The organism is Stenotrophomonas sp. C9D9, assembly GCF_056491205.1.
Genome location: NZ_JBSZIF010000006.1, coordinates 845,941 through 961,283, shown reverse-complemented (window position 1 = coordinate 961,283; position 115,343 = coordinate 845,941). Strand labels below are relative to the sequence as shown.

Annotated in this window: 92 protein-coding genes and 4 pseudogenes (1 of these 96 running past the window's edge); 65 read left to right on the top strand and 31 right to left on the bottom strand. The window is 67.4% G+C overall.

Translation table 11 applies throughout. The features are described from left to right. A protein-coding gene (locus ACXI0D_RS19905) for a dihydrodipicolinate synthase family protein (protein WP_119006158.1) crosses the window boundary here: on the bottom strand, positions 1-287 show its start. 604 nt of this gene lie to the left of the window's left edge; the window shows 287 of its 891 coding nt (coding positions 1-287); the start codon lies at positions 285-287; its stop codon lies beyond the left edge, outside the window. 164 nt (positions 288-451) lie between these two features. On the opposite strand from ACXI0D_RS19905, the gene ACXI0D_RS19900 reads away from it, so the two are divergent. Next, on the top strand, positions 452-916 hold the full coding sequence (locus ACXI0D_RS19900) for a GNAT family N-acetyltransferase (protein ID WP_119006159.1): 465 nt from the start codon (positions 452-454) through the stop codon (positions 914-916). A 7-nt stretch (positions 917-923) separates the two neighbouring features. Here ACXI0D_RS19900 and ACXI0D_RS19895 read toward each other — a convergent pair whose 3' ends face one another. Then, positions 924-1,484 (bottom strand): GNAT family N-acetyltransferase, encoded by a 561-nt coding sequence (locus ACXI0D_RS19895; RefSeq protein ID WP_119006160.1) that lies wholly within the window; start codon positions 1,482-1,484, stop codon positions 924-926. Between the two features lie 145 nt (positions 1,485-1,629). Between ACXI0D_RS19895 and ACXI0D_RS19890 the strand changes: the two genes are divergently transcribed. Next, complete coding sequence (locus ACXI0D_RS19890; protein ID WP_119006161.1) at positions 1,630-2,523, top strand: helix-turn-helix domain-containing protein; 894 nt, start codon at positions 1,630-1,632, stop codon at positions 2,521-2,523. On the opposite strand, the gene ACXI0D_RS19885 is transcribed toward ACXI0D_RS19890, so the two are convergent. Next, positions 2,471-3,301: a universal stress protein gene (locus ACXI0D_RS19885; RefSeq protein ID WP_119006961.1), complete on the bottom strand. Its 831-nt coding sequence runs from the start codon at positions 3,299-3,301 to the stop codon at positions 2,471-2,473. The genes ACXI0D_RS19890 and ACXI0D_RS19885 overlap by 53 nt on opposite strands. Before the next feature lie 170 nt (positions 3,302-3,471). Here ACXI0D_RS19885 and ACXI0D_RS19880 point away from each other — a divergent pair, with 170 nt between their 5' ends. The 3 genes from ACXI0D_RS19880 to ACXI0D_RS19870 all read left to right on the top strand — a co-directional run bounded on the left by ACXI0D_RS19880 (position 3,472) and on the right by ACXI0D_RS19870 (position 14,270). Beyond that, a complete protein-coding gene (locus ACXI0D_RS19880; RefSeq protein WP_101765357.1) occupies positions 3,472-4,038 on the top strand; it encodes a TetR/AcrR family transcriptional regulator in 567 nt (188 codons plus the stop codon). A gap of 462 nt (positions 4,039-4,500) precedes the next feature. After that, the gene (locus ACXI0D_RS19875; RefSeq protein ID WP_479643014.1) at positions 4,501-10,584 is read left to right on the top strand and encodes a CshA/CshB family fibrillar adhesin-related protein; all 6,084 of its coding nucleotides are present in this window, start codon (positions 4,501-4,503) and stop codon (positions 10,582-10,584) included. Then, a complete protein-coding gene (locus tag ACXI0D_RS19870) occupies positions 10,581-14,270 on the top strand; it encodes a TonB-dependent receptor (RefSeq protein WP_479643013.1) in 3,690 nt (1,229 codons plus the stop codon). The genes ACXI0D_RS19875 and ACXI0D_RS19870 overlap by 4 nt, the downstream gene beginning before the upstream one ends. A 66-nt stretch (positions 14,271-14,336) precedes the next feature. Here ACXI0D_RS19870 and ACXI0D_RS19865 read toward each other — a convergent pair whose 3' ends face one another. Both ACXI0D_RS19865 and ACXI0D_RS19860 read right to left on the bottom strand, forming a co-directional pair. Continuing rightward, positions 14,337-14,696: a response regulator gene (locus ACXI0D_RS19865; RefSeq protein WP_014036985.1), complete on the bottom strand. Its 360-nt coding sequence runs from the start codon at positions 14,694-14,696 to the stop codon at positions 14,337-14,339. Continuing rightward, the gene (locus tag ACXI0D_RS19860; protein ID WP_424143697.1) at positions 14,686-15,849 is read right to left on the bottom strand and encodes a two-component system sensor histidine kinase NtrB; all 1,164 of its coding nucleotides are present in this window, start codon (positions 15,847-15,849) and stop codon (positions 14,686-14,688) included. The genes ACXI0D_RS19865 and ACXI0D_RS19860 overlap by 11 nt, the downstream gene beginning before the upstream one ends. 151 nt (positions 15,850-16,000) lie before the next feature. Between ACXI0D_RS19860 and ACXI0D_RS19855 the strand changes: the two genes are divergently transcribed. The 5 genes from ACXI0D_RS19855 (at position 16,001) to ACXI0D_RS19835 (ending at position 22,143) form a co-directional block, all read left to right on the top strand. Further along, complete coding sequence (locus tag ACXI0D_RS19855; protein ID WP_479643012.1) at positions 16,001-19,105, top strand: response regulator; 3,105 nt, start codon at positions 16,001-16,003, stop codon at positions 19,103-19,105. Then, entirely contained in the window at positions 19,102-19,926 is an 825-nt protein-coding gene (locus tag ACXI0D_RS19850; RefSeq protein WP_119006164.1) for a CheR family methyltransferase, read from the top strand. Before ACXI0D_RS19855 ends, ACXI0D_RS19850 begins: the two co-directional genes overlap by 4 nt. Further along, positions 19,926-20,501, top strand: a complete 576-nt coding sequence (locus ACXI0D_RS19845) for a chemotaxis protein CheB (RefSeq protein WP_119006165.1) — start codon at positions 19,926-19,928, stop codon at positions 20,499-20,501. Before ACXI0D_RS19850 ends, ACXI0D_RS19845 begins: the two co-directional genes overlap by 1 nt. After that, positions 20,498-21,631, top strand: coding sequence for a hybrid sensor histidine kinase/response regulator (locus ACXI0D_RS19840; RefSeq protein WP_049445868.1), 1,134 nt, complete (start codon positions 20,498-20,500; stop codon positions 21,629-21,631). The genes ACXI0D_RS19845 and ACXI0D_RS19840 overlap by 4 nt, the downstream gene beginning before the upstream one ends. An 83-nt stretch (positions 21,632-21,714) precedes the next feature. Then, positions 21,715-22,143 (top strand): BLUF domain-containing protein, encoded by a 429-nt coding sequence (locus ACXI0D_RS19835; protein ID WP_049445870.1) that lies wholly within the window; start codon positions 21,715-21,717, stop codon positions 22,141-22,143. A 3-nt stretch (positions 22,144-22,146) separates the two neighbouring features. Here ACXI0D_RS19835 and ACXI0D_RS19830 read toward each other — a convergent pair whose 3' ends face one another. Continuing rightward, positions 22,147-22,470, bottom strand: coding sequence for an ArsR/SmtB family transcription factor (locus tag ACXI0D_RS19830; protein ID WP_049445873.1), 324 nt, complete (start codon positions 22,468-22,470; stop codon positions 22,147-22,149). Between the two features lie 86 nt (positions 22,471-22,556). Here ACXI0D_RS19830 and ACXI0D_RS19825 point away from each other — a divergent pair, with 86 nt between their 5' ends. The 3 genes from ACXI0D_RS19825 to ACXI0D_RS19815 all read left to right on the top strand — a co-directional run bounded on the left by ACXI0D_RS19825 (position 22,557) and on the right by ACXI0D_RS19815 (position 24,524). Then, positions 22,557-22,994 (top strand): YeeE/YedE family protein, encoded by a 438-nt coding sequence (locus tag ACXI0D_RS19825; RefSeq protein WP_049445875.1) that lies wholly within the window; start codon positions 22,557-22,559, stop codon positions 22,992-22,994. Next, positions 22,991-23,404, top strand: a complete 414-nt coding sequence (locus ACXI0D_RS19820; protein WP_479643011.1) for a DUF6691 family protein — start codon at positions 22,991-22,993, stop codon at positions 23,402-23,404. Before ACXI0D_RS19825 ends, ACXI0D_RS19820 begins: the two co-directional genes overlap by 4 nt. 67 nt (positions 23,405-23,471) lie before the next feature. Beyond that, complete coding sequence (locus tag ACXI0D_RS19815; RefSeq protein ID WP_119006167.1) at positions 23,472-24,524, top strand: linear amide C-N hydrolase; 1,053 nt, start codon at positions 23,472-23,474, stop codon at positions 24,522-24,524. Here the strand turns inward: ACXI0D_RS19815 and ACXI0D_RS19810 are convergent. Further along, a complete protein-coding gene (locus ACXI0D_RS19810; RefSeq protein ID WP_259337329.1) occupies positions 24,521-25,327 on the bottom strand; it encodes a DUF6491 family protein in 807 nt (268 codons plus the stop codon). The two genes, ACXI0D_RS19815 and ACXI0D_RS19810, sit on opposite strands and share 4 nt — an antisense overlap. 103 nt (positions 25,328-25,430) lie before the next feature. On the opposite strand from ACXI0D_RS19810, the gene ACXI0D_RS19805 reads away from it, so the two are divergent. The 6 genes from ACXI0D_RS19805 to thrC all read left to right on the top strand — a co-directional run bounded on the left by ACXI0D_RS19805 (position 25,431) and on the right by thrC (position 32,330). After that, positions 25,431-26,129, top strand: a complete 699-nt coding sequence (locus ACXI0D_RS19805) for a helix-turn-helix transcriptional regulator (protein WP_014036997.1) — start codon at positions 25,431-25,433, stop codon at positions 26,127-26,129. A gap of 161 nt (positions 26,130-26,290) precedes the next feature. Then, positions 26,291-27,241 carry a DMT family transporter gene (locus ACXI0D_RS19800; protein ID WP_014036998.1) on the top strand — a complete coding sequence of 317 codons (951 nt, stop codon included), beginning with the start codon at positions 26,291-26,293 and terminating at the stop codon, positions 27,239-27,241. Between the two features lie 138 nt (positions 27,242-27,379). Further along, complete coding sequence (locus ACXI0D_RS19795; RefSeq protein WP_005413160.1) at positions 27,380-27,514, top strand: hypothetical protein; 135 nt, start codon at positions 27,380-27,382, stop codon at positions 27,512-27,514. A gap of 84 nt (positions 27,515-27,598) precedes the next feature. Further along, positions 27,599-30,103 carry a bifunctional aspartate kinase/homoserine dehydrogenase I gene (thrA, locus tag ACXI0D_RS19790; protein ID WP_479643010.1) on the top strand — a complete coding sequence of 835 codons (2,505 nt, stop codon included), beginning with the start codon at positions 27,599-27,601 and terminating at the stop codon, positions 30,101-30,103. Beyond that, positions 30,100-31,014 carry a homoserine kinase gene (locus tag ACXI0D_RS19785; RefSeq protein ID WP_479643009.1) on the top strand — a complete coding sequence of 305 codons (915 nt, stop codon included), beginning with the start codon at positions 30,100-30,102 and terminating at the stop codon, positions 31,012-31,014. Before thrA ends, ACXI0D_RS19785 begins: the two co-directional genes overlap by 4 nt. Before the next feature lie 29 nt (positions 31,015-31,043). Beyond that, positions 31,044-32,330 (top strand): threonine synthase, encoded by a 1,287-nt coding sequence (thrC, locus tag ACXI0D_RS19780; RefSeq protein ID WP_479643008.1) that lies wholly within the window; start codon positions 31,044-31,046, stop codon positions 32,328-32,330. 101 nt (positions 32,331-32,431) lie between these two features. Here the strand turns inward: thrC and ACXI0D_RS19775 are convergent, their stop codons facing one another. After that, positions 32,432-33,184, bottom strand: coding sequence for a Crp/Fnr family transcriptional regulator (locus ACXI0D_RS19775; RefSeq protein WP_010482595.1), 753 nt, complete (start codon positions 33,182-33,184; stop codon positions 32,432-32,434). 127 nt (positions 33,185-33,311) lie between these two features. Here ACXI0D_RS19775 and hisS point away from each other — a divergent pair, with 127 nt between their 5' ends. The 16 genes from hisS (at position 33,312) to ACXI0D_RS19695 (ending at position 47,729) form a co-directional block, all read left to right on the top strand. After that, positions 33,312-34,709, top strand: a complete 1,398-nt coding sequence (gene hisS / locus ACXI0D_RS19770; RefSeq protein ID WP_032958002.1) for a histidine--tRNA ligase — start codon at positions 33,312-33,314, stop codon at positions 34,707-34,709. A gap of 26 nt (positions 34,710-34,735) precedes the next feature. Then, positions 34,736-35,002, top strand: a complete 267-nt coding sequence (locus tag ACXI0D_RS19765; protein WP_233490858.1) for a hypothetical protein — start codon at positions 34,736-34,738, stop codon at positions 35,000-35,002. 410 nt (positions 35,003-35,412) lie between these two features. Then, positions 35,413-35,721: a YerC/YecD family TrpR-related protein gene (locus tag ACXI0D_RS19760; protein WP_005416326.1), complete on the top strand. Its 309-nt coding sequence runs from the start codon at positions 35,413-35,415 to the stop codon at positions 35,719-35,721. 34 nt (positions 35,722-35,755) lie between these two features. Beyond that, positions 35,756-36,667 carry an ATP phosphoribosyltransferase gene (gene hisG / locus ACXI0D_RS19755; protein ID WP_010482592.1) on the top strand — a complete coding sequence of 304 codons (912 nt, stop codon included), beginning with the start codon at positions 35,756-35,758 and terminating at the stop codon, positions 36,665-36,667. Continuing rightward, complete coding sequence (gene hisD, locus ACXI0D_RS19750) at positions 36,664-37,959, top strand: histidinol dehydrogenase (RefSeq protein ID WP_049444886.1); 1,296 nt, start codon at positions 36,664-36,666, stop codon at positions 37,957-37,959. Before hisG ends, hisD begins: the two co-directional genes overlap by 4 nt. Next, positions 37,956-39,050: a histidinol-phosphate transaminase gene (gene hisC, locus ACXI0D_RS19745; protein ID WP_479643007.1), complete on the top strand. Its 1,095-nt coding sequence runs from the start codon at positions 37,956-37,958 to the stop codon at positions 39,048-39,050. The genes hisD and hisC overlap by 4 nt, the downstream gene beginning before the upstream one ends. Continuing rightward, positions 39,047-40,120, top strand: a complete 1,074-nt coding sequence (gene hisB, locus ACXI0D_RS19740) for a bifunctional histidinol-phosphatase/imidazoleglycerol-phosphate dehydratase HisB (RefSeq protein WP_049444890.1) — start codon at positions 39,047-39,049, stop codon at positions 40,118-40,120. The genes hisC and hisB overlap by 4 nt, the downstream gene beginning before the upstream one ends. Then, entirely contained in the window at positions 40,117-40,719 is a 603-nt protein-coding gene (gene hisH / locus ACXI0D_RS19735; protein ID WP_024956882.1) for an imidazole glycerol phosphate synthase subunit HisH, read from the top strand. The genes hisB and hisH overlap by 4 nt, the downstream gene beginning before the upstream one ends. After that, positions 40,716-41,450 (top strand): 1-(5-phosphoribosyl)-5-[(5-phosphoribosylamino)methylideneamino]imidazole-4-carboxamide isomerase, encoded by a 735-nt coding sequence (gene hisA, locus ACXI0D_RS19730; RefSeq protein WP_479643006.1) that lies wholly within the window; start codon positions 40,716-40,718, stop codon positions 41,448-41,450. The genes hisH and hisA overlap by 4 nt, the downstream gene beginning before the upstream one ends. Continuing rightward, entirely contained in the window at positions 41,444-42,220 is a 777-nt protein-coding gene (gene hisF / locus ACXI0D_RS19725) for an imidazole glycerol phosphate synthase subunit HisF (protein ID WP_049444893.1), read from the top strand. Before hisA ends, hisF begins: the two co-directional genes overlap by 7 nt. Beyond that, entirely contained in the window at positions 42,210-42,830 is a 621-nt protein-coding gene (gene hisIE, locus ACXI0D_RS19720) for a bifunctional phosphoribosyl-AMP cyclohydrolase/phosphoribosyl-ATP diphosphatase HisIE (RefSeq protein ID WP_014037012.1), read from the top strand. The genes hisF and hisIE overlap by 11 nt, the downstream gene beginning before the upstream one ends. A gap of 98 nt (positions 42,831-42,928) precedes the next feature. Continuing rightward, entirely contained in the window at positions 42,929-44,518 is a 1,590-nt protein-coding gene (locus ACXI0D_RS19715; RefSeq protein WP_479643005.1) for a calcineurin-like phosphoesterase C-terminal domain-containing protein, read from the top strand. Positions 44,519-44,553: 35 nt separating this feature from the next. Then, positions 44,554-44,838, top strand: coding sequence for a hypothetical protein (locus tag ACXI0D_RS19710; RefSeq protein WP_005409434.1), 285 nt, complete (start codon positions 44,554-44,556; stop codon positions 44,836-44,838). 84 nt (positions 44,839-44,922) lie between these two features. Continuing rightward, the gene (locus ACXI0D_RS19705) at positions 44,923-45,945 is read left to right on the top strand and encodes a glucokinase (RefSeq protein WP_479643004.1); all 1,023 of its coding nucleotides are present in this window, start codon (positions 44,923-44,925) and stop codon (positions 45,943-45,945) included. Positions 45,946-45,996: 51 nt separating this feature from the next. After that, positions 45,997-46,995, top strand: a complete 999-nt coding sequence (locus tag ACXI0D_RS19700; RefSeq protein ID WP_479643003.1) for a glycosylasparaginase — start codon at positions 45,997-45,999, stop codon at positions 46,993-46,995. Then, a complete protein-coding gene (locus ACXI0D_RS19695) occupies positions 46,992-47,729 on the top strand; it encodes a copper homeostasis protein CutC (RefSeq protein WP_049444901.1) in 738 nt (245 codons plus the stop codon). The genes ACXI0D_RS19700 and ACXI0D_RS19695 overlap by 4 nt, the downstream gene beginning before the upstream one ends. A gap of 127 nt (positions 47,730-47,856) precedes the next feature. On the opposite strand, the gene ACXI0D_RS19690 is transcribed toward ACXI0D_RS19695, so the two are convergent. Further along, a complete protein-coding gene (locus tag ACXI0D_RS19690) occupies positions 47,857-48,066 on the bottom strand; it encodes a hypothetical protein (RefSeq protein WP_197621925.1) in 210 nt (69 codons plus the stop codon). Positions 48,067-48,679: 613 nt separating this feature from the next. On the opposite strand from ACXI0D_RS19690, the gene ACXI0D_RS19685 reads away from it, so the two are divergent. The 3 genes from ACXI0D_RS19685 to cueR all read left to right on the top strand — a co-directional run bounded on the left by ACXI0D_RS19685 (position 48,680) and on the right by cueR (position 54,757). Continuing rightward, positions 48,680-51,637: a TonB-dependent receptor plug domain-containing protein gene (locus ACXI0D_RS19685; protein WP_479643002.1), complete on the top strand. Its 2,958-nt coding sequence runs from the start codon at positions 48,680-48,682 to the stop codon at positions 51,635-51,637. A gap of 151 nt (positions 51,638-51,788) precedes the next feature. Next, complete coding sequence (locus ACXI0D_RS19680) at positions 51,789-54,290, top strand: heavy metal translocating P-type ATPase (protein WP_479643001.1); 2,502 nt, start codon at positions 51,789-51,791, stop codon at positions 54,288-54,290. Positions 54,291-54,301: 11 nt separating this feature from the next. Further along, the gene (gene cueR / locus ACXI0D_RS19675) at positions 54,302-54,757 is read left to right on the top strand and encodes a Cu(I)-responsive transcriptional regulator (RefSeq protein WP_479643000.1); all 456 of its coding nucleotides are present in this window, start codon (positions 54,302-54,304) and stop codon (positions 54,755-54,757) included. 78 nt (positions 54,758-54,835) lie between these two features. On the opposite strand, the gene ACXI0D_RS19670 is transcribed toward cueR, so the two are convergent. Both ACXI0D_RS19670 and ACXI0D_RS19665 read right to left on the bottom strand, forming a co-directional pair. Then, positions 54,836-55,030 (bottom strand): heavy-metal-associated domain-containing protein, encoded by a 195-nt coding sequence (locus tag ACXI0D_RS19670; protein WP_432591728.1) that lies wholly within the window; start codon positions 55,028-55,030, stop codon positions 54,836-54,838. A gap of 225 nt (positions 55,031-55,255) precedes the next feature. Next, on the bottom strand, positions 55,256-58,333 hold the full coding sequence (locus ACXI0D_RS19665) for a TonB-dependent receptor (RefSeq protein ID WP_164119460.1): 3,078 nt from the start codon (positions 58,331-58,333) through the stop codon (positions 55,256-55,258). Positions 58,334-59,363: 1,030 nt separating this feature from the next. On the opposite strand from ACXI0D_RS19665, the gene ACXI0D_RS19660 reads away from it, so the two are divergent. The 6 genes from ACXI0D_RS19660 to ACXI0D_RS19635 all read left to right on the top strand — a co-directional run bounded on the left by ACXI0D_RS19660 (position 59,364) and on the right by ACXI0D_RS19635 (position 69,285). Next, complete coding sequence (locus ACXI0D_RS19660) at positions 59,364-61,829, top strand: GH92 family glycosyl hydrolase (protein WP_479642999.1); 2,466 nt, start codon at positions 59,364-59,366, stop codon at positions 61,827-61,829. Between the two features lie 96 nt (positions 61,830-61,925). Continuing rightward, positions 61,926-62,975, top strand: coding sequence for a LacI family DNA-binding transcriptional regulator (locus ACXI0D_RS19655; protein WP_014037023.1), 1,050 nt, complete (start codon positions 61,926-61,928; stop codon positions 62,973-62,975). A 60-nt stretch (positions 62,976-63,035) separates the two neighbouring features. Beyond that, positions 63,036-64,349: an L-fucose:H+ symporter permease gene (gene fucP / locus ACXI0D_RS19650; protein ID WP_008265126.1), complete on the top strand. Its 1,314-nt coding sequence runs from the start codon at positions 63,036-63,038 to the stop codon at positions 64,347-64,349. 7 nt (positions 64,350-64,356) lie between these two features. Then, on the top strand, positions 64,357-65,352 hold the full coding sequence (locus ACXI0D_RS19645; protein ID WP_479642998.1) for a carbohydrate kinase family protein: 996 nt from the start codon (positions 64,357-64,359) through the stop codon (positions 65,350-65,352). Next, positions 65,349-66,575, top strand: coding sequence for an AGE family epimerase/isomerase (locus ACXI0D_RS19640; protein WP_479642997.1), 1,227 nt, complete (start codon positions 65,349-65,351; stop codon positions 66,573-66,575). The genes ACXI0D_RS19645 and ACXI0D_RS19640 overlap by 4 nt, the downstream gene beginning before the upstream one ends. Positions 66,576-66,666: 91 nt before the next feature. Continuing rightward, complete coding sequence (locus tag ACXI0D_RS19635; protein ID WP_119006183.1) at positions 66,667-69,285, top strand: beta-mannosidase; 2,619 nt, start codon at positions 66,667-66,669, stop codon at positions 69,283-69,285. 85 nt (positions 69,286-69,370) lie between these two features. On the opposite strand, the gene mtnC is transcribed toward ACXI0D_RS19635, so the two are convergent. The 5 genes and pseudogenes from mtnC to ACXI0D_RS19610 form a co-directional block, all read right to left on the bottom strand. Beyond that, positions 69,371-70,066, bottom strand: coding sequence for an acireductone synthase (gene mtnC / locus ACXI0D_RS19630; RefSeq protein ID WP_049444925.1), 696 nt, complete (start codon positions 70,064-70,066; stop codon positions 69,371-69,373). A gap of 3 nt (positions 70,067-70,069) precedes the next feature. Next, positions 70,070-70,627, bottom strand: a complete 558-nt coding sequence (locus tag ACXI0D_RS19625; RefSeq protein WP_005409451.1) for a 1,2-dihydroxy-3-keto-5-methylthiopentene dioxygenase — start codon at positions 70,625-70,627, stop codon at positions 70,070-70,072. A gap of 92 nt (positions 70,628-70,719) precedes the next feature. Then, positions 70,720-71,361, bottom strand: coding sequence for a methylthioribulose 1-phosphate dehydratase (locus tag ACXI0D_RS19620; RefSeq protein WP_119006184.1), 642 nt, complete (start codon positions 71,359-71,361; stop codon positions 70,720-70,722). A 635-nt stretch (positions 71,362-71,996) separates the two neighbouring features. Further along, positions 71,997-73,424: an amino acid permease gene (locus ACXI0D_RS19615; RefSeq protein WP_049424691.1), complete on the bottom strand. Its 1,428-nt coding sequence runs from the start codon at positions 73,422-73,424 to the stop codon at positions 71,997-71,999. 82 nt (positions 73,425-73,506) lie between these two features. After that, positions 73,507-74,981: pseudogene (locus tag ACXI0D_RS19610) on the bottom strand (amino acid permease). A gap of 356 nt (positions 74,982-75,337) precedes the next feature. Here ACXI0D_RS19610 and ACXI0D_RS19605 point away from each other — a divergent pair. Further along, the gene (locus ACXI0D_RS19605) at positions 75,338-75,730 is read left to right on the top strand and encodes an NUDIX domain-containing protein (protein ID WP_479643109.1); all 393 of its coding nucleotides are present in this window, start codon (positions 75,338-75,340) and stop codon (positions 75,728-75,730) included. A gap of 77 nt (positions 75,731-75,807) precedes the next feature. Here ACXI0D_RS19605 and serA read toward each other — a convergent pair. After that, a pseudogene (serA, locus tag ACXI0D_RS19600) lies at positions 75,808-77,048 on the bottom strand (phosphoglycerate dehydrogenase). 169 nt (positions 77,049-77,217) lie between these two features. On the opposite strand from serA, the gene ACXI0D_RS19595 reads away from it, so the two are divergent. The 3 genes from ACXI0D_RS19595 to ACXI0D_RS19585 all read left to right on the top strand — a co-directional run bounded on the left by ACXI0D_RS19595 (position 77,218) and on the right by ACXI0D_RS19585 (position 80,805). Further along, complete coding sequence (locus ACXI0D_RS19595; protein WP_479642996.1) at positions 77,218-78,606, top strand: FAD-binding oxidoreductase; 1,389 nt, start codon at positions 77,218-77,220, stop codon at positions 78,604-78,606. Positions 78,607-78,668: 62 nt separating this feature from the next. Then, on the top strand, positions 78,669-78,968 hold the full coding sequence (locus ACXI0D_RS19590; RefSeq protein ID WP_014037036.1) for a DUF2388 domain-containing protein: 300 nt from the start codon (positions 78,669-78,671) through the stop codon (positions 78,966-78,968). Positions 78,969-79,008: 40 nt separating this feature from the next. Further along, positions 79,009-80,805: a DUF7844 domain-containing protein gene (locus ACXI0D_RS19585; protein WP_479642995.1), complete on the top strand. Its 1,797-nt coding sequence runs from the start codon at positions 79,009-79,011 to the stop codon at positions 80,803-80,805. Here the strand turns inward: ACXI0D_RS19585 and ACXI0D_RS19580 are convergent. Then, a pseudogene (locus tag ACXI0D_RS19580) lies at positions 80,783-81,860 on the bottom strand (ATP-binding protein). The gene ACXI0D_RS19585 and the pseudogene ACXI0D_RS19580 overlap by 23 nt on opposite strands. A gap of 2 nt (positions 81,861-81,862) precedes the next feature. Beyond that, positions 81,863-82,577: pseudogene (locus tag ACXI0D_RS19575) on the bottom strand (response regulator); the annotation flags it as partial. Between the two features lie 129 nt (positions 82,578-82,706). On the opposite strand from ACXI0D_RS19575, the gene ACXI0D_RS19570 reads away from it, so the two are divergent. The 4 genes from ACXI0D_RS19570 to ACXI0D_RS19555 all read left to right on the top strand — a co-directional run bounded on the left by ACXI0D_RS19570 (position 82,707) and on the right by ACXI0D_RS19555 (position 88,193). Beyond that, positions 82,707-83,855: an efflux RND transporter periplasmic adaptor subunit gene (locus tag ACXI0D_RS19570; protein ID WP_049444827.1), complete on the top strand. Its 1,149-nt coding sequence runs from the start codon at positions 82,707-82,709 to the stop codon at positions 83,853-83,855. A 36-nt stretch (positions 83,856-83,891) separates the two neighbouring features. Continuing rightward, on the top strand, positions 83,892-87,041 hold the full coding sequence (locus tag ACXI0D_RS19565; protein WP_479642994.1) for a multidrug efflux RND transporter permease subunit: 3,150 nt from the start codon (positions 83,892-83,894) through the stop codon (positions 87,039-87,041). Further along, positions 87,022-87,414, top strand: coding sequence for a nuclear transport factor 2 family protein (locus ACXI0D_RS19560; protein WP_075674583.1), 393 nt, complete (start codon positions 87,022-87,024; stop codon positions 87,412-87,414). The genes ACXI0D_RS19565 and ACXI0D_RS19560 overlap by 20 nt, the downstream gene beginning before the upstream one ends. An 83-nt stretch (positions 87,415-87,497) precedes the next feature. After that, positions 87,498-88,193, top strand: coding sequence for a COG3650 family protein (locus ACXI0D_RS19555; protein ID WP_119006192.1), 696 nt, complete (start codon positions 87,498-87,500; stop codon positions 88,191-88,193). 47 nt (positions 88,194-88,240) lie between these two features. Here ACXI0D_RS19555 and ACXI0D_RS19550 read toward each other — a convergent pair whose 3' ends face one another. The 6 genes from ACXI0D_RS19550 to ACXI0D_RS19525 all read right to left on the bottom strand — a co-directional run bounded on the left by ACXI0D_RS19550 (position 88,241) and on the right by ACXI0D_RS19525 (position 92,339). Then, complete coding sequence (locus ACXI0D_RS19550; RefSeq protein WP_479642993.1) at positions 88,241-88,777, bottom strand: hypothetical protein; 537 nt, start codon at positions 88,775-88,777, stop codon at positions 88,241-88,243. After that, the gene (gene yeiP, locus ACXI0D_RS19545; RefSeq protein WP_479642992.1) at positions 88,767-89,333 is read right to left on the bottom strand and encodes an elongation factor P-like protein YeiP; all 567 of its coding nucleotides are present in this window, start codon (positions 89,331-89,333) and stop codon (positions 88,767-88,769) included. The genes ACXI0D_RS19550 and yeiP overlap by 11 nt, the downstream gene beginning before the upstream one ends. Positions 89,334-89,382: 49 nt before the next feature. Further along, positions 89,383-90,153, bottom strand: a complete 771-nt coding sequence (locus ACXI0D_RS19540) for an SDR family oxidoreductase (protein ID WP_014037045.1) — start codon at positions 90,151-90,153, stop codon at positions 89,383-89,385. A 100-nt stretch (positions 90,154-90,253) separates the two neighbouring features. Further along, positions 90,254-91,150, bottom strand: a complete 897-nt coding sequence (locus ACXI0D_RS19535) for a hydroxymethylglutaryl-CoA lyase (protein WP_049444837.1) — start codon at positions 91,148-91,150, stop codon at positions 90,254-90,256. Beyond that, the gene (locus ACXI0D_RS19530; RefSeq protein ID WP_101765378.1) at positions 91,147-91,548 is read right to left on the bottom strand and encodes a VOC family protein; all 402 of its coding nucleotides are present in this window, start codon (positions 91,546-91,548) and stop codon (positions 91,147-91,149) included. Before ACXI0D_RS19530 ends, ACXI0D_RS19535 begins: the two co-directional genes overlap by 4 nt. 2 nt (positions 91,549-91,550) lie before the next feature. Continuing rightward, positions 91,551-92,339, bottom strand: coding sequence for an enoyl-CoA hydratase/isomerase family protein (locus tag ACXI0D_RS19525; protein WP_049444841.1), 789 nt, complete (start codon positions 92,337-92,339; stop codon positions 91,551-91,553). Positions 92,340-92,458: 119 nt separating this feature from the next. Between ACXI0D_RS19525 and ACXI0D_RS19520 the strand changes: the two genes are divergently transcribed. The 3 genes from ACXI0D_RS19520 to ACXI0D_RS19510 are packed head-to-tail and all read left to right on the top strand — an operon-like array spanning position 92,459 to position 94,829. Continuing rightward, on the top strand, positions 92,459-92,713 hold the full coding sequence (locus ACXI0D_RS19520; RefSeq protein WP_005409473.1) for a FeoA family protein: 255 nt from the start codon (positions 92,459-92,461) through the stop codon (positions 92,711-92,713). After that, positions 92,710-94,575 carry a ferrous iron transporter B gene (gene feoB, locus ACXI0D_RS19515; protein WP_479642991.1) on the top strand — a complete coding sequence of 622 codons (1,866 nt, stop codon included), beginning with the start codon at positions 92,710-92,712 and terminating at the stop codon, positions 94,573-94,575. Before ACXI0D_RS19520 ends, feoB begins: the two co-directional genes overlap by 4 nt. Beyond that, positions 94,575-94,829, top strand: a complete 255-nt coding sequence (locus ACXI0D_RS19510) for a DUF6587 family protein (protein ID WP_479642990.1) — start codon at positions 94,575-94,577, stop codon at positions 94,827-94,829. The genes feoB and ACXI0D_RS19510 overlap by 1 nt, the downstream gene beginning before the upstream one ends. A 64-nt stretch (positions 94,830-94,893) precedes the next feature. Here the strand turns inward: ACXI0D_RS19510 and ACXI0D_RS19505 are convergent, their stop codons facing one another. From ACXI0D_RS19505 to ACXI0D_RS19490, 4 genes are all read right to left on the bottom strand, one after another. Next, positions 94,894-95,355, bottom strand: coding sequence for a DUF4304 domain-containing protein (locus tag ACXI0D_RS19505; RefSeq protein WP_049444848.1), 462 nt, complete (start codon positions 95,353-95,355; stop codon positions 94,894-94,896). 115 nt (positions 95,356-95,470) lie between these two features. Further along, complete coding sequence (locus ACXI0D_RS19500; RefSeq protein WP_049444870.1) at positions 95,471-96,052, bottom strand: NAD(P)H-dependent oxidoreductase; 582 nt, start codon at positions 96,050-96,052, stop codon at positions 95,471-95,473. A 55-nt stretch (positions 96,053-96,107) separates the two neighbouring features. Next, positions 96,108-96,503 carry a MerR family transcriptional regulator gene (locus ACXI0D_RS19495; protein WP_119006194.1) on the bottom strand — a complete coding sequence of 132 codons (396 nt, stop codon included), beginning with the start codon at positions 96,501-96,503 and terminating at the stop codon, positions 96,108-96,110. Between the two features lie 4 nt (positions 96,504-96,507). Next, positions 96,508-97,269 carry a 3-oxoacyl-ACP reductase gene (locus ACXI0D_RS19490; RefSeq protein WP_428993330.1) on the bottom strand — a complete coding sequence of 254 codons (762 nt, stop codon included), beginning with the start codon at positions 97,267-97,269 and terminating at the stop codon, positions 96,508-96,510. A gap of 90 nt (positions 97,270-97,359) precedes the next feature. Here ACXI0D_RS19490 and dapB point away from each other — a divergent pair, with 90 nt between their 5' ends. The 6 genes from dapB to recJ all read left to right on the top strand — a co-directional run bounded on the left by dapB (position 97,360) and on the right by recJ (position 106,246). Then, complete coding sequence (dapB, locus tag ACXI0D_RS19485) at positions 97,360-98,079, top strand: 4-hydroxy-tetrahydrodipicolinate reductase (protein ID WP_479642989.1); 720 nt, start codon at positions 97,360-97,362, stop codon at positions 98,077-98,079. Between the two features lie 335 nt (positions 98,080-98,414). Then, positions 98,415-99,542: a glutamine-hydrolyzing carbamoyl-phosphate synthase small subunit gene (carA, locus tag ACXI0D_RS19480; RefSeq protein WP_042358678.1), complete on the top strand. Its 1,128-nt coding sequence runs from the start codon at positions 98,415-98,417 to the stop codon at positions 99,540-99,542. Positions 99,543-99,690: 148 nt separating this feature from the next. After that, positions 99,691-102,933 (top strand): carbamoyl-phosphate synthase large subunit, encoded by a 3,243-nt coding sequence (carB, locus tag ACXI0D_RS19475; RefSeq protein ID WP_049444856.1) that lies wholly within the window; start codon positions 99,691-99,693, stop codon positions 102,931-102,933. Between the two features lie 8 nt (positions 102,934-102,941). Then, positions 102,942-103,406: a transcription elongation factor GreA gene (gene greA, locus ACXI0D_RS19470; RefSeq protein ID WP_026347191.1), complete on the top strand. Its 465-nt coding sequence runs from the start codon at positions 102,942-102,944 to the stop codon at positions 103,404-103,406. A 4-nt stretch (positions 103,407-103,410) separates the two neighbouring features. Beyond that, positions 103,411-104,328: a 2,3-bisphosphoglycerate-independent phosphoglycerate mutase gene (locus ACXI0D_RS19465; RefSeq protein WP_014037058.1), complete on the top strand. Its 918-nt coding sequence runs from the start codon at positions 103,411-103,413 to the stop codon at positions 104,326-104,328. Positions 104,329-104,488: 160 nt separating this feature from the next. After that, entirely contained in the window at positions 104,489-106,246 is a 1,758-nt protein-coding gene (gene recJ, locus ACXI0D_RS19460; RefSeq protein ID WP_049443481.1) for a single-stranded-DNA-specific exonuclease RecJ, read from the top strand. 82 nt (positions 106,247-106,328) lie between these two features. On the opposite strand, the gene ACXI0D_RS19455 is transcribed toward recJ, so the two are convergent. Next, positions 106,329-107,378 carry a DUF1176 domain-containing protein gene (locus tag ACXI0D_RS19455; protein WP_049443482.1) on the bottom strand — a complete coding sequence of 350 codons (1,050 nt, stop codon included), beginning with the start codon at positions 107,376-107,378 and terminating at the stop codon, positions 106,329-106,331. A 130-nt stretch (positions 107,379-107,508) separates the two neighbouring features. On the opposite strand from ACXI0D_RS19455, the gene ACXI0D_RS19450 reads away from it, so the two are divergent. Beyond that, positions 107,509-110,421 (top strand): VIT domain-containing protein, encoded by a 2,913-nt coding sequence (locus ACXI0D_RS19450; RefSeq protein WP_479642988.1) that lies wholly within the window; start codon positions 107,509-107,511, stop codon positions 110,419-110,421. Positions 110,422-110,461: 40 nt separating this feature from the next. Here ACXI0D_RS19450 and ACXI0D_RS19445 read toward each other — a convergent pair whose 3' ends face one another. Next, on the bottom strand, positions 110,462-111,667 hold the full coding sequence (locus tag ACXI0D_RS19445; RefSeq protein WP_479642987.1) for an acyltransferase family protein: 1,206 nt from the start codon (positions 111,665-111,667) through the stop codon (positions 110,462-110,464). Between the two features lie 175 nt (positions 111,668-111,842). Here ACXI0D_RS19445 and ACXI0D_RS19440 point away from each other — a divergent pair, with 175 nt between their 5' ends. From ACXI0D_RS19440 to ACXI0D_RS19430, 3 genes are all read left to right on the top strand, one after another. Then, entirely contained in the window at positions 111,843-112,703 is an 861-nt protein-coding gene (locus tag ACXI0D_RS19440) for a LytTR family DNA-binding domain-containing protein (protein ID WP_049443460.1), read from the top strand. A gap of 70 nt (positions 112,704-112,773) precedes the next feature. Then, a protein-coding gene (gene prfB / locus ACXI0D_RS19435) for a peptide chain release factor 2 (RefSeq protein ID WP_014037064.1) occupies positions 112,774-113,899 on the top strand; the annotation gives its coding sequence in 2 pieces (ribosomal slippage) (positions 112,774-112,848 and positions 112,850-113,899; 1,125 coding nt in all). A 45-nt stretch (positions 113,900-113,944) separates the two neighbouring features. Continuing rightward, on the top strand, positions 113,945-114,727 hold the full coding sequence (locus ACXI0D_RS19430) for a helix-turn-helix transcriptional regulator (protein ID WP_042358681.1): 783 nt from the start codon (positions 113,945-113,947) through the stop codon (positions 114,725-114,727). The last annotated feature ends 616 nt before the right edge of the window (positions 114,728-115,343 follow it).

Here is a 115,343-nt window from a genome sequence, read left to right as displayed (position 1 = left end):
GCCGCACCGGCATCCTCGGCATCCTTTGCCAGAGCCAGCACATCGCGAGTGCGCAGCGCTCCGATACCGACGATGACCGGGACGGTGCCTGCGTGGGCCAAGGCTTCGCGCAGGACACGCATGCGCTCGGCTTTTTCCAGGTAGGCGTAGCTGCCGGTGGAGCCGAGCACGCCCATGGAGTCCACGCCGGCCGCTGCGAGGCGCTCGACCAGCCCGGCGAAGGCGCGCAGGTCGATGCTCGATTCGGTCATCGGCGTAAGAGGAAAGGCGCTCAGGCCGTGAATCATGGCGAACCTCGAGGGCAGAAGGAAAAGAGAGATCGCCAGGTGTGGCGACCGTGGACGATCGGCATTGTTTATTGTCCTAGGACAAAATTCAAGCGCTGCCCTGCAGCGTGATTCGGCCGCGAGGATCGCGCACCATGGCGGCCATCCTTCCTTGCGCGCACGCCATGACTGAGTTCCTTCGCCCCGTGCAGCCTCCGCACTACGCCGCCATCGGCGCGTGGCTGGATTCGGCCAGCGCAACCCAGCGCTGGGCCGGTCCCGGCGTGGCGTATCCGCTCGCGCCGGAGGCGTTCGCGCAGGCGCTGCAGCTGTCGCAGCGCCCGGGGTGTGTGCTGCTGGATGCGCGTGACCAGTGCGTTGGTTTTGGCCAGTACTGGCCAACGACCGCCGGCACGCTGCACCTGGGCCGCATCATCGTTTCGCCGCAGGCACGCGGGCGTGGACTGGGACGTGTACTGATGCAGGCGCTGATGGCGCAGGCGTTGCAGTCGGCCGGGGTGGAGCGGCTGACCCTGCGTGTCTATCGTGACAACGTCGCCGCGGTGACCCTGTACCGCGACCTGGGCTTCCAGGCGATGGAAGACGCTTCGACGCCGGAACTTCTGTTCATGCAGCGCCGTGCCGGCTGAGTCGTGATCACGCGCGCAGCACGGCAGCCTGTTGCGCCTGCCATTGCTCGCGGGTGATGCGGCTGATGTGTTCGGTGCGGTAGTCGCCGAGGAAGCTGTTGAACTTGTTCACGTCGGTATGGTGATGCTGGAAACCGCATTTGCTCTGTGCGCTCAGTGATTGCAGGTTGTCGGCGAAGTAGCCGCACCACAGTGCGTCCAGGTGCAGGTCGAGGAAGGCATGCTGCATCACTTCGCGCACCGCTTCGGGTACCAGGCCGCGGCCCCAGTACGGCACGCCGATCCAGTAGGCGATCTCACCTTCGCGCTCGCCGATCTCGAAGTTGCTGTCGGCACCGATCAGGATACCGACGCAGCCGATGGCGTGGCCGTCCTCGCGGCTCTGCATCGCGTAGACCTCGGGCCGGTTGAAGACGGTGCCGATGATGTGGGCACTTTCCTCTACGCTGGTGTGCACCGGCCATCCGGCGATGGGCCCGACGCGCGGGTCGCGGGCGTATTCGTACAGGTCGGCGGCGTCGGTGTCGCGCCAGGGGCGCAGGATCAGGCGTTCGGTGTGCAGGGGCATGGCCATTCAGGGGCAGGAAGAGAGCGCACAGGCTAGGCCGCGCCGGGCGAAGGGCACAGGGCGGGACCTTGATGCTTTCGGTACTTTTCACAACTGCCTCGTTGGCGCGGGTATGCTGTGCCCCGGAATCCAGCCGGATCGGCCCATGGACCGCATACCCCAGCTTCTGGATCAGGACGAATCGATGCGCCTGGAGGTCAGCACGCTGGCCGAGGGGCAGGGCATTCCGCTGTCATTCGGGCACGCGTATCTGGCGGTTCTGGTGTGCGTGTCCGGGCGTGCGCGCTTCGCACTGAACTTCCGTGAGGTGGCGGTGCAGCGGCACGACGTGCTGGTGCTGGCCGAGGACACGCTGGCGCTGCTGCGGCAGCGATCGCGCGGCTTCCTGGCGGTGGTCTGCCTGATGCCGAAGGCGCTGGCGTCGGAGGTGGCCTATGTGCTGCCCAACGCACTGTTCAAGTTCCTGCACGAGCATCCGCATTGCGTGCCGTCGCCGCTGGAGGTGCCGCTGCTGCAGGGCTGGCTGCAGCAGCTGATGGATGCGCAGCACACGGGTGGCCGCTATCGGCACGTGATGCTGCGCAACCTGTTGCAGACGTTTTTCCTGAAGTTCGCCACGCTGCTGCCAGTGCAGAAAGTGGCGGCAGCGCCGGTCAGCCGGCGCGAGCGCCTGGCCTGGAGTTTCTGGGAGCTGGTCGGCCAGCGCAGCACCCGCCAGCGCGACGTGCAGTCCTACGCCGACGCGTTGTGCATCACGCCGTTCTATCTTTCCCAGCTCACCCGCGAGTGCTTCGATGAAACGCCCAAGGCGTTGATCGACCGCCAGGTGGTATTGGAGATCAAGGCGCTGCTGAGCTACAGCGAGCTGCCGATCGGGCGCATCGCCGAGCGGTTGTGCTTCGAGGATGCGTCCTACCTGTGCCGCTACTTCCGGCGGCACACCGGGCAGTCGCTGACCGGCTACCGCCGTGCGGGGCAGGGCGGTGCTAGTGGGATACGAACAGCGGTGCCGGAACTTCGGACAGCAGATCCTCGGTAACCCCGCCGAGCACGCGCTCGACCACCCGGCTGCGACTGTAGGGGCCCAGCACCAGCAGGTCGGCCTCGGCATCGAGGACATGCTGGCGGATGGTTGCGGCAACACCGCCCTGTGTGGAACTGATCGCCTGGATCTCGACTTCGACACCGTGCCGGGCCAGGTGCTGGGCCATCTCGGCACCGGGCGTGGCCTCGGCCTTGGGCGTGTCGACCATCAGCAGGTGAACCGCCTGCGCGCGCGCCAGCAACGGCAGGGCATCGGCCACGGCGCGACGGGCCTGTTTGCTGGCATTCCAGGCCACCACGATGCGCCGGCCGACCTGTTCGCCTTGCCAGTGTGGCGGCACCAGCAGCATCGGCACGCCGGTCTGGCGCAGCGTGCCCAGCGGACGCCAGCCGGAGGGCGCGCCGGGCGTGTGCGGATAGCCGGCGATGATCAGGTCGCAGTACAGCGATTGCAGGGCCAGATCGGCGCCACCGAGATAGTCCGAAACGATGCGCAGTTCGGTGCTGATCTGCAGTGGCTCGCAGGCCGCGCGCAGGTTCTGCATGAGCTGCGCGGTGCAGGCGGCGTCGGTGCGTGCTTCGTGGTCGAGTGCGGCGGCGATGCCTGCGCCGCGGGCGAAACCGTTGGCGATGTCGGTGGGGTGCTGGGCGGTGGATACTGCAACCAGGTGCGCCTGCTGGGCCTGCGCCAGATGGGCGGCGATGTTCAGTACGCGCTCCCCGGTGTCGCTGGCATCGAACAGCACAGCGATGTCGCGTAGTGGATGCAGCATGGCGTTGTCTCCTTCGATGCCTGTGACGCGTTCCCTGCCATGCACCGACCCGGGTGCACCGGACGCGCCTTCGTTGTAGCGCATCCATGATTCGGATGAATCATTTGTGATTCAGTTTATTAATTGATGATTCATGCTAGCGTGAGTGGACCCCGCCTCCAGGCCCCTCCATGCGACCTGCCGCAGCACGTACACGCCGCGACCTGCACCACGCCCTTGCTGCCACCCTGGTCAGCCATCCGCGCTGCACACTCAGCGAGCTGGCCAGTGGCGCCGGTATCAGCCGGGCCACGCTGTATCGCTTCGCACCCACCCGCGAAGCGATCGACGAGGCGTTGTTTGCTGCGGGCTTCGAGCGCCTGGAAGCCGCAGCCACGTGGTTCGACGGGGATGCCGATGCGATGCAGGTGCTGGAGCAGGTCACCCACGCCCTGCTGGCGGACTGGGAACTGGTGACGCTGCTGTTCGCGCGCATGATGGAAGAGCAGCAGCGGCAGGGCGACCTGCACCTGTTGCCCGAGCGCTGGGCGCCGATCGGCGAGCGTTTCGAGGCGTTTTTCCTGCGCGGCCAGCACGCTGGCGTGTTCAACGTCGGATTCAGTGCAGTGTGGCTGGCGGACTTCTACTGGACCTGTTTCTACGGCATCACCTGGTCACTGGCGCGCGGTCGGCTGGCACCGGCGATGGCGGCATCAACGTTGCTGGCGTCGTTCCGTCATGGGGCGATGAAGGCCTGAGTGCGATGCCCGCGGCGCGTATCGCGTCGTGATGGATGGGCACTGCAACGTGCGCCGAATTTGCGTGGCGTCTTGCCGGAAAGGGCATTCGTACTGCCGGAATGGTGCACTGCGTGCCGCCATCGGGTTGCTACAACTGTGGTCGTGAAAGCGTGCTCGATTTTGCAAAACTAAATGAGACGTTCATCACGCTATTGTTGCAGTGCGGTATCGTAATCGTAGAACTTTACACCTGACCAACGGGGTACAGGGACGGTTGTAGTGGCCATGGAGCCGGCAGAACGCGCGTTCGCGCGTGTCGCCAGGCGCATGAGTTCGTCCCAGGTTACCCACCGAACTGCGGCCCCGTGCGGGCCGACCGGGGAAATCACCATGTGGCAGTCGACGACGTCGCGCATTCGCGCGGGCGGTGGATGCGTTCATCCTGAAAAAAACCTGCAGCACCTGCACCCTCGCCGCTGGATGGCGATCGTCGTGCTGATGCTGCTGGCGATGGCACTGCCATCGCTGGCGTCGGCGGCGGCCTATGCGACCGGCGGCAGCAGCCCCTACCGCAATACGGTGCTGTGGCTGACCTGGGGCGGCGGCGCGAATGGCGTCGACAACATCGTGCTCAACGACGGTGCCACCTCGTCCATCGACATGCCGATCGCTGCCGGGGTGAACCTGCGCGTGGACTGCCGGTTGAATACCGCCGAGACCAACGTGCTGCGCAGCTATCGCCCGGGCAACTGGCGTGGCGACAGCCTCGACGACCTGTACAACATCGGTGGCACCGGCACCGCCAACCAGCTGATCGCGGGCATCGCGCGCACGGCCGGCACGTCCAGCTTCAGCATCACCTGCACCTCGACCATGGGCGGTGCGCCGTACCGCCTGCGTGGCGTGGTGATGGCCGACGCCGAGTCGATCAACAACAGCGGCGAGTTCGTCGAAGCCAGCGCGCAGGGCACGTGGAACGTGGTGGAGGTCCGCAAGAACCTGGCCAACAGCACTCCCTACCTGGTGAACAAGTCGACCAGCGGCGGCAACCAGGTCATCCGCTTCGGTCCGGGCAACGACGACAACACGGCCGCGGTTACCTTCCTCAGTTTTGACAACGCCGCGCATGCGCCAGGCAACCTGGCAGTGAACATGGGCTTTTCGATGCGCGGCGGCGGCACCACCGCCATCGCCATCGGCCTGCTGGTGCCGTATGCCGACTTCGGCGATGCACCGCAGAGCTACGGCGACGCCATGCACGTGGTGGACGATCTGCAGTTCCGCTCCGACGGTATTCCGCAGGGCAGCAGCAACTTCAACATCAACACCGCCGCCTATACGCCGGGTGGCCTGGCGCCGCCGCTGACCGATTTCCTCGGCAGCCTGGGCCCGGATACCGAGCAGAAAAGCAGCTACAGCGCTGATGCACTGGGCGATGACAACTTCCCGCAGGTGGGAAGCCGCGAAGAAGATGCGTGGCCGACCAGCTACCGGTTGACGGTGATGCAGGCCGGTACCCAGATCAACCAGCCGGTGGCCTGCGTGGGCAATGGCAGCGTGGCGGGCTGGATCGACTTCAACCGCAATGGCACGTTCGACGCCAGCGAACGCAGCACGACCGCTGCCTGCAGTGGTGGCCAGGCCAACCTGGCTTGGACCGTGCCCACTTCGGTCAGCGCAGGTACCAGCTATGTGCGGCTGCGCTACGCCACCAACGCGACGCAGATCCAGAGCCCGACCGGCGTGGCCGACGACGGCGAAGTGGAAGATCACCGCATCACCATCACCGCACCCGCACTGAAGGTGGTGAAGACCAACAACGCCACCGGGGGTGTCTGGAACTACGGTCAGGCCGGCACCGAGTACACGCTGACGGTGAGCAACACCAGCGATGTGCCGACCGGCAATCCACCGAATGTGCCCGCCGGCCCGATCATCGTGCGCGACCAGCTGCCGGCGGGTATCGTGCCGAACTGGACGGGCGCGCATGTGAGCGGCAACTGGAGCTGCACGGCAAGCGGCCAGGACATCACCTGCACCAGCAACCAGGTGCTGGCCGCGGCGGGCAGTGCCGGTTCGAGCTCGGTGTTCACGCTGCCGGTCACCGTGACCGCCTCGGCGTCGGGCGTGCTGACCAACCACGCCAGCGTGGGCGGTGGCCACGATCCGTTCAACAACGGCACGCCGCCGACGCCGGGCAGCAGCTGCACCGACGCCGACCACTGCACGCGCAGTGACGTGACCGTGCCGGTGACGCGCGTCAGCTATGCCAAGCGTTCCAATACGGCTGGCCCGGTCGCGGTGGGTGCCACGGTGAGCTACACCGTCGACGTCACCGTGGCCGATGGCAATACCCGCGCTGTGCTGACCCTGACCGATACGCTGGGTACCGGCCTGGATTTCGCCAGTGTCAGCAACGCCGGTTCGTTCACCTGCAACGCCGCCAATCCGCTGGTGTGCACGCTGCCGGCCGGCACCGTGCCGGGCACCTACAGCCTGAGCTATGCGGCTACCGTCAACGCCCAGGCCAGCGGCCAGGTGGTCAACACCGTGGTTGGCACCGGCACCGATACGCCGACCTGCAGCAGCACCTGCACCACCACCACGCCGGTGGCGGCGCCGAAGATCTCGGTATCCAAGGCAAGCAGTACGACCGGTCCGGTCGCGGTGGGCGACAGCGTCGCCTATACCGTTACCGTGGTGGTGGCCGATGCGCGTACCCGGGCGGTGACCACGCTGACCGATACGCTGGGCACCGGCCTGGATTTCGGCAGCGTGACCAACGCGGGTGGGTTCACCTGCACGCCGGGCAATCCGCTGGTGTGTACGCTGCCGGCGGGCACCGTGCCGGGCAGCTATGCGTTCTCCTATACCGGCATCGTCAATGCGCAGGCCAGCGGCCAGGTGCGCAATGCGGTGGTGCCGAGTGGCACCGACAACCCGTCCTGCGTGGGCAGCTGCGATACCACGACGCCGATGGCGGCGCCGCAGGTGGTGTATGCCAAGCAGGCATCCACCGGCGGCCCGGTGCGGGTCGGCGACCGCATCGATTACACACTGAGCGTAACCGTGAGCCGTGCGCGTACCACCGGCGTGGTCACCCTCACCGATACCCTGGGCAACGGCCTCGACTTTGCGGGCGTGAGCAGTGCGGGAGCCTTCACCTGCAATGCCGCCAATCCGCTGGTCTGCACGCTGCCAGCGGGCACCGTGCCGGGTACCTACAGCCTCACCTACGGCGCCACCGTCAACGCACAGGCCAGTGGCAGCGTGCGCAATGCGGTGCTCGGCAGCGGCACCGACACCCCGTCGTGCAGCGTGAACTGCGATACCACCACGCCGGTCGCAACGCCGGGGGTGAGCTATGCCAAATCGGTGAGCAGCACCGGTCCGGTTTCCGTGGGCGATCGACTGACCTATACCCTGACCACGGTGGTGGCCAATTCGCGCACCACCGCCGTGGTGACGTTGACCGACACCCTGGGTACCGGGCTGGACTTCGGCGCGGTGACCAGCGCTGGTGCCTACAGCTGCAATGCCGCCAACCCGCTGGTATGCACCTTGCCTGCCGGCACCGTGCCGGGCAGCTACAGCCTGTCCTACACCGCCGTGGTGAACGCGCAGGCCAGTGGCCAGGTCACCAACGCGGTGCTGGGCAGCGGTGGTGACAATCCGTCGTGCGCGGCCAACTGCGATACCACCACGCCGGTAGCCGGCAGTGAGATCGACTACCGGAAAACCTCGGCCGCGGCCGGTGCGGTGAAAGTGGGTGACAGCATCGCCTACACGCTGACTGCCGTGGTCAGCCGGTCGCGCAGCACTGCGGTGCTCACGCTGACCGATACCATGGGCCCGGGCCTGGACTTCGGCGCGGTGACTGCCAGCCAGGGTTTCAGCTGCAATGCGGCCAACCCGCTGGTGTGTACTTTGCCGGCCGGTACCGCGCCGGGCACCTATACGGTGGATTACACCGCGAAGGTGAACGCACAGGCCAAGGGCAGTGTCAGCAACGCGGTGCTGGGCAGTGGCACCGGCACCAATACCTGTACCAGCAACTGCGGTACCACCACGCCGGTGCTGTCGGCGGTGGTGACCTACCACAAGCAGTCCAGCACGGCGGCGCCGATCGATATCGGCGATGCAGTGGACTACACCGTCGAGGTGACGGTCGCCAATTCGCAGACGCTGGATGTGGTGACCCTGACCGACACCCTGGGCCGCGGCCTGGACCTGCAGTCGATCACCCAGCCCGGTCCGTTCACCTGCAACAGCAGCAATCCGCTGGTGTGCACGCTGCCGGCCGGTACCGTGCCGGGCACCTATACGCTGGGCTATCGCGCGCGGGTCAATGCACAGGCCACTGGCAGCGTGCGCAATGCGGTGCTCGGCAGTGGCGGTGATACGCCCACCTGCAGCGGCGACTGCAGCACCGAACATGCGTTGGCCGACCCGCGCGTGGTGCTGGAGAAGCAGTCCGGCCCGGCCAGCGGCACCGACGTGCGCCCGGGCGACCGCCTGCGCTACACCCTGGTTGCGACCGTTGAACGCGCCGCCCTGCGGCAGCCGCTGCAGCTGGTGGATACACCGGATGCAGGGTTGAGCATCGAAAGCCTGCCTGCCGGGTGCATGCAGCAGGGCACTGACATCGTATGCACGGTGCCGGCAGGTACCGCAGTTGGCCGCCACGAGTATGTCTACCAGGCGATCGTCAACCAGGAGGCGCGTACCCAGGTGCTGAACCGCCTGCGCGGTCAGTACCCGGACGGTTCGCCGCCACCGGAGTGCACGACCTGCGAAACGCACCACAAGGTGATCTCTGATTTCTCGCTGCGCATCACCAAGACCGCCAGCCCGCGCCGGGTGAAGGTGGGCGACCTGGTGCGCTACCAGCTGGTGGTGGAGAACGTGGGGGGCAGTCACTGGCGCGATGGCGTGGTGGTCGATACGCCGCCGCCGGGCTTCAGTTACGTGGATGGCTCGATGCGCGTGGCCGACGATGACGGTGCGTTCGCGCTGGCCAGCAGCCAGTCGCCGCTGCGCATCGGTGCGGTGGATATCGCGGTTGGCCGCAGTGCCACCATCACCTACCTGCTGCGGGTTGGCGCCGGCGTGCGCGCCGGCAACCATGTGAACCAGGCGGTGGCGACGGCCGATGACGGCAGCCCGTTGTCGAACGTGGCGACTGCCGAAGTGGCGATGGATGCCGACCCGCTGCTGGAAGACAGCCTGGTGTTCGGCACCGTGTTCGATGACCGCGATGGTGACGGTTGGCAGGACAGCGCCGAGCTGACCGGTGTACGCGCGCAGGGCGGTTTCGCGGCCTCCGTATATGTGGCGGGCTCGACCACGCTGGATCGGGGCGATGGCCCGCAACCGCTGGCCGATGCCAGTGCGCCCCTGCTGCACGGCGTGCAGATCGGCGTGGTGCATGGACGTGCGTCGACCTCCGATACCACCGAAGCGCACCAGGTGGTGTTGCGCCAGCGCCTGCGCGAGCTGGCCTTCAGCGATGACTTCGTGCTGGAAAGCGCGCAGGGGCATCGCCTGCGGATGGATGCGCAGGGCGCCACGCGGGTGCAGCGCAGTGGCGATGCCGGCAAGGGCCTGACCGCCGCCGCGCCGACCGTGCGCCGTGAGGTCGCACGCGTGGCCGACGGCTACGAGGTGGCCTATGTGATCGGCAACGAGGGCATCCAGGAGCAGGGCATTCCCGGGGTACGCCTGGCCACGGTGGAAGGCCTGCTGGTGGAGACCGATCCGTTCGGCCGCTACCACCTGGCCGACGTGCACGGCGGCGATGCGCGGCTGGGCCGCAACTTCATCATCAAGCTGGACCCGGCCACGATACCGGCCGGTGCCGAGCTGACCACCGAGAATCCGCTGTTGCGGCGGGTGACCCAGGGTGTGCCGACGCGCTTCAGCTTCGGCGTGCGCCTGCCGCCATCGCCACAGGCAGCGGCCGAACGCATGGAACTGGCATTGGGCGAGGTGCTGTTTGCCCCGGGCAGCAGCGAGCTGCGCGCCAGTTATCGCCCGGTGCTGGTGAAGATGGCCGAAGTGGTGGACCGCTACCAGGGCGGTGACGTGGTGATTGCCGCCAATGGCGAAAGCCAGGTGCTGGCCTTTGCCCGCGCCGCAGTGGTGCGCGATGCCCTGCAGGCCGAGGTGACCGAGCGTGCACGCGCTGGCCTGACCGTGCAGCTGCGCACCGATGTGCAGGACCCGCATTCCCTGCTGGCGGGTGTTGATGCCGGTGGCGCGCTGCTGGGCAACGTGTTGTTCGACACCGACAAGGCGATCGTGCGTGAGGAATTCAAGCCGCTGCTGGCGGCGATCGCTGCGCGCCTGGAGAAGATGGGTGGTGGCCAGGTCAGCCTGGTCGGGCACACCGATGTGCGCGGCAGCCATGCCTACAACCAGGCGCTGGGCCTGCGTCGTGCCGATGCCGTGTTCGAGGCATTGCGCAGCCAGCTCAGCCCCGCCGTGCAGCAGCGCCTGCGCGTCCGCAACGAGGAGAGCGCCGCCACCCGTGCGGCGGCCCGCCAACAGGAGGCCCGCCGATGAGCGCGCATCACACCGCTGCCCGCCGTGCGGCCTGCCTGCCGCGTGCGGCCCTGTACCAGGCAATGCTGCTCGGGCTTGCCGGCGCCGTCCAGGCCGCGCCGCCTGCCGCCGAGCCGGCACCGATCCGCTGCGATGGCAGCCAGTGCAACGCTGAAGGCGAACTGCTGTTCCGCCTGCGTTCGCGCAGCTACGACGAGCCGGTGACCGAAGGCACCTCGACGCGGTCGTCGTCGCAGGTGCTGCAGCCGGACCGCCGGGTCAGCCTGGCGATCGATGAACCCGGCAAAGCGACGGTCCGCGGCGAGTTCATGATCCGCCTGCCGGAAGGGGGCGCGATCTGGGCCACTGAAGACCCGGCGATGGGCGAGCCCGAGCTGTCGGTGTCGGCGCCGGGCATGGTTGCCTTTGACGAAGGCCGGATCGTGCGGCCGGTCGAGTTCTACGTGCGTGGCAATTACACCGCCTTCATCAAGCGCCTGGAAGTGAGCCTCTACCGTGGCAGCGATACCGACCGGGTCGCGCCACTGGCGCAGTTCGAGTTGCCGGTGGCTGCGGTCGCGCAGGGCAGCTGGGATGGCACGCTGCCGGCATCGACGCCACTGCGTCGCGGCGACCGCCTGGTCTACGTGCTGCGTGCCTTCGATGCGGAGGGCAATGTCGATGAAACCACCGAGCAGTCGATGCAGCTGGTGACCCCGGCGGAGTTCGAGCGCGGCAACCAGCAGTTGCGTGACGCGCTGGAGGACCGCCGCGGGACCGCGGTGGATGCCAACCAGGCAGCGTCGTTGTCGCTGCTGCAGCAGGTGTTCGACAGCAATGGCCTGCGCCAGCAGAACATCCCGGTGTACGGTTCACGCGTGCGCCTGCGCGGACGTGACCTGCCGCTGGGCGCGGCGCTGAAGATCAACGGCGACAGCTATCCGCTGGACCAGGACCGCAAGTTCGCCGCCGAGTACCTGATGCCGATCGGCCGCCACGCCTTCGATGTGCGCGTTGAACGACCGGATGCACCGGCCATCGCGCGCACGCTGGAGGTGGATGTCAGTGGCCAGTACCTGTTCGGTGTCGGCCTGGCCGATATCACCGTGTACCAGAACAAGGCCAGTGGGGCAGGGCAGGACCTGGCCAGGGGGGGGCGCAACGATGACGTGCTCAGTGACGGCCGCCTGGCTTTCTACCTGAAGGCCAAGACCCTTGGCCGCTACCTGCTGACCGCGCAGGCCGACACCCAGAACCGTCCGCTGGACGACCTGTTTACTGGTTTCACCACCGCCGATCCGCGCGATCTGTTCCGCAGCCTCGACCCGGACCTGTATTACCCGACCTATGGCGATGATTCGCTGACCCAGCGTGATGTCGACAGCATGGGGCGCTTCTACCTGCGCATGGATTGGGACAAGAACCAGGCGCTGTGGGGCAACTACAACACCGGCCTGAGCGGCACCGAGTACGCGCAGTACGTGCGTTCGCTGTACGGGGCGGCATTGTCGTGGCGATCCCGTGGTGCCAATGCCTGGGGCGATGCGCGCAGCGAGCTGCGCCTGTTCGGTTCGCAGGCCGAAACCGCGCCCGGCCATAGCGAGTTCATCGGTACCGGCGGCAGCCTGTACTACCTGCGCCATGCCAGCATCCTCAGTGGCTCGGACCAGGTGGTGCTGGAGATCCGTGACCGTACCACCGGCCGCGTCGAGCAGCGCGTGCCGATGGTGCGCGGCGCCGACTACGAGATCGACGCATTGCAGGGCCGCATCCTGCTGACCCGGCCGCTGGCCCAGCTCAGTCGCGAGAACCTGCGCCGGATCAGTCGCGACGTGCCACTGGACGGTTACGAGCAGCGCCTGATCGTCGACTACGAATGGGTGCCAACCGGGTTCGACAGCGACGACATCACTGCAGGCGTACGTGGCAAGCACTGGTTCGGTGATCACGTGGCAGTGGGTGCGACCTATGTGGACGAGCAGCGCGCCGGCCAGGACTACTCGCTGAAGGGGGCGGACCTGACCCTGCAGGCCGGGCGAGGCACCTACCTGAAGGTCGAGCACAGCCGCAGCGAGGCCACCAGTGCGCCCGTGTTCTTCTCCGACAACGGCGGCCTCAGCTTCAGTCGCCTCAATCCTGAAGGCCCGCGCGAAGGCGAGGCGACCGCCGTCGAGGCCCGCGTCAATCTGCGCGAGCTGGGCTGGACCCGGCGTGACTGGAGTGCCGGTGCCTGGTGGCGCCAGGTTGATGGCGGCTATTCGGTCGGGCGTTTCGACACCGGCCAACGCGTGCGCGAGCAGGGTGCCGAACTGCTCGGCTATATGACCGACGATTTCAGTGTGTATGCCCGCTACAGCGAGGCACGGCGGGGCGCGGAGTCGCTGATCCAGGCGCAGGCCACCGCCGAATGGCGGATCGGCGAGAACGATCGCCTGTCAGCCGAACTGCGTCGGGTGCAGGAGGACCGGGGCAGCGGTAGCAACGTCGCAGGTGTACTGGCTGCTGCACGCTATACCCATCGCATCGGAACCTCGCTGGATGTGTACGGTGGAGGCCAGCTGACGGTGGATGACGACCATGGCCGCTATGCCGACAATGACGCGGTGGTGGCGGGTGGCACCTGGACCTTCGCCAATCTGTCCACGATCGGCGCCGAAGTCAGTGACGGCGATCGCGGCAGTGCCGCACAGGTCAATGCCGAGTACCGGCTGACCCCACAGCACAGCTTCTATGGTGCGTTCACCCAGTCCACCGACCGCAGCGAGTACGACCCTCTGTTCAGCCCCAATGCGCAGGATGGGTGGACGCTGGGCCAGCGCTGGCGCCTGTCCGACCAGGTCAACGTGTTCAATGAAAGCCAGTTCCTCAAATCCGGGCAGGACTCCGGGCTGGCGCACACCTTCGGCATGGACTTCTATCCGGCGGTGGGCTGGAATGCCGGCTTCACGCTGAGCAACGGCAAGCTCGACGCCAGCAGTGGCCAGGTCGACCGCAAGGCGGTGAGCCTGTCCGGTGGTCGCACCTCGCCGGGCACTGAGTGGCAGAGCAAGCTGGAGTGGCGTCGCGATACCGGCGCGGAGCGGCGCACGCAGTGGGTGAGTACCAATCGCCTGAGTCATCGGCTCAACGACAGCTGGCGTATTGCCGCGCGCTTCAACTATGCCGACACCGATGATGCGATCAATCCGGTGGCCGGCGCGCGTTTCATCGAGGGCAACCTGGGCTTCGCCTACCGTCCGTGGGACAACGATCGCTGGGCGTTGTTCGGCCGCTACAGCTATCTGTATGACCTGTCGAGCATGGGCCAGGTCAACGGCGTGGACTATGACCAGCGCACCCAGGTGCTTTCGCTGGAAGGCGTCTACCGCATCGACCTGCGCTGGGAAGTGGCCGGCAAGCTGGCACGCCGCGAAGGCGAGGTGCGCTACGGGCGCGGCAGCGGACCGTGGTTCGATTCAGCCACGAACTTCGCTGCGGGGCAGCTGCGCTACGACCTGTCCTACCAGTGGCATGGCCTGCTGGAGTACCGCCTGCTGGATGTGCGTGACGGCGGCGCCCGGCAGGGGTGGCTGGCCGGTGTCGACCGCGATATCGGGCGCAATTTCCGCGTCGGCGTGGGCTACAACTTCACCGACTTCAGCGATGACCTGACGAAATTCGACTACACCCACCGCGGCTGGTACCTGAACCTGGTGGGGCGGTATTGAGGAAAGCAGCCGAGCGCAGGCTCGGCTCTACAGGAACCGCACCGCCGGGCGATGCCCGGCGAGCCGTCAGTCCTGCTTCAACAGCTCGACCAGCTGGCGCAGGCGATAGGGCTTGGGCAGGAACTCCACCTGCTCCGGCAGCGGCGGCAGCTGCGAGCGCGCATAGCCGGAAGACAGGATCATGCGTGCCTGCGGCTGCTCTCGGGCGACGTGCTCGCTCAGTTCGATGCCGGACATGCCGTTGGGCATGCTGATATCGCTGAACACCACGTCGAAGCGCGCTTCGCCCTTGAGCAGCTCCGCCGCCTCGTGGCCATCGGCGGTGGTGGCCACCTCGATGCCGAAATCGCGCAGGGCCAGGCCGATCATCTCGCGCAGATCGTTCTGGTCCTCCACCATCAGTACGCGGATCGGTTCATCGGTCATGGGCTGGGTCCTCCGTTGCGGGTAGCAGCAGGCTGACCGTGGTGCCGACACCGGGCGTGGTGGACACATCGACGAAGCCGCCGCTCTGGGTAGTGAATCCGAACACCTGGCTCAGGCCCAGGCCGCTGCCCTTGCCGATGTCCTTGGTGGTGAAGAAGGGTTCGCTGGCGCGCTCGGCGATGTCAGCGGCCATGCCATGGCCTTCGTCACAGACGCTGAGGGTGACATAGCCGCGTTGCAGCGTAGTGTCCGCATCCGGGTCGAGCCGATGTTCCAGCGCGGTTCCGATCAGGATGCGCCCGCCATCGATGGTGGCCTCCACGGCATTTGCCACCAGATTGGCCAGGGCAGCCTGCAGCTGCATCGCGTCGGTGCACACCTGCGGCAGGCCCGGCGTGAGGCAGGCGTCCAGCGTCACCGTGGGCGGGCAGGCGCGCTGCAGGCCCGGCAGCCATTGCCGTACCAGCGTGTTGATGTCCAGCGGTTCGCGGATCAAGGTCTGGCCCGTGCTGAAGGCCAGCAGCTGGCGAGTCAGCAGGGCGCCGCGGTCGGTGGCCGCCTGCGCAGCGTCCAGCAGCTCGGCGGCGCGGGCATCGTCACCGCTGACGCGCAGCGACAGCAGGTCCAGTGCGTTGCCGATGGTGGTCAGCAGGTTGTTGAACTCGTGCGACAGGCCGCGGCTGAGCCGGCCAACCGTCTCGAACTGCTGGGTGTTGCGCAGCGCGCGCTGGGCATCCCGCAGCAGTCGCTGTGCCTGCCATTGCTCGGTGATGTCGCGGGTGATCTTGACGAAGCCAAGCAGTTCGCCGGCTTCGACGACCGGCTCGATGACCACGCTGGCACGGAACGACGAGCCATCACGGCGTACCCGCCAGCCTTCACTGGCAACATGGCCCTGCTGCGCCGCGAGGCGGAGCAGGCGCTGCGGTTCGCCGGCCTCGCGGTCGGTGGCCAGGTAGAAACGACCGAAGTGCGTACCCACCACTTCATCGGCTGAATAGCCCTTGATGCGCTCCGCGCCCGGGTTCCAGCTGCAGACGATGCCTTCGGGATCGAGCAGGTACAGCGCATGGTCGCGCACGCTGTCGATCAACAGTCGCAGTTGTCGGGAAGGGTCCGTCAGCACGGACGTCGTAGAAGCGGCAGCGTCCACGTGGAAATAAGTGTTACCCCTGAGAGGGACGTGAAGCTAGGCAGTGCAGTGTGAAGGATGCGTGCACGGCAGGCACGTGCCATTGGTCCTGTGCGGCTGAATGCGACAGGGAGTACCATCACCCACCCTTTGTCTTCTGGAACCGACCTGCATGCGTCCTGGTGCGACTACGCGTGACCGCTGGATCTGGATGACCTCTGCCGTGCTGCTGGCGGCGACCATCGCGCTGGAACTGGTGGTGCCGCTGGGATACGCGGTCTGGCTGGCCTATTTCCTGGCCGTGGGCGTCACGGTGTTCCAGCGCAGTGCGCGCGCGCCGTTCGTGGTCGCGATGATCGCCTGCGCCCTGCTGGTGATCGGCTTCAACGTGGCGCCAGCCAGCAACAACTCGTCGTTCTCGTTCGTCAACCGCACCATTGGTGGCTGCGCCTTCCTGATGATCGCGCTGATCGTCTCGCGCGCGATCCAGGCCCGGCGCCAGGCGATGCGCGCCCTCTGGTTGCAGGAAGCCGAGAACGCGGTGGCGATGAGCCTGCGCGGCGACCTCGGGCCGGAGCAGATCGCAGAAGCGGCGGCAACGCACCTGGCCGGCCAGTTGGATGCCGACGTGGGCGCGGTCTATCGCCTGGAAGGTGGGCGGCTGCAGTTGACCGGTGGCATGGCGCTGCCTTCTGGCACGCCAGCGTCGCTGGCCCTGCAGGAAGGCCTGGCCGGGCAGGTGGCGCGTGACGAGCGGATCCGCCACCTGTATGGCGATGACGCCGCGGTACTCGACCTGCAGACCAGCCTCGGGCGTGTGCCGGTGCGCGAGCGGATCCTGGCGCCGATCAGCAGCGACGGCGCCGTGGTCGGCGTGATCGAACTGGGCCGCGCACGCATCGGCGGGCAGCGCGACCTCGACGACGAACTGCTGGAGCGCTGCGCCGAAACGATCGGCATGGCGCTGCGCGCCTCGCTGCTGCGCGCGCAGCTGGTGGTGCTGCTGGAGGAATCGCAGCGCCAGGGCGAGGAGCTGCAGGCCCAGCAGGAAGAACTGCGCGTGGCCAACGAGGAACTGGAAGAGCAGAGCCGCAGCCTGATGCAGTCGCAGGGACACCTGGAGCAGCAGCAGGCCGAGCTGGAACAGAGCAACGTGCAGCTGGAAGAGCGCACCCACGAGCTGGAAGCGCAGAAGCAGGCACTGCTGGTCGCGCAGAGCCAGCTGGTACGCAACAGCAACGAGCTGGCTGCCACCTCGCGCTACAAGTCCGAGTTCCTGGCCAACATGTCGCACGAGCTGCGCACGCCGCTGAACAGTTCGTTGATCCTGGCCAAGCTGCTGGCCGACAACAAGGACGGCACGCTCACCGCAGAGCAGGTGAAGTACGCACGCGCGATCCTGTCGTCCAACAACGACCTGCTGGCGTTGATCAACGACATCCTGGACCTGTCGCGCATCGAGGCCGGCCATGTCGAGCTGGCCGACGAAGTCGTGGTGGTGGACAGCGTGCTGCAGCGCCTGCGCGAGACGTTCGAGCCGATGGCGCGGCAGAAGGGCCTGGCCCTGCAGATCGAGGCCGATGCGCTGGCGCCAAGCCAGCTGGTGGCCGACAACCAGCGCCTGCAGCAGATCCTGAAGAACCTGCTTGCCAATGCGCTGAAGTTCACCGAACACGGCAAGGTCAGCCTGCAGGTCCGTGCAGGGGGTAATGGCCGTGTCCGCTTCGAAGTCTGCGATACCGGTATCGGCATCGCCCACGAGCAGCTGCAGGTGATCTTCGAGGCCTTCCGCCAGGCCGACGGCAGCACCCGGCGTCGCTACGGTGGCACCGGCCTGGGCCTGTCGATCTCGCGCGATCTGGCCGAACGCATGGGCGGCACCATCCAGGTCGACAGTGAGCCTGGCCGCGGCAGCTGCTTCATCCTGGAGCTGCCGCTGCAGGGGGCGCCTGCGCTTGAAGCGGATGCGGCGCCCGCTGCTGCCGTCGCGGCGCCAGCGGTTGCGCCTGTGCATGTACCCGCGCCCGCTGCGCCGGTGATTGCATCCGGCGCGGTCACGGCGGAGGCCAGCGTGGCCGACGACCGTGGCCGGCGCCAGCGCGCAGGCCGGCTGATCCTGGCCGTGGAAGACGATGCCACCTTCGCCGAAGCGCTGGTGGTGCTGGCCCACGAGCTGGACTTCGACTGCGTGGTGGCCAGCACGGCGGAAGAAGCGCTGGCACTGGCCAGCGAGCTGCGCCCGAACGGCATCCTGCTCGATATCGGCCTGCCCGATGTGTCCGGCCTGAGCGTGCTGGAGCGCCTGAAGCGAAATCCGGACACCCGCCACATCCCGGTCCACGTGGTTTCGGCGATGGAGCGCGGCCAGGTCGCACGCGAGCTGGGTGCGATCGGCTTCGCGATCAAGCCGACCACGCGCGAGCGGTTGGTGACGGCCATCGAGCAGCTGGAACAGACCAGCCAGCGCGACATGCGGCGCCTGTTGATCGTCGAGGACGACAGCGAGCTGCGCCACAACCTGGAACTGCTGCTGGGCCGCGATCAGCTGCAGATCGTTGCAGTGGGTACCCTGGCCGGCGCGCTGGAACAGCTCAGCACGGTTACCTTCGACTGCATGGTGATGGACCTGTCGCTGCCGGATGGCAGTGGCTACGACCTGCTCGAGCACATGGCCGGCAACGATGACGTCGGCTTCCCGCCGGTGATCGTCTACACCGGCCGCGCGCTCAGCCGCGAGGAAGAGCAGCGCCTGCGTCGCTATTCCAAGAGCATCATCATCAAGGGCGCGCGCTCGCCCGAACGCCTGCTGGACGAGGTGACCCTGTTCCTGCACAGCGTCGAGGCCAGCCTGCCGACCGACCAGCAGCGCCTGCTGCGCGAGGCGCGCCGGCGCGACACCGTGCTCGACGGCCGTACCGTGTTGCTGGCAGAAGACGATGTCCGCAACATCTTCGCGCTGTCCAGCGTGCTCGAACCCCTCGGCGTGACGCTGGAGATCGCGCGCAATGGCCAGGAAGCGGTCGATCGCCTGGCCGAGCGCGAAGTCGATCTGGTGCTGATGGACATCATGATGCCGGAGAAGGACGGCCTGGCCGCGATGCGCGAGATCCGCGCGCAGCGCCACCTGCAGGACCTGCCGATCATCGCGCTGACCGCCAAGGCGATGCCGGACGACCGTGAGCGTTGCCTGCAGGCCGGTGCCAACGATTACATCGCCAAGCCCATCGATGTCGACAAGCTGGTCTCGCTGTGCCGGGTCTGGTGCTCGCGGCAATGAACGAGCAGGCCCTGTTCGACCTGGAGTTGAAAGTGCTGCTGGAAGCGCTGTACCAGCGCTACCACTACGACTTCCGCAGCTACGCGGTGTCGTCGCTGCGGCGGCGCATCCGCCAGGCGATGCAGCGCTACGAGTGCGAGCGGCTGGCCGACCTGCAGCACCGCCTGCTGCACGAGCCGGACCTGTTCGCGCAGGCGATGCAGTTCTTCACCGTGCAGGTGTCGGAGATGTTCCGTGACCCGGCCTATTTCCGCGAGCTGCGCGAGCAGGTGGTGCCGGTGCTGCGCACCTATCCGTCGGTGAAGCTGTGGGTGGCCGGTTGCAGTACGGGCGAAGAAGTGTGGTCGCTGGCGATCCTGCTGCACGAGGAAGGCCTGCTCGAGCGCAGCATCGTCTATGCCACCGACATCAATCCGGCAGCGCTGGCCACCGCCGAAGCCGGTGCCTATGGCATCGACCGCATGGCCCAGTTCAGCCGCAACTACCTGGCGGCCAGCGGTACCGCTTCGCTCTCCGACTACTACGCCACGGCCTACGATGGCGCGGTGTTCGACCGCCAGCTGCGCCGCAACGTGGTGTTCGCCGACCACAGCCTGGCCACCGACACTGTGTTCTCCGAAGTGCACCTGGTGTCGTGCCGCAATGTGCTGATCTATTTCAACCGCGACCTGCAGGATCGCGCGGTGGGCCTGTTCCGCGAAGCACTGGTGCATCGCGGCTTCCTTGGCCTGGGCAGCAAGGAATCGCTGCAGTTCGGTCGCCACCACGGTGCGTTCGAGGTCTGCTCGCGCGAGCATCGCCTGTACCGGAAGGTCGCCTGATGGCGTCGCTGACACGCCCGGCCGTGCTGGTGATCGGCGCCTCTGCCGGTGGGGTCGCGGCTCTGCAGGCGGTGCTCGGCGCGCTGCCGGCGGCGCTGCCCGCGCCGGTGCTGGCCGTGCTGCACCTGCCACGCGACCGCAGCAGCCGCATCGCCGAAGTGCTGGCGCCGTACTGCGCGCTGCCGGTTCGCGAGGCCGAGGACAAGCAGCCGCTGCAGCCCGGCACGGTGACCTTCGCGCCACCGGACTATCACCTGCTGGTGGAAGACGCCGGTTCGCTGGCGTTGTCGGTCGACGCCCCGGTGCTGTTTTCGCGCCCGGCCATCGATCCGCTGTTCGAGTCGGCAGCGGCGGTGTTCGGTGTGCAGGTGCTGGCCCTGCTGCTGACCGGTGCCAGCAGTGACGGCAGCGAAGGGGTGGCCGCCGTGCGCGCCGCTGGCGGCCGCGCCTGGCTGCAATGTCCCGAGGAGGCCGAGGCATCGATGATGCCGGCCTCCGCCCTGCAGCACGCTGGCGCTGATGCCGTGCTGCCCCTTGAACTGATGTGCCGTCGCCTGAAGGAGTTGTTTGCATGAACCTGCTGCCACCGGACCCTGCGCAGTCGCAGACCCCGGTCAACCTGCTGATCGTCGATGACGTGCCGCAGAACCTGGTAGCCATGCAGGCGCTGCTGCAGCGCGAGGGCGTGAACCTGCTGCTTGCGGGCTCCGGTGCGCAGGCGCTGGAGCTGCTGCTGGAGCACGAGGTGGCGTTGGCATTGCTGGACGTGCACATGCCGGAGATCGACGGCTTCACCCTGGCCGAGCTGATGCGCGGTTCGCACCGCAGCCGCGATGTGCCGATCATCTTCCTGACCGCCTCGCCGGATGACCCGGTGCGTGCCTTCAAGGGCTACGAAACCGGCGCGGTCGATTTCCTGCACAAGCCAGTCGCCCCGCAGGTGATCCTGAGCAAGGTCAACGTCTTCATCGAGCTCTACCAGCAGCGCCAGCTGCTGAAAGCGCGCAACGAGGCGCTGGAACGTTCGCTCAAGCTCAACGAGACGATGGCGGCCGTGCTTACCCATGACCTGCGCACGCCGCTGTCGGCGATCCTGCTGTGTGCCGACAAGCTGGCGCTGGAGCTTCCCGGGGACAATGCCGGTGCGCAGCAGACCCTGAAGTACCTGGAAGCCAGCACCCTGCGCATGGCGCGGATGGTCGAGCAGCTGCTGGACTTTTCGCGGATCCGCAGCGGCGGACTGCGCCTGCAGGCCAGTGCCTGCGATCTTGCGGAGGTGACGCGTGCAGTGGTGGCCGAAGCGGGCAGCGCCCACGGCCACGCGCGGGTCCATCTCGACATGCAGGGCGATACCCGCCTGCAGGGTGATCTGGATCGGCTCGGCCAGGTCGCCGCGAACCTGGTCGGCAATGCGCTCACCCATGGCAGCGAGGCGAGGGTGGAGGTGGACGGCCGCGATCCGCGCAGCGTGCTGCTGCGGGTGAGCAACGCCGGGCGGATCGACGACGCGCTGCTGCCGCGATTGTTCGAGCCGTTCAAGGCCAGTTTCCACCCCAGCAATGGCCTGGGGCTGGGCCTGTACATCGTTGATCAGTTCGTCCGCGCCCACGGCGGCCGCATCGGCGCGCGCAACGAGGCCGGGCAGGTGGTGTTCGAGGCGACGCTGCCACGGCGCTCTGAAAGCCCGGGAACCGCGGCAAGCTGAATTCTTCAGCAAGCGTGGCGTGGATCTGAGACGGGCTCGTCCGCAACTGCTACCGTTGCGGTACATATTGCCAAGGAAGCACCATGCCACTGCGTGCGATCGCCTATGTCAGCCGGGCGCTGCCGGATCTCTCCGCTGGACGGCTGCAGGCGCTGGTGGACGATGCGGCCCGCTTCAACAAGATGGCCGGGGTGACCGGCGTGCTGCTGCACGACGGCAGGCGTTTCCTGCAGTACATTGAAGGGCCGCCGGATGGCATCGACTCGGTCTACGAACGCATCCTGCAGGCCGGCAGCCATATCGACATCATTGAACTGGCGCGCGGCCGCCTGGGACAGCGCCAGTTTCCGTACTGGTCGATGCGCGCGCTGCCGGTGGAGGAGGCGCTGTTGCGCCAGCTGTCATCCAGTGACTGGTCGGGTTTTACCCGTACCCTGCAGGGCGATCGCTCCGCACCGACGCCGGTGGATCTGCTCGACAACGTTGTGCAGCCAGCGCTGCACGCCGGCTGAGCGTCAGCGCCAGGTACCGCCGCCGCAATAGGCGGCATGCAGCGCCTGCAGCACGCCCAATGCGGGCCCTTCCTGCATGCGGTAGTGGATGGCCTGCGCTTCGCGCCGGGTCGCCACGATGTCCAGTTCGCGCAGCACGGCCAGGTGCTGCGACAGCGCGGATGCGCTCAATCCGGTCAGCGCCTGCAGTTCCGGTACCGGGGCTTCGCCTTCGACCAGGCGGCACAGCACGCGCAGGCGGGCAGGATGGGCCAGGCGCTTGAGCAGCGCAGCAGCCTGTGCGGCGTGCTCGGCCATCGCGGCGCTGTCGAGCGGGGTGCCGGGCATGGTTGACCTTTTTGTTTAGAAGCGTCTAATTTAGATAAATCTAAATAAAAGGGCAATCCCATGAATGGCGTGAATGAGGGCAGGGCATGAACCTGCCTTGGACTGCGGTGGCTGGCGGGGCGCTGATCGGCGCCGCCGCGGTGCTGTTGCTCGCCACCCTCGGCCGCGTGGCCGGTATCAGCGGGATCGCCGCAGGCATCCTGCGCGCAGCGAATGGCGAGCGCGGATGGCGCTGGGCCTTCCTGTCCGGCCTGCTTGCAGCGGCCGGGCTGGTGCTGTGGTGGCAATCGCTGCCCGACGCGTCGCCGCGGGTACTGCTGCGCGACGCCTTGCCTGCCTGGCAGTTGATCGGCGCCGGCCTGCTGGTGGGCTTCGGCACCCGCTTGGGCAGTGGCTGTACCAGTGGCCACGGCGTCTGTGGCATGGCGCGCGGCTCGAAGCGCTCGCTGCTGGCGGTGCTGGTGTTCATGGCCTGCGCGATGCTCACCACCTTCCTCATCCGCCACGGCGGAGGCCTGGCATGAGCCGCGCGACAGGGGCCGCGGCAGCGGCAGGTGCGCTGTTCGGCGCGGGGTTGGCGCTTTCGGGGATGACCGATGCGCGCCGTGTAATCGGCTTCCTCGACATCGCGGGTGATTTCGATCCCACCCTGATGTGGGTGCTGGGCTCGGCGATGCTGGTCAGTGCGGTCGGGCAGCGCTGGGCGCTGCGCCGCGCGCAGCCGTGGTTCGCGGTGCGATTCCAGCTGCCCAGTGCGCGTGATGTCGATGCCCGCCTGCTGCTGGGTGCCGCACTGTTCGGTATCGGCTGGGGATGGGCGGGCTACTGCCCGGGACCGGCCATCGCCGGGCTGGCAGTCGCATCGCGTGAAGCACTGTGGTTCGTGCCTGCGATGCTTGCAGGTTTCTGGCTGCACGATCGCGTCGTCCGTTGAGGCTTCACCCCTGTGTCACCCTGCGTGCGGTCAGATCCAGGGTTCACGGGGAAAGGAGCGCAACGACATGGTTCGGATGAAGTGGACGGGCAGGGCAATGCTGGCGGTCGCACTGGCCGCTGCGGTGGCACCGGCGCTGGCCTGCACGCGCGCGGTGTACCTGGGCGACAACGGCGATGTGATCACCGCGCGCTCGATGGACTGGAAGGTCGACGTGGCGACCAACCTCTATGTACTGCCGCGCGGCATCGCGCGCACCGGCCAGGCCGGGCCGAAGTCGCTGGCCTGGACGGCACGCTACGGTTCGGTGGTGGCCACTGGCTACGACGTATCGACCACCGATGGTATGAACGAGAAAGGCCTGGTGGCCAACCTGCTGTGGCTGGTCGAATCGGAGTATCCGCAGCAGCGCGGCAACAAGCCGGGCCTGGCGATCTCGCTGTGGGCGCAGTATGTGCTGGACAATTTCGCGACCGTGGACGAGGCGGTGGCGGCGCTGAAGCGTGAGCCGTACTCGATCGTCACCGACAAGGTGCCGGGCGAGGACCGCCAGGCAACGCTGCACCTGTCGCTGTCCGATGCGACCGGCGACAGTGCCATCGTCGAGTACATCGGCGGGCGCCAGGTGATCCACCATGACCGCCGCTACCAGGTGATGACCAACTCGCCGATCTTCGAGCAGCAGCTGGCACTCAACAGCTACTGGCAGCAGATCGGTGGCACGGTGATGCTGCCGGGTACCAACCGCTCGTCCGACCGATTCGCGCGTGCGTCGTTCTACATCAACGCCATTCCCAAGGCCGAGGATCCGGTGGAAGCGCTGGCCAGCGTGTTCAGCGTGATCCGCAATGCGTCGGTGCCGTACGGCATCACCACGCCGGGCGAGCCGAACATCTCATCGACGCGCTGGCGCACGGTGGCCGACCACAAGCGGCGGTTGTACTTCTTCGAATCGGCGCTGACCCCCAACACCTTCTGGGTCGATCTGAACAAGGTCGATTTCGGCGGCCAGGTGCTCAAGCTCGACCTTGGGAAGGACCAGCGCAATACGTTCGCCGGCGATGCACTGGGCCACTTCGTACCCAGTGCACCGTTCGCCTTCCTCGGCATCGACGGCTAGCGCGCGGCCTGGTCCGGCACGTCCTTCGGATAGACCGCCAGCACGCTGCAGCCCGGGCGGGCGAAGCGCGGCGTGCTGGCGCGCATGTCGCCGGGGATCCCGGACGGCGTCTCCACGATGCGATCGCCCGGGTTGCCACAGATCAGGCCGTTCTGGAACCCGGACTGGAATTCCACCGAGGTGGCCCCGGCCAGGATCGAGCAGCTGCCGGCAAGTTCGACGCGGTAGTACCGGTTGCCGCCATTGCGGCGCGGATTGGTCTCCACCACCACGCCCTGGGGATCCTCGTTCCAGCTGCGCACATGGCGGGTGGCGAAGCAGAATGCAGGCGAGGCCTGGAAGGTATGGCGCGGGCTGCTGTCGCCACGGCTGGTTTTGCCCGTGGCGGTCACGTTCACCCGCGGCAGGGTGGCCGCGTACAGGCGGCTGCTCTGGCGTGCGGTGCTGGCGAATTCCCGGTTGTCGATGGGGGTGACACTGCCGACGCCGCAGCGGCGGCCATCCACCATCACCTGTTCGCTGGGACGGCCGCAGGCCCAGCCTGAAGGTGCCTCCAGCCGCAGTGCGCTGGCTTCGTTGACGCCCGGGCAGGCTGCGTTGAAATCGATGCGGTAGGCCTGGCCCTTGCCGTCACGGACCGCGATGGCGGTCGGCGTCTCCTGCTCGACCTGGCGTACGTCACGTGCGTCCAGGCAGTGCGGTGCGGGTGCGATGCGCTCGGCGGCCGGTGGCGTGGCCGGGGCCTGGGCCTGGGCGGCCAGGGGAAAGACGCTGGCCAGTGCCAGCGGAAGCAATCGGATCATGCTGTTCATCCTGCCATCCCTGCGTCTGGAACCGTCTGGAACATAGCATGGCCGGCGCCGGGGCCGCGTTGCAGGGAAATGTCAGCACGCGCACACTCGTCATATGGGCGCGATCTTCCACCTGCGGCACTACGGCCAGGCCACCGGCCTGGACCGCCACGACTATGCGCAGTGGGTGCTGCCGCTGCAGGGCGAGCTGCAGTTCGAGATGGAGGGGCGCGGTGGGCGCTTGGACCTGCTGCAGGGGGCGTTCGTTGCAGCCGGCGAAGCGCATGACCAGATGGCCGACGGTCCCAATGGTTTCGTGATTGTCGATTGCGCGCCCGGTGTGCTCGATGACGATACCCAGCAGCACCTGTGCCGCCAGCGCTGGCTGCATCTGCCACTGGCGCTGCGGCAGCGCCTGGCGCAGGTGCGTGAGGGTCAACCGTTGCCGCCCCTGCTGCCGCAGCTGCTCCAGGTGTTTGCACCGGCGGGCAGTGGTGCGCGCATGCAGGGCCTGTGCGCGGCGGTGCAGGTCGATCCGGGCCAGGCATGGCCGGTAGCACGCATGGCCGCCTTCGTCGGTGTCAGCGAGAGCCGGTTGCATGCGCTGTTCCAACGCGAGTTCGGGCTGAGTCCTCAGGCCTGGCTCAGTGCCAGCCGGTTGCGTTGGGCCAAGCACCAGCTGCGCACCAGTGCGGCGCCGATCAGCGATATCGCGCTGGCCGCAGGCTATTCCGAGCAGAGTGCACTGACCCGCGCGCTGCGTCGTGAGTGCGGGCAGACGCCGGCCGCCTGGCGCAGGAGCGCCGGACTGTAGCGTCGAGCCACGCTCGACTGCTTCTGCACCGACCACCTCGCGAACGGCAGTCGAGCATGGCTCGACTCTACAAAGGCGGGAGGGCAGTAGCCTCGGTCAAGAGCGCCCCACCGGCGAGCGCTTACACTGCGCGGCCTGTTCTCTCCCCCCGAAGAACCCGAATGCGCAACAACCCGATGGCCCTGGGCATCGCCAATGGCGTTGCCGCTGGCGCGCTGTGGGGCGTGGTCTTTCTCGCGCCCGCCGTGCTGCAGTCGTTCAATGCGTTGCAACTGTCGGCCGGTCGCTACCTGGTCTATGGCCTGATTGCCGTCGCTCTGTTGCTGCCGCGCTGGAAGCGGTTGGCACCGCGGCTGGGCCGTGCCGAATGGTTCGGGCTGCTGTGGCTGAGCCTGGCCGGCAACCTGGTGTATTTCCTGCTGCTGGCCACGGCCGTGCAGTGGGCCGGTGGCGCGGCGGCATCGCTGATCGTCGGCCTGATTCCGGTGGTGGTCACCCTGGTCGGCGTGCGCGAGCAGGGCGCGGTGCCGTTGAAGCAGCTGCTGCCGGCGCTGGGCCTGTGCGTGCTCGGCGTGGCGCTGGTGGGCTGGGAAGCCCTGATGTCCGAGCATCTGGCAACACCGTGGCGGCAGCGCCTGATCGGCCTGCTCTGTGCATTCGGTGCGCTGTTTTCGTGGGCGCTGTACTCGATCGGCAACAGTCGTTGGCTGGCACGCCGACCGGACCTGTCCAGCCACGACTGGTCGTTGCTGACCGGCGTCACCACCGGCGGCCTGGCCCTGCTGCTGGTGCCGATGGCCTTCATCGGCCACAGCGGCACCCACACGGCGGCGCAGTGGGGGGGCTTCTGGGCGATCAGCGCGGGCGTGGCTGTGGTGGCCTCGATCCTCGGCAACGCGTTCTGGAACCGCGCCAGCCGCCTGCTGCCGTTGACCCTGACCGGGCAGATGATCGTGTTCGAAACCCTGTTCGCGCTGCTGTATGCCTTTGCCTGGCAGCGGCGGTGGCCCTCGCTGCTGGAAGCGCTGGCGATCGTGTTCCTGGTGGCCGGCGTGATGCTGTGCGCGCATGCGCATCGCACGCCACGGGCGATCGCCGAACATGCCGGCTGAATGCGGCCGTCAAGCGTACTGATGGCCGCTTGGTCTCAGATGCAACCAAATGCCGGCACGTTGGCCGATGATCGCGGCAACGATTTTTTGCATCGCAGCACTTGACAGCGGCCCGGCGCACGGTGTTTTCTGTGCGTCATGGTCCTTGATGCCGCCCACGCCAGCCTGATCGCCCCCGCCACCGCGGGCCGTTCGACTGCGCCGGTCGCCACCACCACCATTACCACCACCACCGTCACCACTGCCCTGGTGCGGCCCGTCGTCTTCGTGTAACTCCCGAAAACCACGGCCCCGCACCATCCAGGTGGCGGGGAAACTCGACACCTGCATGCGACGGGGCCTCCTACCGAGGTCTGCATGTCTTCCCACGCCCCCGCCCATCCCGTTGCCCCGGCCGATCTGGCTGCGCCGTCCACTGTCGTGCACAAGTTCGGCGGCACCTCGGTGGCCGATGCCGAACGCTATCGCCATGTTGCCGGCCTGCTGCTGGCCCGCCCCGAATCGCTGCAGGTCACTGTTGTCTCCGCGATGAAGGGGGTCACCGATGCGTTGATCGAGCTGGCGCAGCTGGCGGCCAAGGGTGATGAAGGCTGGCGCGAGGCCTGGCATGCGCTGCGCGCGCGCCATCGCGGCGCCGCCGTGGCGCTGCTGGGCGAGCAGGTGGGCGAGACCGTCGAGTGGATCGACGCCCGCTTCGATCAGCTGGCCGAAGTATTGGCGGCGCTGGCGGTGATCGGCGAGCTGCCGCGCGAGGTGCTGGACCGCGTGCAGGGCTTGGGCGAAGTGTTCTCCGCACAGCTGTTAGGCACCCACCTGCGTGCCTTGGGCGAAGACTGCGCTGTGCTCGATGCGCGCGAGGTGCTGGTGGTCGGGCATGGCGAACTGGGCGTCGATGTCGACTGGGAAGCCAGCGCCGACCGCCTCGCCAAGTGGCGGCTGCAGCATCCGCAGCCGCGCCTGGTCGCCACCGGTTTCGTCGCGCGTGATCGCGATGACCGCATCACCACCCTGGGCCGCAACGGCAGCGACTACTCCGGTGCGATCTTCGCCGCGCTGTTCAACGCCGATGAACTGCATATCTGGACCGACGTCGACGGCGTGCTGTCAGCCGACCCGCGGCTGGTGCCCGAAGCCGTGCAGCTCGAATCGCTCAGCTACGACGAGGCCTGCGAACTGGCCTACTTCGGCGCCAAGGTGGTGCACCCGCAGACGATGTCGCCGGCGATCCGGCTCGGCCTGCCGATCTTCATCCGCAATACGTTCCAGCCGGCGCATCCGGGTACGCGCATCAGTGCCGAGCGCTCGCCGCGCGGGCCGGTGAAGGGCCTGACCCTGAGCCCCGGCTTGGCCCTGTTGAACCTGGAAGGCACCGGTCTGATCGGCGTGCCGGGCACTGCAGAGCGCGTATTCGCCGCCCTGCGGCAGGCGCAGGTGTCGGTGGTGATGATCTCGCAGGGTTCGTCGGAACATTCGATCTGCTGCGTGGTACGCGCCGCCGAAGCCGCGCGTGGCCGCGAGGCACTGCTGCATGCGTTCGCGCATGAGCTGTCGGTGGGCCAGGTGCAGCGCGTGCAGGTCAGCGAGGGCGTCAGCGTACTGGCGGCGGTGGGTGACGGCATGGCCGGTCAACCGGGTGTGGCGGCGCGCCTGTTCGAGGCACTGGGCCGTGCGCAGGTGAACATCCTGGCGATCGCGCAGGGTTCGTCCGAACGCAACATCTCGGTGGCGGTGGACAGTGCCGATGCCACCCGCGCGCTGCGCGCTGCCCATGCTGGGTTCTGGCTGTCGCCGCAGACCTTCGCGGTGGGTGTGATCGGGCCGGGCAACGTCGGTGCCGCGCTGCTGGATCAGTTGCTGGCTGCGCGCCCGCAGCTGCTGGCCAAGGCCAATGTCGACCTGCGCCTGCGCGCACTGGCCTCGCGTTCGCGCATGCGCCTGGATGCGGATGGGCTGCACGCCGACTGGCGCGAAGCCCTTCAGCAAGCGGGCGAGTCCAGCGATCTGGATCGCTTCACCGAGCACCTTCTGGCCGCGCACCTGCCGCATGCGGTGGTGATCGACTGCAGTGGCAGTGCCGAGGTGGCCGGGCGCTATGAGGGCTGGCTGGCGGCCGGCATCCACGTGGTGACCCCGAACAAACAGGCTGGTGCCGGGCCGCTGCCGCGCTACCAGCGCATCCGCGCGGCTGCGGCGGCCAGTGGTGCGCGCTTCCGCTACGAGGCCACCGTGGGCGCGGGCCTGCCGGTGATCACCACGCTGCGTGACCTGGTCGACACCGGTGACGAGGTGCTGGCCATCGAAGGCATCTTCTCCGGCACGCTGGCCTGGCTGTTCAACCGCTTCGATGGCAGCCAGCCGTTCTCGCAGCTGGTCGCGCAGGCGCGGTCGATGGGCTACACCGAACCGGACCCGCGCGATGATCTTTCGGGCGTGGACGTGGCGCGCAAGCTGGTGATCCTGGCCCGCGAAGCCGGCCACGCGCTCAGCCTTGAGCAGGTGGACGTGGAAAGCCTGGTGCCTGCGCTGCTGCGCGAGGGTGGCGTGGATGACTTCATGGCGCGGCTGGGTGAGTCCGACGCCAGCCTGCGGCAACGCCTGCAGGACGCGCGGGCGCAGGGGGCGGTGCTGCGCTATGTGGCACGGCTGGGTGCCGATGGCGCCTCGGTCGGCCTGCAGGAACTGCCGGCCGATCATGCCTTCGCCAACCTGCGGCTGACCGACAACGTGGTGCAGTTCCGCACCCGTCGCTACTGCGACAACCCGTTGGTGGTGCAGGGGCCGGGTGCGGGTCCGGAAGTGACGGCAGCGGGTGTGTTCGCGGACCTGCTGCGGGTCGCCGCCGGTGAAGGAGCGCGGCTGTGATCGCACGTGCGTTCGCGCCCGCCTCGGTGGCAAACGTGGCAGTGGGCTTCGATATTCTCGGCCATGCCATTGCCGGTATCGGCGATACCGTGAGCGTGCGCCGCATCGAAGAGCCGGTGGTGCGGATCGATGCGATCCGTGGCAGTGCGGTCGCGCTGCCGCTGGACGCCGCCGGCAACACCGCGGGGGCCGCGCTGATGTCGCTGCGCGAAGGCCTGGGCCTGGATTTCGGTTTCGCGGTCGAGATCGACAAGGGCATTCCGTTCGGTTCCGGCATGGGCGGTTCGGCCGCGTCGAGTGTCGCGGCGCTGGTCGCCGCCAATGCGCTGCTGCAGGCCCCGCTGCCGCGCGAGGCGCTGTACCCGTACGCGCTGGACGGCGAGGCGGTGGCCAGTGGTGGCCGTCACGGTGACAACGTCGGCCCGCTGCTGTTGGGTGGCCTGGCGTTGTGTACGGCCGATCGCCTGTTGCCGATCCCGGTGCCTGCCAGCTGGCACAGCCTGCTGGTGCATCCGCACGCGGTGCTGGAAACGCGCCGTGCCCGCCAGGCCCTGCAAGGCAGCTATGCGCTGGGCGAGTTCGTGGCACAGAGCGCGAACCTCGCGCTGGTGCTCAGTGGCTGCCATCGCAGTGACGCGGCGCTGGTACGCGCGGGCCTGCGCGATGTGCTGGTCGAACCGCGACGGGCCGGATTGATTGCCGGCTTCGAAGCCGCCCGTGATGCGGCGCTGTCGTCCCATGCAATGGGCGCGGGCATCTCAGGTGCCGGACCCAGCGTGTTCGCCTGGTTCGAGGATGCCGACCAGGCGCGTGCCGCTGCGGCGCCGGTGCAGGCAGCGTTCGCTGCGGCCGGCTTCGACAGTGACGTCTGGGTATCGCCGCTGGATGCACCGGGAGCCCGCTTGTGCTGAATCCTTCCCCATTACTGGATACCGAAGCCATGCAATTTGTTTCGACCCGCGGCCAGTCTCCGGCCGTCGGCCTCAGCGCGGCGATCGCCGCCGGATTGGCGCCCGATGGCGGGCTGTATGTCCCCGCGCTTCTGCCGGCCGCCCGCGAACTGCAGGCCGGGGTGAGCCTGGCCGATACCGCCGCCGATCTGCTGTCACCGTTCTTTGCTGGCGACGCGCTTGAGACCGCGCTTCCGGCGATCTGCCGCGAAGCGTTCGACTTCCCGGTGCCGCTGCGTGCGCTCGGTGACGGTGTCCACGTGCTGGAGCTGTTTCATGGGCCGACGGCGGCGTTCAAGGATATCGGCGCGCGCTTCCTGGCCGGTACGCTGTCGCGGCTGCAGGCCGGCAAGGACCGCGATCTGACGATCGTCGTCGCCACGTCCGGCGATACCGGTGCCGCCGTTGCGGCGGCGTTCCATCGCCAGCCCGGCGTGCGCGTGGTGGTGCTGTATCCGGATGGCCGCGTATCTCCGCGCCAGGCGCACCAGCTCGGTTGTTTCGGCGACAACATCCAGGCCCTGTGTGTGGCGGGTGCGTTCGACGATTGCCAGGCGATGGTCAAGCAGGCGCTGGCTGACCGCGAACTGCAGGCGCAGGTGCCGTTGAGCTCGGCCAACAGCATCAGCCTGGGCCGACTGCTGCCGCAGATGAGCTACTACGCCCATGCAGCGTTGGCCCACTACGCCGCGTATCGTCGCCGGCTCAATCTGGTGGTGCCGACCGGCAACCTGGGCAATGCGATGGCAGCGGTGCTGGCGCGCGCGCTGGGCGTACCGATCGGCCAGATCGTGCTGGCCACCAATGCCAACGCGGTGCTGCCGGCGTACTTCAATGGTGGCGACTACCAGCCGCAGGCCAGTGTGGCGACGGTGGCCAATGCAATGGACGTGGGTGCGCCGAGCAACTTCGAGCGACTGCGCTGGCTCTACCACGGCGACGACGCGGAACTGCGTGCTGCGTTCCGTGCGTTCGCGGTGGATGACGTGACCATCCGCGCGACGATTGCGGCAGCGCATGCCAGCCGCGACGAGCTGTTCTGCCCGCATACGGCGACGGCGGTGAAGGTGCTGCAGGACCTGCGTGCGCGCGGTGCCAAGGGCGACTGGGCAGTGGTGGCCACGGCGCATCCGGCCAAGTTCGAGGCCGTGGTCGAGCCGCTGATCGGCGAAGCGGTGGCGGTGCCGCCTGCGCTGGATGCGTTGCTGCAGCGGCCGGCGCACGCCGAACCGTTGGCGGCTGACTATGCGGCGCTGCGCGACGTGCTGCTGCGTTGATCGGAGAGGGACGCGGTTGCCGGCCAGCGGCCGGCACTACCAGGGATATGCATTCGGGTAGTGCCGGCCGCTGGCCGGCAACCCCACGGACCGCGATGCGGTCAGATCAATCCTTCACCGGCCAACGTGCGCAGCCCGTCCTCGTCGAGGATCTCCACCACGTTCAGGTGGGGCAGGGCGATCAGCCCCTGCTGGCGCAGCTTGGTGAAGGTGCGGCTGACCGTTTCCATGGTCAGGCCCAGATGGTCGGCGATATCGCCGCGGCCCATCGGCAGCGATACGCGCAGGCCGTCGCCACCCAGCTTGGCCTCGCGCGCGGCCAGGCGCAACAGGAAATCGGCCAGCTTCTCGGCCGGCTGCAGGCGAGCCAGTGCCAGCGCAGCATCCTGTGCGGCATCCAGTTCCTGGCAGGCGCGCTGCAGCAGCTTGCGCTCCAGGTGCGGGAAACGGCTGCGCAGGGCCTTCATCTGTGGCAGCGCGACGCGGCATACGCGGCTGTCGGCGATGGCCTCGATGTCGTAGCGGTGGTGGTCGCTGCCGCTCAGGCCCAGGTAGTCGCCGGGCAGCACGAAGCCGTTGATCTGGCGGCGGCCGTCGGCCAGGGTGCGCACCAGGCGCAGTGCGCCGGCAGTCAATGTATAGACATGGTCACGCTCTTCGCCGGTGCGGGCCAGCGTGCTGCCCATGCTGACCTGCTGCGAGACGGTGACCTGTTCCAGCGCCTGCACTTCATCGGGCGACAGCGCCGAGCACACCGCAAGGTGGCGAACCGAGCAGTGCAGGCAGTCCAGCGTGGTGCAGGACGGCGAGGCGGGATCGTTGGTGGCGGGCGGAGCGCCGGAAGGCCGTGACATGTTGCGGGGGGCGTATCGCGGGCGGGGAGGGCCTTATGATACTTCAAGCGGCCGTTCGACCCTGCCCGAGGCGGGGGCGCTAGAATGTCGCCCCCTCCCACGTCCCGTTCCAGCAGGAGTTCCGCCCGTGATCAAGCCCCGTACCCCGCCCGGCACCCTTGAACTGCTGCCGCGCGAGCAGATTGCGTTCCAGCGCATGCTGGACGTCATCCGCCGCAACTACGAGCGCTTCGGGTTCCTGCCGGTGGAGACGCCGGTGTTCGAGCTGTCCGACGTGCTGCTGACCAAGTCCGGCGGCGAGACCGAGCGCCAGGTGTACTTCGTACAGTCCACCGGCGCGCTGGCGAACGCGGCCGAATCGGGCGACCGTTCGCTGCCGGAAATGGCGCTGCGCTTCGACCTGACCGTGCCGCTGGCACGCTACGTGGCCGAGCACGAACACGAACTGACCTTCCCGTTCCGCCGTTACCAGATGCAGCGCGTCTACCGTGGCGAGCGTGCCCAGCGCGGCCGTTTCCGCGAGTTCTACCAGTGCGACATCGACGTGATCGGCAAGGACAGCCTGAGCGTGCGGTACGACGCCGAAGTGCTGGCGGTCATCCACGCGGTGTTCTCGGAACTGCGCATCGGTGACTTCAGCATCCAGTTGAACAACCGCAAGCTGATGCGCGGCTTCTTCGAGAGCCTGGGCGTGGCCGAAGGCGAGCGCCAGCTGGCGGTGCTGCGCGAAGTGGACAAGCTGGACAAGCGCGGCGCCGATTACGTGCGCGAGACGCTGGTGGGCGAGGGCTTCAACATCCCGGCCGAACAGGTCGAGAAGATCCTGGCGTTCGTCGCCGTGCGTTCGCAGGGCCATGCCGATGCGCTGGCGCAGCTGGCCACGCTGGAAGCCGACGCCGGTTCTTCGGAGATCCTGCGTACCGGCGTCGCCGAACTGCGCGAAGTGCTGCAGCTGGTGCAGGCGCTGGGCGTGCCGGAAACCGCGTACTGCCTGAACTTCTCCATTGCGCGCGGCCTGGACTACTACACCGGCACCGTCTACGAGACCACGCTGACCGACCACCCGCAGATCGGGTCGATCTGCTCGGGCGGCCGTTACGAAGACCTGGCCAGCCATTACAGCAAGTCGAAGCTGCCGGGTGTGGGTATCTCCATCGGCCTGTCGCGCCTGTTCTGGCAGCTGCGCGAGGCCGGCCTGATCGACGGCATCGAAGCCAGCAGCGTGCAGGCGCTGGTGGCGCTGATGGACGAGCAGGGCATGCCGCAGTCGCTGGACATCGCGCGCCGCCTGCGCGCCGGTGGCATCAACACCGAAGTGCAGATGGAGCCGAAGAAGATCGGCAAGCAGTTCCAGTACGCGGCCAAGGCCGGTATCCGCTTCGTGGTGCTGGCCGGTGAAGACGAGCTGGCGCGCGGCGTGGTGGCGGTGAAGGACCTGCTGCGCGAACAGCAGTTCGAAGTGTCGCGCGACGAGCTGGCCAGCACCCTGCTGGTGGAGCTGGAGCAGTCCAGGGCGATGGTGTGAAGCCTGCTGCCGCAGGGGTACTTACCGTGCTCCTGCTGGCGGGCTGCCAGAGTGACCCTGTGCTGCGCAGTGCCCGGATGGGCCCGGCACAGTACCGGCTGCAGGTTGACCGCTGCCACGTGATCGACCGTGCGCAGCTTGAGGCTGACCTGCAGGCCTTGGCTTTGCGGAAGTGCCCGGCGGGCGCAGGGGCGTTGCAGAACATCCAGTCCCTGCCGAGTCGGCAGGGCAGCCTGTTCGGCGAATGCCTGCGGCGCGGGGCGTTGCAGGCCGAGGTGCGCTGTCCGCCCTGAGTCGGGCCAGGTCGTTGATTTGAAAGCAGAACGCCCGCCCCTTGGTGGGCGTTCTGCGTTTCTGGACGAAGTGCAGTAGAGCATGGCTCGACTCTACGAAAGCCGTTCTCGATCACTTTCCCAGCGAGATCCAGCAGATCGCGGCCAACTGTCGAAGGCGGGGAGGGTTCGGTGGCAGGGGTGTGAGCGGCATGGATGCCGCGACCAAGCCCCCATGGATGGGTTTACGGCGTCCCCTGCCTCCGGACCCTCCCCGCCAACGCTCAGGAAATCAGCATTTGCTTTTGCCCTGGCTCTTGGCGGGTGCAGGGCAGCAGCCCTGCCGTCCCCTTAATCCTCGATTTGACGCACTGCGCAAGAATGCGTTAATGTACTAACGCGCTATTACATTGATGCATGGATACGACCCCGTGAAAGCCCGCCCCGAGATTGCCGCCAAAGACCCGAAGGCCGACCTGGAAGCCCTGGCCCGGGCCTTTGCCGCCCTGCGCGAGCCGGAACAGGTGGAGGCCTTCCTGCGTGACCTGTGCACCCCGGCCGAGCTGGAAGCCATGGCTGACCGCTGGAAGGTGGTGCCGCTGCTGCAGCAGGGCGTGCCGTACCGCGAGATCCACGAGCGCACGGGCGTCAGCGTGACCACCACCGGACGGGTGGCACGCACGCTCGAGCATGGCCATCGAGGCTATGCCGCCGCCATCGACCGCCTTGCTTCGCGCTGATCCGCGCCCCGTTCCGAACTTCGAGACCGCCCCCATGAGTGCAACCCAGGCAGCGCCGGCACGAGACCGGCTGCGTATAGCCATCCAGAAGAGTGGCCGGCTGGCCGAACCCGCCCGCAACCTGCTCAGCGCCTGCGGCCTGAGCTGGCGCGAGAGCCGCGACAAGCTGTTCTGCTACGGCGAATCGCTGCCGGTAGACCTGCTGCTGGTGCGCGACGACGACATCCCTGGCCTGATCGCCGACGGCGTCTGCGACCTCGGCATCGTCGGCCGCAACGAGCTGGACGAACAGGCCGCGGCACGCCGTCAGATCGGCCTGCCTGACGCCTACCAGGCGCTGCGCGGGCTGGGCTTCGGCCAGTGCCGGCTGATGCTGGCGGTGCCCGAGGAATGGCAGTGGCAGGGTCCGGCGCAGCTGGCCGGCACCCGCATCGCCACCAGCTACCCGGCCATCCTCAAGCAGTGGCTGGCCGAGCAGGGCGTGGATGCACAGGTGGTCGAGCTGTCCGGTTCGGTGGAAATCGCCCCGCGCCTGGGCACCGCCGACCTGATCTGTGACCTTGTTTCCAGCGGCGCCACGCTGCGCGCCAACCAGTTGACCCCGGTGCACAACCTGCTCGACAGCGAGGCGGTGCTGGCCGGCGCGGTGCGCGTGCCGGATGACGCACGTGCATCGCTGCGCGCGATGCTGCTGCGCCGCCTCGACGGCGTGGTGCAGCGGCAGGACCGCAAGCTCCTGATGTTCCGTGCCAGCGAAGATCGCGTCGACGCGCTGGCGCAGCTGCTGGCCGATGCCGAGCCGCTGGTGCGGTTGCCGGCCGATGGCGGCGCGCTGCGCCTGCAGACCATGTGTCCCGGCCCGCTGAGCTGGCAGCGCATGGAAGAACTCGAGCGCGCCGGTGCGCAGGGCCTGATGGTGTTGAGCGTGGAGCGGTCGCTGGCATGAACCGTCTGATCTGGTCCCGACTTGATGAGGCTGCGCGCAGCGCGGCATTGACCCGCCCGGTGCAGACCGTGGCGCAGCAGACCCGCGATGCCGTGGCCGCGCTGATCGCGCAGGTGCGTGCACAGGGCGACGATGCGCTGCGTGCGATCACCGCGCGCTTCGATGGTGTCGAGCTGGCCTCGTTTGAAGTTTCCGAAGCCGAATTCGCCGCTGCTGAAGCGGCCGTGCCCGCCGAGCTGCGCCAGGCGATGGTGGACGCCGCCGAACGCATCGCGCGCTTCCACGCCGCCGGCATGGGCAGAGGCTATGCGGTTGAAACCGCCCCGGGCGTGGTCTGCGAACGCATGCTGCGTCCGATCGGCCGGGTGGGCCTGTACGTTCCGGCTGGCAGCGCGCCACTGCCGTCCACCGCATTGATGCTGGGCGTTCCGGCGCAGTTGGCCGGTTGCCCGCAGGTGGTGCTGTGCACGCCGCCGCGCGCCGACGGCAGCGCCGATCCGGCAGTGCTGGTAGCCGCGCGGCTGACCGGCGTGCAGCGCGTGTTCAAGCTGGGCGGCGCGCAGGCGATCGCCGCGATGGCCTATGGCACGGCCAGCATTCCGGCCTGCGACAAGCTGTTCGGGCCCGGCAACAGCTTCGTCACCGAAGCCAAGCAGCAGGTCGCACAGGACGGCGCCGCCGCCATCGACATGCCGGCTGGTCCCTCCGAAGTACTGGTGATCGCCGATGCCGGCGCCAATCCGGCCTTCGTCGCCGCCGACCTGCTGTCGCAGGCCGAGCACGGTCCGGATTCGCAGGTGCTGCTGCTGACCGATGATGCCGCGATGCTGGCGGCGGTTGAAGCCGAGGTGGAGCGCCAGGTGGCCCTGCTGCCGCGCCAGCAGATCGCGCGCCAGGCGCTGTCGGCGTCGCGCCTGATCCAGGTCGATTCGCTGGCCGAGGCCTTCGCGATCAGCAACCGCTACGCGCCCGAGCACCTGATCCTGGCCCTGCGCGATCCGCGCGCGTGGCTGGGAGAGGTGCAGGCAGCCGGCTCGGTGTTCCTCGGCGACTACACGCCCGAGGCACTGGGTGACTATTGCAGCGGCACCAACCACGTACTGCCCACCGCCGGTGCCGCGCGTGCCTACAGTGGCGTGAGCGTGGCGAGCTTCCAGAACCTGATCAGCGTGCAGAGTGCCAGTGCTGCAGGATTGGCGGCAATCGGCGGCTGCGCACGCATCATCGCCCGCGCCGAAGGCCTGGATGCGCACGAGCGTGCAGTGGCCCTGCGCATGGAGGCGGCGGCATGAACGCGTCTATCAATGAGGTGCTCGCACTGGTGCGCCGGGACCTGCAGGCCTTCGCCGGCTACAGTTCGGCGCGCAGCGCGGCGGTGCAGGGCGAGGTCTGGCTGAACGCCAACGAGTCGGCCTGGGCCAATCCGGCTGACGTGGCGGGCAACAGCCGGCGCTATCCGGAACCGCAGCCGTTGGCGTTGCGTGAGGGCCTGGCGGCGCTGTACGGCGTGACGCCGCAGCAGCTGCTGATCGGCCGCGGCAGCGACGAAGCCATCGATCTGCTGGTGCGCGCCCTGTGCGTGCCGGGCCGCGATGGTGTGCTGGTCACGCCGCCGGTGTTCGGCATGTACGCGGTCTGCGCACGCCTGCAGGGTGCCGCACTGATTGAGGTGCCCCTGGTGGACAGCGAAGATGGCCTGCGCGCCGATCTGGATGCGGTGATCGACGCCGCCAGGGCGCGCAATGCCACGCTGGTGTTCCTGTGTGCACCGTCGAACCCGGCTGGCAGTGACATCGCCCTGGACGAGGTCGAACGCGTAGCGGTTGCGTTGCGCGGGCAAGCGCTGGTGGTGGTGGACGAGGCCTATGTCGAGTACGCGCAGCGCCCGTCGGCGACCACGTTGCTGGCCGCACACGCCAACCTGGCGGTGCTGCGCACGCTGTCGAAGGCGCACGCGCTCGCGGCCGCCCGCGTTGGCACCCTGATCGCTGCCCCGGAGCTGATTGCCGTGCTGCGTCGCTGCCAGGCGCCGTACCCGGTGCCGACGCCGTGCGCGGAACTGGCCGTGCAGGCACTGCAGCCGGCCGCGCTGGCACGCACCACCGAGCGCGTGGCCACGGTCATCGCCGAGCGCGAACGCCTGTTCGCGGCGCTGCCGGGCCTGCCCGGCGTTCGCCGCGTGTACCGCTCGTCCGGCAACTACCTGCTGGTCCGCTTCGCCGATGCCCAGGCCGCGTTCGATACGCTGCTGGCTGCGGGCGTGGTGGTGCGCGACCAGCGCGCCGCGCCGCAGCTGGGTGATGCACTGCGCATCAGTATCGGCAGCCCCGAAGAGAATGACCGCGTGCTTGCGGCCCTGTCGGCGCGGAGGGCCGCAGCATGACCCCGATCCTGTTCATCGACCGCGACGGCACCCTCATCGAGGAGCCGTCCGATTTCCAGATCGACGCCTACGAGAAGCTGCGCTTCGTGCCGCAGGTGATCCCGGCGCTGCTGAAGCTGCGTGATGCCGGCTACCAGTTCGTGATCGTCACCAACCAGGATGGCCTCGGCAGCGACCGCTACCCGCGCGCCAGCTTCGATGGCCCCAACGACCTGATGCTGCAGATCTTCGAGAGCCAGGGCATCACCTTCCGTGACGTGCTGATCGACTGCAGCTGGCCGCAGGACAATGCGCCGACCCGCAAACCGGGCATTGGCCTGATGACCGCCTACCTGCAGGACCGCAGCATCGACTGGGCGCGCTCGGGCATGGTCGGCGACCGCATCACCGACCTGCAGTTCGCCGACAACCTCAACATCCGTGGCTTCCAGCTGCGCACCGAACAGTTCGGTGGCGAGTGGGACTGGCCGGGCATCGCCCACGCGCTGGCCGATGCGCCGCGTACCGCCGTGGTCCAGCGCAACACCAAGGAGACGAAGATCCGCGTTGAACTCGATCTGGACCGTGCCGGCGATGCGTGCATCGCCACCGGACTGCCGTTCTTCGACCACATGCTGGAACAGATCGGCAAGCACGGCGGGTTCGCGCTGGACATCCAGGCCGAGGGCGACCTGCACATCGACGAGCACCACACCATCGAGGACACCGGGCTGGCGCTGGGTCAGGCCCTGCGCGAGGCGCTGGGCGACAAGCGCGGCATCGGCCGCTACGGCTTCACCCTGCCGATGGACGAGACCCTGGCCAGCGCTGCGCTGGACTTCAGCGGCCGCCCCTATTTCGTGTTCGAGGGCGAGTTCAAGCGCGAGCGGGTGGGTGACATGCCGACCGAGCTGGTGCCGCACTTCTTCCGTTCGCTGTGCGATGCCAGCGGTTTGAACCTCAACCTGCAGGTACGGGGCGACAACGACCACCACAAGGTCGAGGCCTGCTTCAAGGCACTGGCGCGCGCGCTGCGCCCGGCATTGGCCCGCCAGGGCACGGCACTGCCGAGTACCAAGGGGGCGTTGTGAGCGACGTTGCGCTGATCGATGCCGGCGGTGCCAACCTGGGCTCGGTGCGCTACGCATTGGAGCGCCTGGGCGCGACGGTGCGGCTGGTGCGCGATGCGGATGGTCTGGTCGGTGCGCAGCGGGTGATCCTGCCCGGCGTCGGCGCCGCCGGTCCCGGCATGCAGCGCCTGCACGCACAGGGCCTGGTGGAGCCGTTGCAACGACTGGAAGTGCCGCTGATGGGCATCTGCCTGGGCATGCAGCTGCTGTTCGAGCGCTCCGAGGAGGCCGGCGTCGAGACACTGGGCTTGATTCCCGGCGTCGTGCGCAAGCTGGTGCCGGCATGCGGCATCCGCGTGCCACACATGGGCTGGAACCGCCTGCTCCCGCTGCGTGAATCGCTGCTGCTGCGCGGTGTGCCGGAGCGCGCCAGCGCCTACTTCGTGCACAGCTATGCGGCGCCACTCAATACCCACACCGTCGCTGCCTGCGACCACGGTGGCCTGTTCACCGCGGTGGTGGAGCAGGGGCGCTACTACGGCGCACAGTTCCATCCCGAGCGCTCCGGCGAGACCGGCTCGCTGATGCTGCGCAACTTCCTCGAGGGCACTGCTGCATGAGTTTCATCGTCTATCCCGCGCTGGATATCCGCGACGGCCGCGTGGTGCGGCTGCGCCAGGGCGACTACGCGCAGGAAACCTCGTATGGCGACGATCCGCTGCCGCGCGCACAGGCCTTTGCCGCGCAGGGCGCGCAGTGGATGCATCTGGTTGACCTGGATGCTGCACGCGCAGGTGGCTACACGCTGGCGCCGCTGTTGGCATCCATTCGTGCGCAGACCCCGCTGCAGGTGCAGACCGGTGGTGGCGTGCGCGGCCGCGACGACGTGGCGCGCATCCTCGACGCCGGCGCCGGCCGCGTGGTGGTGGGTTCGCTGGCAGTACGCCGCCCTGACGAAGCGGTCGGCTGGCTGGAAGAGTTCGGCGCCGAGCGCATCACCATCGCGCTGGATGCCCGCCAGGATGCCCGGGGCCAATGGCAGCTGCCGGTGCACGGCTGGACCGAGAATGCCGGCGTGACCCTGGATGACCTGGCCCAGCGTTATGCGCGTGCCGGCATGCGCCACCTGTTGTGCACCGACATCGCCCGCGACGGCATGCTGGCCGGGCCCAACATCAGCCTCTACCAGCACCTGTCGGCGCTGCTGCCGGGCGTGGCAGTGCAGGCCTCCGGTGGCATCCGTGACGTGGCCGATGTGGCCGAGGCGCGTGCTGCCGGCTGCGGCGGTGCCATCCTCGGCAAGGCCCTGCTGGAGCAGCGCATGGACCTGGGCGAGGCGCTGGCATGTTGAGCCGCCGCATCATTCCGTGCCTGGACGTGCGCGAGGGCCGCGTGGTCAAGGGCGTGCGCTTCCGCGATCACGTCGACATGGGCGACATCGCCGAGTTGGCGCAGCGCTACCGTGACCAGGGCGCCGACGAGCTGGTGTTCTATGACATCGGCGCCAGCCCTGAGGCACGTTCGGTGGACGTGGCCTGGATCGAGCGCATCGCACGCCTGATCGATATTCCGTTCTGCGTGGCAGGTGGCATCGACAGCGTGCAAACCGCGCGCCGCGTGCTGTTCGCCGGTGCCGACAAGGTGTCGATCAACTCGCCGGCGCTCGGCCGCCCGGAGCTGATCACTGAGCTGGCAGATGAGTTTGGCGTGCAGTGCGTGGTGGTGGGTGTGGACTCGGTACGTGAAGCGGACGGCCAGTGGCGGGTACGCCGTTTCAGTGGCGACCCGGACAAGACCCAGGCGGTACCGCTGCGGACCCTGGACTGGATCGTCGAAGCGCAACGGCGTGGCGCTGGCGAGATCGTGCTGAACTGCATGGACAGCGACGGGGTGCGCCGTGGCTACGATGTCGTGCAGCTGCAGCAGGCGCGGGCCCTGTGCCAGGTGCCGCTGATCGCCTCGGGCGGTGCCGGTGCAATGGAACACTTCGCCGAGGCCTTCGACCAGGCCGACGTCGACGGCGCGTTGGCGGCCAGCGTGTTCCACAGCGGCGCCATCGCCATTCCGGAATTGAAGCGCTACCTGCGCGAACAGCAGATCGAGGTGCGGGATGTCTATTGAAGTCAGGCCGTCGCTGGATGCGCTGCAGGCGCTGGACTGGGGCAAGGGCGACGGCCTGCTGCCGGCCGTGGTGCAGGACGCCGATACCCTGCAGGTGCTGATGCTGGGCTATGTCAGCGCCGAATCGCTGGCCGCCACGCTGGCCATCGGCCACATGACCTTCTTCAGCCGCAGCAAGCAGCGGTTGTGGACCAAGGGCGAGCAGTCCGGCAACGTGCTGGTGGTGCAGTCGATCAGCGTCGACTGCGATGCCGATACGCTGCTGGTGATGGCACGCCCGGCGGGGCCAACCTGCCACACCGGTGCCGAGAGCTGTTTCGACCAGGCACCGAAGGACTTCCTGGGCGGGCTGGGCCAGCTGGTGGCGATGCGCGAAGCGCAGCGCCCGCCGGGCAGCTACACCACCAGCCTGTTCGAGGGCGGCATCCGCCGCATCGCGCAGAAGGTGGGCGAGGAGGGCGTGGAGACCGCATTGGCCGCCGTGGCGCAGGATGATGAGGCGCTGCTCGGCGAGGCTTCGGACCTGCTGTACCACCTGCTGGTGCTGCTGCGCGCGCGCGGGCTGTCGCTGGATGATGCGCGGGCGGTGCTGGAAAAGCGTCATCGTTGAGGAAGGCGTGCGGACCAACGGTCCGCACCCACCTCTGCAATGCAGCCGAGCATGGCTCGGCTCTACAATAGGGGGTCTTCTTCTTTCCCGGACCGCCCATGAAACTGCCTGCCGCCTGGCTGTGCTGCCTGTTGCTGACCTCGCCGGCCTGGGCCGCGGACACCGTGGTCAGCGGCAAGGTCTATCTGGAGCGCGACGGCCGGCCCGGGCGCGGTGCGACCGATCCGGGCCTGGCCGGGGTGCAGGTTTCCAACGGCGAGACCATCGTCAAGACTGCCGCCGACGGCAGCTACAGCCTGCCGGTGCGCGACGGCCAGACCGTGTTCGTGATCAAGCCCGATGCCTACGCCTTCCCGAAGGCGACCGACGGCCTGCCGTCGTTCTGGCGCCACTACAGCCCGAACGGCTCGCCGGCGTTGAAGTACGGTGGCATCGCCGCCACCAGCGATATCACCCGCAACTGGGATTTTGCGCTGCAGGCGGACCGCCATGACAGCCGCCGTGGTTTCCAGATGCTGGTGTTCACCGATTCGCAGACCGCCAGCCTGAAGGACATCGGCTACTACCAGCAGTCGATCGTGGCGCCGCTGGTCGGCCAGACCAAGGCGCGCATGGGCACCACCCTGGGCGACATCGTCAACGACGACCTGGCCCTGTACCCGGCGATCAACAAGGTCACTACCCAGCTTGGCGTGCCGTGGTTCCACGTGCCGGGCAACCACGACCTCGACTTCGATGCGGCCAGCGATGAGCATTCGCTCGACAGCTGGCGCAACATCTACGGCCCGGACACCTACGCGGTGGAGGAGGGCGGCGCCAGTTTCGTGTTCCTGGACGACGTGGTGTACGGCCCCAAGGCCAAGCCGAAGTACGTCGGTGGCCTGCGCGAAGACCAGTTCGCTTTTCTCGCCAGCTACCTGAAGGGCCTGCACAAGGACCGCCTGCTGGTGCTGGGCATGCACATCCCGCTGTTCGACGCCGCGCCGGGGCGCGAGACCTTCCGCCATGCCGACCGCCAGCGCCTGTTCGACCTGCTGAAGGACTTCCGCAACGTGCTGGTGCTCAGCGGCCACAGCCACACCCAGCAGCACGTCTACCACGGCAAGGCCGAGGGCTGGAACGGCGACAAGCCGCTGCACGAATACAACGTCGGTGCCAACTGCGGTGCGTTCTGGTCGGGCGTGAAGAATGCCGCTGGCGTGCCGGACAGCACCATGAGCGACGGCACGCCGAAGGGCTACGCATTGCTCGACGTGGCCGGCAACGGCAGCTATCGCCTGCAGTACCGCGTGGCCGGCAAGCCGGCCAGCGAGCAGATCGGCCTGCATGCGCCGAAGGTACTGCGCCAGGGGGCCTATCCGGCGTGGGGTGTCTACGCCAACGTCTACATGGGTGAGGATTCCAGCGTGGTCGAGTACCGCGTTGATGGCGGCGCCTGGCAGCCGATGAAGCAGGTCAGCCAGCCGGACCCGCGCCTGATGGTGGAGAACGTGGCCGACGATCTGGCTGACAGCCTGCGCGGCTACGACCGTTCGCCGGAGGCCACCGCGTCGCCGCACCTGTGGCGTGGCGCGCTGCCGACCGACCTGGCAACAGGCAGCCACAAGGTCGAAGTACGCTCCACCCAGCCTGATGGTGCAGTGTTCACCGCCACCACCAGCTACAGCCTGCAGACTGCCCAGCCCTGACCCCGCGCACCAGCGCTCCAGCGAAAGGACCCCGCATGGATATCCGCTTCATGGCCGGCACCACGCCGGTGACCCTCAGCCGCCACTGGTTCACCGGCGCGATGCTGCTGCAGAGCGCCACCGAGAAGGTCTGGGTGCAGCACCCGTTGCATCCGGGCACCCACTTCTCGTTCTCGCTGGTACAGTCGTGGCTGCGCCACATCGCCGGCCACGAAGTGCTGGTCGAGCGCACCCGGCCGCTGTTGTTCGCCGGCTTCCGCCCGCAGCGCCTGCGCGTGCTGGTGGATGGGGTGCAGGTGGCCGAACAGGAAGGCATGTAGGCCAACCTGAACCATCGGCGCGCTAGGCAAAGCCGCCCCGATGCCTGAGAATCGGGGCGATTCAATCGATCCAAGCAGGCCAGCGTGACCATCGCAGCAGCGTCCCCGGTTTCCTCCGACTCCGCCCGCGGCGGTCTTCCGCGCCGTCTGGTCGTCGCCGATGTCGGCGGCACCTTTGCCCGCCTCGCGCTGGCAGAAACCCGACCTGGCCATGCGCCGCTGCTGGGCAGCCATCGCACCTATGCCTGTGCCGAGCATTCCAGCCTGGCCGCGATCCTGGCCGATTTCACTGCCGGCCTCGGCCAGCCGGTGCAGACCGCGGTGGTCGCCATCGCCGGTCTGCTCGATGGCGATGTGCTGATCAACTCGAACCTTCCGTGGACGGTTTCGCTGTCGGCCACCCGCGCGCAGTCCGGGCTGCACGAGCTGCAGCTGATCAATGATTTCGAAGCGGTGGCGCTGGCCATCCCGTACCTGCAGCCGGAAACCCTGGTGCCACTGAACGGCGACGCCGATCCGGCGCAGGCCTTCCCGGCGCTGGTGCTGGGTGCAGGTACCGGCCTGGGTGCCGCGCTGCGCTTCGCCGATGGCGAGCGTCCGGTGCTGGCCAGCGAGATCGGCCATGCCGCGCTCGGCGCAGGCAACGCGCTGGAACTGCAGGTGCTGGGCAAGTTGCTGCAGCGCTGGGCGCACGTGGACAACGAGCGCGTGCTGTCCGGCAGCGGCCTGATGAACCTGTATCCGTGCCTGTGCGAATTGCGCGGCGTCGCCCCGGTGTGGACCAGTACGGAGGCGCTGATCGGCGCCGCGCGCGGCGGCGAGGATGCACTGGCGGTGGAAACGCTGCAGGTCTTCTGTGCCTGGCTGGGCAGCCTGGCTGGCGACGCGGCGATCGCCGTCGGCGCGCGCTCGGTGTACCTGGCCGGTGGCATTTCCGCGCATGTGCAGGATTTCCTGGCCGATGGCCGCTTCCGTGAGCGCTTCCTCAACAAGGGCGTGCTGACCGAGGTGCTGCGCCAGGTGCCGGTGTGGCGCGTTGAGCATGGCCAGCTGGGCGTGCTCGGTGCAGCGGTCTGGCACGCCGCACGGCAACCCACGCACGACTGATCGGCAGGGCCGGCATCGGGCCGGCCGTGCATTGCAGACTGGGAGGGGAAGATGGTGGATCGCAGGCAGTTCCTGCAGGCCAGTGCACTGGCCGCAGGCATGGCGGCATTGCCGGGCGTGCAGGCGCGCACGCAGGGTGGGGCCCGGGTGGTCTCCACCTGGGACTTCGGCGTACCGGCCAACCAGGCCGCATGGAAGGTGCTGGCACAGGGTGGCAGCGCGCTGGATGCGGTGGAGGCGGGTGCACGCTGGGCCGAGAGCGAGCTGTGCAACCCCACCGTCGGCCATTGCGGCAACCCGGATCGCGACGGCGTGCTGAGCCTGGACGCGAGCATCATGGACGGCGATGGCCGTTGTGGTGCAGTGGCCGCGCTGGTCGACATCCTGCATCCGGTGTCGGTGGCCCGCAAAGTGATGGAGAACAGTCCGCACGTGCTGCTGGTGGGCGAGGGCGCGCAGCAGTTCGCGGTGCAGCAGGGTTTCGAGCGCAGGCACCTGCTGACGCCGCAGGCTGAAGCCGCCTGGCGCGAGTGGCTGAAGACCGAGAAGTACCAGCCGCAGATCAACGCCGAGCGCCGTGGTATTCCCGGCAACAGCGACAACCACGACACTATCGGCATGCTGGCACTGGATGCCAAGGGCCATCTGGCCGGTGCCTGCACCACCAGCGGCATGGCGTGGAAACTGCACGGTCGCGTTGGCGACAGTCCGATCATCGGTGCCGGCCTGTACGTCGACAACGACGTCGGCGCGGCCACTGCTTCGGGCGTGGGCGAGGAGATGATCCGCAACGCCGCCTCGTTCCTGGTGGTCGAGCTGATGCGCCAGGGCCGCTCGCCGGCGCAGGCCTGCCGCGAAGCGATCGATCGCGTGGTGCGCAAGCGCCCCGAAGCGAGCAAGACACTGCAGGTGTGCTTCCTGGCCATGAACAAGCAGGGCGAGGTGGGCGCCTACGCGCTGCATCGCGGCTTCGTCTACGCCGTGTGCGATGGGCAGCGCCAGGATGACCTGCGCGACTCGCCGTCGATCTACACGAGCACCCAGGCGTGAGCACGCGGCTGACCCTGGAGGTCGCCAGCAACTCGCTGGCCTCGGCGCTGGCCGCGCAGGCCGGCGGCGCCGACCGCATCGAGCTGTTCGACAACCTGGCCGAGGGCGGCACCACGCCGTCCTTCGCCAGCATCGCGATGGCCCGCGAACGCCTGTCGATTCCGCTGTTCGTGCTGGTGCGGCCGCGCCCGGGCGACTTCCACTACGACGCGCTGGAAACCGAACTGATGCTGCGTGACATCGCGCAGTGCCGCGCGCTGGGCTGCGATGGCGTGGTGATCGGCGCGCTGGATGTGCAGGGCGGGATCGATCTGGCGCTGTGCCGCGAGCTGGTGCAGGCTGCCGGGCCGTTGCAGGTGACCTTCCACCGTGCCTTCGATGCCGCCCGCGATCTGCCGGCGGCGCTCGAGCAGGTGATCGGGCTGGGTTGCCAGCGCGTGCTGACCTCGGGCGGCCAGGTCAGCGCCGAGGCCGGTGCCGATGTGCTGGCACGCCTGGTCAGCCAGGCGGCGGGGCGTATCGCGGTGATGGCCGGCGCCGGATTGGCCCCGGGCAACATCGCAACCGTCGCACGGCATACCGGCTGCACCGAACTGCACGCCTCGGCCAAGGGCCTGCGCCGCTCGGCGATGCAGTTCCAGAACCCGGCGCTGCGCGGCCTGGACCCGGACTGGAACCAGACCGCCACCGCGACCGTGGCCGCCCTGCGGCAAGCGCTGGACGGCGTGGAGTAACCCGCTTATGTAGAGCCGAGCCCGTGCTCGGCTCTGCAACGACGCATTGTTGACCGCTGAATATCATTCAGCGCACGTGTGACGTGGTCGTGTCACATCGCTTACGGCGAGCCGGACGAGTGCCCAGCTATGGTTGCCGATCCACAACCGAGGTGTACCGAGGCGGTGCAGAGCTTAGCTGGGATTCTGAAATGCCTTCCTCGAGCCACCAGTACTCCTCGTATCTGCTTGGGTTCTTGAACTCGTAGATGCTGATGATGCCGAGCAAAGAACAGGGTGAGTCGGCCATGAAATCCCAGCCATCCTTCTCGGCGCAATAGGTCTCGGTCTCTTTCATGAACCATACCCGATACCCCTTTTTAATCACTACATTGATTGCAGTGCTCGTTACATTTGAGAACTCTGATAATGCTGGCATTCTTCACCTCGTTGATTGCTGCAGTTGTCGGCGCTGAGGCGTCTTCCATCGATCACCGGTGATCGTGCTTGGTGCGGTAAACAAATGACCTGCCTTGATAGAGTGCATGACATCTCGATGCGATGTGCATGCAGTGGCGCGATGGGCTGCTTTTCGGGTGGACGTTGGAAAGCCTTTGCATGCAGTTCCGGAAACCGGTGCTGCGCGGTTTGGATCCGACCAGGACGCAGGCCCGCAACGGACAAAACCGTTCCGCGCGCGTCTGTCGCAATCGTGTCATCACTTCGTGCGCTGTTCTCTCAGCGATGTTTCGCAACCCTTTGATTGTTCTGGATGCCGGCAGCCGATAGCGGCGTTCCGCCGGACGTTGCTGCGTTGCCGCATGCCGGGCGTAGTTCAGCTGTGCTTTAGTTTGGATCGATCCACAGGGGAGGTGCCGCATCGGTCCTGAACCGATCCAGGCGCCGGGATCCGTCGTAGTGCCGCGCCACCATCCATCCCGTGCGTCCACACTTTCGAAGAGCAACCACCCATGGCTCAGATCGTCCGCAAGCGTCGTCACCTGCTGTCCCAGGCCCTGCTCCTGGCCCTGTTGCCCCTGGCGGCCAGCGCGCAGGAAGCCACCCGTTCGTCCACCAAGGATCTCGACGCGGTCACCGTCACCGGCTCGCGCATCAAGCGCGCCGGCGTCGAAGGCCCGGCACCGGTCAACGTGATCACCGCCGCGCAGATCCAGAAGGAGGGCTTCGTCAGCGTGTACGACGCGCTGAAGACCCTCACCGAAGCGACCGGCACCGTCGAAGCTGCTTCGCAATGGGGCTCGCACACCCCCAATGCCAGCGGCCTGAACCTGCGCGGGATGGGCCCGAACCGCTCGCTGCTGCTGGTCAACGGCCGTCGCGTGGCCGACTACCCGCTGCCCTATGGCGGCGAAACCAACTTCTCCAACTACGGCAACATTCCGGCCGCGGCGGTGGAACGCATCGAAGTGCTGACCGGTGGTGCCTCGGCCATCTATGGCTCCGATGCGATCGCCGGCGTGGTCAACGTCATCCTGAAAACCAACTACGACGGCGACGAAGTGCGCGTGCGTGGTGGTACCTCCACCGAGGGTGGGCGCGATACCTGGGACCTGTCCTGGGCCGGCGGCAAGACCGGCGACAACTGGAGCGTGACCTACGCGCTGCAGTACACCAAGCGCGATCCGCTGTTCGGGCGTGATCGCCCGCAGATGGACGATGCCGACGATGCACCGTACGCGTCCTGGAACATGGAGCAGCGCAAGGTCGGCTTCCGTCCCACTGCAGGCCTGGCGCTGATCGATCCGACCACCGGCCAGCGCCTGGCGCCACCCGCCGGCACCTGCGAGAAGTTCAACGGCGAGTACTACACCGCTGATCGACTGGTCTACAACTACGCCGCCAACACCATCACCAACACCGGCCGCCTGTGTGGCATGAGCGCCGACTACACCAACTGGCTGCTCACCGGCGGTGCCGAGAACGTGTCCGGCAACCTGTATGCCACCTTCGATTTCAGCAATGACCTGCAGGCCTGGACCAACCTGGCGGTGTACCGCTCTGAAGCGATCTGGGGCACCAATCCGCCCAGCGTGTCGCTGATCGACGATGACAACGGCTACTACTGGGATGCCAACCGCAACCGCCCGATCCTCGGCGTGCGCCAGTTCACCCCGAACGAAGTCGGCGGCCTGGATACGCTGCGCAACACCAACCGCGAACTGTCCTGGGACTGGAGCGCCGGCCTGCGTGGCCGCCTCGCCGACCGCTTTGACTGGAGCGCTACGGTGGGGCGCTCGTATTACCGGGTGGAGGAACGGCAGAACGTGGTCGACAAGCAGAAGTCGTACGACTACTTCCTGGGACCGAAGCTGGGCACCACCGCCGATGGCGAGGCGATCTATGCACTGAACGAATCGCGCTGGTGGAATCCGCTGACGCCGGACCAGTACTGGCAGATGGGCACCGTCGCGAAGAATCGCGCAACGTCCTGGGTCAACCAGGCCTCGGCGGATATCACCGGCGAACTGTTCCAGGGTTGGGCCGGTCCGATCTCGTTCGCCGCCGTGGCCGAAGTCGCGCAGCAGGGCTATCACCTCAGCCCCGACCCGCGCGCCGGCATCGACTTCGACCTGCAGAACGTCGATCGGGGCGGCGGCGAGCGCACCCGCTATTCGGCCGGCGTCGAGTTCAAGATTCCGCTGCTGGAGAGCGTGATCGCCACCGCGGCCGCGCGCTATGACCGCTATGGCAATTACAAGGCCGACGACAGCAGCGAAGCGCTGGACATCGGCAGCCAGAAGGAAACCACCTGGAATGTCGGTCTGGAATGGCGTCCGATCGAAGCGCTGCTGGTGCGCGGCTCCTATGCCACCAGCTTCCATGCGCCGGACATGCACTACCTGTTGGGCCAGCCGAGCAGTTCGGAAGTACAGACGTATGACCGTCTGCGCTGCATCCAGAGTGGTGCCTACCTGGTCAACAACTGTGGCGTGGGCAACACCGATGTCTGGTACACGTTCGACGTGAACCGGCGTGGCACGCCGTTGCTGCGTTCGGAGACCGGTGATTCGTGGACGGTGGGTTTCGTCTGGGACGTGATGCCCAATCTGTCGGTCAGCGCCGACTACTGGGCGATCAAGCTGGAAGACATGATCGTCGACGTCGGCGCCGACGAGGTGCTGGCGAGCGAAGCGGGTTGCCTGACCGGCAAGAACATGGACGGCACGCCGTGGGCCAATCCGGCTGGCGGCGAGTACTGCGCCGGCATCCTGGCCCGCGTGAACCGTGACAGCAACGGTCGACTGGTGTCGATCGAGCGCGGCCCGTTCAACCTGGCCAGCCGCGAAGTGCGCGGTATCGACCTGACCGCGCGCTACCGGCTGGAGACCGCGCAGTGGGGCAGCTTCCAGCTGGGGGTGAACTACACCAACCAGATCTCGACCAAGGAACAGCGCTACGCCGCCGACCCGAACCCTGAACGACGCGACCGCGACCTGCGCAGCAAGCTGCGCGCAAGCCTGGCCTGGCAACGCGGCAACTGGAATGCCAATGTCTATGCCGACCGCATCGGTTCGGTGCCGGGCGTGCGTTACCACTGGGGTACCGACCGCCTGGACAACCCCGGTGGCTGCCTGCCGTTCGCCGATGGCTACGTGCCCAGTGACAGCCCGTCGCTGAACTGCCTGGAGCCGGCACGGCTGCCGGATGGTTCGGTGAACCCGAACCCCAATGCCGGCCAGCAGACCTCGCGCTACTTCGGCCGCGTCGGGCCGTTCATCACCTGGAACTTCAACGTGGGCTACCAGGTGACCGAGCACGCCAAGGTCAATGTCTACGTCAACAACGTGTTCAATTCGGCCAGCTGGAACCACAAGGACCCGTACAAGCTGGACTACGACTTCGCCCCGACCCGGTTGCTGGGTGCGGTCGGCCGCGAATTCGCGTTGGAGTATGTGTTCACCTTCTAACGAGACAGCCCATCATCAGTAGATCCACGCCATGCGTGGATGCGGACACCTGGATGCCCATTCAGGAAATGCGGACAGGCTGGATTTGACCTTCCCACGATGGCAAGGTTTAGCCTGTCCGCATCCAGAAGGAATCCCCGGGAATCCGATCATGAACACGCCCCGCGTCGCCGCAATCCCCGCCAGTCCCTCCACCATCAGCCTGCCCATCGAGGGCATGACCTGTGCCAGCTGCGTCGGCCGTGTCGAAGCGGCGCTGTCCAAGGTCGAGGGCGTGGGCAGTGTTTCGGTCAACCTGGCCACCGAACGGGCGGACATCCGTGCGTCGGGTCCGGTCGATCGCGCCGCGCTGATCCAGGCGGTGGAGCGGGTGGGCTACGACGTGCCCGCCGCCACCATTGAGCTGGCGGTGGAAGGCATGACCTGCGCGTCCTGCGTTGGTCGCGTCGAACGTGCACTGTTGGCCGTGCCAGGCGTCAGCCAGGCCAGCGTCAACCTTGCCACCGAGCGCGCCACGGTGCGTGGCGTGGCCGACGTTGCAGTGCTGGTCGCCGCCATCGACAAGGCCGGCTATGACGCACGCGTGATCGAGACGGGGGTGCAGCCCGATGACGAGGCCGCGGAAAAAAAGGATGCCGAGCGCGCCGAACTGAAGCGCGACCTGATCGTGGCCACCGCGCTGGCACTGCCGGTGTTCGTGCTGGAGATGGGCTCGCACCTGATTCCCGGCATGCACGAATGGGTGATGTCCACCATCGGCATGCAGGCCAGCTGGTACCTGCAGTTCGTGCTGACCGCGCTGGTGCTGGCCATTCCCGGCCGCCGCTTCTACCAGAAGGGCATCCCCGCGCTGCTGCGGCTGGCACCGGACATGAACTCACTGGTGGCGGTGGGTACTGCTGCAGCATTTGGCTACTCGGTGGTGGCGACCTTCCTGCCGAAGCTGTTGCCGGCGGGCACGGTGAACGTCTACTACGAAGCAGCGGCGGTGATCGTCGCGCTGATCCTGCTCGGCCGCTTCCTTGAGGCGCGCGCGAAGGGCCGCACCTCCGAGGCGATCAAGCGCTTGGTCAACCTGCAGGCCAAGGTTGCCCACGTGGTCCGTGACGGCCGCAGCATTGATGTTCCGGTCAATGACGTTCTGAGCGGCGATGTGGTGGAAGTGCGCCCGGGCGAGCGCGTGCCGGTCGATGGCGAGGTGGTCGAAGGTCGCAGCTACATCGATGAGTCGATGATCAGCGGCGAACCGATTCCGGTGGAGAAGCAGCCGGGCAGCAGCGTGGTCGGCGGCACGGTCAACCAGAAGGGCGCGCTGACGGTACGTGCGACGGCGGTGGGCGCGCAGACCATGCTGGCGCAGATCATCCGCATGGTCGAACAGGCCCAGGGTTCCAAGCTGCCGATCCAGGCGGTGGTCGACAAGGTCACCCTGTGGTTCGTGCCGGCAGTGATGCTGGCCGCACTGGCGACCTTCGCCGTCTGGTTGATCTTCGGTCCATCGCCGGCGCTGAGCTTCGCGCTGGTCAATGCGGTGGCGGTGCTGATCATTGCCTGCCCCTGCGCGATGGGCTTGGCCACGCCGACCTCGATCATGGTCGGAACCGGTCGTGGCGCCGAAATGGGCGTGCTGTTCCGCAAGGGTGAAGCACTGCAGCTGCTGAAGGACGCGCAGGTGGTGGCGGTGGACAAGACCGGCACGCTGACCGAAGGGCGCCCGCGCCTGACCGACCTGGAGATCGCCGACGGCTTTGATCGCGCCACAGTGCTGGCCGCCGTCGCCACCGTGGAATCACGTTCGGAGCATCCGATCGCCCGCGCCATTGTCGATGCAGCCACCGAGCAGGGTCTCGCGCTGCCGTCGATGATTGATTTCGAGTCGGTCACCGGCATGGGCGTGCGCGCCAGCTTAGACGGCGCACGGGTGGAGGTCGGCGCCGATCGTTTCATGCGCGACCTTGATGTGGATATCACCGTGTTTGCGGCGTTGGCGGCCGAACTCGGCGCGCAGGGCAAGTCGCCGTTGTACGCCGCCATCGATGGACGCCTGGCCGCGATCATCGCGGTGTCCGACCCGATCAAGCCGAGCACGCCGGCGGCGATCGCCGCACTGCATCAGCTGGGCCTGAAAGTGGCGATGATCACCGGTGACAATGCCGGCACCGCGCAGGCGATCGCACGCCAGCTCGGCATTGATGAGGTCGTGGCCGAGGTGCTGCCGGAAGGCAAGGTCGAAGCGGTGCGCCGCCTGAAGGCCACGCACGGCCACGTCGCCTTCGTTGGTGACGGCATCAACGATGCGCCGGCACTGGCCGAGGCCGATGTCGGCCTGGCCATCGGCACCGGCACCGATATCGCGGTGGAGTCGGCCGATGTGGTGCTGATGTCGGGCAACCTGCAGGGCGTGCCGAATGCCATCGCGCTGTCGAAGGCAACGCTGGGCAACATCCGGCAGAACCTGTTCTGGGCCTTCGCCTACAACACCGCGTTGATTCCGGTAGCGGCCGGCGTGCTGTACCCGGCCTGGGGCGTGCTGCTGTCGCCGGTATTCGCTGCCGGTGCGATGGCGCTGTCCAGCGTGTTCGTGCTGGGCAACGCGCTGCGCCTGCGCCGCTTCCAGCCGCCGATGGCGGAAGCCCCCGCCGCGACCCATTGAAGGAGAACCGCATGAACATCGGTGAAGCCGCCAAGGCCTCCAGCGTGTCGGCGAAAATGATCCGCTACTACGAACAGATCGGCCTGATTCCTGCGGCTGATCGCACCGAGTCGGGCTACCGGGCGTACTCGCAGGCGGACATCCACCGCCTGCGCTTCATCCGTCGCGCGCGCGATCTCGGCTTCCAGGTGGCCGAGATCACCGATCTGCTGGGCCTGTGGAACGACACCTCGCGCCACAGCGCCGACGTCAAGCACCTGGCCGAACAGCACATCGCCGATCTGGAACAGCGCATCGAGCAGATGCGGCAGATGGCCGATACGCTGAAGTCGTTGATCAACTGCTGCGCGGGCGATGAGCGCCCGGAATGCCCGATCCTGGAGCGGTTGGGCGAAGACGAGGAGGCTCCGATGTCGGTCGTTGCCGCGAAGACCGGCGCGGTGCGGCGACGCGCGCAGAAGCACTGAGCCCATGCCACTTGAATGAAAAAGCCCGCCCTGTGACAGCGCACGGGGCGGGCTTCGTTGTGGACGCAGGGTAGGGAATCAGGCCGTGCGCGGCGGGAAACCGGCATCGTTCACCGCGGCGAACACCTGTTCCTGCGTGGCGGTGGTCTGCACCTTGACCAGGCCGGTCGGAGGATCGGCCACCACGCTGGCGTTCGGATCGATCTGCTGGATCGCGCGGGTCACGCTGCGTGCGCAGCCGCCGCAGGTCATGCCGTCGACATGGAATTCCATCTGTAGCTCCTTCGGTGCTCTTGGGATGGGACCAGTGTGCACCTTCCAACGATGGCAGGGTCAAGCGCTGGACTGAATGACAACGCACCAATGAACATGCACCAATGAGCGCGTACCAATGAAAACGGCAGCCACCTGTACCAGCGCGGCTGCCGTGGAGGAACGTCCCCGCCGGGGCGGGGCGTGGGTTGCGCCGGGGGCGGGCCCGGGCAACCCGGTACGGGCTTAGAACTTCCAGGTCGCGCCGAAGTACAGTTGGCGGCCTGCGTAGGTGTTGGAAACGAGACGAGCCTTGGTGTCATTGCCCAGGTGCACGCGCTGCTCGGACTTGGTGGCGTTGATCACCGAGGCGGTCAGCGTCCAGTCCGGGGTCAGGTTGTAGGCCACGTTCAGGTCCAGCTGGTCATACGGCTCGGTGTAGACGGTGAGGCCATTGTTGAGCCCACCGACCACCTGGCCGCGACGGTTGAACGAGGCGCGCGCGAGGAACTTGTCGTTCTCGTAGAACACCGTGACATTGGCCTGGTTCTTGGCACTGCCGACCAGCGGCGAGGAGCCGATTTCCTGGCCGTCCAGAACAATGGAAGCCAGGTTGGTGTCGTTGTAGGTGTAGTTGGCCTGCACACCGAAGCCGAAACCGAAGGTGTACTGGCCATACAGCTCGACGCCCTGCGACACGCCATCGCGGCCGTTGGCCTGGGTTTCGTAGCGCTGCACGTTCACGGCTTCACCACCGATGACCATCGGCGTGTCGCGCACCACCGGCAGGGTGAAGTTGTCCACGTTCTTGCGGAACAGGCTGACACCGGCGACCGCGCCCGGCTGGAAGTACCATTCCAGGCCCAGGTCGAACTGGGTGGCCTTGAACGGTTCCAGCTGCTTGTTGCTGCCCTGGCCGACCCAGCCTGCCGTCGATGCGCCACCGGCAACGCGGCGATCATTGACATACTCTTCGCTGTAGTAGCTCAGTGCGCCCGGCGCTGCGATGTCGGTGTAACCGGGGCGGGCGATCACCTTCGATGCGGCACCACGCAGCACCAGCGTATCGGTGATGTCCCAGGCGATGTTGAAGCTCGGCAGCACGTCGGTGTAGGTACGGTCCACGCCGATCAGGTCGTACGTCTTGCTCTGCGCCAGGTCGTGCGGCAGGCGCACGAAGCCGCTCTCGCAGCTGTAGGTCGGGTAGGCCGCAGCGGCGGGGTCGGTGCACGCCATCGGTGCGCCGGACGCGTTGTCCAGGAAGTAGTCGTTGAACTTCTCGATCGAGTCGGAGGACTGCGCGAACTGCTTGGTGCGCACCACGCGCACGCCGACATTGCCGCGCACGCGCTCGGTGCGGAAGTTGGCCTGGAAGTAGCCCGAGTAGATCTTCTCGTTGACGTTGTAGACGAAGTCTTCCTCGGTACGGTTGTGCGAACCGCCGTAGGTCTTGTTCAGGTAATCGATGTAGGCCGGGTAGTTGATGCCCGGGAACACGTTGGCATTGAAGCCGCCCGCGATGTTGCTGATCGGATTGGACAGGAAGAAGCCCGGCTGCGCGTCGCCTGCAGTCGGATCGCAGCCACTCTGGTAGCGGCTGTTGTCATAGTCGGCCGGGTCGCGGCCCGGGCACACCCAGTAGGTGTTGCCGGTGTTGCGGTGGACCTTGCCATCACGGTACTTGGCGCCGAACTGGATCGAGTCCAGCCAGCCCGATTCAAACAGCTTGGTGACGTCGGCCTGGAAGTAGTTCTGCTTGACCTCCGTGCGCTTCCACGACGAATCGGTCGAGCCGGTGTCGACTTCGGCGATGCCGTTCATCAGCTGCTGCTGCAGGTCGGGCGAGAAGGTGGCCGAGGGCGTGCCGGTCAGGTCCCAGGCGCTGTAGAGATTGCCCGGCAGGTAGTCGTTGCCGACCTTGCGGCGCGGCTTGGCCGACATCCGGAAGTTCATCGACGGACCACCTTCGGACCAGGTGCGGCCGCCGGTGAACGAAGCCTTCCACAGCGGGCTGATGTCCCAGTCGATGGTCAGGTCAGCGGTCTGCGACAGCGCCTTTTCCTTGCTGTAGCCACCAGTCAGCTGCGGCGTCGGAACGGTGCAGTCGTCCGGGCCCCAGCCGCCGGGCTGGAGGCCGGCAGCCTTGGCCTGGTCTTCGCTGCAGTAGTAGGTCTTTCCAGCGAGCTTTTCGAACTGGGCGCCGGTGACGGTGTTGCCGCTGGGGTCGAAATCCAGGCCATTGAGCAGGCGGCCGCCCGCCCAGTTTCCGTCGCCGTTGAAGCGCGCCATGCTCCATTCCGGAATCTTCAGCATGTTCTGGGTGTAGTCACCCTGCAGCTCGAAGCGGAAGTAGTTGGCCGTCATCGTGACGTTGTCGACCGGCTTGAACTGGAAGGTCAGCTGGCCGCCCTTGCGCTCGCGCTTTTCTTCCTTGACCGCGAAGTTGACCGAGGTCGGCATGAAGAAATCGCTGTAGTTGCCGCCGGTCTGGTTGTTGAAGCCGGACTTGCCCCACCAGTAGTGGATGCCATCCTGCGCCTGCACGTTGCCATAGGCATCGCGCGCCTTGCCGGCGCCGTACCACTGGTAGTCCTCGGTGCTGGCTTCCATGGTGCGGGTGGTGCGCTTCTGCTGGGTCACGCCGACCAGTACGCCGAAACGCTCATCCTTGCTGTGCCACGAATACAGCGCCGACGCCTGTGGGTCGATATCGTGATGGGTATCGGAGGAGGTGCCCTCGAGCGTGACGAAGCCCGAATTGGCCTCCATGTCCAGCGGACGGCGGGTGTGCAGGATGACCGTGCCGCCGATGCCGCCTTCGTCGATGCGTGCTTCCGGCGACTTGAACAGCTCGGCGCTGGACAGCATGTTCGACGGCAGCAGGGTGTAGTTGAACGAACGGGTGGCTTCGTCGTTGGTTTCCGACGTGGCCACGTAGTTGCCGTTCAACTGGGTCAGGGTCAGGTCCGGCGCAAGGCCGCGCACGCTGACACTCTTGCCTTCGCCACCGCTGCGGGTGATGACCACGCCGGGCACGCGCTGCAGTGCGTCGGCGACGTTCTTGTCGGGGAACTTGCCGACGTCCTCGGCGGTGATCACTTCGACCACCGCGTTGGCATCGCGCTTCTGTGACAGGCTCTTCTCAATGGCGTAGCGGTAGCCGGTGACCTGGACGCTGTCCAGGTTGGTGGCCTCCTGCGAGCCGGTGGAGGTGGCCTGCTGCGCGGCGGCGCCAGCCGGAATGACGGCGGCGACCAGGGCCAGCGCGATGGCCAGTGACAATGCGTCCTGGCCGTGCGTACGTGTTGAATGCTTCATTCCCATCTCTCCCTCTCTCCTGGATTGATCCGGTGACGTGGCACGGACAACTTGAATCGATCTAATTTGAAGTGACTTTGTCGCTGTCGCCATGCAGTGGCAGTAGCACCGCGCACGTGGCCTGGTACGTCCTGTTGCTGCTCCCCCAACTCCCGGCCATCGCAGCGTCGTCTTGGATCGATCTAAGCGATGGGCGGGCGATTTTTAGCATGGGTCGCCCGTGGGCGCATGCTGCTCCGCAATATGGTACTGGCGTGGCGAAGGGATGACGGTTTGCTGAAATCAGTGAAATCGTTTTCGTGCGCAGGGGAGGGTGGGTCGGCAGGGCTGCGCCCTGCACCTGCCGAAGCCAGGGCAACGGCCAAAGCCAAAGCCAAAGCGGCTCTGGGTTGTCTGTGTGTTGGGCGGGGCGGTGTCGGATTGCGGGGACGCCGTAAACCCGTCCATGGGGGCTTGGCCGCGGCATCCATGCCGCGGACACCCCGCAATCCGACACCGCCCCGCCTTTGACAGTTTCCCGGTGACGGTTGGATAGGTCCTGGAATTACGCGGGGTCATGGGGTCAGATCCGTTTTCCTTTGGAAAACGGATCTGACCCCAATTGATTTCGTTATCTGACAGAGATTCATCCACGCATGGCGTGGATTCACAGATCGCGGAAATCTGTCGAAGGCGGGATGGGTCCGGTTGCGGGGGCGTGAGCGCCATGGATGGCGCGACCGAGCCTACATGGACGTATTTACGGCGTCCCCCGCAACCGGACCCACCCCGACTCCCCACAGGAAACCGGCTTTTGCTGTTGCTTCGGCTTCGGCAGGTGCAGGGCGCAGCCCTGCCGAACACCCCCTCTCATGCTGCGCCGCAGAATGCATTCGGCTGAACCTGCATGCTCTACTTGAATCGATCTAAATTCACGGTCTGGTGGGTCGGGCGTCATTCCAGGGGGAGCTCTCTGCCAGTCGAGGCGGGGCTCAGCGGAACGGTGCCGGATGGCCCCGGCCGCCTGCCTCCGCGTCATCGACTACAGGAACCCGACATGCGTCCAGTGCCGTCCGCTCCCGCCGTCCCATTGTCTCCGCGCCCGCTGCCGCGCCTGGCCTGCCTGCTCGCGCTGTCGGCGATGCCGATGCTGCTGCAGGCGGCGCCGGCTGCGCTGGAGCGCGAGGTCAACACCTTCATCGGCAGCAAGGACGACGGCAATACGTTCCCGGGCGCGTCGGCACCGTTCGGCCTGATCCAGGTCAGCCCGATCGGCAGCCACTATTCGGGCTGGCGCTACGACGACGACAAGATCCGCGGCTTCGGCCACTCCTTCATCTCCGGCGCCGGCTGCTGGGAACAGGGCGGCCAGGTGTCGGTGCTGCCGGTCACGGGCTCGATCGGCCCGGGCGGCGATTTCGATACCGGCAACGCCAAGCAGTTCGATCACAAGGCCTATGCCGCGTCCTACACCCACGACGGCGAGGTCGGCCAGGCCGGCTATTACAAGGTGCGGCTGACCAGTTACGGTGGCATCGACGCCGAGGCGACCGCGCGTACGCGTGCCGCGGCCGAGCGCTACACCTTCAGCCAGCGCCAGGGCGAGGGCCACGTGCTGGTCAATGTCGGCCAGGCCAACGAGCGCCACTCGGTGATCGGCAGCGTGGTGGATGTGGTCGGCGACCGCGTGGTCGAAGGCAAGCTGGTCACCAAGAGCTTCTGTGGCGGTCATCAGTACACCACCTGGTTCCGTATCGAGTTCGACCGTCCGTTCAAGGCGCATGGCACCTGGGGCGAGGGCGGTGGCCTGCCGGGTGCGCGCCACAGCATGGAAGGCGAGCAGAAGCCGAACGGTGCCTGGCTCAGCTTCGACCTGGCCAAGGGCCAGTCGGTGACGGCGGTCAGTGCGATCTCGCACGTGGATGCCGAAGGCGCGCGCACCAACCTGCGCGCCGAGGGCATGCAGGGTGGGTCGCTGCTCGGTTTCGACCGCATGCGTGCGCTGTCGCAGCAGTCCTGGCGTGAGCAGCTGGGCCGTGTCCGCGTGCAGGGTGGCAACGCCGACGACCGCACCGTGTTCTACAGCGCGGTCTACCACGCGCTGCTGCAGCCGATGACCGGCAACGACGCCGACGGCCGCTACCGCGGCTATGACGATGGCATCCACCGTGCTGATGGCTGGACGTACTACGAGTACTTCTCGCTGTGGGATACCTATCGCGCGCAGAACCAGTGGCTGGCGCTGACCCGTCCGGACGTGGCGCGTGACATCGGCCGCACCCTGCTGGCGATCGACGAGCAGGGTGGCTGGCTGCCGCGCTGGGGCTATGCCAACTTCGAGACCAACATCATGACCGGCGATCCGGTCACGCCGTTCATGGTCGACCTGTGGCGCTTCGGCGCGCTCAAGGGCCGTGAATCGCAGGCGTGGGATGCGCTGCGCCGCAATGCGTTCGGTACGCCGCCGCTGAACTCGCGGATGGCCGGCCGTTCCGGCAACCCGACCTACCTGGACAAGGGCTACGTGGTCTACGACCGTGCGTTCCCATCCAAGGGCATGGACGTTGATCCGCACCACGGTGGTTCGGCGACGCTGGAGTATGCGCTGGCCGACTGTGCGCTTTCGCAGATGGCCGATGGCCTGGGCCACGCGCAGGACGCGGCGACGCTGCGTGAGCGCGGCCGCAACTGGCGCAAGGTGTGGGACCCGCAGGTGCGCGACGCAGAGACTGGCTTCACCGGCTTCCCGCGCCCGCGTACCGAGGACGGCCAGTGGTACACGCCGGCCGATGGCCACTACAGCCCACGCTCGCACCATGGTTTCCATGAGGGTACGGCGTGGCAGTACCAGTGGCTGGCGCAGCAGGACGTGCCGGGCCTGGTCGAAGCGATGGATGGCCGCGAGCAGGCCGGTCGCCGCCTCGATGCGTTCTTCGCGATGGACGCGCTGCAGGCCGATCTGCTCAATGCCGCCCGCAAGGAGTGGGTGGTCGGGCCGTACAGCTACTACAACCAGTTCCGCTACAACCCGAACAACGAGCCGGACCTGCACTCGCCGTGGCTGTACACGCTGATCGGCCAGCCGTGGAAGACCGCAGCGGTGGTGCGTGCCGCGCAGCAGTTGTTCACCAATGCGCCGAACGGCGTGACCGGCAACGATGACCTCGGCACGATGTCGGCCTGGTACCTGTTCAGCGCCATCGGCGTGTACCCGGCGGTGCCGGGCAGCGGCCAGTTCCTGCTGCATACGCCACGCTTCAGCAAGGTGGAAGTGGACCTGGGCAATGGCCGCACGCTGCGCATCGACGCGCCGGGCGCCGATGGCCGCCGCCTGCAGTACGTGCAGGGAGTGAAGGTCGATGGCCAGGCGCATGCGCCGGTGTGGCTGGACTGGAACCAGCTGCAGCAGGGCCCGCGCCTGCAGTTCGCGCTCGACGCGAAGGCGCCGGAGCAGGGCTGGGGCACGGCGGTGAAGGACCTGCCGGTATCCTGGTGCGCGGCACCGGGCAGCCAGCTGCGCTGAGCCGGACTGTGCCGTTCGCGGTGACCCAGCGAACGGCACGGCACGACACGGCCCTGATCCATTAGGCTTGAGCCTCCAGCGGAGTCCGGGAAGACGATGAACGACAACGGCAGCAGTCCCAGCAAGCGCGCCGGCAAGGCGGTGACGGTGACCGACATCGCGCGTGCCATCGGCGTGTCACGGGCAACCGTGTCGCTGGTGCTGCGCGGCAGCCCGCTGGTCAACGTCGATACCCGCGCCAAGGTCGAGGCCGAGCTGCGTCGCCAGCGCTATGTCTACAACCGCGCGGCGGCCAACCTGCGCCGGCGGACCTCGTCGAGCATCGCGCTGGTGATCAACGATCTGTCCAACCCGTTCTTCGCCGAATTCGCATCGGGCGTGGACGAGGCGCTGGGCGGACGCGGTTACGTGACCCTGCTCGGCAGTACCGGCGAATCGCCGGAGCGACAGCAAGCGGTGCTGTCCACGTTGATGGAGCACACGCCCGCCGGCCTGATCCTGTCGCCAGCCGAGGGCAGTGACACCGCGCTGCTGCGGCAGGCGCTGGGCGCCAATGCCAACGTGCTGCTGTTCAACCGTGAACTGGAAGGGGCCGACTGGGACTTCCTGACCCTGGACAACCAGCACGGCGCCTATCTGGCCACGCGTCACCTGATCGAGCGTGGTCATCGCCAGATCGCCTTCTTCGGTGGCCACGCCGCGTCCAGTTCGTGCCACCAACGCCGTGCCGGGTTCCAGCAGGCGCTGGCCGAGGCGGGTCTGTCGCTGCCGCCGGGCTGGATGATCGAGTCGGCACCGAACCGCCTGGAAGCCGCGGCGCGCACCGATGAGCTGTTTGCCGATGGCCATCGTCCGAGTGCGGCAGTCTGCTACAACGACACCGTCGCGCTGGGCCTGATGCTGGGCTTGAACTCGCGTGGCATCCGCCCGGGTGGCGACTTCGCCGTTACCGGTTTCGATGACATTTCCGAGGCGTCGGTCGCGGTGCCGCCGTTGACCACGCTCACCGCCGACCCGCGCGAGCGGGGCCGGCAAGCTGCCGCGCTGCTGCTGCAACGACTGGATGAACCGGACGCGCCGCCACGGCGCACGGTCGCGCCGGTGCAGCTGCGCATCCGCGAAAGCAGTGCCGCACGTCCGAACTGATTCCTTCCATACACCCCTTCCACGCAACAACGACCTTCCGCGCATCGAGGCGCGTACCGCATGCCGATCTCCGCAACGCCCCGTCCATCGGGTTCTTCGGGCAACGCACCCGCCGTCACCAACGGCAAGGCGCTCGCTGTCGTCACTACGATCTTCTTCATGTGGGGCTTCCTGACCTGCCTCAATGACATCCTGATCCCGCACCTGAAGGCGGTGTTCGAGCTGAACTACGCCAAGGCGATGCTGGTGCAGTTCACCTTCTTCGGCACCTATTTCCTGATGTCGCTGCCGGCGGGTCGGCTGGTGGCGGCGCTGGGCTACAAGAAGGGCATCGTGGCCGGCCTGGTGATCGCCGGCATCGGTGCGCTCGGCTTCTGGCCGGCGGCCGAGCTGCGCGTGTATGGCGCCTTCCTCGGTGCGCTGTTCGTGCTGGCCAGCGGCATCACCGTGCTGCAGGTCGCTGCCAATCCTTACGTGGCGCTGCTGGGTCCGGAGCAGACCAGTTCCAGCCGCCTGACCCTGGCACAGGCGCTGAACTCGCTGGGCACGGCCATCGCGCCGATCTTCGGCGGCATGCTGATCCTGTCCAACACGGTCAAGAGTGCCGATGACATCGCGGCGCTGCCGGCCGCCGAGCAGCTGGCCTACCGGGCCGCCGAGGCGCAGGCCGTGCAGGGCCCATACGTGGGCCTGGCCGTTGCGCTGGTGCTGCTGGCGCTGTTCGTGTTCCTGTTCCGCCTGCCGGCGCTGAGTGATGCCACCGAGCAGGCCGACCAGGGCCACCACCACAGCTACCTGGATGCGCTGCGCAAGCGCCACCTGCTGCTGGGCGTGCTGGGCATCTTCTTCTATGTCGGCGCCGAAGTGTCGATCGGCAGCTTCCTGGTCAACTACCTGTCGATGCCGAACATCGGCGGCTTCAGCGAGCAGCAGGCCACGCATTACGTGTCGGCCTACTGGACGATGGCGATGATCGGCCGCTTCGCCGGTTCGGCGCTGCTGGCACGCTTCTCGCCCAGCCGCCTGCTGGCGATCTTCGCGCTGGTCAACGTGGGGCTGCTGGTCACGACCATGCTGAGCTCCGGCAACGTCGCGCTGTACTCGGTGGTGGCCATCGGCCTGTTCAACTCGATCATGTTCCCGACCATCTTCGCGCTGAGCATCGAGCGCCTCGGCCCGCTGACCAACAAGGGGTCCAGCCTGCTGATCATGGCCATCGTCGGCGGTGCCGTGGTGCCGTACCTGCAGGGCGTGCTGGCCGACCACATCGGTGTGCAGGCCAGCTTCATCCTGCCGCTGCTGTGCTACGGCTACATCATTTTCTACGGACTGGTCGGCGCGCGTACGCCGGCCTCCGCAACGCAGGGAGGCTGAGTCCGCAATGGGTGCCATCGTTTGCTTCGGCGAAATTTTGATCGATCTACTAGCGCAGCCGCCGGCCTCGGCCGACACCCCGCGCGCGTTCCTGCAGTACGCCGGCGGTGCGCCGGCCAACGTCGCGGTGGCGGCTGCGCGGCTGGGTGCGAAGACCCAGTTCGTCGGCATGCTCGGCCGCGACATGTTCGGTGACTTCCTGGCCGACAGCCTGGTCGAGCACGGCGTGGGCACGGATTACATCGTGCGCACCGACGCCGCCAAGACCGCGCTGGCCTTCGTCGCGCTGGATGCCAGTGGCGAGCGCAGCTTCAGTTTCTACCGTCCGCCGGCGGCTGACCTGCTGTTCCGTGACAGTGACTTCCAGGCGGAGTGCCTCGACAGCGCGCAGTGCTTCCACGTCTGCTCCAACAGCCTGACCGAGCCGGCCATCGCCGAGGCGACCTTCGCCGGCATGGACCGCGCGCGCGCGGCCGGTGCGGTGGTCAGCCTCGATCTGAATCTGCGCCCGGCACTGTGGCCCGCCGACGTCGATCCGACGCCGCGCCTGTGGCAGGCGCTGGAGCGCGCCGACCTGGTCAAGCTGTCACGCGAGGAACTGGATTACCTGGCCGCGCCGATGGGCGCCGATGGCGAGGCGGCGGTGCTGCGGCGCCTGCTGGCCGCGCAGGCACGCTGGGTGATCGTCACCGACGGTGCAGCCACGCTGCACTGGTACACCCGCGACAACCACGGCACGGTAACCAGTTTCCGCGTGGCCACGGTCGATACCACGGCCGCTGGCGATGCCTTCGTCGGTGGCGTGCTGGTGGGCCTGCTGGAGCGGGGTGGGGCAGGCGCTGGTTTCGCTGCGTTCTGCCAGGACCGGGAGGCGATCACCGCGACGCTGCGCTTCGGTGCTGCGGTCGGTGCGCTGGCTGTTACCCGCAAGGGCGCGTTCGCCGCGATGCCCTCGCTCGATGAAGTGCAGCAGCTGCTGCAGGCACAGGACATTACCGCATGAGCACCTCGCCCGATTTCCGTTCGCCCGCGTTCCTGCGCGCGCATATCGCCGATACGATGGCGTTCTACCATCCGCGCTGCATCGATCCGGACGGCGGCTTTTTCCACTACTTCCGCGATGACGGCAGCATCTACGATGCCAGCCATCGCCACCTGGTAAGCAGCACCCGCTTCGTCTTCAACTATGCGATGGCCTACCGCGAATTCGGCAACGCCGAGTACCGCGAGGCGGTCGAGCACGGCGTGCGCTACCTGCGGGAGGTGCACCGCAACCCGGCCACCGGCGGCTATGCCTGGACCCTGCGCGACGGCAAGGTCGAGGATGACATGAACCACTGCTACGGCGTGGCCTTCGTGCTGCTGGCCTACAGTTGTGCGCTGAAAGCCGGCATCCAGCAGGCGCGCGACTGGATGGACGAGACCTGGCAGCTGCTGGAAGCGCGCTTCTGGGAGCCGCAGCACGGCCTGTACAAGGACGAGGCTGACGGCCAGTGGAACTTCACCGGCTACCGCGGCCAGAACGCCAACATGCACATGTGCGAGGCGATGCTGGCCGCGTTCGAAGCCAGTGGCGAGCAGCGCTATGTCGAGCGTGCGCTGCAGCTGGCCGACAACATGACCCGCCGCCAGGCCGCCAAGGCTGGTGGCCTGGTCTGGGAACATTACGATTCCAACTGGGAGATCGACTGGGACTACAACCTGGACGATCCCAAGCATCTGTTCCGCCCGTGGGGCTTCCAGCCTGGCCACCAGACCGAGTGGGCCAAGCTGCTGTTGATCCTCGATCGCCACGTGCAGGCCGACTGGCTGGTGCCGACCGCGCAGCACCTGTTCGACGTGGCCATCGCGTGCAGCTGGGACGACGCCCGGGGCGGCCTGTACTACGGCTTCGCACCGGAATCGCGCCGGCAGCCCGGCATGGACGGCGCCCCGATCGGCGGCGACAGCTTCGTCTGCGACGACGACAAGTACTTCTGGGTGCAGGCCGAAACGCTGGCGACCGCCGCGCTGATGGCCAAGCGCACCGGCGACGACCACTACTGGCAGTGGTACGAGCGCATCTGGGCGTATTCGTGGGAGCACTTCGTCGACCACCAGTACGGCGCCTGGTTCCGCATCCTCGATGCCGACAACCGCAAGTACAGCGACGAGAAGAGCCCGGCCGGGAAGGTGGATTACCACACCATGGGCGCGTGCTACGAAGTGTTGAACGTGGTGCGTTGAAGATCGTTCGAATGCAGTAGTGCCAGGCCATGCCTGGCGATCCGAAATCGGTAGCGCCGGATCACGTCCGGCGGAAAAACAGGAGCTCCGCGTGCATCGTCTTTCCCTCGTTGTCCGTCTGCTCCTGCTGCTGATCGCAGCCTCCGCCTTCCCGGCAACCGCAGCGCCGCTGCAGGCACAGTGGCAGTTCCGCATGCTGCCCGGCGACGCCGAAGGCGCAGCCCATCCGGGCCTGCAGCAATGGCGTGCCGCCAAGGTGCCGGGCAGCGTGCACACCGACCTGTTGGCGCATGGGCTGATCCGCGATCCGTATGTCGGTGCACCCGAGGCCGAGCTGCAATGGATCGGCCTCGCCGACTGGGAGTACCGTGCCCGCTTCGACGTGGACGCCACGACGCTGGCCAAGCCGAATGCCGAGCTACGCTTCGACGGGCTGGATACGTATGCCGAGGTCAGCCTCAACGGCAAGCCGCTGCTGCGTGCGGACAATGCACACCGTACCTGGCGTGCACGCGTGGACGGGCGGTTGCGTGCCAGGGACAATGAACTGCAGATCGTGTTCCGTTCGCCGATCCGCACCCTGCTGCCGGGTGTGCAGGCAATGCCGCACAAGATCGCTGGCAATTATCCGTCGCCGTATGGCGATGAGCCGAAGGACGCGATGGTCGGCAACTTCGCGCGCAAGCCGGCCTACCACTTCGGCTGGGACTGGGGCCCGCGTTATGTCACCGCCGGGGTCTGGCGCGGGGTCGACCTGCAGGCCTGGGACGCGCACCGTCTGACCGATCTTGCCGTGCGAACCGATGCATTGAGTGCAGAGCAGGCGAAGCTGGCGGTGCTGCTGCAGGTGGAGCAGGGTGCTGCTGCGGGTTCGGCCTTGGTGAATGTGGATGTGCGTGATCCGGAAGGCCGCAACGTGGCCCAGGTGCAACGCACGGTGTTGCTGAAGCCCGGCCAGAACACGGTTGAGCTGCCGGTTGAGCTGGCCACGCCGCGGCGCTGGTGGCCGGTGGGCCAGGGTGCGCAGGATCGCTATACCGTGCGGGCTCGCCTGGATGATGGCGCCGATGCAGCACTGGCGCGCGAGCAGCGCATCGGCCTGCGCACGGTCGAACTGCGCCGCGAGGAAGACCGCAAGGGGGGGCAGGGCTTTGCCTTCGTCATCAACGGCGTGGAGATCTTCGCCAAGGGCGCCAACGTCATTCCGTTCGATGTCTTCCCCGCACGCGTCGATGCCGCACGCCTGCGCCAGGTGCTGACCGCCGCGCGCGACGCCAACATGAACATGCTGCGCAACTGGGGCGGCGGCTACTACGAGGACGATGCGTTCTTCGACATCGCCGATGAGATGGGCCTGCTGGTCTGGCAGGACTTCATGTTCGGCGGCGGCATGCAGCCGGGCTACGATCCGGCCTTCCGGGCAAGCGTGGTGGCCGAAGCACGCGACAACGTGCGCCGGCTGCGCCATCACCCCAGCATCGTGCTGTGGTGTGGCAACAACGAGGAAGAAACCGCCTGGAAGGACTGGGGGCACGGCCGCGACCTGAAGGCGGCCGACCCGGCATTTGCGGCGAAGGTCTGGCAGGGCTACGTCGACCTGTTCGGCAACGACCTGCGCCAGGTGGTGGGCGAGGAAGGGCTGGGCGTGCCGTACTGGTCCAGCTCGCCCAGCAACGACCTTGACGAGAAGGCCAACGATTCAATGCGTGGCGACAAGCACTACTGGCAGGTCTGGGGCAATCCGGCGTTGCCGGTGCAGGCCTATCTGCGCGAGACCCCGCGCTTCATGTCCGAGTACGGGCTGCAGGCGTGGCCGTCGGTGGCGACGGTGGACCAGATCGCCACCCACGCCGAGCAGCGCATCGACAGCCCGGTGATCCGCGCGCACCAGAAGTTCATGGCCGGCGAGGGCAACAGCCGCCTGCTGCATTACATTGAACTGGGCTATGGCACGCCGAAGGACTTCGAGGACTTCGTCTACCTCAGCCAGGTGATGCAGGCCGATGGCATCGCACTGGCGGCGCTGCATCATCGCGCCTCGCGGCCATACACGATGGGCTCGCTGTACTGGCAGCTCAACGATGTCTGGCCGGGCGCCTCGTGGTCCAGCGTGGATTACTTCGGCCGCTGGAAGGCGCTGCACTTCGCCGCGCGGCGCTTCTTTGCGCCAGTGACGGTGGCCGCGCTGCGCGACGAGGGCAGCACGCGGGTGAGGCTGCTCAACGACGGTGCCGCACTGGATGCACGCTGGCGGCTGCGGGTGATGGACGTGGAAGGGAAGGTGCTGCGCCGTCGTGAGGAAGCGGTGACGCTGGCGGCGGCCGGAGTGACCTCGATCGGTGATTTCCGCGATGCCGAATTGTTGGCCGGTGCCGACCCGAAGCGCACCATGGCGGTGTTCGAGCTGCTGCAGGATGGCAAGGTCCGTGCGCGCCAGGTGGTTGGTTTCGTCGAGGCGAAGGACCAGGTATTGCCGCGACAGACGCTGAAGGCTGCCCTGAGCATCGAGGGCGACCACTATCGCCTGCGGCTGGAAAGCGCGGCGTATGTGCGCGCGACGTGGATCGATTTCGGTGCGCTGGACGTGCAGGTCGAAGACAACCTGCTGGACCTGCTGCCGGGCGAAACCCGCGATATCGCGGTGCGCGGCCCGGTGGATCTGGTTACCCTGCGCGAAGCGCTGAAGGTGAAGACCCTCAACGACCGTTGAGCAAAAAGGGGACGGAGGGGATTAAGTCGTTTGTGGCCCATGTGTGCCACAAACGACTTAATCCCCTCCGTCCCCTTTTTCTTGCTTACAGCTGGATCTGCTGGAAATTCTCGACCCGCTCGTGGCCGTTGGCGGCCTGGCCGGTGCGCGGCAGCGGGTAGTCGTCCAGGCGATCGATCAGCCGGGTCTGCAGGCCGGCTTCGCGGGCAGCATCCAGTTCTTCCACCACATCCGACAGGAACAGGATCTCGCCGGCCGGTACGCCGATGGCCTGCACGATGCGGCGGTAGCTGTCGGCCTCACGCTTGCCACCGATCTCGGTATCGAACCAGCCCGACACCAGCGGGCTGAGGTCACCGGCATCGCTGAAGCCGAAGAACAGCTTCTGCGCCGGCACCGAGCCGGAGGAATACACGTACAGCGGCAGGCCGGAGGCGTGCCAGCCGCTCAGTACCGGCGCTACTTCCGGGTAGAAGTGCGCGGTGTAGTCGCCACGGCGGTAGCCTTCGTCCCAGATCAGCCCCTGCAGTGCCTTCAGTGCGGTGTGCTTGCGGTCCTGGTCGATCCAGCCCTGCAGCGTCTCGGCCACCAAGCTGTCCTGGCAGGCGCCACCGATCTCGGTAGCCACGGCATCCAGCCAGCGGCGGACCTCCGGCTGCTGGCCATGCTCGGCGACGAACGCGGGCAACGCCTTGCGCGCATAAGGGAACAGCACGTTCTTGACGAACGAGATGCTGCTGGTGGTGCCTTCGATGTCGGTCAGGATGACGCGGGGCTGCATGGATCAGGACGCCTGGGTGGGTACGTAACGGGGGAACTTCTGCGCGATGTCGGTGCCGGTGAAGTGACCGACCCAGCCATCCGGCTCGGTGAAGAAGCGGATCGCCACGAAGCTGGGCTCGTCGCCCATGTCGAACCAGTGGGTGGTGCCATCGGGTACGGCGATCAGGTCGTCCTTCACGCACTCGATCTCATAGACCTTGTCACCCACGTGCAGGGTGAACAGGCCGGAACCTGCGACGAAGAAGCGCACCTCGTCTTCCTTGTGGAAGTGTTCGTCGAGGAACTTCTTGCGCAGCTCGGCGCGGTTCGGGTTGTCCGGGGCGATCGAGGCCACGTCCACGCTCTTGAAGCCGCGCTCGGCAACCAGGCGGTCGATGTCGGCGCGGTAGGCGGCGAACACTTCCTCCTGGCTGGCGCCCGGCGCGACCGGTGCGGTGGCCTGCCAGCGCTCGAAGGTGACGCCGATCTTCTGCAGCTCGGCAGCGATGACCGCGCCGTCCTGGGTGTCCAGCAGCGGCGATTCGGGGCGGGTGTCGTCGTAGATGCGCAGTCGGCTCATGGCGGCAGCTTGAACGTCTCGGGGGGAAGACAGGGTAGCAGGGTGGGCACGAGGTGCAGATTCCGGATCGGCATCTGCACCTGCGTGCGGGTTCAGCCGCGCAGCTTGCGCAGTTCCAGCTCGCAGTGGAACAGGAACTCGAACGCTTCCAGGTGGCGGCGTGCCTCGGCCATGTCGCGGCCCCAGGCATACAGGCCGTGGCCGTCGATCAGGTAGCCCCACAGGTTCTGCCGGTCGAGCAGGTCATCGACCTGCTTCGAAAGCACGTTCATGTCCTGTGTGTTGGCGAACACCGGCACGTCGATGGCCATCTCGTGGGTGCTGTTGCCGGCGAAGGCCTTCAGCAGCTCGTAGCCTTCCAGGCGGATGTGACCCTGCGGCGCGTACAGGCGCGAGGCGACGGTCTGCACCGGCGAGTGGGTGTGCAGCACGCAGCCGATCTCCGGGAAGCGGCGATACAGCTGGGTGTGCAGCAGTGTCTCGGCGGACGGGCGCAGCGGGCGGCCGACGGCCAGGCCGTCGAAGTCCACCACCATGATGTCGTCCTCGATCAGGCGGCCTTTGTCCTTGCCGGAGACGGTGATCGCGGCGTGGCGGTCGTCCAGGCGGTGGGAGAAGTTGCTGCTGGTGGCCGGGGTCCAGCCGGCATGGGCCAGTTCGCGGACGTTGTCGATCAGCAGCTGGGCCAGTTCGCTCAGGCGCGCGGTGTCGTAGGGGAAGGTGGGGGTGGTCATACCGGCGATTTTACTGGATTCGGCCAACGGCTGAGCCCCTCGTGGCGGGTCGTGTAGAGCGGTTCATGGGCGGGGCGGGGCGGGTGGGCCGTGCAGGGGACGCTGCAAGTACGTCCATGTAAGCTCGATGGCGCCATCCATGGCGCCAACGCCCCTGCACGGCCCACCCGCCCCGCCTCTGACAGGTTCCGGCGTACGGCCAGCCACGGAGTGAAGAAGGAAAGGCAAAAGCGGGTCGCTTCGCTGTGCTTGCTCGGAGCGGAGCATGGCTCCGCTCTACAGAAACATTCATTCCGGAACATTCGCTTCCGGGAACGCTTCATCCACGCATGGCGTGGATCTACCGGACGCGCCAGCGGACTGTCGGAGGTGGGGGGGGGGGGGGGCGCGGGGGTGTCCGCGGCATGGGCCCGAGGCATGCCTCGGGCGGGTTGGGCAGGAGGCCCAACCCCGGTCTTGCCGTGTGCGCAAGACAGCGCACGCGAGCAAGCCGCGGCCAAGCCCCCAGGGACGGGTTCACGGCGTCCCCCGCGAACCCAACCCGCCCCGCCAAACCCTCAACCCAGCTGTTGCCATTGCCGTTGCTCTGGCTTCAAAGGCGGGTGCAGGGCCGCAGGCCCTGCAATGCAAAAACCCTACTTCACCCGCAGGCGGCTGTGCCTGAACCCGTAGCAGAAATAGATCACGAATCCGACGAACGTCCAGACACCCATCAGCATCCAGTTGTGCATCGTCATCGCCGACAGCAGGGCAAGGCAACTCAGCACGCCCAGGCTGCAGATCAGCCATGCCATCGGCATGCGGAACGGACGCGGCAGGTCCGGCTGGGTGCGGCGCAGGATCAGCACGCCCGCGCACACTGCCGCGAACGCGATCAGCGTGCCCATCGAGGTCAGCTCGCCGAGGATATCCAGCGGGAACAGCGCCGCCAGCAGCGCGATGCCGATACCGGTGATCACGGTGTTGATGTGCGGGGTGCGGTACTTCGGGTGGATCTTGGTGAACACCGGCGGCAGCAGGCCGTCGCGCCCCATGATCATGAAGATGCGCGGCTGGCCGATGATCATCACTAGCACCACCGAAGACAGGCCGACCAGTGCGCCGACCTCGACCACCCAGCGCAGCCAGCCCAGCTGCGGATGCGCAGCCACGGCAGTCACCACCGGCTCGTCGGTACCCAGCAGCTGGAACGGCACCAGGCCGGTCATCACTGCGGCCATGGCGATGTACAGCACGGTGCAGATCACCAGCGACAGCATCATGCCGAACGGCATGTCGCGCTGCGGGTTCTTCGATTCCTGCGCCGCCACCGACACCGCCTCGAAACCGATGTAGGCGAAGAACACCATCGCCGCGCCACGCAGCACGCCTTCCATGCCGTACTTGCCCGGGCCTTCATTGGCCGGAATGAACGGAGTCCAGTTGCTGGTGTCCACGTATTTCCAGCCGACCACGATGACCAGCACGATCAGGCCGGTCTTGAGCACGACCATCGCCATGTTCATCGCCGAGGACTTGCTGATGCCGACGTAGCACAGCCAGGTCAGCAGCAGCACGAGCGCAGCAGCCGGCAGGTTGGCGATCGCGCCGGTCGGACGCAGCTGCGCGTCGAGTGGTGCGCTGACCAGTGCCGCCGGTAGATGGATGTCGAACTGGCTGAGCAGGCTGAGGAAGTAGCCGGTCCAGCTGACCGCGACCGCCGAGGCGGAGACGCCGTATTCGAGCACCAGCATCCAGCCGATGAACCAGGCCGAGAGCTCGCCGAAGGTGGCGTAGGTGTAGGTGTAGGCACTGCCGGAAACCGGCACCATCGAGGCGAATTCGGCGTAGGCCAGGGCGCAGAAGGCGCAGCAGATGGCGGCCAGCACGAAGGACAGCATGATCGCCGGGCCGGCGTGGTTGGCGGCGGCCTGGCCGGTGATGACGAAGATGCCGCCGCCGATCACCGCGCCGATACCCAGGGCAGTCAGCCCCCAGGGGCCGAGGTGGCGGCGCAGGCTCAGGCCGTTGGCGTCTTCATGGGCGGCATGCGGGTGCTTGGTGGCCCACAGTTGCTTGAACATGTGTGGTGGTCTTGTCGAAGCGCGCCGTCAGGGGCGCGCAGGGAAAACGGACGGGCCGGCACGAGGCCGGCCCGTAGGCGGATCAGGGCGACTTGGCCAGCTTGCTGTTGCGGATGCCGTAGCCCAGGTAGATCAGCAGGCCAAGCAGCGTCCAGCCGACGAACAGGTGCCAGTGCACCACGAACGCCTGCCAGAACAGGAACAGGCAGGTCGCCGCGCCGAGCGGGCAGATATCCACACCGCCGGCACGCGGAACGGGCGGTGGATGTCCGGCTTGGTATAGCGCAGCACCAGAACGCCGATGCAGACCGTGGCGAAGGCCAGCAGGGTGCCCATCGAGACCAGTTCGCCCAGCACGTTCAGCGGTACCAGGCCGGCCAGTGCGGCGGCGATCACGCCGACCACGATGGTGGCGACGTACGGGGTGCGGAAGCGGGCGTGGACCTTGCCGAAGAATTTCGGCAGCAGGCCGTCGCGGGAGATGGTGTAGGCGATGCGGGTCTGGCCCATCATCATCACCAGCACCACCGAGGACAGGCCGGCGATGGCGCCGATCTGGACCAGGGTCTTCAGCCACGACAGGGTCGGGTAGGGTTCCAGCGCGGTGGCCACCGGCTTGTCGGTGCCCAGCAGGTGGTACGGCATCATGCCGGTCAGCACCGCACAGACGATGATGTAGACGATGGTGCACACGGCCAGCGAGCCGAGCAGGCCGATCGGCATGTTGCGCTGCGGGTCTTTGGTTTCGCCGGCGGCGGTGGAGACCGCATCGAAACCGATGTAGGCGAAGAACACGATGGTGGCCGCACGGAACACGCCGCTCCAGCCGAACTCACCCGGCACACCGGTGTTTTCCGGGATGAACGGCTGCCAGTTGGCCGGGTCGATGTGGGCTGCGCCGATACCGATGAACAGGCAGATGACGGTGACCTTGATCGCCACGATGATCGCGTTGACGAAGGCCGACTGGGTCACGCCCACGTACAGCAGGCCGGATACCGCCGCCACGATCAGCACTGCCGGCAGGTTGAACAGCTTGCCCGAGGCGATGAACTCGCTGCCGGTCCAGGCAATCGGGGCCGCGCTCAGGGCATCCGGGAACGGCATGTGCAGGGTGGTGGTGATGAAGCTGATCAGGTACGCCGACCAGCCCACCGCGACCGAAGCCGAGGCGAACAGGTATTCCAGCACCAGGCACCAGCCGATGAACCAGGCCATGCCTTCGCCGAGGGTGGCGTAGGAGTAGGAGTAGGCGCTGCCGGAGACCGGCATCATCGCCGCGAACTCGGCATAGCACAGGCCCGCCAGGGCGCAGGCGAAGCCGGCGATCACGAACGACAGCATGACCGCCGGGCCGGCGTGGTTGGCCGCGGCCTGGCCGGTCAGCACGAAGATACCAGCGCCGATCACCGCACCCACGCCAAGCAGGATGAGGTGTTTAGCCGTGAGGGTCCGTTTCAACGTGGCTTCGCCGTCCAGGCTGCCTTCGATGGGTTCGCCAGCATCGACGTGCCCGGCCGGTTCAACCGGCTTGACCCTCAACAGAGCTTTCAGCATGCAGTACTTCCTAGTGATCGGATTGGGTGGGCCACCGATACGTTGCCGGCAACCCTGGAATGGTGAAGGCCGCGCGAACGGCCCGCTGTACCTTAGCCAAAGCTGAAGCCAACGCACAAGCGCAATCGCAACAATGAACGGCGATAATGAGCAGTATTTTTCCAGACCGCCCCCATTCATGCGCCAGACCGCCGAAACCCTTGCCGTGCTTGACGATCGCCTGCGCGACCTGCTCGCGGGACTACGCCCGCCGTGAGCCTTGCCCACGACGCACTGGCTGCCGAATTCGGCACATTGCTGGACGATCCGGAAGATCCGTTCCGGCGTGAACGGCTGGCCGGCCACTTCACCGCCAGCTGCTGGCTGGTCAGCGCCGATGGCCAGCGCCTGCTGCTGACCCACCACCGCAAGCTGCAGCGCTGGCTGCAGCTGGCGGCCACGCCGACGGCGACCGTGACTTGGCCCAGGTGGCGCTGAAGGAGGCCGAGGAAGAATCGGGACTGAGCGGCCTGGTGCTGGAAGACCCGGCCATCTTCGATCTGGACAAGCACTGGATTCCGGAGCGCAAGGACGTGCCGGGGCACTGGCACTACGACGTGCGTTTCGTGATCCGGGCGCTGGGTGGCGAAGCCTTCGTGCTCAGCGAGGAGTCACTCGACCTGGCCTGGCGGCCGGTGACCGAAGTCGCGGCCGATCCGGAATCGGATGAGTCCATGCAGCGCATGGCCCGTCGCTGGCTGGCACGTTGAGGTAAAAGGGACGGAGGGGATTAAGTCGTTCATGGCGCATGTGCCGCAAACGACTTAATCCCCTCCGTCCCCTTTTTTCAGTACAGGATGCGCGTGCGCAGCGTGCCCGGGATCGCGGCCAGCTCGTCGCGCACGGCGGCGGCCTGTTCCTCGCTGGCGGTGATGTCGATCACCACGTAACCCACCTTCGGGTCGGTGCGCAGGAACTGGCCGTCGATGTGACGTTGTGGCGCGAGAAGATCTCGTTGACCTTGGACAGCACGCCCGGCACGTTCTGGTGGATGTGCAGCAGGCGCAGGCTGTCGGCGTGCTCGGGCAGGGTCACTTCCGGGAAGTTGACCGCCGACAGGGTGCTGCCGTTGTCGCTGTAGCGCACCAGCTTGGCGGCCACTTCAACGCCGATGTTGTCCTGCGCCTCCAGCGTGCTGCCGCCCACGTGCGGGGTCAGGATCACGTTGTCGTGGCGGGTCAGCGGCGATTCGAAGATATCGCCATTGCCCTTCGGTTCGACCGGGAACACGTCCAGCGCGGCGCCGCCGACGTGGCCGCTGGCCAGGGCCGCGTCCAGCGCATCGATGTCGACCACGGTGCCGCGCGCGGCATTGATCAGGTGCGCGCCCTTGCGCATCTTCGCCAGCTCGGTGCTGCCGATCATCCACTGCGTGGACGGGGTCTCCGGCACGTGCAGGGTGACGATGTCGGCGCGCGCCAGCAGGTCGTCCAGGCTGGCCGCCGCACGGGCATTGCCCAGTGCCAGCTTGGTTTCCACGTCGTGGAAGATCACCTGCATGCCCAGCGATTCGGCCAGCACGCCGACCTGGGTGCCGATGTGACCATAGCCGATGATGCCCAGCGTCTTGCCGCGCACTTCATGGCTGCCGCTGGCCGACTTCGACCAGCCGCCGCGATGGCATTCGGCATTCTTCTGAGGGATGCCACGGGTCAGCATGATCGCTTCGGCGATGACCAGCTCGGCCACGCTTCGGGTGTTGGAATAGGGCGCGTTGAACACCGGGATGCCGGCCAGCTCGGCCGCGTCCAGGTCGACCTGGTTGGTGCCGATGCAGAAGCAGCCCACCGCGATCAGGCGCTTGGCCTCGGCCAGCACTTCGGCGCTGAGCTGGGTGCGCGAACGGATGCCGACGATGTGCGCCTCGGCGATGCGTGCCTTCAGTTCGTCCTCGGGCAGCGCCTTGGTGTGCGCTTCGATCTGGCTGTAGCCGGCGGCGCTGAACACCTCCACGGCGGTCTGGCTGACCCCCTCCAGCAACAGTACGCGGATATCCTGCTTCGGGAACGAGGTCTTCTTCGGCGACATGGGGCGACACGGCCAGTGGGACAGGGGCTGACCACTATGCCAGATCGCAGCGGCCATGGTGCAGTGCGCAATTGGTTGCATCCGTAGCTATCTACACGGCTGCGGGGCTGGACGCTGGCGCGCGCCACTGGCACGCTTGCCCGTTCTTCACGCACCGCGCTGGACCGTCATGACCGATTCCCGCATTGCCTCGCTGCAGCAGGCCTGTCCCGGCCTGAAGCTGAAGACCGACCCGTCAGACCTGGAGCATTACGGGCGCGACTGGACCCGGCGCTGGACGCCGGCGCCGCTGGCGATCGCACTGCCGGCAACGGTCGAGGAAGTACAAGCGGTGATGCGCTGGAGCGCAGGCGAGGGCGTGGCCGTGGTGCCGTCCGGTGGCCGCACCGGCCTCTCGGGTGGTGCGGTGGCCGCCAACGGCGAGCTGGTGCTCAGCCTGGAACGGATGAACAAGGCGCTGGCCTACGACGCGGTCGATCGCACCCTGGTGGTGCAGCCCGGCATGCCGCTGGAGGCCGTGCACAATGCCGCGCTGGACCATGGCCTGATCTACCCGGTGGATTTCGCCGCCCGCGGGTCCTGCTCGATCGGCGGCAACATCGCCACCAATGCCGGTGGCATCCGCGTGATCCGTTACGGCAACACCCGCGAGTGGATCGCAGGGCTGAAGGTGGTCACGGCTGATGGCGAGTTGCTGGAGCTCAACAAGGGCCTGATCAAGAATTCCAGCGGCTACGACTTCCGCCAGCTGCTGATTGGCTCGGAGGGCACGCTGGGCGTGATCGTCGAAGCCACGGTGAAGCTGACCGATCCGCCGCCGGCCAGCAACGTGATGCTGCTGGCAGTGCCGAGCTTTGAAGTGCTGATGCAGGTATTCGCCGCGTTCCGCGCGCGCCTGCAGCTGCAGGCCTTCGAATTCTTCACCGACCGGGCGCTGGAGCACGTGCTGGCGCATGGCGCGCAGGCACCGTTCGACGAGGTGCATCCGTACTACGTGGTCACCGAGTTCGCCGCCGGCGACGAGGCCCAGGAAGCGGCGGCGATGGCCGCGTTCGAGGACTGCATGGGCAATGGCTGGGTCAGTGACGGCGTGATCAGTGCCAGCGATGCCCAGGCCGCCCAGCTGTGGCGCCTGCGCGAAGGCATCACCGAATCGCTGGCGCGCTACACGCCCTACAAGAATGACGTCTCGGTGCGGATCTCGGCGATGCCGGCGTTCCTGGCCGAGACCCAGGCGCTGATCGGGCAGGCCTACCCGCACTTCGATGTGGTCTGGTTCGGCCATATCGGCGACGGCAACCTGCACATCAACGTGCTCAAGCCGGACGACACAAGCGACGCCGATTTCGTGGCGCAGTGCGAGCAGGTGACCAAGCTGCTGGCGCAGGTGCTGGCGCGCTTCGATGGCAGCATCTCGGCCGAGCACGGCATCGGCCTGGTCAAGAAGGGCTACCTGGACAGCACCCGCGGCCCGGCCGAGATCGCGCTGATGAAGGCGGTCAAACGCGCGTTCGATCCCCAAGCGCGGCTGAATCCCGGCAAGCTGTTCGACGCCTGAGCCGGGCAAATCCTTCACGTACCCGTTACGCTCCACGCTTCCTAACAACCGGCTTCGAACCGATGACCCGTCCGCTCCTGCTGCTTGCCCTGCTGTCCCTGCCGCTGGCCGGCTTCGCTTCCAGCTTCGCTGGCACCTCGGCCGGCTCGGCCACCGGTGCGTCCTCCGGGTCGTCGGGCAGCAGCTCGGGCGATGACAAGGTGGTACTGGCTGCGCGCGACGATGCCGCCGCGTTCGTCGCCAGCGACGGCCAGATCCGTGGCGCCCGCCTGCAGGCCGCGCTGGTCCACCTGCGCGAGCAGAGCACCGCCGCACAGCAGCAGAGCGACCTGGAACTGGCCCGCGCGCTGCTGGCGCGTTGATCCCGCCTTCAGGTAGTGCCGGCCGCTGGCCGGCAACGCCATGACATCTGCACGGAACGCAGCCATGCATGGCGTGGCTCTACTGCTGATCGCCCACGTCGCGCATGCAGCTGATCGCCTGCAGCTCGACCCGTCTGGTCTTGATCCTGCACAGCAGCAGCTCGCCAGCCAGACCCTGGCCGACGTGCAGTCACTGCTGCCGGAGGGCCTGCTGCGCGCTTTGCCGGCTCAGGTGCAGGTGCGCTGGAGTGATGACCTTCCTGCCAAGGTGCACGGCCGCACGTTCGGTGGCCGCATCACGTTGCGCCGCGATCTGCTGGATGACGGCATGCCTGGCGCCCGGCGTGCGCGACGCAGCGCGCTGGTGCACGAGCTGACCCACGTTGCAGACCGTGGTGGTGCTGACTGGTCGCAGAGCATGCGTTGGCGTGACCTCGCGGGCTGGCAGCGCAAGCCCTGGCATCTCGGCCGTGGCGACAACGACTTCCATGACCGCAGTCCGGATGCCTATGAGCTGAAGGACCCGGCCGAGTACCTGGCAGTGAACGCCGAGCATTTCGTGCTCGATGGCGAGTTCGCCTGCCGGCGCCCCGCGTTGGCGCAGTGGTACCAGGCTCACTTCGGAACACCGCCGTCGCTGCCACAGCCGCAGTGCGCTACGACGCTGCCCTTGCTCCAGGCCGAATCGGAAGAAGGCGCTGCATCGCTGCTGCACCTCGACCCGGCGCGCGTCTACGCGGTGGACTACCTGTTCGCCGAAGGCAGTGCGCAGCCGATGAGTCGCTGGGGCCACAGCATGCTGCGGCTGGTGATCTGCAAGCCGGGGCGCGCACCTGGGCCGGATTGTCGCCTGGACCTGGAGTACCACCGCGTGCTGTCGTTCCGCGCCTTCGTTGGTGACGTGCAGATATCCAACTGGCGCGGGCTGACCGGTGGCTATCCGTCGCGCTTGTTCGTGCTGCCATTGCAGCAGGTGGTGGACGAGTACACCAAGGTCGAGCTGCGCGGATTGCAGTCGCTGCCGTTGCAGCTGGAACGCAGCGAGATCGCCAGCCTGCTCGAGCGTACCGCACAGGTGCACTGGAGTTATGACGGGCGCTATTACTTCGTCAGCAACAACTGCGCGGTGGAAACCGCCAAGCTGCTGCAGGCCGGCGTGCCGCGGCTGGGCGAGGCCGGGCTGGCCCAGCTGAGTCCGCGCGGCCTGAAGCGGCGACTGGTGCGGCTGGGCGTGCTCGACGAGGGGGTACTGACGGACCGCGACGCAGCGCAGGCACAGGGGTATTACTTTGCTTCGGCGCGCGACCACTACCAGCAGTTATTCGGCGTGGCCGCAGCCCAGCTGCCATTGCCCGCACGCGATGTGCGCGGCTGGTTGAAGCTGCCTGCACGGCAACGGGCGCCGTGGCTGCTGAAGGGAGACCTGCGTGCCAGTGCCGGCCTGCTGCTGCTGGAACAGGCCGCGCAGCGGCGCGCCGAGCTGCGCGCGCGTGACGTGCTCAAGCGGCAGCTGCTGGCCGCACCGGACAGCGCTGAAACGCGCAGCCTGCGGGGGTTGCTGGAGCAGAGCGGGCAGTGGCTGCGCCCGGGGACGCTGCTGCACGACGGCGGCTATGGATTGCCGCTCGGCGACGAGCAGGCGCTGCTGTCCGAGGCCGTGGCCACCGCCAGTGCGCAGGCGGTCCCGGCGTGGCAGGCGCTGCGCGTACAGCTGCGTCAGCAGCTGCCGGTGAAGCAGCGCGACGAAATGGATGCGATCGACGCCAATCTGGCCGCACTCGGTGCACATCTGCGCACGCAGGCAGCCGGTCCGGTTATTGACGCGGCAGTTCGATGACGAAGCGGCTTCCGCCGGTACTGCCCGGGATGCAGTAGACGCGGCCACCGTGCGCATCGGCAATGGCCTTGACCACCGCCAGGCCGAGCCCGCTACCGCCGCCCTGGCGCGAACGCGAACCGTCGGCACGCATGAACGGGGTGAAGATGTCCGCGTGCAGTTCCGGGTCGATGCCCGGGCCCTCGTCTTCGATTGCCACCTGCACGTGGCCGGGCGTGTCATGCATCGCAATCCGCACCTTGCCCGGACTGGCATAGCGTCGCGCGTTCTCCAGCAGCGCCAGCAATGCCTGGCGCAGGCGGGTCGGGTCGCAGTGCGCGTTGTGCTCCTCGCGGCTGGTTTCCAGCTCCAGCACGAAGCCTGCAGCGCGGAACTGCGGGTCGACCAGGGTCATCACCGAATGCACCTCGGCCACCACGTCGGTGCGTGCGCGGCGCACGTCCAGTCGCGCATTGTCGGACAGGCTCAGCACGCGCAGGTCCTCGATCAGGCGGGACAGCCCTTCGACCTGGGCCAGCAGGCTGCGGAACTGGGATTCGTCGGGCTGGAACACGCCCTCGGCCAGTCCCTGCAGGCGGCCGCGCAGGATGGTCACCGGCGTGCGCAGCTCATGGGCGATGGCCGCATGCCACATCGAACGCTCGCTCTCCATGTGCTGCAGGCGGCGCGCCATCGCATTGAAGTCTTCGACCAGGTTGGCCTGCCTGCGCCCGATGAGTTCTCTTCGACGCTGGCGCGCGCACCCAGGTCGCCGCCGGCAAGCGCGCGTACGCTGTCGACCAGCGAATTCAGCGGCGACAGGATGCGGTGCGCCAGGCGGAACGAGGCGGCGATGGCCAGCGCCAGCCCGGTCAGGATCACCCCGACCATCCACGCTATTCCGGGCCGGTCGGCAGCCAGCTCTCCGGTTCTTCGGCGCTGCCGGGGAAGAACTCGACCAGCACCGCGTACAGCAGCCACGACGAGAGGATCATCATCACGATCACGCCGATCACCATCAGCGACATCGAAACGATGATGTGCCGGCTGAGCCCGGAGCGGCGCAGAGGGGCCATGAGCGGTCCGCCATCAACCGGTAACCGACACCGCGTACGCTGGCGGGCACATTGAGCATGCCCACTTCATCCAGCTTGCGGCGCAGCTTGCTGACATGGCTGTCAACGGTGCGTTCCAGTGCTTCACTTTCCGGCAGGCATTCGTGCATCAGCTCACTGCGGCTGAAGATGCGCGTCGGCGCCAGCGCCATGCAGTGCAGCAGCTTGAATTCGGTGAGGGTGAGCAGGACTTCGTGGCTGTAGCCTTCACCCTCCACGTGCACGGCGTGGGTGGCCGAGTCGATCAGCAGCGGGCCGACGCGCAGCGCGCTGGGTGCATCCACGCGCGAGGCGCGCAGCGTACGCCGCAGCACCGCGCGCACGCGCGCCGCCACTTCGGCCGGATTGAACGGTTTGACCACGTAGTCGTCGGCGCCCATGCGCAGTGCGGTCAGCTTGTCCAGGTCCTGGTCCAGCGCGGTCAGCATGATCACCGGCGTTTCGCCGCGCTCGGCGCAGCTGGGTCAGCACGCTCCAGCCATCCAGGCGCGGCAGCTGCACGTCGAGCAGGACCAGGTCGGGGCGGGCGCTGCGGTGCAGGTCCAGGGCGCTGTGGCCGTCGGCGGCGCGCAGCGTGCGCAGTCCTTCGCGTTCCAGATAGGCGGTGAGAATATCGGCGATCTCGGCCTCATCCTCGACGATCAGGACGAGGGCGGCGAGGGCAGGGGAGGCATGCATGCAGGGGCGGGGCCTTAAGGTGCTTGCCTCCATCGTATCTCCACAGTTCCTCCATCGAAACCCCATCATCGCCACGCACACTGGGTTCTTCAGAACCTTTCAGCCGCCTGCGCGGCATTGTGCACAGCAATGAGAACCTTCAGGACTCCGGTCGCGTTGATCGCGGCCCTCGCCTTGGCCATGACGGCCTGCTCCACCCCCGAAGCCACGCCGGAAGCCGCACCCCGCGTCAGCGTAGTCGCCGTCGGCCCACAGGTGGTGCAGCGTGACGACGAACTGCCTGGCCGCGTGGCCGCCGTGCGCACCGCGCAGATCCGAGCGCAGGTGGGGGGCATCGTGCAGCGCCGCCTGTTCGAACAGGGCGCCGAAGTGGCCGCCGGCCAGCCTCTTTTCCAGATCGATCCGGCGGCATTCCGCGCCGATGTCGATTCGGCGTTGGCCGCGCTGCAGCGCAGTGAAGCGGCGCTGGGCCGCAGTCGCGTGCAGTCGCAGCGCCTGCACGCCCTGGCTGCCGCGCAGGCGGTCAGCCAGCAGCATCGCGACGACGCCAGTGCCGAGTACGAGCAGGCGCGCGCGGCGGTGAATGAAGCGCGCGCGATCCTGTCCCGTCGCCAGCTCGACCTGCGCTATGCGACGGTCAGCGCACCGATTGCCGGCCGTATCGATCAGGCATTGGTCACCGAAGGTGCGCTGGTGGGCGTGGCCGATGCCGAGCCGATGGCGGTGGTGCAGCAGATCGACCAGGTCTACGTGGACGTGCGCCAGCCGGCGGCGCAGCTGGAGTCGCTGCAGCGCAGTGCCGCCGGTGGTGGCGAGCTGCCGGTGACGATCATCGGTGCCGCCGGCAAGCCGCTGCCCGAGCGCGGCCAGCTGCTGTTCTCCGGCATCAATGTCGATGCACGCACCGGCGATGTGATCCTGCGCATCCTGGTCGACAACCCGCAGCGCCAGCTGTTGCCCGGCATGTACGTGCGCGCGAAGGTGCCACGCGGTGCCCCGGCCAGTGCACTGACCGTGCCGCAGCAGGCCGTGCTGCGCAGTGCTGGCGGCCAGGCCTACGCCTGGGTGATCGGCGCCGACGGCAAGGCGGTGATCCGCACGCTGGAGGTGGACGGCAGCGTTGATCGCCAGTGGCTGGTGCGTACCGGCCTGAAGGCGGGCGAGAAGGTGGTGGTCGAGGGCCAGGAGCGCCTGCAGGAAGGCGTGGTGGTCGATGCGCGCGACTGGCAGAGGCCGGTCGCCAGCGCCGGTGCGATGCAGGCCGGCAGCAAGGGCTGAGCCTTTCCCGGGCCGGTCCCTCCAGGGAAATCCAACATGGCACGTTTCTTCATCGATCGCCCGGTGTTCGCCTGGGTGCTGGCGATCTTCATCATCCTGGCCGGCGTGTTGGCGATTCCGCAGCTCGCCGTGGAGCGCTATCCGGCGGTTGCGCCGCCGAGCGTCAGCATCTATGCCAGCTACCCGGGTGCCAGCCCGCAGACGCTGAACGATGCGGTGGTCGGCCTGATCGAGCGCGAGCTGTCCAGCGTCAAGCACCTGCTGTACTTCGAATCGTCGGTGGACACCTCCGGTGAAGCCTCGATCACCGCCACGTTCAAGCCCGGTACCAACCCCGAGCTGGCGCAGGTGGACGTGCAGAACCGGATCAAGGCGATCGAGCCGCGCCTGCCGCGCAGCGTGCGCCAGAACGGCCTGTTCGTGGAGGCCGCCGATTCCGGCTTCCTGATGCTGGTCGGCCTGCGTTCGCCGGATGCCAGCGTCAGCGAGGCGGCGCTGGGCGATTTCATGGCGCGCAACATCATCGAAGAGCTGCGCCGCATCGATGGCGTCGGCCGCGTGCAGTTGTTCGGTGCCGAGCAGGCGATGCGCGTGTGGCTGGACCCGACCCGGTTGACCGGCTACGGCCTGACCATGGGCGATGTGGCCGCCGCCATCGAGCAGCAGAACCTGGAGATCTCGCCGGGACGCATTGGTGATTCGCCGGGTGTTCCAGGCCAGCGCATCACCGTGCCGCTCAGCGCCGAGGGCCAGTTGTCCACGCCGGAACAGTTCGCCGCCATCGTGCTGCGTGCCGGGGCCGACGGTTCACGGGTGGTGCTGGGCGATGTCGCCCGCGTTGAACTGGGCGCGCAGAGCTATGCCTGGGGCACCCGCGAGGACGGCCATCCGGCCACCGCCGCCGGCGTGCAGCTGCGTCCCGGCGCGAACGCGGTGCGTACCGCGTCGGCGGTGCGTGAGCGCATGGCCGAACTGGCGCCGCTGCTGCCACGCGGCGTGGAATCGAGCATTCCGTTCGACACCGCGCCGTTCGTCAAGATCTCGATCCAGAAGGTGGTGCAGACGCTGCTGGAGGCCATGCTGCTGGTGTTCACGGTGATGTACCTGTTCCTGCAGAACTGGCGCTACACGCTGATTCCGGCGCTGGTCGCACCGATCGCGCTGCTCGGCACCTTCGCGGTGATGCTGGCGCTGGGCTTCTCGATCAACGTGCTGACCATGTTCGGCATGGTGCTGGCGATCGGCATCATCGTCGACGACGCAATCGTGGTGGTCGAGGGCGTGGAACGGATCATGGCCGAGGAGGGCCTGCCGCCGCGCGAGGCCACCATCAAGGCGATGCGCGAGCTGACCGGTGCGGTGATCGGCATCACCCTGGTGCTGACTGCGGTGTTCATTCCAATGGCGTTGGCCAGTGGCTCGGTGGGCGCGATCTACCGCCAGTTCACCCTGGCGATGGCGGTGTCGATCCTGTTCTCGGCGCTGCTGGCGTTGAGCCTGACGCCGGCGCTGTGCGCGACCCTGCTGCGCCCGAACACCCATGGCCACCATGGTCGTGGTGGGCTGTTCGGTGCCTTCAATCGTGGCTTCGAGAGGATGACCGGGCGCTACCAGCGTGGCGTGGCCTCGGTGCTGCAACGGAGCGGGCGGGTGATGGGGGTGTTCGCCGCACTGGTGGCGGCGCTGCTGCTGGGCCTGCACTGGCTGCCGGGCGCGTTCCTGCCGGAAGAGGACCAGGGCTACTTCATGACCTCGATCCAGCTGCCGGCCGAAGCCACCGCCGAACGCACGCTGGCGGTGGTCGAAGCCTACGAACGGCATGTGGCCTCGCGCCCGGGCATCGGCTCCAACCAGTCGATCCTCGGCTACAGCTTCTCCGGTTCCGGCCCCAGCGCGGCGCTGACCTACACCATGCTCAAGGACTGGGGCGAGCGCGCAGGCGCCACCGCGGCCGGCGAGGTGGAGGCCGCGCAGAAGGCGATGGCCGCGATTGCCGAGGGCGAGGTGATGAGTGTGATGCCCCCGGCGATCGACAGCCTGGGCCGTTCCTCCGGGTTCTCGCTGGCCCTGCAGGCGCGTACCGGGCAGAGCCAGGCCGAACTGCGTGCGGCCCTGCAGCAGCTGCTGAAGCTGGCCGAGGCCAGCCCGCTGCTGTCGGAGGTGCATGCCGATGGCCTGCCGGCCGGCACCAGCGTGCGGCTGGACATCGACCGGGCCAAGGCCGAGGCGATGGGCGTGGGCTTCGAACACATCAGCAGCACGCTGTCGGCGGCAATGGGCTCGCAGTACGTCAATGATTTCCCCAACAAGGGCCGGTTGCAGCAGGTGATCCTGCAGGCCGATGCGCCGCATCGCATGGAACTGGAGGACGTGCTGAAGCTGTACGTGCGCAACAGCGAGGGCGGCATGGTGGCGCTGTCCGAACTGGTGACCCCGCACTGGACCGAGGCGCCGTTGCAGCTGCAGCGCTATCTCGGCTTCCCGGCGCTGAACCTGTCCGGCGCCCCAGCCTCCGGCGTGTCGACCGGCCAGGCCATGGCGGAGATGGAGCGGCTGGCCGAAAAGCTGTCGTCCGGCTTCGCCCTGCAGTGGACCAGCCAGTCGTTGCAGGAGCGTGAGTCGGGGGCGCAGGCGCCGTGGCTGCTGCTGTTGTCGATGCTGGTGGTGTTCCTGGTGCTGGCGGCGCTGTACGAGAGCTGGTCGATTCCGCTGGCGGTGATGCTGGTGGTGCCGTTGGGCCTGCTCGGCGCGGTCGCGGCCGTGTTGTTGCGCGGCATGCCCAACGACGTGTTCTTCAAGGTCGGCATGATCACCGTGATCGGGCTGTCGGCGAAGAACGCGATCCTCATCGTCGAGTTCGCGCGGCAGCTGCAGCAGCAGGGGCGCGGACTGGTCGAGGCGGCACTGGAGGCGGCGCGCCTGCGCCTGCGGCCGATCGTGATGACCTCACTGGCGTTCGCGCTGGGCGTGGTACCGCTGATGCTGGCGCAGGGTGCGTCGAAGGAAACACAACAGGCGATCGGAACCGGCGTGTTCGGCGGCATGGTCAGTGCGACCGTGCTGGCGGTGTTCTTCGTGCCGGTCTTCTATGTAGTGGTGCAGGGCGCGCGGCAGTGGATCGCGCAGCGCCTGCGCAGGCGCCGGCCGATGCCGGAAGGATCCGTGGATGGAACGGGACATCGTTGAAGATCTGCACGAGCGGCAGTTGCTGGCGCTGGAGCAGCGCCTGTGCGCGGCGCTGCTGGAGAATGATCACGATGCGCTGACCGCGCTGGTATCGCCAGCCTTGTTCATGATGGACGGGCAGGGCGGGCGCATGCTCGATCTGCCATGGCTGGGTGACTGGCTGGCCGGGAGACTGCAGGTGCGCAGCCTGCAGTCGTACGCGGTGGAAACGCTTCTGTGTGGCCGTCTGGCGTTGCTGTCCAGCGACGTGCGATTGTCCGTGGGGCAGCAGGGCCGGGAGCATGAGCTGAAGCTGCGCCTGCTGCGGGTCTGGACCTGCAGTTCCGGCGGCAGCGGTGCGCAGCTGTTGTCGATGGCGGTGCTGGCCGCATGAGCGCGCTCAGGCCGCTTTCAGGCCGCGCTCACCGGCAGGTGGTAGGGTCGAAGATCCCTGTAGTGTCGACAAGGAGTCGAGCCATGCGTGTAGTTCCCAGTCTTTTGGCAGCCTCCCTCGGGTTCGTGCTGGCCGCGTGCCAGCCGGCACAGCCGCCCGCCGCGAGCGGCAATGATGCCGCGCCGCCGGCCGCGCCCGAACCGGCCGCCGGCGCCGGTACCGGCAGCGAGACCACTTACCAGTGTGGTGATCTGAGCGTGCGCGCGACCTTCAACGGCGAGGATGCGGCCACGGTGGTGATTGGCGAACGCACCTTCGCCATGACCTCCGAGCGTGCGGCGTCGGGTGCCAAGTACGGCGATGGCAAGGGCAACAGCTTCTGGACCAAGGGCAGCGATGACGGCCTGTTGAGCCTGAAGGGCGAAGCCGATCGCGAGTGCCATGCGGTCGAAGCCACCGAAGGCGATGGCAGCGCCGGCAATGCCGCGTTCCGTGCCACCGGCAATGAACCCGGCTGGCTTGCAGTCGTTGATGGCGATGCGCCGGGCCTGCAGGTGGAAGTCGATTATGGCGAGCGTCGCTTCGATGTGGCCAAACCCACCGAAGGCGCTGACGGCTGGAGCGGCAAGGCGTCTGATGGCACCGACGTCAAGCTCAGCTTCCAGCGCACCACCTGCCAGGACGACATGAGTGGCGAGGCATTCGATGCCAAGGTGAACCTGACCATCGGCACCCGCCAGTACCACGGTTGTGGCAATTTCGGCGCGAAGCAGCCGTAAGCCATCTGTAGAGCCGAGCCCACGCTCGGCTCTACATCATCGAGGGGTCAGCCCCCGCAGGGCTTCAGGTCGAGATCGAAGTCCAGGTCATAGCGTGTGTTGATTCCGATCAGCGCTGCGCGGACAGCGCAGTCACCGCGATGACGCGCGACCAGATCGGTGAAGATCTTCTCGCGGCCCTCGCAGTACTTCACGCTGGCCTCTTCCAGTTCGCGGCGACGCTCGTCGTCGTACGGCTCTTCGCCGGCGAAATGCTGGCAGGTGTTCTCGCGCGCGAGGAAGGCCTGCACGTCGGCCGGCATCGCGCAGTAGATGCGCACGTCATCGGCGTCGTACACATCGCCTGGGACCGGGCAACCGGCAGCCGCACGTGCCATGTCCAGCTCTTCATCGCCTGAGGTCAGGTCGGTAGCGGGCTCCGCTTTGGCGGTGGCCTCGACGGCGGCCGGTGCCTCCACCGCAGGTGCGGCCGTCACGGCCGGAGTGGCCTTCGGCGTGGCGTCGGCAGCGTTGTCCGCTGCCTGCGGCGAGCACGCCGCAAGCAGGGACAGGCAGCCGATCAGCGCAAGGCGCTTAGTCGGCACGGCCAGCGAATTCGCCGGTGGCGGTGTTCACCAGCACGCGTTCGCCGTTGACGATGTACTCCGGCACCATGATCTCGATGCCGGCGTTGAGCTTGGCCGGCTTCGGGCGCTTGGTGGCGGTGCCGCCCTTCAGTTCCGGCGGGGTTTCGATCACTTCCAGCACCACCGAGGCCGGCAGCTGGATCGCCACCGGCTGCTCGTCGATCACCTGCACGTAGATGCCGGTCAGGCCGTCGGTGATGTAGCCGGCGTCGTCGCCGATCACGTCCGCGTCCAGGGTGTACGGGGTGTAGTCCTCGTCATCGAGGAACACGAACGCATCGCCATCCTTGTACGAATAGGTGGACTGGCGGCGCAGCAGTTCGACCTCGACCAGGTTGTCGTCGGCATCGAAGCTGGCATCGAGCTTGTTGCCGCCCGGCACGCTGTACATGATGAAGCGGAAGCGGACGTTGCCGCCGCGACCCTGCGGCGAGCTGCGCTCGATGTCGCGGATCTGGTACACGCCGTTGTTGTACTCGACGACGTTGCCCTTCTTGATGTCGTTGGCTTTCATGGTGATCTAGGTCGTTGGGGGAGGGCGCCGTCCCGGCGCCCGGGGGGAATCACTTCGGAGCGAGGCGGGTAGCGCCGTCCAGGCGGATGGTCTCGCCGTTGAGGTAGGTGTTGCCGAGGATGAAGCCGACCAGGCTGGCGAAGTCTTCCGGCTTGCCCAGGCGCGACGGGAACGGGATCGAGGCGGCCAGCGACTGCTGCACCGCCTCGGGCATGCCATCGACCATCGGCGTCCAGAACACGCCCGGGGCGATGGTATTGACGCGGATGCCGAAGCGCGACAGTTCGCGCGCCATCGGCAGCGTCATCGACACCACGCCGCCCTTGCTGGCGGCATAGGCGGCCTGGCCGATCTGGCCTTCATAGGCGGCGATGCTGGCGGTGTTGATGATCACGCCGCGCTCGCCATCGGTACCGGCTTCGTTGTGCTGCATGCGGTTGGCTGCGGCCTTGGCCACGTTGAAGCTGCCGACCAGGTTGACCATCACCGTGCCCTGGAAGCCGGCCAGCGGCATCGGACCTTCCTTGCCCAGCACGCGACCGGCGCCGAGAATGCCGGCGCAGTTCATCGCCACGTTCAGGCCGCCGAGGAAATCGTGGGCCTGGTCGATGGCTGCCGAGACGGCCGCTTCATCGCTGACGTTGACGTTGAAATAGCGGGCCTTGTCGGTACCCAGCCCGGCAACGGCGGAGGCGCCCTTGTCGTCGTTGAGGTCGAACAGGGCCACCTTGCCGCCCTGGGCGACGAGGTGCTGGGCCACGGCCAGGCCGAGGCCGGAAACGCCGCCAGTGATCACGGCACGTACGGAAGACAGCTGCATTGAACGGTCCTGCAGGTTCGAGAACCGCCGATTCTAACGGAAGCCGCGACCGCCGCTGTTGTGCACTGCGCCGCCTTTACGGGGCGGCGCAGCGCAACGGTCAGCCGGCGGCGGCCAGCGCCTGCCCGGTGCGGCTGGCGGTGGCGCGGCCGAGCAGGCCGGCCAGCCAGCGGCCGGTCTCGGCCAGTGCCGGCAGGTCCACGCCGCTGTCCAGGCCCAGGCCCTGCAGCAGGTAGACCACATCCTCGCTGGCGACGTTGCCGCTGGCGCCCTTGGCATACGGGCAGCCACCGGCGCCGGACACCGCGCTGTCGACCACGCGCACGCCTTCTTCCAGGCAGGTGGCGATGTTGGCGATGGCCTGGCCGTAGGTGTCGTGGAAGTGCACGGCCAGTGCCGCCATCGGAATCTCGGCGGCAACCGCCTGCAGCATCGCCCGTGCCTTGCGCGGGGTGCCGACGCCGATGGTGTCGCCCAGCGAGATTTCGTAACAGCCCATCTGGTGCAGGGCACGCGCCACCCGCACCACGTCGGCCAGTGGCACCTCGCCCTGGTAGGGGCAGCCGAGCACGGTGGAGACGTAGCCGCGCACGCGCACGCCATCGGCGGCGGCGCGGCGCAGGATCGGCTCGAACCGGGCCAGCGATTCGTCGATGCCGGCATTGGTGTTGGTACGGTTGAATGCCTCGGAGGCGGCGGTGAACACCGCCACTTCCTCCACGCCCACCGCACGGGCGCGGTCGTAGCCCTGTTCGTTCGGTACCAGCACCGGGTAGTGGATGCCGGGCCGGCGCTGGATGCCGGCGTAGACCTCGGCGGCGTCGGCCAACTGCGGGATCCACTTCGGGCTGACGAAGCTGGTCGCCTCGATGCTGCGCAGGCCGGTGGCCGACAGGCGGTTGATCAGTTCGATCTTGTCGGCGGTGGCCACCGACTGCTTTTCGTTCTGCAGGCCGTCACGCGGGCCGACCTCGACGATGCGGACGTAGTCGCTCATGCGGCCACCTCGCTGACGGGGCGATGGCAGACCGCCTCGATGTTGTTGCCGTCCGGGTCGAGCACGAAGGCGCCGTAGTAGTCGGGGTGGTACCACGGGCGCAGGCCCGGCGCGCCGTTGTCGCGGCCGCCGGCGGCGAGGGCGGCGGCATGGAAGGCGTCCACCTGGTCGCGGCTGGTGCAGGCGAAGGCCACGTGCACGCCGTGGCTGGCGGTGCCGCCATTGCCGAGCCAGAAGAACGGCTTGCCGTCGCTGCCGAAGCCGATGTGGTCGTGCGCGCCGGTCTGTTCGGCGGTCACTTCCATCATCACGCCGATCTGCAGCGGCGCCAGTGCCTGCAGGAAGAAGGTCTTGCTGCGCGCCAGGTCGGCGCTGGTCAAACCAAGATGATCGAGCATGTTCAGGCTTCCGTGACCCAGTGGGGCGCGCGCTTGTCGAGGAAGGCGCCCAGGCCTTCCTGGCCCTCGGCGGACACCCGCAGGCGCGCGATCAGGGCGGCATTATCCCGATCCAGCGCGTCGCGGTCATGGCTGTCGCGGACCTGCCGGACCAGCTGCTTGGCGGTGGACGAGGCGATCGGGCCGGCCTTGTCGAGCAGGGCCAGCTGCCGCTCCAGCGCCTCGTCCAGGCGCTCGGGCTCGACCAGCTGGTGGACCAGGCCGATGCGCAGTGCGGTATCGGCGTCGAAGTGCTCGCCGGTGGCGAACCAGCGCCGCGCCTGGCGCGGGCCGATGGCCTCGATTACGTAGGGCGAGATCACCGCCGGCAGCAGGCCGAGGCGGCTTTCGGTCAGGCCGAAGCGGGCCGAGGTGCTGGCGATGGCGATGTCGCAGCAGGCAACCAGGCCGACGCCGCCACCGAAGGCCGCGCCATGGACCCGGGCCAGGGTCGGCTTGGGCAGCTCGTCCAGGGTGCGCATCAGTCGCGCCAGCGCCAGCGAGTCCTCGCGGTTGTCGGCTTCGCTGGCGGCGGCCATGCCGCGCATCCACTGCATGTCGGCACCGGCCGAGAAGGAGGCGCCGTGGCCGGCCACCACCACGGCCCGGACCGAATCATCGCGGCCGGCGGCCTCCAGCGCAGCGGTCAGCCGGGCGATCAGGCTGGCGTCAAAGGCGTTGTGCAGCTCCGGCCGGTTCAGCCAGAGAGTGAGGGTGGCGCCGCTGCGCTCGATCTGCAAAGCATCGTTCATGGGATTCCAGGGTCACTCCATACCTGTATGGATCATAGCGGGCCATTGGTCATGGGCCATGACGCGACGCGGGAATGTTAGAATCGAGAACCATTTACATCCAGCAGAGAACACGCTAGATGACGCTGTCCGAACTGCCGCTGCACACCTCGGCCGTGGTCGAGTCCGTGCAGGACCTGCATGCCAACGATGCCATTGCCCGTCGCCTGCGCGAGCTGGGTTTCGTGAAGGGCGAGGAAGTGCGCCTGGTGGCCAAGGGCCCGGTGGGCGGCGAGCCGCTGCTGGTGCAGGTCGGGTTCACCCGGTTCGCGCTGCGGATCAGTGAAGCCAAGCGCGTCGTGGTCGACGCCGCCAGCCAGGAACGACGTGCATGACCGCTACCACCGCCACCGCCCCCCTGCGCATCGCGCTGGTCGGTAACCCCAACAGTGGCAAGACCGCGCTGTTCAACCAGCTGACCGGCAGCCGCCAGAAGGTCGCCAACTACACCGGCGTCACCGTCGAGCGCAAGGAAGGCCGCCTGCGCGCGCCGTCCGGCCGTGAATTCGCCGTGCTTGACCTGCCGGGCGCCTACAGCCTGCAGCCGGCCAGCCTGGACGAGGCGATCACCCGTGACCTGTGCCGGGGCTTCTACCCGGGCGAAGCCGCGCCGGACGTGCTGCTGTGCGTGATCGACGCCACCAACCTGCGCCTGCACCTGCGCTTCGCGCTGGAACTGCGCGAGCTGGGCAAGCCGATGGTGGTGGCCCTGAACATGGTCGATGCGGCCCAGCGCCGCGGCATCCAGGTGGACGTGGCTGCGCTGGAGCGCGAGCTGGGCGTGCCGGTGGTGGAGACCGTGGCGGTGCGCAAGCAGGGCGCCAAGGCCCTGGTCGAGCGCCTCGATGCGATGGTGCCGCACCTGGATGCGCCGGTGCCGGGCCCGGAGGGTGGCATCGACTACCATGCCAAGGTGCGCGAGATCCTGTCGGTCGCCGTGCGCATGCCGGCGCGGACCGCGAAGATCGACGACGCGCTGGACCGCTGGCTGCTGCACCCGGTGTTCGGCCTGGTCAGCCTCGCCGTGGTGATGTTCCTGATCTTCCAGGCGGTGTACGCCTGGGCGACGCCGGTGATGGACGGCATCGAGGCCGGTTTCGCCTGGCTCGGTACTTTCGTCGGCAGCGTGCTGCCGGAAGGCCCGCTGGCCAGCCTGCTGACCGACGGCATCATCGCCGGCGTCGGTGGCGTGGTGGTGTTCCTGCCGCAGATCCTGATCCTGTTCTTCTTCATCCTGGTGCTGGAGGAATCCGGCTACCTGCCGCGTGCGGCATTCCTGCTCGACCGCATGATGGCGGCCGCCGGCCTGTCCGGCCGTTCGTTCATCCCGCTGCTGTCCAGCTTCGCCTGTGCGGTGCCGGGCATCATGTCCACCCGCAGCATCCAGGACCCGCGTGACCGCCTGGCCACGATCCTGGTCGCGCCGCTGATGACCTGCTCGGCGCGCCTGCCGGTGTACGCGCTGCTGATCGGTGCGTTCATTCCGCAGAAGACGGTGTGGGGCGTGTTCAACCAGCAGGGCCTGGTGCTGTTCGGCCTGTACGCGGCGGGCATTCTCAGTGCGCTGGCGATGTCGTGGATCATGAAGAAGTGGCGCCGCGACAAGAGCGAGCATCCGCTGATGCTGGAGCTGCCGTCGTACCGCCTGCCGCACGTGCGCGACCTGGCGGTCGGCCTGTACGAGCGCGGCATGATCTTCCTCAAGCGCGTTGGCGGCATCATCCTGGCGCTGACCATCCTGTTGTGGGTACTGCTGTCGTTCCCGGGGGCACCGGCTGGCGCCACGATGCCGGCGATCGACTACAGCTTCGCCGGCCAGATCGGTCATGCGATGGCGGTGTTCTTCGCGCCGCTGGGCTTCAACTGGCAGATCTGCATTGCACTGATTCCGGGCCTGGCTGCGCGCGAAGTGGCGGTGTCCTCGCTGGCGACCGTGTACGCGCTGTCGGCGGCCGATGACGATGCCGCCAGCCAGGCGCTGACTCCGTTGATCAGCGACGGCTGGTCGCTGGCCACCGCGCTGTCGCTGCTGGTCTGGTACATCTACGCCCCGATGTGCATCTCGACGCTGGCCACCATCAAGCGCGAGACCAATTCGTGGAAGACGATGGCCTTCTCGGCGTTCTACCTGTTTGCTGCGGCCTACGTGGCTGCGCTGATCACCTACCAGGTGACCAGGGCGCTGGGAGGCGGCTGATGGACCGTGGACTGCTGCTGCAGTACCTGATCATCGCGGTGGCCGTGCTGGTCAGTGCCTGGGTGGTGCTGAAGAAGCAGTTCCCCGGCACGGTGCGCAAGCTGCGCGGGGCGTTGGCGCTGGCCCTGCTGAAGCCGGGCCGCGCGGCCTGGGCGCAGGCGCTGGGGCGGAAAATCGCGCCGCCGGCCACGGGCGGCGGTGGTGCCTGTGGCGGTTGCGACAGCTGCGGACCGACGCCGCCCAAACAGCACTGACTCTGCCTTGGTAGGTGCGAACCTTGGTTCGCACGCTCCCGCATCCACGCATGGCGTGGATCTACTAGACCTCTCTGCGGATGAGCGCGCGGAAGTTTCCGTCCTGATTCAGTCGCCGCACCGATTCGCGGTTTCCATGGGCTGCCGCGAAGCCCGCCACGTCGGCCAGGGCATCAAGCAGCAGGCCTTTCAGTCCGTCACGGTTTCCGGCCTCCAACAGGTCGTCAAGGTCCTGCTGGATGAACGCCCGGCGCAGGCCCGGCGTTTCTTCGATCCGCCAGTCGACATGGGGCGTGGGGATGCTGGAGCGGTACCTGAAAGCCGTTTCAAGATCGTCAGGCGCGAGGGGGTACTCGAGCAGCTCTGGAAAGTAGAGCCCGGCATTCACATAGAAACCCCGGCTTTCGCTGGCGCGTTGGTGATTCACGACAAGCAGGGCGGCATCCAGCAAGCGGTAGCGGGTCGTCGACGTGCCGGCAAAGCCGGTCTTCCGGGCGCACTTGCTGAAGACGGTCGAGGATTTCATGGGCTTTGCCTGGGCCGGAAGCGGGGCCCACAGCCTTGAGGCGCAGTGCCTGGCGGTCAATTGGCAAACGCGACACTGGAACGTGGCCCGTATTTCATCCACGCATGGCGTGGATCTACCTGGCGCGTGAACCCAGCTCTGCTGCCAACGCCAGCCATCGTTCCCGCTGCGCCGGGCTGCTGCTGCGTACCGCACCGAGTCGGCTGACCCGCACCGGGCGGATGCCGCAGAATTCCAGGATGGTGGCGCGGATCTGGGTGATGCCCGGGTCGCGGTAGATCCAGCGGTAATACCAGGGCGGCGTATCCAGCGTGGTGATCACCCGCGCGCTGCGGCCAGCCAGCAACCGGTCCCACCACACCGAATCGCGCCGGTAGCGGAAAGCGTACCCCGGCAGCAGCACGCGATCGAAGAAGCCCTTCAGCAGCGCCGGCATCGCACCCCACCAGGTGGGATAGACCAGCACCAGATGATCGCAGGCCTCGATCGCATCCGCCGCGTCCTGCAGGCCGGCTTCCAGTGGCTGGATCTGGCGGTAGCCATGGCGCAGCACCGGATCGAACTCGAGGTCACCCAATGCGATCAGGCGCACCCGATGGCCGGCATTCTCGGCAGCCGTGGCGTAGCGCTGGGCGAGGGCGCCGCACAGGCTGTCGCGGTCGGGATGGCCAAGCAGGATCAGGATGGAACGGGACACGGCAACCTCGGGCAATGGAATGTGCGCGAGGTTGGGCTATGCCCCTGGGGCAGAGTCAAACGCCAGTGGTGCAGCCGCTGGGTTGCAGGGTGCAGTCACCATTGCCGGAGTGCAGCCACTGCCGCAGTTCGTCGCTGACCTGCTGCAGGTGGAGCTCGACCTGCGCCAGCCGTGCCCGCTCGCTGGCAATGCGGCAGCGCTGCTGTTCCAGCAAGGCCAGCACCGCCGGCCAGTCGAGCCGTCCGTCGCGGCCCTGCAGGCGGGATACTGCGGCCAGGGTGATGCCCAGCGCCAACGCCTGGCGGATCAATTGCACCCAGGCCACATCCTGTTCGCTGTAGTCGCGATAGCGGTTCAGTCGTGGCACCGGTGGCAGCAGTCCGCGCGCCTCGTACAGGCGGATGGCCTTGGCGCTGGCCCCGGTCAGGCGGCTGACCTCGGAAATGCGCATTGGCTCAGTCCCGCACCAGACCGCCATCGACCACCAGGTTCTGCCCGGTCACCGCGCGCGACCACGGGCTGGCGAAGAACAGCGCGGCATCGGCGAACTCGGCCGGGGTGGTGACGCTGCGCAGTGGCGTGTTTGCGGCGATGTAGTCGAACACCGCTTCCGGCGTGGCGGCGCTGGCATCGGTAGTGCGCAGCAGGCCACCGGACAGCATGTTCACGGTGATGCCATGCGGGCCGAGGTCGCCGGCCAGGGTGCGGGTCAGCGACAGCAGTGCGGCCTTGGCGGCGGTGTAGTCGTGGTAGGGCACGACCGGGTTCTGGAACAGGTTGGTGCCGATGTTGATGACCCGGCCGAAGCGACGGGCCTGCATGCCGGGCAGGGCGGCCTGCACGGTGTTCAGCGCGCCACGCACGCTGCCCTCGAACTGCGCCTGGAACGCCGGCCAGCCGATGGCAGCAGCGCCGTCGCGGGCATCACCATTGAACGAGAAGGCGGCCAGCGCGTTGTTGACCACCGTGGTGACGCCCTGGCCGAAGTGCCCCAGCGCCTGCTGCAGCATCGCATCGACCTGGCCGCGGTCGGTGACGTCGGCCGGCAGCGCGATCGCCTGGCCGCCCAGCTCGGCGGCCAGCGCACGTGCGGCGACTTCGCTGCGGTGATAGTTGACGATGACGCGCGCGCCCTGCGCCGCGAACGCGCGGGCGATGTGCTGGCCGAGGCCGCGGCCGGCGCCGGTGACCAGCACCAGCTGTTCGCTGATCTGCATGAGGGGGCTGCCATCCATTGCATGAAAGGGCATGCAGCGTAGCAGTGATGGCGCTTGCCGGAGCAGGCGTGCTGCCGCTAGCCTGCAGGCATGAACCAGACTCCCCTGCGATTGCTTATTCACGGTGCCTCCGGGCGCATGGGCCAGGCCCTGCTGCGGCTGGCCGCCGAACATCCCGAAACCCTGCAGATCGTGGCCGCAGTGACCGGCTGTGCGCCGGCGCAGCGCGTGGTCGACGGCGTGCCGTTCTTCGGTGCCAGCGAACTGTCCGGCGCGCCGGTGTTCGACGTGGCGATCGACTTCAGCCTGCCGGAGGGTTTCGACCCGCTGCTGGCGTTGTGCGTGGAGCGGGGTGCAGGGCTGGTGTCGGGCACCACCGGCATCTCCAGCGCGCAGCGGCAGGCGCTGGAGGCAGCGGCGGCGTCCATCCCGTTGGTCTGGGCGTCGAATTTCAGCCTGGGCGTGGCGGTGCTGGACGAGCTGGTCGAGCGTGCGGCGCAGGCGCTGGCCGGCTGGGACTGTGACATCGTCGAATCGCACCACACGCAGAAGAAGGACGCGCCGTCGGGCACCGCGCTGACCCTGGGCGCGGCCGCGCAGCGGGGCGGGGCGGAGCCGCATTACGCCAGCCTGCGTGCCGGCGACATTGTCGGCGAGCATCTGGTGCAGTTCACCGGCCCGGGCGAGCGCATCGAGCTGGTGCACCGGGCCACCAACCGCGACATCTTCGCCCGCGGCGCCCTGTTCGCCGCCCGCCAGCTGCAGGGCCGGGCCCCGGGCAGCTATCGGGTGCGGGACCTGCTGCAGTAAGGCGGGCTGATTCCTGGGGTCGGATCCCTTTCCAGCGGAAAGGGCTCTGACCCCATCCGAGGGCGCCTGGGGTCAGAGCCTTTCCCATCCGGGAAAGGATCCGACCCCGCCTCCGGCCCGCATACGCCGCCGGATTGAAATGAATGCGCAATCGCCTGTTCACAATGCGCGATAACCGCTGGCGCGAGCGCCCCGGCAGCGCTACAATTCGCACTCGCCGAATCACGAAAGCCGGACCGGTCCCAGACCGTACGTCCGCGCTTTTTTGCAACCGGATTTCCGTGAAGCGCAGGCGTGACTTCGGCAGCCCCCTCGGTAGCCAAAGTGAGATTCCCGTGACCCAAGCCGCAATCCTCGTCCTCGAAGACGGCACCGTATTCGAGGGCGAATCCGTAGGCGCGCCCGGCCTGTCCGTCGGTGAGGTGGTGTTCAACACCGCCATGACCGGCTACCAGGAAGTGCTGACCGACCCGTCCTACGCCCGGCAGATGGTCACGCTGACCTATCCGCATATCGGTAACACCGGCATGACCGACCAGGACAATGAAGCGTCCAAGGTGTGGTCGGCCGGCCTCATCGTGCGCGACGTTCCGCGCCGTCCCAGCAACTGGCGCAGCCAGGTGTCGCTGCAGGACTGGCTGATCCAGCGTGGCGTGGTCGCCATCGCTGGCATCGACACCCGCAAGCTGACCCGCATCCTGCGCGAGAAGGGCGCGCAGAACGGTGCGCTGATGGCCGGTGACATCGACGTGGAAAAGGCACTGGAAGCCGCCCGCAAGTTCCCGGGGCTGAAGGGCATGGATCTGGCCAAGGTCGTCACTACCGAGAAGACCTACACCTGGACCGAGGGCCAGCTGGACCTGGATGCCAATGCCTTTGTCAGCGTGCCGGCGAAGTTCAAGGTCGTGGCCTACGATTTCGGCGTGAAGACCAACATCCTGCGCATGCTGGCCGAGCGCGGCTGCGAAGTGACCGTGGTGCCGGCGCAGACCCCGGCCGCCGAAGTGCTGGCGCTGAAGCCGGACGGCGTGTTCCTGTCCAACGGCCCGGGTGACCCGGAACCGTGCGACTACGCGATCGAAGCGATCAAGACCTTCATCGACGTGAAGATCCCGACCTTCGGCATCTGCCTGGGCCACCAGCTGCTGGGCCTGGCCTCGGGCGCACAGACCATGAAGATGGGCCACGGCCACCACGGTGCCAACCACCCGGTGCAGGACCTGGACAGCGGCCGGGTGATGATCACCTCGCAGAACCACGGCTTCGCGATCGATGAAGCGACCCTGCCGGCGACCCTGCGCGTGACCCACCGCTCGCTGTTCGACGGCACCAACCAGGGCGTGGCCCGCACCGACGTGCCAGCGTTCTCGTTCCAGGGCCATCCGGAAGCGTCGCCCGGCCCGACCGATGTCGGTCCGCTGTTCGACCGCTTCGTGGTGCTGATGGAGCAGGCCAAGGCGTGATCAGTACGCCGCCGGCCCGCCGGTGGCGTCGCGATGGACCGTAAACCCCGCATCGCTGCTGCCGCTGGCGCGGCGCTGCGGATCAAGATTCCTGATCGACAGCGTGCGATCACCCCCCTTGTCACGCTGTACTGACTTAGAGAAGAAAATGCCCAAGCGCACTGACCTCAAGACCATCCTCATCATCGGTGCTGGCCCGATCGTCATCGGCCAGGCCTGCGAGTTCGACTACTCCGGCGCCCAGGCCTGCAAGGCCCTGCGTGACGAGGGTTACCGCGTGGTGCTGGTCAACAGCAACCCGGCCACGATCATGACCGACCCGGAGATGGCCGACGCCGTCTACATCGAGCCGATCAACTGGCAGACGGTCGAGAAGATCATCGCCAAGGAGAAGCCCGATGCGCTGCTGCCGACCATGGGTGGCCAGACCGCGCTGAACTGCGCGCTGGACCTGGCCGACCACGGCGTGCTGGAGAAGTACAACGTCGAACTGATCGGCGCCAAGCGCGAAGCGATCCGCATGGCCGAAGACCGCGAGCTGTTCCGCGTCGCCATGGGTGAGATCGGCCTGGAATGCCCGACCGCCGCCGTCGCCCACACGCTGGACGAAGCGCTGGAAATCCAGACCCGCGTCGGCTACCCGACCATCATCCGCCCCAGCTTCACCCTGGGCGGCAGCGGTGGTGGCATCGCCTACAACCGCGAAGAGCTGGTCGAGATCGTCAGCCGCGGCCTGGAACTGTCGCCGACCACCGAAGTGCTGGTGGAAGAGTCGGTGCTGGGCTGGAAGGAGTTCGAGATGGAAGTGGTCCGCGATACCGCGGACAACTGCATCATCGTCTGCTCGATCGAAAACCTGGACCCGATGGGCGTGCACACCGGTGACTCGATCACCGTGGCGCCGGCGCAGACCCTGACCGACAAGGAATACCAGCGCCTGCGCGACGCCTCCATCGCCGTGCTGCGCAAGATCGGCGTCGATACCGGTGGCTCGAACGTGCAGTTCGGCATCAACCCGAAGACCGGCCGCGTGGTCGTCATCGAGATGAACCCGCGCGTGTCGCGTTCCTCGGCGCTGGCCTCCAAGGCCACCGGCTTCCCGATTGCCAAGGTCGCCGCCAAGCTGGCCGTGGGTTACACCCTGGACGAACTGAAGAATGAAATCACCGGTGGCCTGACCCCGGCCTCGTTCGAGCCGTCGATCGACTACGTCGTCACCAAGATCCCGCGCTTCGCCTTCGAGAAGTTCCCGGCCGCCGATGCGCGCCTGACCACCCAGATGAAGTCGGTGGGCGAGGTGATGGCAATGGGCCGTACCTTCCAGGAGTCGGTGCAGAAGGCGCTGCGTGGCCTGGAAACCGGCAAGGTCGGCTTCGACCCGACCGGCCTGGACCTGAGCAACGAGGAAGACCTGCAGACCCTGCGTCGCGAGCTGAAGGCGCCGGGCCCGGAGCGCCTGTTCTTCGTCGCCGATGCGTTCCGCGCCGGCATGAGCGTGGAAGAGATCTACGCGCTGTCGTTCATCGATCACTGGTTCCTGGACCAGATCGAGGAAATCATCGCTGCGGAAGCTGACGTCGCCGCCGGTGGCATCGACGCGCTGGACGCCGCACGCCTGCGCAAGCTGAAGCGCGCTGGCTTCTCCGACGCGCGCCTGGCGCAGCTGACCGGAACCAACGAAGCCGCCATCCGCGCGCTGCGTCGTGCGCACAAGGTGCGCCCGGTCTACAAGCGCGTGGACTCCTGTGCCGGTGAATTCTCCACCGGTACCGCCTACCTGTACTCGACCTACGAGGACGAGTGCGAGGCTGCGCCGAGCAACCGCGACAAGATCATGATCCTGGGCGGTGGCCCGAACCGCATCGGCCAGGGCATCGAGTTCGACTACTGCTGCGTGCACGCGGCACTGGCGCTGCGCGAGGATGGCTATGAAACCATCATGGTCAACTGCAACCCGGAAACCGTGTCGACCGACTACGACACCTCCGACCGCCTGTACTTCGAACCGCTGACCCTGGAAGACGTGCTGGAAATCGTCGAACTGGAACAGCCGAAGGGCGTGATCGTGCAGTACGGCGGCCAGACCCCGCTGAAGCTGGCGCGCGCGCTGGAAGCCAACGGCGTGCCGGTGATCGGCACCAGCCCGGACTCGATCGACCTGGCCGAAGACCGCGAGCGCTTCCAGCAGCTGGTCGACAAGCTGGGCCTGAAGCAGCCGCCGAACCGCATCGCCCGCAACGACCAGGAAGCCCTGCTGCTGGCCCGCGAGATCGGCTACCCGCTGGTGGTGCGCCCGAGCTACGTGCTGGGCGGCCGTGCGATGGAGATCGTCTACGGCGAAGCCGACCTGGCCCGCTACGTGCGCGACGCGGTGAAGGTGTCCAACGATTCGCCGGTGCTGCTGGACCGCTTCCTCGACAACGCCGTCGAGTGCGACGTCGACATCATTGCCGATGCGCAGGGCAACGTCCTGATCGGCGGCGTAATGGAGCACATCGAAGAAGCCGGCGTGCACTCGGGCGATTCCTCGTGCTCGCTGCCGCCGTACTCGCTGTCGGCTGAAACCCAGGCCGAGCTGCGCCGCCAGGTGGTGGAACTGGCCAAGGCCCTGAACGTGGTCGGCCTGATGAACACCCAGTTCGCGATCCAGACCAGCGATGAAGGTGCCGACACCATCTACCTGCTGGAAGTGAACCCGCGTGCCTCGCGCACCGTGCCGTTCGTGTCCAAGGCCACCGGCATGCCGCTGGCCAAGATCGCCGCCCGCTGCATGGCCGGCAAGACGCTGGCCGAGCAGGGCGCGACCAAGGAAATCGTGCCGGACTACTACTCGGTGAAGGAAGCGATCTTCCCGTTCGCCAAGTTCCAGGGCGTCGACCCGATCCTCGGGCCGGAGATGCGCTCCACCGGTGAGGTGATGGGCGTCGGTCGCACTTTCAACGCCGCCTTCGCGCGTGCGCAGGAAGCCGGTGGCATCAAGGCGCCGCCGGTCGGCAAGGCCTTCGTCTCGGTCCGCGATCCGGACAAGAAGCGCGTGCTGCCGGTGGCCAAGGCGCTGCTGGCGCGTGGCTACAGCCTGGTCGCCACCCGTGGCACCGCCGCATGGCTGCAGCAGCACGGCATGGACTGCGAGATCATCAACAAGGTGGTCGAGGGCCGTCCGCACATCGTCGACTCGATCAAGAACGGTGAGATCGTCTACATCGTCAACACGACTGAAGGTCGTTCGGCGATCAACGACTCGTTCTCGATCCGTCGCGAGGCGCTGCAGCATCGCGTCACCTACTCGACCACCATTGCCGGCGCCAAGGCGCTGGTGGATTCACTGGAATTCCGTGGCACCGGCCCCGTCTGGTCGCTGCAGGAGCTGCACAAGGAGTTGAATGCATGAGAGCCCCCATCACGATGAAGGGCGCGCAGAAGCTGCGCGACGAACTGGATCACCTGAAGTCGGTCAAGCGCCCGAAGGTGATCGCCGCCATCGCCGAAGCGCGTGAGCATGGCGACCTGAAGGAGAACGCCGAGTACCACGCCGCGCGCGAGGAACAGGGCTTCATCGAAGGCCGCATCAAGCAGCTGGAAGGCGAGCTGTCGCACGCCGAGATCATCGACGTGAGCAAGCTCAACGCCGGCTCCAAGGTGGTGTTCGGTGCCAGCGTGACCCTGGCCGACGTGGAAACCGACGAAGAGAAGAAGTACCAGATCGTCGGTGACCTGGAAGCGGACATCAAGCTGGGCCTGATCGCGATTTCCTCGCCGGTGGCACGCGCGATGATCGGCAAGCTGGAAGGCGATTCGATCGTGATCGACGCCCCGGCCGGCCAGCGCGAGTACGAGATCGTCAGCGTCAGCTACGTGGACTGACCCAGTGGCAACGGCGACCCTGCTGTTGCCGGCGCGCAGCCGCTTTGCCGCGGCTGCGCTGCCGGACGATGTGGCGCGTGCGCTCGGCCGCGCCACGACGGTGCAGGTCGCGCCGGGCGAACGCGCGCAGCTGACGCGCCATTTCACGGTCGCCGCGCCGCACTGGCCGGTGGCCGCGTTGACCCGCCAGCGCGACGTCGGCGATGCGGCGGGCGCCAGTTGGCTGCGTGCCGATCCGGCCTGCATGGTGCCGGACATGCACGGCGCGCGGATGATGGCCTACGGCGAAACGCTGCGGCCGACGCTGGCCGACTGCCTGGCCCTGCTGCCGGTGCTGCAGCCGTTGTTCGCCGATGCCGGGTTCGTGCTCGACGCACCGGATCCTTCGCGCTGGTACCTGCGGCTTCCGATCGACCTGGCCCTGCCGGACTTCGACAGTCCGGACGAGGTGCTGGGCGATGACCTGTTCTCGCACCTGCCGGAAGGCGAGGGCGGCCGCCGCTGGCGGGCGCTGATGACCGAGGCGCAGGTGCTGCTGCACAACCATTCCTGGAACCAGCAGCGCGCCGCGCAGGGACAACAGCCGATCAATTCGCTGTGGTTCTGGGGCGGCGGCGTGATGCCGGTGTCGGTCAGTACGCCGCACGCACAGGTGCGCAGCCGCGATGCGCTGCTGCAGGGCCTGGCCCTGGCTGCCGGAGTGGCCGTGGATGGTGAGCAGGCGGTGGATGCACTGGTCGACCTGCGCCAGCTGCGCTCTTTGCAGCAGCTCGGCAATGATGCGATCCGCCCGCTGCTGGCCGCGTTGAAGCGTGGCGAGCTGCAGCGGCTGGTGCTGGATTTCGAGGACGGCCTGCAGTTCCAGCTGGACCGTGGCCAGCGCTGGCAGTTCTGGAAGAAGCCGCGCCAGCTTCACGATTGATCGGGGTCGGATCCGTTTTCCATCGGAAAACGGCTCTGACCCCAGATGTTTGCCGGGGTTGCCGGCCAGCGGCCGGCACTACCGCCGCTGCCGGGCGCAATCCCGCCAGCCTCTCCCACGCGCGGTATCATCCCTCTGTCTTTCGTAACCGGCGATGCCGATGTCCCTTGCCGCCGATGCCGTGCAGCCCACCTCTGATACGCCGATGATCCGCCGCCGCGATGCGGTCGTGCCCGGCAGCTGGCCAGAGGGCACGCTGCCGCTGCTGGCGCGGCTTTACGCCAGTCGTGGCGCAGGTACACCGGAACTGGCGCAGCCGAAGCTGGGCAATCTGCATGCGCCCGAGCTGCTGACCGGAATCGACGATGCGGTGGGACTGCTGGTCGAGGCCGTCGCCAACGATAAGCGCATCCTGGTGGTCGGCGATTTCGACTGCGATGGTGCTACCGCCTGTGCGGTCGGTGTGCGAGGCCTGCGCATGCTCGGCGCGCAGCACGTCTTCCACGCGGTGCCGAACCGCATGGTGCACGGCTATGGCCTGTCACCTTCACTGGTGGAGGAACTGGCCGAGCTGAAACCGGACCTGCTGGTTACTGTCGATCACGGCATTGCCTGCCACGCGGGTGTGAGCGCGGCCAAGGCGCGTGGCTGGCAGGTGCTGGTCACCGACCACCATCTGCCGGGCCCGCAGTTGCCGCCGGCCGACGTGATCGTTGATCCGAATCTGGACGGCGACGCCTTCCCCAGCAAGTCGCTGGCCGGTGTCGGCGTGATCTTCTACGTGCTGATGGCGCTGCGCCGTCAGATGCGCGAGGCCGGCGTTTTTGCCGATGGCAAGGGGCCGGACCTGACCACGCTGCTGGACCTGGTGGCGGTCGGTACCGTTGCCGACCTGGTAGCGCTGGACCCGAACAACCGTGCGCTGGTCAGCGCAGGCCTGCGCCGTCTGCGCGCAGGGCAGGGTTGTGTCGGCCTGCGTGCGCTGATCGAAGCCAGTGGCCGTGATGCCGCGCGCCTGACCGCCACCGACATCGGCTTCGCACTCGGCCCGCGCCTGAACGCGGCGGGCCGGCTGGAAGACATGGCGTTGGGCATCGCGCTGCTGCTGACCGAAGACCCGCGCCAGGCGCGCGAGATCGCGCAGACGCTGGAGCAGATCAATTCGGAACGGCGCGCGGTGCAGCAATCGATGACCGATGACGCCGAGCAGGCGTTGACCCGCGTAGTGCTGGACATGGCCGGCCAGCGCCCGGTGGCGGCCTGCCTGTTCGATGCCGATTGGCATCCGGGCGTGGTCGGCCTGGTCGCGTCGAAGATGAAGGATCGCCTGCATCGCCCGGTGATTGCCTTCGCCCCGGCTGAACCGGGTGCCGACACCCTGCGCGGCTCGGCGCGTTCGATTCCCGGCCTGCACATCCGCGACGCACTGGCACTGGTCGATGCGCGGCATCCGGGGCTGATCGAACGCTTCGGTGGCCACGCCATGGCGGCCGGCCTCAGCCTGCGGCTTGACCACGTTGATGATTTCAAGGCGGCCTTCGTGGCTGTCGTGCTGGAAATGCTCGACCCCGCAGCATTGCAGCAGCAGGTTCTCAGCGACGGCGAACTGGCCGCAGACGAGCTGGATCATCGCCACGCCGATGCGTTGCGCCTGGCTGGACCGTGGGGCCAGGGCTTCCCCGAACCGCTGTTCGATGGCCACTTCGAAGTGGCCAACTGGCGCGTGTTGAAGGAGCGCCACCTGAAGCTGGAGCTGCGCCTGCCCGGCGTACCCGGCACGATCAACGCGATCCACTTCGGTGGCTGGCACGGCAACGCGCCGGGCCGCCGTGTGCATCTCGCCTACCGGCTGGCCTGCGACGACTATCGCGGCGGCAGCGCCATCCAGTTGATCGTGGAGCACAGCCTCCCCGCATGAAAAAGGGGACGGAGGGGATTAAGTCGCAAGTGGCAAACAAGGCACAAGCGACTTAATCCCCTCCGTCCCCTTTTCCGGGAAGTCAGCGGATTTCGGTTACCAGTGTCGGCAGCTCCCAGGTGCCGCCGGGCACACCCCGGCACAGGCCCGCTGCCACTTCCGAGGTGGCGATGAAGGCGGTGCCATTCCAGGTCCAGGTGTTCTGCGAGATGCAGTCACCCAGGCCGCGGCCCTTCTGCGCGGCAATGATCTGGCCATCGTCGTAGTCGATGGCATCGCTGGTCACCCACTTTGCCTGGAACGGCGGCTGTGGGCGGGCCACCCAGTAGCCATCGCCGCTGTTATAGGCCGCTCGCCAGCAGGGCACGTTGACCAGCACGTGCTGTGCGTCCAGGCGGCGGACCTCCAGCGGCGAGTTGCTCAGCGGAGTATCGGCATCGGCTTCCTGAAGGCCTTCGCAGCTGTCTTCTTTCAGCGTGGCACGCAGCGCCGCGCGCAGGGCGGGTGAGGCGGCCAGTTTCGCAAACGCCGGATCATCCGGGGTCGAATCAACGGTAGCGGCCTTGCGCACCACCGGCACCGGCAGTGCGGCGGGGACGCTGGATTCAGGCGTGCTGCCCTTGCGCATCACGGCGCCGGGTGTGCCAAGGCGACCCTGGTACTCGTCGATCTTCAGCAGCACCGCTGCCGCCCCCTTGTCTGACAACGGCCAGCGATGGCCGGCGCCATCGGTCACACTGACTCCACCGTCGCGTACCAGCGCGGACAGTAGCGCGCTGGTCTGCGTGGCATTCAGGCTGTGCGTGCCTTCGCCCTTTGCGGGTGCCAGAACGCCCAGATCCTGCTGCTGGATGCGCAGATGCAGTGCGCCCCTGGGCTGGGGCTGGCCTTCTTCCGGCTGCAGCGACAGGCGGCCCTGGATGGCCTGGCCCGGGCCGCCCTTGCGGGTGAGCAGCACACTCAGGGTGCTGCCATCATCGGGGGCATAGCCAGCGGCGCGGCAGGTCAGGGTGTTGTCGCAGGCCACGATCCAGTCGTGGTGCTGGAAATACAGGCTCTTGGCCGGGGCAGCGGCACTGGCGTTCAATGGGCAGGCCAGGGCCAGCAGGGCGGCGGGGAGGAGGGATCGCATCGGCATCCTTGCACGTAGGGAATGGGAGGCATGGTGCCTGCTGGTGGGGGCGATGAAAAGCTGCACGGCGTTCAACCCCGTTCCGGCTGTTCGCGCGTTCAAAGGTCCACGATCCCACTGGAGCCCTGTCATGGTCTTCGCCCGTTGCTGCAGCGTGTTGATGCTTGCCCTCGCAATCTGGCCCGCCGGCGCCCAGTCGCCACGCATTGCCCGGCCGCAAGCCGCCACACTGCTTTTGATTGCGCCCGCCGCCGAACAGCCTGTGCAGCTCCAGCGTGCGCGCATCGAAGGCGAGGTCCTGGCCGGCGTCGCCCAGACCCGGATCACCCTGGAATTCCACAACCCGAACCGGCGCGTGCTGGAGGGCGAGCTGCAGTTCCCGCTGGCCGATGGCCAGCAGATCACCGGCTTCGCGCTGGACATCAACGGCGAACTGCGTGACGCGGTGCCGGTGCCCAAGGACCGTGGCCGTCAGGTGTTCGAAGAAATCGCCCGGCGTGGTGTCGACCCGGGCCTGCTGGAGCAGACTGCCGGCAACCAGTTCCGCCTGCGCATCTATCCGCTGCCGGCCGGCGGCAGCCGCCGCGTGCAGCTGGTGATTCGTGAGCCGTTGGCCTTCGCCGGACAAGGCTGGCAGTGGACGCTTCCGCTGCAGTTCGCCGCCGGTGCGTCTTCGGTTGAATTGAAGCTGCAGGCGCCGGGCGCGTCCACCGCTGGCATGGCGCCGTTCCGCATCACTGCGGGCCAGCTGCACTGGCAGGGCAAGGGCGCGCAGCTGCCGACGCAGCTGCAGTGGCGCCTGCCCGCAGCACGTCAGGCGCAGGTCGAGGTGGCGCTCTGGCAGGATGGGCACTACCTGCTGGCGCAGCTGCCGGTGGCGGCCAACAGCACGCCCCGCACGCTGCCCAGCGAGATCGGCCTGCTGTGGGATGGTTCCGGTTCGGCGGGGCAGCGCAATCGCACGCGTGAGTTCGCGCTGCTGGATCGCTACTTCGCCGCGATGGGTGACGGCACGGTGACATTGACCGTGCTGCGCGACCGCGCCGAACCGGTGCGGCGCTTCCGCGTCCGCGCTGGCAACTGGAACGAGCTGCGTGCTGCGCTGCAGGCCGTGCGCCCGGACGGTGCCAGCGCGCTGGCGCAGTGGCAGCCGCAGCCGAGTGTGAAGGAGTACCTGCTGCTCAGCGATGGTCTGCTGACCTATGGGCCGGAAGCACTGCCAGCACTCGCGCCGGATCAACGCCTGTTCGCGATCAGCAGCGCCGGCGCCCGTACTGACAGCACGCGACTGCGTGGCTGGAGCGAAGCGCATGGCGGACGCTTCGTCGCGCTGGGTAATGATGTTGATGCGGCCGCTCGCGAACTACTGTCGTCGCCCTTGGACGTGCAGGTCGATGCGGGCCGCGGCGTACAGGACGTGGTGATCGATCGTCGCAGTGAAGCCCAGGGCTGGTTGTGGCTGCATGCACGACTGGCGGCCGACGGCGTGCCGATGCGGGTGCGCGTGGGCGGCGGTGAATGGCAAGCGCTGCCGGCAACGCAGAAGAGTGACGACGGTGAACTGGTGGCCGGCTTGTGGGCGCAGGCCCGTCTGCAGCAACTCGGCGCCGACCGTCGAGGCAACCGCGAAGCCATGCAGCGGCTGTCGCAGCAGTTCGGCCTGGTCGGGCCGGATACCTCCCTGATCGTGCTGGAGACGCTGGAGGACTACCTGCGCTATGCGATCCGTCCGTCCGGCACGCTGCGCGCCGAGTACGACGCCAGGTTTGCAGTGCAGGTACGTGATCGCGCCGCAGCCGATCGCCAGCGCCTGGATGAAGTGGCCGCTCGCTGGAAGGAGCGCCAGCAGTGGTGGAACCGCAGCTGGCCGAAGGGCGCGCCGCCGCAGGCCAAGGAAATGGCGCTGGAAGTTGCATCCGCAGGCTACGCAGCCGAATCCGCACCCGTGGCGATGCTGGCAGCCCCTGCGCCTGCCCCGCCGGCTGCGCCTTCACCGATGGCAGCGGCTGCCGAGCAGCGCATGGACGCCAGCAGCGCACGCGCGCGCCGCTCAGCACCTGCATCGAACAAGACGCTGGATGCGATCGCGGTCACCGGTGGGTTCGCCGACGCATCTGCTGCCGCCAACGACGGCCAGCTCGGCATCCGGCTGGCGGCCTGGCAGCCGGACTCGGCCATCGCCCGTCGCCTGCGCCAGGGTCCGCCGTCGCAGCTCTATGACCGCTATCTGGCCGAGCGCGATGCCCACGCCGACAGCAGCGCGTTCTTCCTTGACGTGGCCGACCTGCTGCTGGAGCAGGGCCAGCGCGAACTGGCACTGCGCGTGCTGTCGAACCTTGCCGAGATGGACTTGGACAACCGCCACCTGCTGCGCGTGCTCGGCTACCGGCTGATGCAGGCCGATGCACCGGCACTGGCGGTGCCGGTGTTCGAGCAGGTGCTGGCGATGGGTCAGGAGGAGCCGCAGAGCTTCCGCGACCTGGGCCTGGCGCTGGCAGCAGCGGGCAAGCCGCAGCAGGCACTGGCGCCGCTGTACCAGGTGGTGGTGCGGCCGTGGGACAGTCGTTTCGATGGCATCGCCCTGATCGCATTGGATGAGCTGACCAACCTGGTGGCGCGCAGTACGCCGCGTCTGGACACCCGCAGCATCGACCCGCGACTGCTGCAGGCGATGCCGCTGGACCTGCGCGTGGTGCTGTCGTGGGACGCCGACAACAGCGACATGGACCTGTGGGTGACCGACCCGAATGGCGAGCGCGCGTACTACGGCAACCGCCAGACCTACCAGGGCGGGCGGATGTCGCAGGACTTTACCGGCGGCTATGGTCCCGAGCAGTTCTCGCTGCGTAACGCCAAGCCGGGCAAGTACAAGGTCGAGGCGAACTATTTCGGCAGCCGCCAGCAGCTGGTGACCGGTGCGACGACCCTGATGCTGCGCCTGACCACGCACTGGGGCACGCCGAAGCAGAAGGACCAGATGGTAACGATGCGGTTGAAGGACCGTGCCGAGACCGTGCTGGTGGGCGAGTTCGAGGTGAAATGACCGTTCGGACACCCGTGTAGAGCCGAGCCCATGCTCGGCTCTACAACTGCGCTGTCGCGGCGCGTGCGATCTGCGCCGCAGGCGGATCGGCGCGCAGGCCAAACAGCGGCCGCAGCCAGCGCGAGCGTCGGATCAGCAGCTCGTGGATCAGCAGGCAGCCACCGACGGTACCGGCCAGCAGCAGGGCCGGTTCCATCCACGGGCCCAGTTGCAGTGGCTTGAGCCAGAACAGCAGGGCGATGATCAGGCTCTGGTGCAGCATATACCAGGGATAGATGGCTTCGGTGCAGTACGGCAACCAGCGGAACGGACGATCAAGGAAGACCTTTCCCCAGCCCAGGATGGCCAGCAGTGCGGTCCATACGTACAGCGACTGGCTGGTCCGGACCTGCAGGTCCCAGAACGGTTCGGGCCATTGCCGCAGGGGGGAATCGGCCGCCAGCACCTGGCCAAGGATGCGCAGGCCCATGTACCAGCCGACCGCCGCCAGTGCCAGCCACAGCGTGGTGCGGCGCAGGGCCACCACCCGTTCCCAGAACAGTGGCTCGCGACCCAGCAGGTAGCCGGCCAGGAATGCCGTGGCGTACTTCGCGTGCTGGTACCAGTCGCCGAGCAGGGCATTGGTGGACGGATAGATCGGCTCCAGCCAGACCACCCAGGCCAGCAGCAGGGCGAACGGAATGCCGATCAGCAGCGTGGGTGAGGCTGCAACGCGTACCATCGCGCTGCGCACCCCTGTGGTTCCCAGCAATGGCATCAGCAGGGCCAGCGCCAGGGTGTAGTTCCACAGATAGGCCAGGTACCACAGGTGGTTCCAGGTGATGCCGTACTGCCAGCCCGCGAAGCTGCCTTCCGGCCAGGGCCGCACCTGCCAGTAGCGCAGCAGGAAGTGGCCGAAGCCCGGCGCTACATGGCCGTTGGCCACGCCTTCGCAGTAAGGCTGGATGGGTACGATCACGAACATGCCGAACAGCAGGGGCAACAGCAGCTTCCAGGTGCGCAGGCCGGCGAAGCGCAGCAACCTGCCTTCGGGTCGCATCAGTGCGATGGCGATGCCCGAGATCAGGAACAGCAGTGACATCCGCCAGCGATTGACGAACACCATCGGCCATTGCAGCCATTCGGCCGTGTGCACGCTCTTGAGGTGGAAGCCCCAGTCGTCCACATAGGCCATGGCGGTGTGGTAGAGGATCAGCAGGGCGAAGGCGAACACGCGCAGGGCGTCGATGTCGTGGCGTCGGGTCATGGGGGTGGTGTGCCGGAGAGTCGAGCCAAGGTGACGCCGCCCGGTCCGTGCAGCGACCGCCAAGGGGCCGCCGGAACCCGCGCGGTGACCAATGGCGGGGGTGGTGGGACCAATGGAGCCGCTACCCTTGGTCCCTTGAGGCAGGCTGGAGCACCGCAACGACATGGATGCAGCAATGACCCAGGGCCGACCACCGCGCTGGCGCACGTCAACCCGCCTGCTGGTATGGGCGGCCATCCTGTCCGCTTCAGCCGTGACCAATGCGCTGGTGGAAGTGATGGATGCCGGACGCCGCGGCGCCGATCTCGGCCTGTGGGAACCGATGATCTGGGAGTTCAGCAGCCTCGGCCTGATCCTGTTGACCCTGCCGTTGCTGTGGTGGGGCTGCGAGCGCTGGCCGCTGCATGCCGATACATGGAAGCAGCGGTTGCCGCTGTATCTTCTGGCCAGCGTCGGCTGGTCGCTGCTGCACGTGGTGGGGATGATGCTGCTGCGGCACCTGGCGTATGCAGCGCTGGGCTATCGGTACCAGGACGATGCCGGCTGGCTGGAGCGTTTTGCGTACGAATACCTGAAGGATGTGCGCACGTTTGCGATGTTCGTGGCACTGGAGCACTTTGCCAGCTGGTTCGGCCGGCGCCGGCAGGGTGAGGCGAGCCTGCTGGCCGAGCCGGACGTCGGCCCGCCGGTGGAGCCGGTCGAGCGCCCCCAGCACTTCCTTGTGCGCAAGCTGGGCAAGGAGTTCCTGGTCGCCACTGCAGACGTGGAGTACGCCCAGGCGGCGGGGAACTACGTGAACCTGCGGGTACGCGGCCACGACTACCCGCTGCGGATCACCATGGCGGTACTGGAGCAGCGGCTGGACCCGGGCGTGTTCCTGCGCCCGCACCGCAGCTGGCTGATCCATCGGGGCCAGCTGCGCTCGATCGAGCCGCTGGACGGTGGCGAGGCCCTGCTGCACATGGCCGACGGAGCCAAAGTGCCCTGCAGCCGGCGCCAGCTGCCGCTGCTGCGGCAGGCGCTGGGGGCAGGGTGAGGCCCTCATTCCGGGCACCCGCGGCCTGCGGTATCATTACCAGTCATCTTTTGAATGCATAACCGCCGACATGATCGAACTGAATCCTGTCCGCCAGCGCATCACCGATCTGACCGATCGCGTGCTGTCGCTTCGGGGGTATCTTTGACTACGACGCCAAGAAAGAGCGTCTTGAAGAAGTAACGCGGGAGCTGGAAAGCCCCGACGTCTGGAACAACGCCGAGTACGCCCAGAACCTGGGCCGCGAGCGTTCCAGCCTGGAAAAGACCGTGGGCGGCATCGCCTCGGTGCTCGATGGCCTGAACGACGCCACCGAACTGCTGGAGCTGGCCGAGTCCGAGCAGGATGAGGACACCGCACTGGCCGTGGTCGCCGACCTGGACAAGCACCAGGCCCACGTGGAGAAGCTGGAGTTCCAGCGCATGTTCTCCGGCGAGATGGACAATGCGGCCGCGTTCGTCGACATCCAGGCCGGTGCCGGCGGCACCGAAGCCCAGGACTGGGCCGAGATCCTGCTGCGCATGTACCTGCGCTGGTGCGAGTCGCGCGGCTGGAAGACCGAACTGATGGAAGTGTCCGGTGGCGACGTCGCCGGCATCAAGTCGGCCACGCTGCGCGTGGAAGGCGACTATGCCTATGGTTGGCTGAAGACCGAGACCGGCGTGCACCGCCTGGTGCGCAAGTCGCCGTTCGACTCGGACAACCGCCGCCACACCAGCTTCACTTCGGTGTTCGTGTCGCCGGAGATCGATGACAACATCGACATCACCATCAACCCGGCTGACCTGCGCACCGACGTGTACCGCTCGTCCGGTGCCGGTGGCCAGCACGTCAACAAGACCGAGTCGGCGGTGCGTATCACCCACATCCCGACCAACATCGTCGTGGCCTGCCAGACCGGCCGCAGCCAGCACCAGAACCGCGACAACGCGATGAAGATGCTGGCCGCCAAGCTGTACGAGCTGGAGATCCAGAAGCGCAACGCCGAGAAGGATGCGGTGGAAGCCACCAAGTCCGACATCGGCTGGGGCAGCCAGATCCGCAACTACGTGCTGGACCAGAGCCGTATCAAGGACCTGCGCACCGGCATCGAACGCTCGGACACGCAGAAGGTGCTCGACGGCGACCTGGACGAGTTCGTCGAGGCCAGCCTGAAGGCTGGCCTGGCCGTGGGCTCCAAGCGCGTCGATGCCTGATCGACGCGCCTGCGCGGATAGCATCGCCCTCCGTGATGGAGGGCGATGATGCGCAGCGAAAGTGAACGCAAGGAACTCGGCGGCTTCCTCAAGGCCTGCCGCGCCCGTGTCGACCCCGCCACGCTCGGCCTCCCGGCCGGGCGCCGGCGTACCCCGGGCCTGAAGCGCGAGGAAGTCGCACTGGCGATCGGCGTCAGCGTCAGCTGGTACACGTGGATCGAGCAGGGCCGCGAAGTGCGCGCCTCGCCCGAGGTGCTGGAGCGGCTGGCGCAGGTGCTGCGCATGAGCGACGACGAACGCGCCTACGCGTTCGCGCTGTCCGGCTATGGTGTGCCACTGGAATCACCGGACGAGAGCGTGACCGACGGCCTGCGCCAGTTGGTGGACGCGATGCAGCCGATCCCGGCCTATGTGCGCAACACCCGCTTCGACATCCTGGCCTGGAACCCGGCCATCGCCGATCTGTTCGTGGACTACAGCCAGCTGGCGCCGCATGAGCGCAACACGCTGCGGTTGATGTTCCTGTACCCGCCGTACCGCACGCTGATCCTCAACTGGGAAGAAATGACCCGCGGCCTGCTGGCGGGCTTCCGTGCGGCGATGGCGCAGGCGCCGGACAAGGCCCCGTTCCTGGCACTGGTCGAGGACATCGCGGCGCACAGCGAGGAGTTCCGCCAATGGTGGCCGGAGCACGACGTGCGTCGGTTCGATGAAGGCGCGAAGAAGCTGAACCATCCCACGCGCGGGTTGCTGGACCTGCAGTACGTGGCGTTGGTGCCGGAGAGCCGGCACGACCTGTCACTGGTGACCTACCTGCCGCGTAGGTAGGAGGTTGTTCGGCAGGGCTTGCAGCCCTGCACCTGCAGACGCCGAAGCGACAGCAACAGCAACAGCGGACTATCCGAGGGATGGCGGGGTGGTGTGGGTTGGCAGGACACGCCGTAAACCCGTCCATGGGGGCTCGATGGCGCCATCCATGGCGCCAACGGTCCTGCCAACCCACACCACCCCACCTCAGACAGATTTCGCGCGGTTGTTGGTAGGTGTCGACCTTGGTCGACGCATCTGTCAGATATCGAAAGAAATTCCGGGGTCAGATCCGTTTTCCTACGGAAAACGGATCTGACCCCAAGAGTATTTCCGACAGATCGCAGGAAACCGTCGAAGGCGGGGTGGGTCCGGTTGCGGGGGCGTGAGCGCCATGGATGGCGCGACCGAGGCTACATGGATGTAGTCACGCCGTCCCCCGCAACCGGACCCACCCCGCCATCTCGCGGAATGCACGCTGTTGCCGTTGCCTTGGTTTGAAGCCTCTGCGGGTGCAGGGCGCAGCCCTGCCAGGACAACCCACCCATTCAGGCAGGTAAGTGCAGGTCACAGGATAAGCAGACGCCTTGTTGTGCCCGCCCATCGGGTCCACATTCCTGTGCAGGAGACGGGCCGC

Bases quoted from the DNA above. Each gene is read 5' to 3' on its own strand.
- ACXI0D_RS19900 (WP_119006159.1), top strand. From the start codon at position 452: ATGACTGAGTTCCTTCGCCCCGTGCAGCCTCCGCACTACGCCGCCATC.
- ACXI0D_RS19895 (WP_119006160.1), bottom strand. From the start codon at position 1,484: ATGCCCCTGCACACCGAACGCCTGATCCTGCGCCCCTGGCGCGACACC.
- ACXI0D_RS19890 (WP_119006161.1), top strand. From the start codon at position 1,630: ATGGACCGCATACCCCAGCTTCTGGATCAGGACGAATCGATGCGCCTG.
- ACXI0D_RS19885 (WP_119006961.1), bottom strand. From the start codon at position 3,301: ATGCTGCATCCACTACGCGACATCGCTGTGCTGTTCGATGCCAGCGAC.
- ACXI0D_RS19880 (WP_101765357.1), top strand. From the start codon at position 3,472: ATGCGACCTGCCGCAGCACGTACACGCCGCGACCTGCACCACGCCCTT.
- ACXI0D_RS19875 (WP_479643014.1), top strand. From the start codon at position 4,501: ATGGCGATCGTCGTGCTGATGCTGCTGGCGATGGCACTGCCATCGCTG.
- ACXI0D_RS19870 (WP_479643013.1), top strand. From the start codon at position 10,581: ATGAGCGCGCATCACACCGCTGCCCGCCGTGCGGCCTGCCTGCCGCGT.
- ACXI0D_RS19865 (WP_014036985.1), bottom strand. From the start codon at position 14,696: ATGACCGATGAACCGATCCGCGTACTGATGGTGGAGGACCAGAACGAT.
- ACXI0D_RS19855 (WP_479643012.1), top strand. From the start codon at position 16,001: ATGCGTCCTGGTGCGACTACGCGTGACCGCTGGATCTGGATGACCTCT.
- ACXI0D_RS19850 (WP_119006164.1), top strand. From the start codon at position 19,102: ATGAACGAGCAGGCCCTGTTCGACCTGGAGTTGAAAGTGCTGCTGGAA.
- ACXI0D_RS19845 (WP_119006165.1), top strand. From the start codon at position 19,926: ATGGCGTCGCTGACACGCCCGGCCGTGCTGGTGATCGGCGCCTCTGCC.
- ACXI0D_RS19840 (WP_049445868.1), top strand. From the start codon at position 20,498: ATGAACCTGCTGCCACCGGACCCTGCGCAGTCGCAGACCCCGGTCAAC.
- ACXI0D_RS19835 (WP_049445870.1), top strand. From the start codon at position 21,715: ATGCCACTGCGTGCGATCGCCTATGTCAGCCGGGCGCTGCCGGATCTC.
- ACXI0D_RS19830 (WP_049445873.1), bottom strand. From the start codon at position 22,470: ATGCCCGGCACCCCGCTCGACAGCGCCGCGATGGCCGAGCACGCCGCA.
- ACXI0D_RS19825 (WP_049445875.1), top strand. From the start codon at position 22,557: ATGAACCTGCCTTGGACTGCGGTGGCTGGCGGGGCGCTGATCGGCGCC.
- ACXI0D_RS19820 (WP_479643011.1), top strand. From the start codon at position 22,991: ATGAGCCGCGCGACAGGGGCCGCGGCAGCGGCAGGTGCGCTGTTCGGC.
- ACXI0D_RS19815 (WP_119006167.1), top strand. From the start codon at position 23,472: ATGGTTCGGATGAAGTGGACGGGCAGGGCAATGCTGGCGGTCGCACTG.
- ACXI0D_RS19810 (WP_259337329.1), bottom strand. From the start codon at position 25,327: ATGATCCGATTGCTTCCGCTGGCACTGGCCAGCGTCTTTCCCCTGGCC.
- ACXI0D_RS19805 (WP_014036997.1), top strand. From the start codon at position 25,431: ATGGGCGCGATCTTCCACCTGCGGCACTACGGCCAGGCCACCGGCCTG.
- ACXI0D_RS19800 (WP_014036998.1), top strand. From the start codon at position 26,291: ATGCGCAACAACCCGATGGCCCTGGGCATCGCCAATGGCGTTGCCGCT.
- ACXI0D_RS19795 (WP_005413160.1), top strand. From the start codon at position 27,380: ATGGTCCTTGATGCCGCCCACGCCAGCCTGATCGCCCCCGCCACCGCG.
- thrA (WP_479643010.1), top strand. From the start codon at position 27,599: ATGTCTTCCCACGCCCCCGCCCATCCCGTTGCCCCGGCCGATCTGGCT.
- thrC (WP_479643008.1), top strand. From the start codon at position 31,044: ATGCAATTTGTTTCGACCCGCGGCCAGTCTCCGGCCGTCGGCCTCAGC.
- ACXI0D_RS19775 (WP_010482595.1), bottom strand. From the start codon at position 33,184: ATGTCACGGCCTTCCGGCGCTCCGCCCGCCACCAACGATCCCGCCTCG.
- hisG (WP_010482592.1), top strand. From the start codon at position 35,756: ATGAGTGCAACCCAGGCAGCGCCGGCACGAGACCGGCTGCGTATAGCC.
- hisD (WP_049444886.1), top strand. From the start codon at position 36,664: ATGAACCGTCTGATCTGGTCCCGACTTGATGAGGCTGCGCGCAGCGCG.
- hisC (WP_479643007.1), top strand. From the start codon at position 37,956: ATGAACGCGTCTATCAATGAGGTGCTCGCACTGGTGCGCCGGGACCTG.
- hisB (WP_049444890.1), top strand. From the start codon at position 39,047: ATGACCCCGATCCTGTTCATCGACCGCGACGGCACCCTCATCGAGGAG.
- hisA (WP_479643006.1), top strand. From the start codon at position 40,716: ATGAGTTTCATCGTCTATCCCGCGCTGGATATCCGCGACGGCCGCGTG.
- hisF (WP_049444893.1), top strand. From the start codon at position 41,444: ATGTTGAGCCGCCGCATCATTCCGTGCCTGGACGTGCGCGAGGGCCGC.
- hisIE (WP_014037012.1), top strand. From the start codon at position 42,210: ATGTCTATTGAAGTCAGGCCGTCGCTGGATGCGCTGCAGGCGCTGGAC.
- ACXI0D_RS19715 (WP_479643005.1), top strand. From the start codon at position 42,929: ATGAAACTGCCTGCCGCCTGGCTGTGCTGCCTGTTGCTGACCTCGCCG.
- ACXI0D_RS19710 (WP_005409434.1), top strand. From the start codon at position 44,554: ATGGATATCCGCTTCATGGCCGGCACCACGCCGGTGACCCTCAGCCGC.
- ACXI0D_RS19700 (WP_479643003.1), top strand. From the start codon at position 45,997: ATGGTGGATCGCAGGCAGTTCCTGCAGGCCAGTGCACTGGCCGCAGGC.
- ACXI0D_RS19690 (WP_197621925.1), bottom strand. From the start codon at position 48,066: ATGAAAGAGACCGAGACCTATTGCGCCGAGAAGGATGGCTGGGATTTC.
- ACXI0D_RS19685 (WP_479643002.1), top strand. From the start codon at position 48,680: ATGGCTCAGATCGTCCGCAAGCGTCGTCACCTGCTGTCCCAGGCCCTG.
- ACXI0D_RS19680 (WP_479643001.1), top strand. From the start codon at position 51,789: ATGAACACGCCCCGCGTCGCCGCAATCCCCGCCAGTCCCTCCACCATC.
- cueR (WP_479643000.1), top strand. From the start codon at position 54,302: ATGAACATCGGTGAAGCCGCCAAGGCCTCCAGCGTGTCGGCGAAAATG.
- ACXI0D_RS19670 (WP_432591728.1), bottom strand. From the start codon at position 55,030: ATGGAATTCCATGTCGACGGCATGACCTGCGGCGGCTGCGCACGCAGC.
- ACXI0D_RS19665 (WP_164119460.1), bottom strand. From the start codon at position 58,333: ATGGGAATGAAGCATTCAACACGTACGCACGGCCAGGACGCATTGTCA.
- ACXI0D_RS19660 (WP_479642999.1), top strand. From the start codon at position 59,364: ATGCGTCCAGTGCCGTCCGCTCCCGCCGTCCCATTGTCTCCGCGCCCG.
- ACXI0D_RS19655 (WP_014037023.1), top strand. From the start codon at position 61,926: ATGAACGACAACGGCAGCAGTCCCAGCAAGCGCGCCGGCAAGGCGGTG.
- fucP (WP_008265126.1), top strand. From the start codon at position 63,036: ATGCCGATCTCCGCAACGCCCCGTCCATCGGGTTCTTCGGGCAACGCA.
- ACXI0D_RS19645 (WP_479642998.1), top strand. From the start codon at position 64,357: ATGGGTGCCATCGTTTGCTTCGGCGAAATTTTGATCGATCTACTAGCG.
- ACXI0D_RS19640 (WP_479642997.1), top strand. From the start codon at position 65,349: ATGAGCACCTCGCCCGATTTCCGTTCGCCCGCGTTCCTGCGCGCGCAT.
- mtnC (WP_049444925.1), bottom strand. From the start codon at position 70,066: ATGCAGCCCCGCGTCATCCTGACCGACATCGAAGGCACCACCAGCAGC.
- ACXI0D_RS19625 (WP_005409451.1), bottom strand. From the start codon at position 70,627: ATGAGCCGACTGCGCATCTACGACGACACCCGCCCCGAATCGCCGCTG.
- ACXI0D_RS19620 (WP_119006184.1), bottom strand. From the start codon at position 71,361: ATGACCACCCCCACCTTCCCCTACGACACCGCGCGCCTGAGCGAACTG.
- ACXI0D_RS19615 (WP_049424691.1), bottom strand. From the start codon at position 73,424: ATGTTCAAGCAACTGTGGGCCACCAAGCACCCGCATGCCGCCCATGAA.
- ACXI0D_RS19595 (WP_479642996.1), top strand. From the start codon at position 77,218: ATGACCGATTCCCGCATTGCCTCGCTGCAGCAGGCCTGTCCCGGCCTG.
- ACXI0D_RS19590 (WP_014037036.1), top strand. From the start codon at position 78,669: ATGACCCGTCCGCTCCTGCTGCTTGCCCTGCTGTCCCTGCCGCTGGCC.
- ACXI0D_RS19585 (WP_479642995.1), top strand. From the start codon at position 79,009: ATGACATCTGCACGGAACGCAGCCATGCATGGCGTGGCTCTACTGCTG.
- ACXI0D_RS19570 (WP_049444827.1), top strand. From the start codon at position 82,707: ATGAGAACCTTCAGGACTCCGGTCGCGTTGATCGCGGCCCTCGCCTTG.
- ACXI0D_RS19565 (WP_479642994.1), top strand. From the start codon at position 83,892: ATGGCACGTTTCTTCATCGATCGCCCGGTGTTCGCCTGGGTGCTGGCG.
- ACXI0D_RS19560 (WP_075674583.1), top strand. From the start codon at position 87,022: ATGGAACGGGACATCGTTGAAGATCTGCACGAGCGGCAGTTGCTGGCG.
- ACXI0D_RS19555 (WP_119006192.1), top strand. From the start codon at position 87,498: ATGCGTGTAGTTCCCAGTCTTTTGGCAGCCTCCCTCGGGTTCGTGCTG.
- yeiP (WP_479642992.1), bottom strand. From the start codon at position 89,333: ATGAAAGCCAACGACATCAAGAAGGGCAACGTCGTCGAGTACAACAAC.
- ACXI0D_RS19540 (WP_014037045.1), bottom strand. From the start codon at position 90,153: ATGCAGCTGTCTTCCGTACGTGCCGTGATCACTGGCGGCGTTTCCGGC.
- ACXI0D_RS19535 (WP_049444837.1), bottom strand. From the start codon at position 91,150: ATGAGCGACTACGTCCGCATCGTCGAGGTCGGCCCGCGTGACGGCCTG.
- ACXI0D_RS19530 (WP_101765378.1), bottom strand. From the start codon at position 91,548: ATGCTCGATCATCTTGGTTTGACCAGCGCCGACCTGGCGCGCAGCAAG.
- ACXI0D_RS19525 (WP_049444841.1), bottom strand. From the start codon at position 92,339: ATGAACGATGCTTTGCAGATCGAGCGCAGCGGCGCCACCCTCACTCTC.
- ACXI0D_RS19520 (WP_005409473.1), top strand. From the start codon at position 92,459: ATGACGCTGTCCGAACTGCCGCTGCACACCTCGGCCGTGGTCGAGTCC.
- feoB (WP_479642991.1), top strand. From the start codon at position 92,710: ATGACCGCTACCACCGCCACCGCCCCCCTGCGCATCGCGCTGGTCGGT.
- ACXI0D_RS19510 (WP_479642990.1), top strand. From the start codon at position 94,575: ATGGACCGTGGACTGCTGCTGCAGTACCTGATCATCGCGGTGGCCGTG.
- ACXI0D_RS19505 (WP_049444848.1), bottom strand. From the start codon at position 95,355: ATGAAATCCTCGACCGTCTTCAGCAAGTGCGCCCGGAAGACCGGCTTT.
- ACXI0D_RS19495 (WP_119006194.1), bottom strand. From the start codon at position 96,503: ATGCGCATTTCCGAGGTCAGCCGCCTGACCGGGGCCAGCGCCAAGGCC.
- ACXI0D_RS19490 (WP_428993330.1), bottom strand. From the start codon at position 97,269: ATGCAGATCAGCGAACAGCTGGTGCTGGTCACCGGCGCCGGCCGCGGC.
- dapB (WP_479642989.1), top strand. From the start codon at position 97,360: ATGAACCAGACTCCCCTGCGATTGCTTATTCACGGTGCCTCCGGGCGC.
- carB (WP_049444856.1), top strand. From the start codon at position 99,691: ATGCCCAAGCGCACTGACCTCAAGACCATCCTCATCATCGGTGCTGGC.
- recJ (WP_049443481.1), top strand. From the start codon at position 104,489: ATGTCCCTTGCCGCCGATGCCGTGCAGCCCACCTCTGATACGCCGATG.
- ACXI0D_RS19455 (WP_049443482.1), bottom strand. From the start codon at position 107,378: ATGCGATCCCTCCTCCCCGCCGCCCTGCTGGCCCTGGCCTGCCCATTG.
- ACXI0D_RS19450 (WP_479642988.1), top strand. From the start codon at position 107,509: ATGGTCTTCGCCCGTTGCTGCAGCGTGTTGATGCTTGCCCTCGCAATC.
- ACXI0D_RS19445 (WP_479642987.1), bottom strand. From the start codon at position 111,667: ATGACCCGACGCCACGACATCGACGCCCTGCGCGTGTTCGCCTTCGCC.
- ACXI0D_RS19440 (WP_049443460.1), top strand. From the start codon at position 111,843: ATGACCCAGGGCCGACCACCGCGCTGGCGCACGTCAACCCGCCTGCTG.
- ACXI0D_RS19430 (WP_042358681.1), top strand. From the start codon at position 113,945: ATGATGCGCAGCGAAAGTGAACGCAAGGAACTCGGCGGCTTCCTCAAG.